The sequence below is a fragment of the Kluyvera chengduensis genome, assembly GCF_044197065.1.
Lineage (GTDB): Bacteria > Pseudomonadota > Gammaproteobacteria > Enterobacterales > Enterobacteriaceae > Kluyvera > Kluyvera ascorbata_C.
In genome coordinates this window covers 1-109,947 of the sequence record NZ_JBIQOI010000012.1, presented here as the reverse complement: position 1 = coordinate 109,947, position 109,947 = coordinate 1, and the positions used below count along the sequence as shown (strand labels likewise).

Annotated in this window: 99 protein-coding genes, 1 rRNA gene, 2 pseudogenes and 1 riboswitch; of the genes and pseudogenes, 47 read left to right on the top strand and 55 right to left on the bottom strand. The window is 54.6% G+C overall.

Features of this window, described 5'->3' with window-relative positions; all coding sequences use genetic code 11:
• Positions 1-82: ribosomal RNA gene (rrf, locus tag ACH1XZ_RS23395) — 5S ribosomal RNA — on the top strand; the annotation flags it as partial.
• A 183-nt stretch (positions 83-265) separates the two neighbouring features.
• On the opposite strand, the gene mobB is transcribed toward rrf, so the two are convergent.
• Positions 266-772 (bottom strand): molybdopterin-guanine dinucleotide biosynthesis protein MobB, encoded by a 507-nt coding sequence (gene mobB, locus ACH1XZ_RS21460; RefSeq protein ID WP_395597094.1) that lies wholly within the window; start codon positions 770-772, stop codon positions 266-268.
• Positions 769-1,296: a molybdenum cofactor guanylyltransferase MobA gene (gene mobA, locus ACH1XZ_RS21455; RefSeq protein ID WP_395597097.1), complete on the bottom strand. Its 528-nt coding sequence runs from the start codon at positions 1,294-1,296 to the stop codon at positions 769-771. The genes mobB and mobA overlap by 4 nt, the downstream gene beginning before the upstream one ends.
• A gap of 126 nt (positions 1,297-1,422) precedes the next feature.
• On the opposite strand from mobA, the gene ACH1XZ_RS21450 reads away from it, so the two are divergent.
• From ACH1XZ_RS21450 to dsbA, 3 genes are all read left to right on the top strand, one after another.
• Positions 1,423-1,692 (top strand): YihD family protein, encoded by a 270-nt coding sequence (locus ACH1XZ_RS21450; protein WP_035892297.1) that lies wholly within the window; start codon positions 1,423-1,425, stop codon positions 1,690-1,692.
• Between the two features lie 75 nt (positions 1,693-1,767).
• Complete coding sequence (locus tag ACH1XZ_RS21445; protein ID WP_395597093.1) at positions 1,768-2,754, top strand: serine/threonine protein kinase; 987 nt, start codon at positions 1,768-1,770, stop codon at positions 2,752-2,754.
• A 27-nt stretch (positions 2,755-2,781) separates the two neighbouring features.
• Positions 2,782-3,405, top strand: a complete 624-nt coding sequence (gene dsbA, locus ACH1XZ_RS21440; protein ID WP_035892299.1) for a thiol:disulfide interchange protein DsbA — start codon at positions 2,782-2,784, stop codon at positions 3,403-3,405.
• Positions 3,406-3,420: 15 nt separating this feature from the next.
• On the opposite strand, the gene ACH1XZ_RS21435 is transcribed toward dsbA, so the two are convergent.
• Positions 3,421-4,329: an acyltransferase gene (locus ACH1XZ_RS21435; protein ID WP_395597092.1), complete on the bottom strand. Its 909-nt coding sequence runs from the start codon at positions 4,327-4,329 to the stop codon at positions 3,421-3,423.
• A gap of 396 nt (positions 4,330-4,725) precedes the next feature.
• Here ACH1XZ_RS21435 and polA point away from each other — a divergent pair, with 396 nt between their 5' ends.
• Both polA and ACH1XZ_RS23390 read left to right on the top strand, forming a co-directional pair.
• On the top strand, positions 4,726-7,521 hold the full coding sequence (polA, locus tag ACH1XZ_RS21430) for a DNA polymerase I (RefSeq protein ID WP_395597091.1): 2,796 nt from the start codon (positions 4,726-4,728) through the stop codon (positions 7,519-7,521).
• Between the two features lie 165 nt (positions 7,522-7,686).
• Positions 7,687-7,734 carry a spot 42 RNA, inhibition of DNA synthesis gene (locus tag ACH1XZ_RS23390; protein ID WP_071892919.1) on the top strand — a complete coding sequence of 16 codons (48 nt, stop codon included), beginning with the start codon at positions 7,687-7,689 and terminating at the stop codon, positions 7,732-7,734.
• A 161-nt stretch (positions 7,735-7,895) separates the two neighbouring features.
• Here the strand turns inward: ACH1XZ_RS23390 and yihA are convergent, their stop codons facing one another.
• Complete coding sequence (gene yihA / locus ACH1XZ_RS21425) at positions 7,896-8,531, bottom strand: ribosome biogenesis GTP-binding protein YihA/YsxC (RefSeq protein WP_395597090.1); 636 nt, start codon at positions 8,529-8,531, stop codon at positions 7,896-7,898.
• A gap of 590 nt (positions 8,532-9,121) precedes the next feature.
• Between yihA and yihI the strand changes: the two genes are divergently transcribed.
• Both yihI and hemN read left to right on the top strand, forming a co-directional pair.
• Positions 9,122-9,637 (top strand): Der GTPase-activating protein YihI, encoded by a 516-nt coding sequence (gene yihI, locus ACH1XZ_RS21420; protein WP_035892302.1) that lies wholly within the window; start codon positions 9,122-9,124, stop codon positions 9,635-9,637.
• 188 nt (positions 9,638-9,825) lie between these two features.
• Positions 9,826-11,199, top strand: a complete 1,374-nt coding sequence (gene hemN / locus ACH1XZ_RS21415; protein ID WP_395597089.1) for an oxygen-independent coproporphyrinogen III oxidase — start codon at positions 9,826-9,828, stop codon at positions 11,197-11,199.
• Positions 11,200-11,268: 69 nt separating this feature from the next.
• On the opposite strand, the gene ACH1XZ_RS21410 is transcribed toward hemN, so the two are convergent.
• From ACH1XZ_RS21410 to glnA, 4 genes are all read right to left on the bottom strand, one after another.
• Positions 11,269-11,376 (bottom strand): YshB family small membrane protein, encoded by a 108-nt coding sequence (locus ACH1XZ_RS21410; RefSeq protein WP_147281518.1) that lies wholly within the window; start codon positions 11,374-11,376, stop codon positions 11,269-11,271.
• A 111-nt stretch (positions 11,377-11,487) separates the two neighbouring features.
• On the bottom strand, positions 11,488-12,900 hold the full coding sequence (glnG, locus tag ACH1XZ_RS21405; protein ID WP_035892305.1) for a nitrogen regulation protein NR(I): 1,413 nt from the start codon (positions 12,898-12,900) through the stop codon (positions 11,488-11,490).
• 9 nt (positions 12,901-12,909) lie between these two features.
• The gene (gene glnL, locus ACH1XZ_RS21400) at positions 12,910-13,959 is read right to left on the bottom strand and encodes a nitrogen regulation protein NR(II) (protein WP_333499969.1); all 1,050 of its coding nucleotides are present in this window, start codon (positions 13,957-13,959) and stop codon (positions 12,910-12,912) included.
• Between the two features lie 206 nt (positions 13,960-14,165).
• Complete coding sequence (gene glnA, locus ACH1XZ_RS21395; RefSeq protein ID WP_035892307.1) at positions 14,166-15,575, bottom strand: glutamate--ammonia ligase; 1,410 nt, start codon at positions 15,573-15,575, stop codon at positions 14,166-14,168.
• A 379-nt stretch (positions 15,576-15,954) separates the two neighbouring features.
• Between glnA and typA the strand changes: the two genes are divergently transcribed.
• The 5 genes from typA (at position 15,955) to fabY (ending at position 20,794) form a co-directional block, all read left to right on the top strand.
• Positions 15,955-17,778, top strand: a complete 1,824-nt coding sequence (gene typA / locus ACH1XZ_RS21390) for a ribosome-dependent GTPase TypA (protein ID WP_035892308.1) — start codon at positions 15,955-15,957, stop codon at positions 17,776-17,778.
• A gap of 136 nt (positions 17,779-17,914) precedes the next feature.
• Positions 17,915-18,514, top strand: a complete 600-nt coding sequence (yihX, locus tag ACH1XZ_RS21385; RefSeq protein WP_395597088.1) for a glucose-1-phosphatase — start codon at positions 17,915-17,917, stop codon at positions 18,512-18,514.
• Positions 18,508-19,374, top strand: a complete 867-nt coding sequence (locus tag ACH1XZ_RS21380; RefSeq protein ID WP_395597087.1) for a virulence factor BrkB family protein — start codon at positions 18,508-18,510, stop codon at positions 19,372-19,374. Before yihX ends, ACH1XZ_RS21380 begins: the two co-directional genes overlap by 7 nt.
• A complete protein-coding gene (gene dtd / locus ACH1XZ_RS21375) occupies positions 19,371-19,808 on the top strand; it encodes a D-aminoacyl-tRNA deacylase (protein WP_395597086.1) in 438 nt (145 codons plus the stop codon). The genes ACH1XZ_RS21380 and dtd overlap by 4 nt, the downstream gene beginning before the upstream one ends.
• Before the next feature lie 44 nt (positions 19,809-19,852).
• Complete coding sequence (gene fabY / locus ACH1XZ_RS21370; RefSeq protein ID WP_395597096.1) at positions 19,853-20,794, top strand: fatty acid biosynthesis protein FabY; 942 nt, start codon at positions 19,853-19,855, stop codon at positions 20,792-20,794.
• Positions 20,795-20,818: 24 nt separating this feature from the next.
• Here fabY and ACH1XZ_RS21365 read toward each other — a convergent pair whose 3' ends face one another.
• Positions 20,819-21,730 (bottom strand): alpha/beta hydrolase, encoded by a 912-nt coding sequence (locus ACH1XZ_RS21365; protein WP_395597085.1) that lies wholly within the window; start codon positions 21,728-21,730, stop codon positions 20,819-20,821.
• A 206-nt stretch (positions 21,731-21,936) separates the two neighbouring features.
• On the opposite strand from ACH1XZ_RS21365, the pseudogene ACH1XZ_RS21360 reads away from it, so the two are divergent.
• A pseudogene (locus ACH1XZ_RS21360) lies at positions 21,937-22,134 on the top strand (ribbon-helix-helix domain-containing protein); the annotation flags it as partial.
• Positions 22,127-22,273, top strand: a pseudogene (locus ACH1XZ_RS21355) (PIN domain-containing protein); the annotation flags it as partial. The pseudogenes ACH1XZ_RS21360 and ACH1XZ_RS21355, both read left to right, overlap by 8 nt.
• A gap of 37 nt (positions 22,274-22,310) precedes the next feature.
• On the opposite strand, the gene fdhE reads toward ACH1XZ_RS21355, so the two are convergent.
• The 4 genes from fdhE to fdnG are packed head-to-tail and all read right to left on the bottom strand — an operon-like array spanning position 22,311 to position 27,834.
• On the bottom strand, positions 22,311-23,240 hold the full coding sequence (gene fdhE, locus ACH1XZ_RS21350; RefSeq protein WP_395597084.1) for a formate dehydrogenase accessory protein FdhE: 930 nt from the start codon (positions 23,238-23,240) through the stop codon (positions 22,311-22,313).
• Positions 23,237-23,872: a formate dehydrogenase cytochrome b556 subunit gene (fdoI, locus tag ACH1XZ_RS21345; RefSeq protein ID WP_395597083.1), complete on the bottom strand. Its 636-nt coding sequence runs from the start codon at positions 23,870-23,872 to the stop codon at positions 23,237-23,239. Before fdoI ends, fdhE begins: the two co-directional genes overlap by 4 nt.
• Complete coding sequence (gene fdxH, locus ACH1XZ_RS21340; RefSeq protein ID WP_395597082.1) at positions 23,869-24,771, bottom strand: formate dehydrogenase subunit beta; 903 nt, start codon at positions 24,769-24,771, stop codon at positions 23,869-23,871. The genes fdoI and fdxH overlap by 4 nt, the downstream gene beginning before the upstream one ends.
• A 12-nt stretch (positions 24,772-24,783) precedes the next feature.
• Complete coding sequence (gene fdnG / locus ACH1XZ_RS21335; protein ID WP_395597081.1) at positions 24,784-27,834, bottom strand: formate dehydrogenase-N subunit alpha; 3,051 nt, start codon at positions 27,832-27,834, stop codon at positions 24,784-24,786.
• 502 nt (positions 27,835-28,336) lie between these two features.
• On the opposite strand from fdnG, the gene fdhD reads away from it, so the two are divergent.
• From fdhD to ACH1XZ_RS21310, 5 genes are all read left to right on the top strand, one after another.
• Positions 28,337-29,086, top strand: coding sequence for a formate dehydrogenase accessory sulfurtransferase FdhD (gene fdhD / locus ACH1XZ_RS21330; RefSeq protein WP_395597080.1), 750 nt, complete (start codon positions 28,337-28,339; stop codon positions 29,084-29,086).
• A 128-nt stretch (positions 29,087-29,214) separates the two neighbouring features.
• A complete protein-coding gene (locus tag ACH1XZ_RS21325; RefSeq protein WP_333497139.1) occupies positions 29,215-29,427 on the top strand; it encodes a YdgH/BhsA/McbA-like domain containing protein in 213 nt (70 codons plus the stop codon).
• A 284-nt stretch (positions 29,428-29,711) separates the two neighbouring features.
• Positions 29,712-30,404, top strand: coding sequence for a hypothetical protein (locus ACH1XZ_RS21320; RefSeq protein WP_395597079.1), 693 nt, complete (start codon positions 29,712-29,714; stop codon positions 30,402-30,404).
• Between the two features lie 400 nt (positions 30,405-30,804).
• Positions 30,805-31,284: an Hcp family type VI secretion system effector gene (locus ACH1XZ_RS21315; protein WP_395597078.1), complete on the top strand. Its 480-nt coding sequence runs from the start codon at positions 30,805-30,807 to the stop codon at positions 31,282-31,284.
• A 272-nt stretch (positions 31,285-31,556) separates the two neighbouring features.
• Entirely contained in the window at positions 31,557-31,769 is a 213-nt protein-coding gene (locus ACH1XZ_RS21310; protein ID WP_035892326.1) for a YdgH/BhsA/McbA family protein, read from the top strand.
• 190 nt (positions 31,770-31,959) lie between these two features.
• On the opposite strand, the gene ACH1XZ_RS21305 is transcribed toward ACH1XZ_RS21310, so the two are convergent.
• The 7 genes from ACH1XZ_RS21305 to ACH1XZ_RS21275 all read right to left on the bottom strand — a co-directional run bounded on the left by ACH1XZ_RS21305 (position 31,960) and on the right by ACH1XZ_RS21275 (position 39,566).
• Positions 31,960-32,925 carry an NAD(P)-dependent oxidoreductase gene (locus ACH1XZ_RS21305; RefSeq protein ID WP_395597077.1) on the bottom strand — a complete coding sequence of 322 codons (966 nt, stop codon included), beginning with the start codon at positions 32,923-32,925 and terminating at the stop codon, positions 31,960-31,962.
• A 48-nt stretch (positions 32,926-32,973) separates the two neighbouring features.
• Positions 32,974-33,816, bottom strand: coding sequence for a PTS system mannose/fructose/sorbose family transporter subunit IID (locus ACH1XZ_RS21300; protein WP_395597076.1), 843 nt, complete (start codon positions 33,814-33,816; stop codon positions 32,974-32,976).
• Positions 33,809-34,609: a PTS mannose/fructose/sorbose/N-acetylgalactosamine transporter subunit IIC gene (locus ACH1XZ_RS21295; RefSeq protein WP_395597075.1), complete on the bottom strand. Its 801-nt coding sequence runs from the start codon at positions 34,607-34,609 to the stop codon at positions 33,809-33,811. The genes ACH1XZ_RS21300 and ACH1XZ_RS21295 overlap by 8 nt, the downstream gene beginning before the upstream one ends.
• Before the next feature lie 11 nt (positions 34,610-34,620).
• Complete coding sequence (locus ACH1XZ_RS21290; RefSeq protein WP_333499954.1) at positions 34,621-35,118, bottom strand: PTS system mannose/fructose/N-acetylgalactosamine-transporter subunit IIB; 498 nt, start codon at positions 35,116-35,118, stop codon at positions 34,621-34,623.
• Positions 35,119-35,130: 12 nt separating this feature from the next.
• Positions 35,131-36,309 carry a glycoside hydrolase family 88 protein gene (locus ACH1XZ_RS21285; protein ID WP_395597074.1) on the bottom strand — a complete coding sequence of 393 codons (1,179 nt, stop codon included), beginning with the start codon at positions 36,307-36,309 and terminating at the stop codon, positions 35,131-35,133.
• On the bottom strand, positions 36,306-36,788 hold the full coding sequence (locus ACH1XZ_RS21280; RefSeq protein ID WP_395597073.1) for a PTS sugar transporter subunit IIA: 483 nt from the start codon (positions 36,786-36,788) through the stop codon (positions 36,306-36,308). Before ACH1XZ_RS21280 ends, ACH1XZ_RS21285 begins: the two co-directional genes overlap by 4 nt.
• Before the next feature lie 174 nt (positions 36,789-36,962).
• The gene (locus ACH1XZ_RS21275; protein WP_395597072.1) at positions 36,963-39,566 is read right to left on the bottom strand and encodes a sigma 54-interacting transcriptional regulator; all 2,604 of its coding nucleotides are present in this window, start codon (positions 39,564-39,566) and stop codon (positions 36,963-36,965) included.
• A gap of 326 nt (positions 39,567-39,892) precedes the next feature.
• Between ACH1XZ_RS21275 and ACH1XZ_RS21270 the strand changes: the two genes are divergently transcribed.
• The gene (locus ACH1XZ_RS21270; RefSeq protein WP_395597071.1) at positions 39,893-40,105 is read left to right on the top strand and encodes a YdgH/BhsA/McbA family protein; all 213 of its coding nucleotides are present in this window, start codon (positions 39,893-39,895) and stop codon (positions 40,103-40,105) included.
• A gap of 135 nt (positions 40,106-40,240) precedes the next feature.
• Here ACH1XZ_RS21270 and ACH1XZ_RS21265 read toward each other — a convergent pair whose 3' ends face one another.
• Both ACH1XZ_RS21265 and ACH1XZ_RS21260 read right to left on the bottom strand, forming a co-directional pair.
• Positions 40,241-40,564 (bottom strand): AzlD domain-containing protein, encoded by a 324-nt coding sequence (locus ACH1XZ_RS21265; RefSeq protein WP_395597070.1) that lies wholly within the window; start codon positions 40,562-40,564, stop codon positions 40,241-40,243.
• Positions 40,564-41,214: an AzlC family ABC transporter permease gene (locus tag ACH1XZ_RS21260; protein WP_395597095.1), complete on the bottom strand. Its 651-nt coding sequence runs from the start codon at positions 41,212-41,214 to the stop codon at positions 40,564-40,566. The genes ACH1XZ_RS21265 and ACH1XZ_RS21260 overlap by 1 nt, the downstream gene beginning before the upstream one ends.
• A 114-nt stretch (positions 41,215-41,328) precedes the next feature.
• Here ACH1XZ_RS21260 and ACH1XZ_RS21255 point away from each other — a divergent pair, with 114 nt between their 5' ends.
• Together ACH1XZ_RS21255 and ACH1XZ_RS21250 are read left to right on the top strand one after the other, a co-directional pair.
• Positions 41,329-41,877, top strand: coding sequence for a helix-turn-helix domain-containing protein (locus tag ACH1XZ_RS21255; RefSeq protein ID WP_395597069.1), 549 nt, complete (start codon positions 41,329-41,331; stop codon positions 41,875-41,877).
• 353 nt (positions 41,878-42,230) lie between these two features.
• Entirely contained in the window at positions 42,231-43,625 is a 1,395-nt protein-coding gene (locus ACH1XZ_RS21250) for a carbohydrate porin (RefSeq protein WP_395597068.1), read from the top strand.
• Positions 43,626-43,768: 143 nt separating this feature from the next.
• On the opposite strand, the gene rhaM is transcribed toward ACH1XZ_RS21250, so the two are convergent.
• The 9 genes from rhaM to rhaB form a co-directional block, all read right to left on the bottom strand.
• Entirely contained in the window at positions 43,769-44,083 is a 315-nt protein-coding gene (gene rhaM, locus ACH1XZ_RS21245) for an L-rhamnose mutarotase (protein ID WP_395597067.1), read from the bottom strand.
• Entirely contained in the window at positions 44,080-45,228 is a 1,149-nt protein-coding gene (fucO, locus tag ACH1XZ_RS21240; RefSeq protein ID WP_395597066.1) for a lactaldehyde reductase, read from the bottom strand. Before fucO ends, rhaM begins: the two co-directional genes overlap by 4 nt.
• A gap of 70 nt (positions 45,229-45,298) precedes the next feature.
• Complete coding sequence (locus ACH1XZ_RS21235; protein WP_395597065.1) at positions 45,299-46,303, bottom strand: ABC transporter permease; 1,005 nt, start codon at positions 46,301-46,303, stop codon at positions 45,299-45,301.
• A complete protein-coding gene (locus ACH1XZ_RS21230; RefSeq protein WP_395597064.1) occupies positions 46,300-47,304 on the bottom strand; it encodes an ABC transporter permease in 1,005 nt (334 codons plus the stop codon). The genes ACH1XZ_RS21235 and ACH1XZ_RS21230 overlap by 4 nt, the downstream gene beginning before the upstream one ends.
• On the bottom strand, positions 47,305-48,810 hold the full coding sequence (locus ACH1XZ_RS21225; RefSeq protein WP_395597063.1) for a sugar ABC transporter ATP-binding protein: 1,506 nt from the start codon (positions 48,808-48,810) through the stop codon (positions 47,305-47,307).
• Between the two features lie 98 nt (positions 48,811-48,908).
• Complete coding sequence (gene rhaS / locus ACH1XZ_RS21220) at positions 48,909-49,880, bottom strand: rhamnose ABC transporter substrate-binding protein (RefSeq protein ID WP_395597062.1); 972 nt, start codon at positions 49,878-49,880, stop codon at positions 48,909-48,911.
• 91 nt (positions 49,881-49,971) lie between these two features.
• Complete coding sequence (gene rhaD, locus ACH1XZ_RS21215; RefSeq protein ID WP_395597061.1) at positions 49,972-50,802, bottom strand: rhamnulose-1-phosphate aldolase; 831 nt, start codon at positions 50,800-50,802, stop codon at positions 49,972-49,974.
• A gap of 115 nt (positions 50,803-50,917) precedes the next feature.
• A complete protein-coding gene (gene rhaA / locus ACH1XZ_RS21210) occupies positions 50,918-52,177 on the bottom strand; it encodes an L-rhamnose isomerase (RefSeq protein ID WP_395597060.1) in 1,260 nt (419 codons plus the stop codon).
• Positions 52,174-53,643, bottom strand: coding sequence for a rhamnulokinase (rhaB, locus tag ACH1XZ_RS21205; RefSeq protein WP_395597059.1), 1,470 nt, complete (start codon positions 53,641-53,643; stop codon positions 52,174-52,176). Before rhaB ends, rhaA begins: the two co-directional genes overlap by 4 nt.
• A gap of 303 nt (positions 53,644-53,946) precedes the next feature.
• Here rhaB and rhaS (ACH1XZ_RS21200) point away from each other — a divergent pair, with 303 nt between their 5' ends.
• Together rhaS (ACH1XZ_RS21200) and rhaR are read left to right on the top strand one after the other, a co-directional pair.
• Positions 53,947-54,783: an HTH-type transcriptional activator RhaS gene (gene rhaS / locus ACH1XZ_RS21200; protein WP_395597058.1), complete on the top strand. Its 837-nt coding sequence runs from the start codon at positions 53,947-53,949 to the stop codon at positions 54,781-54,783.
• A gap of 71 nt (positions 54,784-54,854) precedes the next feature.
• Positions 54,855-55,703, top strand: a complete 849-nt coding sequence (gene rhaR, locus ACH1XZ_RS21195; RefSeq protein ID WP_395597057.1) for an HTH-type transcriptional activator RhaR — start codon at positions 54,855-54,857, stop codon at positions 55,701-55,703.
• A 10-nt stretch (positions 55,704-55,713) separates the two neighbouring features.
• Here the strand turns inward: rhaR and rhaT are convergent, their stop codons facing one another.
• Positions 55,714-56,748 (bottom strand): L-rhamnose/proton symporter RhaT, encoded by a 1,035-nt coding sequence (gene rhaT / locus ACH1XZ_RS21190; protein WP_395597056.1) that lies wholly within the window; start codon positions 56,746-56,748, stop codon positions 55,714-55,716.
• Positions 56,749-57,039: 291 nt separating this feature from the next.
• Between rhaT and sodA the strand changes: the two genes are divergently transcribed.
• Positions 57,040-57,660 (top strand): superoxide dismutase [Mn], encoded by a 621-nt coding sequence (gene sodA, locus ACH1XZ_RS21185; RefSeq protein WP_035892347.1) that lies wholly within the window; start codon positions 57,040-57,042, stop codon positions 57,658-57,660.
• Between the two features lie 6 nt (positions 57,661-57,666).
• Positions 57,667-58,404, top strand: coding sequence for a 6-hydroxyaminopurine reductase (gene yiiM, locus ACH1XZ_RS21180; protein ID WP_395597055.1), 738 nt, complete (start codon positions 57,667-57,669; stop codon positions 58,402-58,404).
• A gap of 133 nt (positions 58,405-58,537) precedes the next feature.
• On the opposite strand, the gene cpxA is transcribed toward yiiM, so the two are convergent.
• Positions 58,538-59,911: an envelope stress sensor histidine kinase CpxA gene (gene cpxA, locus ACH1XZ_RS21175; RefSeq protein ID WP_035892349.1), complete on the bottom strand. Its 1,374-nt coding sequence runs from the start codon at positions 59,909-59,911 to the stop codon at positions 58,538-58,540.
• Entirely contained in the window at positions 59,908-60,606 is a 699-nt protein-coding gene (gene cpxR / locus ACH1XZ_RS21170) for an envelope stress response regulator transcription factor CpxR (RefSeq protein ID WP_395597054.1), read from the bottom strand. The genes cpxA and cpxR overlap by 4 nt, the downstream gene beginning before the upstream one ends.
• 149 nt (positions 60,607-60,755) lie before the next feature.
• Between cpxR and cpxP the strand changes: the two genes are divergently transcribed.
• From cpxP to pfkA, 3 genes are all read left to right on the top strand, one after another.
• Positions 60,756-61,262: a cell-envelope stress modulator CpxP gene (cpxP, locus tag ACH1XZ_RS21165; RefSeq protein ID WP_395597053.1), complete on the top strand. Its 507-nt coding sequence runs from the start codon at positions 60,756-60,758 to the stop codon at positions 61,260-61,262.
• A gap of 138 nt (positions 61,263-61,400) precedes the next feature.
• Positions 61,401-62,294, top strand: a complete 894-nt coding sequence (fieF, locus tag ACH1XZ_RS21160) for a CDF family cation-efflux transporter FieF (protein WP_035892352.1) — start codon at positions 61,401-61,403, stop codon at positions 62,292-62,294.
• Positions 62,295-62,495: 201 nt separating this feature from the next.
• On the top strand, positions 62,496-63,458 hold the full coding sequence (pfkA, locus tag ACH1XZ_RS21155) for a 6-phosphofructokinase (protein ID WP_333499927.1): 963 nt from the start codon (positions 62,496-62,498) through the stop codon (positions 63,456-63,458).
• Positions 63,459-63,540: 82 nt separating this feature from the next.
• Here the strand turns inward: pfkA and rraA are convergent, their stop codons facing one another.
• The 7 genes from rraA to priA all read right to left on the bottom strand — a co-directional run bounded on the left by rraA (position 63,541) and on the right by priA (position 71,519).
• Positions 63,541-64,026 carry a ribonuclease E activity regulator RraA gene (gene rraA, locus ACH1XZ_RS21150; protein ID WP_035892355.1) on the bottom strand — a complete coding sequence of 162 codons (486 nt, stop codon included), beginning with the start codon at positions 64,024-64,026 and terminating at the stop codon, positions 63,541-63,543.
• A 92-nt stretch (positions 64,027-64,118) separates the two neighbouring features.
• Positions 64,119-65,045, bottom strand: coding sequence for a 1,4-dihydroxy-2-naphthoate polyprenyltransferase (gene menA / locus ACH1XZ_RS21145; RefSeq protein WP_395597052.1), 927 nt, complete (start codon positions 65,043-65,045; stop codon positions 64,119-64,121).
• Positions 65,046-65,113: 68 nt separating this feature from the next.
• Complete coding sequence (gene hslU / locus ACH1XZ_RS21140) at positions 65,114-66,445, bottom strand: HslU--HslV peptidase ATPase subunit (RefSeq protein ID WP_123651619.1); 1,332 nt, start codon at positions 66,443-66,445, stop codon at positions 65,114-65,116.
• Positions 66,446-66,454: 9 nt separating this feature from the next.
• Entirely contained in the window at positions 66,455-66,985 is a 531-nt protein-coding gene (gene hslV / locus ACH1XZ_RS21135; protein ID WP_035892358.1) for an ATP-dependent protease subunit HslV, read from the bottom strand.
• 101 nt (positions 66,986-67,086) lie between these two features.
• Positions 67,087-68,052 (bottom strand): cell division protein FtsN, encoded by a 966-nt coding sequence (gene ftsN / locus ACH1XZ_RS21130; RefSeq protein ID WP_395597051.1) that lies wholly within the window; start codon positions 68,050-68,052, stop codon positions 67,087-67,089.
• Positions 68,053-68,150: 98 nt separating this feature from the next.
• Positions 68,151-69,173 (bottom strand): DNA-binding transcriptional regulator CytR, encoded by a 1,023-nt coding sequence (cytR, locus tag ACH1XZ_RS21125; protein ID WP_035892361.1) that lies wholly within the window; start codon positions 69,171-69,173, stop codon positions 68,151-68,153.
• Positions 69,174-69,323: 150 nt separating this feature from the next.
• A complete protein-coding gene (priA, locus tag ACH1XZ_RS21120; RefSeq protein WP_395597050.1) occupies positions 69,324-71,519 on the bottom strand; it encodes a primosomal protein N' in 2,196 nt (731 codons plus the stop codon).
• 201 nt (positions 71,520-71,720) lie between these two features.
• Between priA and rpmE the strand changes: the two genes are divergently transcribed.
• On the top strand, positions 71,721-71,933 hold the full coding sequence (gene rpmE, locus ACH1XZ_RS21115; RefSeq protein ID WP_395597049.1) for a 50S ribosomal protein L31: 213 nt from the start codon (positions 71,721-71,723) through the stop codon (positions 71,931-71,933).
• Positions 71,934-72,241: 308 nt separating this feature from the next.
• Here the strand turns inward: rpmE and metJ are convergent, their stop codons facing one another.
• Positions 72,242-72,559, bottom strand: a complete 318-nt coding sequence (gene metJ, locus ACH1XZ_RS21110) for a met regulon transcriptional regulator MetJ (protein ID WP_004107547.1) — start codon at positions 72,557-72,559, stop codon at positions 72,242-72,244.
• 260 nt (positions 72,560-72,819) lie between these two features.
• Here metJ and metB point away from each other — a divergent pair, with 260 nt between their 5' ends.
• Together metB and ACH1XZ_RS21100 are read left to right on the top strand one after the other, a co-directional pair.
• Entirely contained in the window at positions 72,820-73,980 is a 1,161-nt protein-coding gene (metB, locus tag ACH1XZ_RS21105; protein ID WP_395597048.1) for a cystathionine gamma-synthase, read from the top strand.
• Positions 73,981-73,982: 2 nt separating this feature from the next.
• Positions 73,983-76,415 (top strand): bifunctional aspartate kinase/homoserine dehydrogenase II, encoded by a 2,433-nt coding sequence (locus ACH1XZ_RS21100; RefSeq protein WP_395597047.1) that lies wholly within the window; start codon positions 73,983-73,985, stop codon positions 76,413-76,415.
• 48 nt (positions 76,416-76,463) lie between these two features.
• Here the strand turns inward: ACH1XZ_RS21100 and ACH1XZ_RS21095 are convergent, their stop codons facing one another.
• The 3 genes from ACH1XZ_RS21095 to ACH1XZ_RS21085 all read right to left on the bottom strand — a co-directional run bounded on the left by ACH1XZ_RS21095 (position 76,464) and on the right by ACH1XZ_RS21085 (position 79,010).
• Entirely contained in the window at positions 76,464-76,739 is a 276-nt protein-coding gene (locus ACH1XZ_RS21095) for a bacteriocin immunity protein (RefSeq protein ID WP_395597046.1), read from the bottom strand.
• Entirely contained in the window at positions 76,721-78,466 is a 1,746-nt protein-coding gene (gene tssD / locus ACH1XZ_RS21090) for a type VI secretion system tube protein TssD (protein WP_395597045.1), read from the bottom strand. Before tssD ends, ACH1XZ_RS21095 begins: the two co-directional genes overlap by 19 nt.
• 172 nt (positions 78,467-78,638) lie before the next feature.
• Positions 78,639-79,010: a carboxymuconolactone decarboxylase family protein gene (locus ACH1XZ_RS21085; protein WP_395597044.1), complete on the bottom strand. Its 372-nt coding sequence runs from the start codon at positions 79,008-79,010 to the stop codon at positions 78,639-78,641.
• 88 nt (positions 79,011-79,098) lie between these two features.
• On the opposite strand from ACH1XZ_RS21085, the gene ACH1XZ_RS21080 reads away from it, so the two are divergent.
• On the top strand, positions 79,099-80,007 hold the full coding sequence (locus tag ACH1XZ_RS21080) for a LysR family transcriptional regulator (protein ID WP_395597043.1): 909 nt from the start codon (positions 79,099-79,101) through the stop codon (positions 80,005-80,007).
• Here ACH1XZ_RS21080 and malI read toward each other — a convergent pair.
• Together malI and ACH1XZ_RS21070 are read right to left on the bottom strand one after the other, a co-directional pair.
• Positions 79,980-80,996 carry a Mal regulon transcriptional regulator MalI gene (malI, locus tag ACH1XZ_RS21075; RefSeq protein WP_395597042.1) on the bottom strand — a complete coding sequence of 339 codons (1,017 nt, stop codon included), beginning with the start codon at positions 80,994-80,996 and terminating at the stop codon, positions 79,980-79,982. The genes ACH1XZ_RS21080 and malI overlap by 28 nt on opposite strands.
• Before the next feature lie 90 nt (positions 80,997-81,086).
• Entirely contained in the window at positions 81,087-82,586 is a 1,500-nt protein-coding gene (locus tag ACH1XZ_RS21070) for a PTS transporter subunit EIIC (RefSeq protein ID WP_395597041.1), read from the bottom strand.
• A gap of 453 nt (positions 82,587-83,039) precedes the next feature.
• Here ACH1XZ_RS21070 and metF point away from each other — a divergent pair, with 453 nt between their 5' ends.
• The gene (gene metF / locus ACH1XZ_RS21065; protein ID WP_185668801.1) at positions 83,040-83,927 is read left to right on the top strand and encodes a methylenetetrahydrofolate reductase; all 888 of its coding nucleotides are present in this window, start codon (positions 83,040-83,042) and stop codon (positions 83,925-83,927) included.
• Between the two features lie 379 nt (positions 83,928-84,306).
• Complete coding sequence (gene katG, locus ACH1XZ_RS21060; RefSeq protein ID WP_395597040.1) at positions 84,307-86,481, top strand: catalase/peroxidase HPI; 2,175 nt, start codon at positions 84,307-84,309, stop codon at positions 86,479-86,481.
• 155 nt (positions 86,482-86,636) lie between these two features.
• On the opposite strand, the gene gldA is transcribed toward katG, so the two are convergent.
• From gldA to ptsP, 3 genes are read right to left on the bottom strand one after another with little or no spacing between them, the layout of a single operon-like run.
• Positions 86,637-87,740, bottom strand: coding sequence for a bifunctional L-1,2-propanediol dehydrogenase/glycerol dehydrogenase (gldA, locus tag ACH1XZ_RS21055; protein ID WP_395597039.1), 1,104 nt, complete (start codon positions 87,738-87,740; stop codon positions 86,637-86,639).
• 9 nt (positions 87,741-87,749) lie between these two features.
• Complete coding sequence (fsa, locus tag ACH1XZ_RS21050; protein ID WP_115073655.1) at positions 87,750-88,412, bottom strand: fructose-6-phosphate aldolase; 663 nt, start codon at positions 88,410-88,412, stop codon at positions 87,750-87,752.
• Between the two features lie 11 nt (positions 88,413-88,423).
• Positions 88,424-90,925 carry a phosphoenolpyruvate--protein phosphotransferase gene (gene ptsP, locus ACH1XZ_RS21045; protein WP_395597038.1) on the bottom strand — a complete coding sequence of 834 codons (2,502 nt, stop codon included), beginning with the start codon at positions 90,923-90,925 and terminating at the stop codon, positions 88,424-88,426.
• A 311-nt stretch (positions 90,926-91,236) separates the two neighbouring features.
• Between ptsP and ACH1XZ_RS21040 the strand changes: the two genes are divergently transcribed.
• The 3 genes from ACH1XZ_RS21040 to ACH1XZ_RS21030 all read left to right on the top strand — a co-directional run bounded on the left by ACH1XZ_RS21040 (position 91,237) and on the right by ACH1XZ_RS21030 (position 93,103).
• The gene (locus ACH1XZ_RS21040; protein WP_395597037.1) at positions 91,237-92,316 is read left to right on the top strand and encodes a PTS fructose transporter subunit EIIC; all 1,080 of its coding nucleotides are present in this window, start codon (positions 91,237-91,239) and stop codon (positions 92,314-92,316) included.
• 18 nt (positions 92,317-92,334) lie between these two features.
• Positions 92,335-92,655: a PTS fructose-like transporter subunit IIB gene (locus ACH1XZ_RS21035; RefSeq protein WP_395597036.1), complete on the top strand. Its 321-nt coding sequence runs from the start codon at positions 92,335-92,337 to the stop codon at positions 92,653-92,655.
• A 91-nt stretch (positions 92,656-92,746) separates the two neighbouring features.
• Positions 92,747-93,103, top strand: coding sequence for a PTS fructose-like transporter subunit IIB (locus tag ACH1XZ_RS21030; RefSeq protein WP_395597035.1), 357 nt, complete (start codon positions 92,747-92,749; stop codon positions 93,101-93,103).
• Here the strand turns inward: ACH1XZ_RS21030 and ACH1XZ_RS21025 are convergent.
• The 3 genes from ACH1XZ_RS21025 to argE form a co-directional block, all read right to left on the bottom strand.
• On the bottom strand, positions 93,090-93,929 hold the full coding sequence (locus ACH1XZ_RS21025) for a helix-turn-helix transcriptional regulator (protein WP_395597034.1): 840 nt from the start codon (positions 93,927-93,929) through the stop codon (positions 93,090-93,092). The genes ACH1XZ_RS21030 and ACH1XZ_RS21025 overlap by 14 nt on opposite strands.
• A 127-nt stretch (positions 93,930-94,056) precedes the next feature.
• Positions 94,057-96,708, bottom strand: coding sequence for a phosphoenolpyruvate carboxylase (ppc, locus tag ACH1XZ_RS21020; RefSeq protein ID WP_395597033.1), 2,652 nt, complete (start codon positions 96,706-96,708; stop codon positions 94,057-94,059).
• A gap of 311 nt (positions 96,709-97,019) precedes the next feature.
• Positions 97,020-98,171 (bottom strand): acetylornithine deacetylase, encoded by a 1,152-nt coding sequence (gene argE, locus ACH1XZ_RS21015; protein WP_395597032.1) that lies wholly within the window; start codon positions 98,169-98,171, stop codon positions 97,020-97,022.
• 153 nt (positions 98,172-98,324) lie between these two features.
• Between argE and argC the strand changes: the two genes are divergently transcribed.
• The 4 genes from argC (at position 98,325) to oxyR (ending at position 102,798) form a co-directional block, all read left to right on the top strand.
• On the top strand, positions 98,325-99,329 hold the full coding sequence (gene argC / locus ACH1XZ_RS21010; RefSeq protein WP_185668790.1) for an N-acetyl-gamma-glutamyl-phosphate reductase: 1,005 nt from the start codon (positions 98,325-98,327) through the stop codon (positions 99,327-99,329).
• Between the two features lie 9 nt (positions 99,330-99,338).
• Positions 99,339-100,115, top strand: a complete 777-nt coding sequence (gene argB, locus ACH1XZ_RS21005; RefSeq protein ID WP_395597031.1) for an acetylglutamate kinase — start codon at positions 99,339-99,341, stop codon at positions 100,113-100,115.
• Between the two features lie 115 nt (positions 100,116-100,230).
• Positions 100,231-101,604, top strand: coding sequence for an argininosuccinate lyase (gene argH, locus ACH1XZ_RS21000; RefSeq protein ID WP_395597030.1), 1,374 nt, complete (start codon positions 100,231-100,233; stop codon positions 101,602-101,604).
• Between the two features lie 276 nt (positions 101,605-101,880).
• The gene (gene oxyR, locus ACH1XZ_RS20995) at positions 101,881-102,798 is read left to right on the top strand and encodes a DNA-binding transcriptional regulator OxyR (RefSeq protein WP_035896652.1); all 918 of its coding nucleotides are present in this window, start codon (positions 101,881-101,883) and stop codon (positions 102,796-102,798) included.
• On the opposite strand, the gene sthA is transcribed toward oxyR, so the two are convergent.
• On the bottom strand, positions 102,781-104,181 hold the full coding sequence (gene sthA / locus ACH1XZ_RS20990; RefSeq protein WP_185668786.1) for a Si-specific NAD(P)(+) transhydrogenase: 1,401 nt from the start codon (positions 104,179-104,181) through the stop codon (positions 102,781-102,783). The two genes, oxyR and sthA, sit on opposite strands and share 18 nt — an antisense overlap.
• 197 nt (positions 104,182-104,378) lie before the next feature.
• Here sthA and fabR point away from each other — a divergent pair, with 197 nt between their 5' ends.
• A complete protein-coding gene (fabR, locus tag ACH1XZ_RS20985; protein ID WP_395597029.1) occupies positions 104,379-105,014 on the top strand; it encodes an HTH-type transcriptional repressor FabR in 636 nt (211 codons plus the stop codon).
• A gap of 15 nt (positions 105,015-105,029) precedes the next feature.
• The gene (locus tag ACH1XZ_RS20980; RefSeq protein WP_395597028.1) at positions 105,030-105,386 is read left to right on the top strand and encodes a YijD family membrane protein; all 357 of its coding nucleotides are present in this window, start codon (positions 105,030-105,032) and stop codon (positions 105,384-105,386) included.
• 87 nt (positions 105,387-105,473) lie between these two features.
• On the opposite strand, the gene trmA is transcribed toward ACH1XZ_RS20980, so the two are convergent.
• Positions 105,474-106,574: a tRNA (uridine(54)-C5)-methyltransferase TrmA gene (trmA, locus tag ACH1XZ_RS20975; protein ID WP_395597027.1), complete on the bottom strand. Its 1,101-nt coding sequence runs from the start codon at positions 106,572-106,574 to the stop codon at positions 105,474-105,476.
• A 114-nt stretch (positions 106,575-106,688) separates the two neighbouring features.
• Positions 106,689-106,875: riboswitch (cobalamin riboswitch) on the top strand.
• A 65-nt stretch (positions 106,876-106,940) separates the two neighbouring features.
• Here trmA and btuB point away from each other — a divergent pair.
• Together btuB and murI are read left to right on the top strand one after the other, a co-directional pair.
• On the top strand, positions 106,941-108,824 hold the full coding sequence (gene btuB, locus ACH1XZ_RS20970; RefSeq protein WP_395597026.1) for a TonB-dependent vitamin B12 receptor BtuB: 1,884 nt from the start codon (positions 106,941-106,943) through the stop codon (positions 108,822-108,824).
• Positions 108,769-109,626, top strand: a complete 858-nt coding sequence (murI, locus tag ACH1XZ_RS20965; protein WP_395597025.1) for a glutamate racemase — start codon at positions 108,769-108,771, stop codon at positions 109,624-109,626. Before btuB ends, murI begins: the two co-directional genes overlap by 56 nt.
• The last annotated feature ends 321 nt before the right edge of the window (positions 109,627-109,947 follow it).

Here is a 109,947-nt window from a genome sequence, read left to right as displayed (position 1 = left end):
CCATGCCGAACTCAGAAGTGAAACGCCGTAGCGCCGATGGTAGTGTGGGGTCTCCCCATGCGAGAGTAGGGAACTGCCAGGCATCAATTAGTGAAGAAGCCCATCCTGACGGATGGGCTTTTTTGCGTCTGCGGGAAAGGAAAGTGCGGTGAATTTTCCCGGGGTCACTGCGTTCGCCCGGGCTACAGACTGCGCTGGTCGCCCGGACGAGGCGTTTACGCGGTGCACATTGCCGGATGGCGGCTTAAACGCCTTATCCTGCCTACTATTCTGTTCCTAACCACGCGACAATAAACGCCACTATTTCCTGCAAATTATTCAAATCCAGTACCGGGACATCAACGTTTAGCGGAATATCGCTGGCGACAGCAATCGTATGTTCATCGATCGTCAACTCGCTCACAGGGTGCCCTGCATCCTGACGAAACAGCAAGATCTTGGCGACGGATTCATGTTTGAACCCTTCAACCAGCACCAGGTCCAGCTTCGATTCATCCATCCTGCTCACCAGAAAAGCCAGATCGAGCTCCTCTTCGTCCGGCGTTTCCGTCATCAGCGCCCAACGCTGTTTACTCGCCACCAGAGTCTGTGCTGCCCCTGCCTTGCGAAGTTCATAGCTGTCCTTACCCGGCTTATCGACATCCATATTGTGATGAGTATGCTTGATGAGGCCAGGGCGAATCCCGAGCTGACAAAGCTCAGGTATGAGCTTTTTCAATAACGTCGTTTTTCCCGTCCCGCTCCAGGCGGCAATGGCCAATAATGGAATCATGATTTTTCCTGATAGAGCTGCAAATCTTCTGGCGTATTCATGTTGCGAAATGCTTCTTTCATGTCGCTAAAATCGACAGAATGGCCGCCAACCTGACGCATAAAGATCATAACGCGGCGTTCGCCGCTAGCAAGATAATCCACGATCTGTGGGGCTAGACTGCGGTGGGCAAGCGCCACTGCAGGGTGGTCGCGATCGCCATCATGCACCCAAACAACTGGCGCGTCGCTACGTTCTTCTGCCAGGCGTTCAACGAGATTATTGGGAATAAACGGCGTATCGCAGGGACAAAACAGAAACCATTCGCCGGATCTCTGCTGCATAACCGATAACAGCCCGGCGAGTGGCCCTGGAAAGTCTGACAGCGTATCAGCAATGACCGTTAAGCCGCTCTGTCGATAGATATCCAGATTACGATTAGCACTGATAACGACATCATTTACCTGCGAACACAGGCAATCTGCGACGTGCTGCCACAATGGCTTACCGTTCAGCAGCATTAATCCTTTATCCTGACCGCCCATTCTTGAGGCTTTGCCGCCCGCTAATACCACGCCGGTTATCTGGCTCTTTGCATTCACCGCTATCGCCTCTTTTATTGTGTGGTTTACCCTGCTAACGTGTCTCCATCAAGCGTAAGGAGCACGACCATGAAATGTAAACGTCTGAACGAAGTTATCGAACTCCTCCAGCCAGCCTGGCAGAAAGAGCCGGAGCTGAATTTACTGCAATTTTTGCAGAAACTGGCGAAGGAGTCAGGCTATGACGGCGAATTGGCCGATTTAACGGATGATATTCTGATCTATCATCTGAAAATGCGTGACTCGGCCAAAGATGCGGTCATTCCAGGTATTCAGAAAGATTATGAAGAAGACTTCAAAACCGCGCTGCTACGCGCTCGCGGCGTAATAAAAGAGTAAAAGGTTGTAAGCAGCGCCACTCAAATCACTGTGAAATGATATCCTGAATCATTCGTATCGTTATCGGATGTCAGGATGAACGACAAGGCTTTCACTTTCCAGACTCTCCACCCGGATACCATCATCGATGCCCTATTCGATCAGGGTATCCGGGTTGATTCTGGACTTACCCCCCTTAACAGCTATGAGAATCGGGTTTATCAGTTTCAGGATGAAGATCGCCGTCGTATGGTGGTGAAGTTCTATCGTCCGGAACGCTGGTCAGCGGCGCAGATTCTTGAAGAGCATCAATTCGCGCTTGAGTTGGTTCAGGATGAGGTTCCGGTTGCGGCACCTCTGGTTTTTAATGACCAGACGCTGCTAACGCACGAAGGCTTCTATTTTGCCGTCTTCCCTAGCATGGGCGGCCGCCAGTTCGAATCCGATAATCTGGATCAGATGGAGTGGGTTGGGCGCTATCTGGGGCGTATGCACCAGACCGGCCGTAAATCCCGCTTTACCGCGCGTCCTTCTATTGGCGTGAAAGAGTATCTTATCGAACCGCGTGCCCTCTTTGAGCATTCGGCGCTCATTCCTGCTGGTTTAAAAGACCGTTTCCTGAAAGCAACCGATGATTTGATCGATGCGGTAATGGGACTATGGCACGGCCGTTTCGATGCATTGCGCTTACACGGTGACTGCCACGCAGGAAATATTCTCTGGCGCGATGGCCCGCTGTTTGTCGATCTTGATGATGCGCGCAACGGCCCCGCAGTTCAGGATCTCTGGATGTTGCTTAACGGCTCTCAGGTAGAGAGACGTATGCAGCTTGAAACCATCGTTGAGGCTTACGAAGAATTCAGCAGCTTTAATTCAGACGAATTGGCGCTGATTGAGCCTTTACGTGCAATGCGGTTGGTTTATTATCTTGCCTGGATTATCAGGCGTTGGGATGACCCTGCATTTCCGAAAAATTTTCCCTGGTTAACCGGGGAAGATTTCTGGCATCGGCAGATCGCAACTTTTATAGAGCAGGTGAAGGTTCTACAAGAACCCCCTCTTCAATTAACGCCAATGTATTAATTCGACACAGTCAGGAGAGAGTGAGTTATGAAAAAGGTTTGGCTTGCGCTGGCAGGTATGATTCTGGCATTCAGCGCATCCGCTGCTCAGATTACCGACGGCAAACAATACGTAACGATTGATAAGCCGGTTGCTGGTGAGCCGCAGGTGCTGGAGTTCTTCTCCTTCTACTGCCCGCATTGCTATCAGTTTGAAGAAGTTCTGCACGTTTCTGACAACGTGAAGAAAAAGCTGCCGGAAGGCACCAAAATGACCAAGTACCACGTTGAGTTCCTGGGCCCATTGGGCAAAGACCTGACTCAGGCGTGGGCAGTGGCGATGGCGCTGGGCGTAGAAGATCAGATTACTGCACCGATGTTTGAAGCGGTACAGAAAACCCAGACCGTGCAGACCGTTGCGGATATCCGTAAAGTCTTCACCGACGCTGGCGTGAAGGGCGAAGATTATGACGCCGCCTGGAACAGCTTCGTGGTGAAATCTCTGGTTGCGCAGCAGGAAAAAGCGGCTGCCGATCTGCAGCTGCAGGGCGTTCCAGCAATGTTTGTTAACGGCAAATACCAGCTGAATCCGCAGGGCATGGACACTAGCAATATGGACGTCTTTGTCGCTCAGTACGCTGATACCGTAAAACAGCTTGTTGAGAAGAAATAAAAAAGAAAACGCCGGTCAATGACCGGCGTTTTTGTATTCTGCTTTGATGTCTGTAATCTGATGGTCTTTCTCTTCCCACAGCGCATTCAGCCATAGCTGGAAGCGTCGCTTAAAGTTCTTATCCCCTACGTAGTCACCGTGCATCTCCGGGGCAATCGGACGCAGATTCACGCGAACCACAATGCGCGTCAGTTTACCGCTGAGCATATCGTAGAACGGCGTCTTATCGTTTTCCGGGTAGCAGAGCGTCACGTCGAGCAGCTTATCGAACTGAGTGCCTAACACGTTTAGCGCCATCGCAATACCGGCAGCTTTTGGCGGCAGCAGATTTTGATAGGGCGAACGGGTTTGCAGGCGTTTTTCAGGTGTAAAGCGTGAGCCTTCGACAAAGTTAACGATGGTTGTTGGATGCGCGCGGAATTTCTCGCACGAGCGACGTGTTGTTTCAACATCTTTACCGCGGCGTTCCGGGTGGCGAATCAGATAGCTGCGGGAATATCGGCGCATAAAGGGCATATCCAGCGCCCAGCATGCCAGCCCCATGAAGGGTACCCAGGCCAGTTGCTGCTTGAGGAAGTATTTGTTCATTGGGATGTGCTTGCGGAAGATCACGCATAACACCACAATATCTGCCCAGCTGTGGTGGTTGCTGATAAGCAGGTACCAGTTCTTTTTATTGAGCGTCTCGAGCCCTTCAATATCCCACTTGAGCCAGGGGTTGAGATGCAGCAGCGCTGCCAGCCCTTCGCACCAGCAGTACATCATAAAGTTGCAGAATACTGAGACGGAACGCCAGATAGCCGGTACCGGTAAAATCAATTTAATAATGCCGGCGAGAATAATCGGTATTGAGCACAATATAGTCAATAAAATGGTGAGTGCGATACTGATGGGCAACGTTATCGCAGCGAGCAATCTCGACATAGTTCGTTTATTCAGATAGTTAGTTATTTAACGTGCGTATATAAAAGAGCACAAGGGGCTGATTTTAACAGAAAACGCGCTAAATGGCGGGTCTTACCGGAATAGAAAAATGGTCATAGTGTCTATCCACACTGTGTGAATTACCACCAGATCGCTTTTACTAACCTCGTTATTGAGTTAATTAATTGAAATGATTAAATTAATTTTTACTTTATCATCGGTTACATATCATTTGTTATCAGTAAAATAAAACTATTCACAAACTTATCCACAATTTGTTTTGCGCGCGATCGCGAGGATCTGCAAATCTTTTCGCGTTATTTTGGCGAAAAACTCATGTTTTCATGCCGTATGTGGCATCCTTTACCCATAATCTGATAAACAGGCACGGAAATTATGGTTCAGATCCCTGAAAACCCTCTCATCCTCGTTGATGGATCTTCTTATCTCTATCGGGCATATCACGCATTCCCACCGCTGACGAACCGTGCGGGAGAGCCGACAGGCGCGATGTACGGTGTGTTAAACATGCTGCGCAGCCTGATCCTTCAGTATCAGCCAACCCACGCTGCCGTGGTATTTGATGCGAAGGGAAAAACCTTCCGTGACGAATTGTTTGAAGACTACAAATCGCATCGCCCGCCAATGCCGGACGATCTGCGTGCGCAGATTGAACCACTACACACCATGGTAAAAGCTATGGGCCTGCCGCTGCTGGCCGTCTCTGGCGTTGAAGCGGATGACGTGATCGGCACGCTGGCGCGTGAAGCCGAAAAAGCGGGTCGTCCGGTGCTAATCAGCACCGGGGATAAAGATATGGCGCAGCTCGTCACGCCGGGCATTACGCTTATCAATACCATGACCAATACCATTCTCGGCCCGGACGAAGTGGTGACCAAATACGGCGTGCCGCCGGAGCTGATTATCGACTTCCTCGCGCTGATGGGTGACTCCTCGGATAACATTCCAGGTGTGCCGGGCGTGGGCGAAAAAACCGCGCAGGCGCTGCTGCAAGGGTTGGGTGGCCTGGATACGCTCTACGGCGAATCGGAAAAAATCGCCGGGCTGACCTTCCGTGGTGCGAAGACCATGGCGGCGAAGCTTGAGCAGAATAAAGATCTGGCCTACCTCTCCTATAAGCTGGCGACTATCAAAACGGACGTTGAGCTGGAGCTGGGCTGCGAGCAGCTGATTGTCGCGGAACCTGCGGCCGATGAGCTGTTAACGCTGTTCAAAAAATACGAATTTAAGCGCTGGATCACCGACGTTGAGTCCGGTACCTGGATGCAGGCCAAAGGAGCAAAACCTGTCGCTAAACCGGCCAGCAAAGCCGTCGATGTTGAAATTGAGGTTGAAGTCGAAGAGACCGCAGCCACGCTGTCATCTGAAAACTATGTCACCATCCTTGATGAAGCTACGCTGGTCAGCTGGATTGAGAAGCTGAAAAAAGCGCCGCTGTTTGCTTTCGATACTGAAACTGACAGCCTGGATAACATCTCTGCCAATATGGTGGGTCTGTCGTTTGCCACCGAACCTGGCGTTGCTGCCTATGTTCCTGTGGCCCATGACTATCTCGATGCCCCGGACCAGGTCTCCCGCGACCGCGCCTTAGAACTTCTCAAGCCGCTGCTGGAAGATGAAAAGCTGCTGAAGGTGGGTCAGAACCTGAAATACGACCGCGGTATCCTTGCTAACTATGGCATCGAATTGCGCGGTATCGCCTACGACACCATGCTGGAGTCCTACACGCTGGATAGCGTAGCGGGTCGCCATGATATGGACAGCCTCTCTGACCGCTGGTTAAAACACAAAACCATCACCTTTGAAGAGATTGCCGGCAAAGGTAAAAATCAGCTGACTTTCAACCAGATTGCGCTGGAAGAAGCGGGTCGCTATGCGGCTGAGGACGCTGATGTAACCCTCCAGCTGCATCTGAAAATGTGGCCGAAGCTGCAAAAGCATGAAGGGCCGCTGCGCATCTTCAACGAGATTGAAATGCCGCTGGTGCCGGTGCTGTCACGCGTCGAACGTAACGGCGTGAAGATTGATCCCGCTGTATTACATGCGCACTCGCAGGAGCTTGCTAAGCGCCTGGTAGAGCTGGAGCAAAAGGCTTACGAGATTGCTGGTGAAGAGTTTAACCTCTCCTCGCCGAAGCAGTTGCAGACCATTTTGTTTGAAAAACAGGGCATCAAGCCGCTGAAGAAAACGCCGGGCGGCGCGCCGTCTACATCGGAAGAGGTGCTGGAAGAGCTGGCGCTCGACTACCCGCTGCCGAAAGTGATTCTGGAGTATCGTGGCCTGGCGAAGCTGAAATCGACTTATACCGATAAGCTACCGCTGATGATTAACCCGAAAACCGGCCGTGTTCATACCTCCTATCACCAGGCGGTCACCGCGACCGGACGCTTGTCCTCAACCGATCCAAACCTGCAGAACATTCCAGTGCGTAATGAAGAGGGGCGCCGTATTCGCCAGGCGTTTATTGCCCCTGAAGATTACCTCATCGTCTCTGCCGACTACTCGCAAATCGAACTGCGCATTATGGCGCACCTGTCTCGCGATGAAGGCCTGCTGAAAGCGTTTGCCGAAGGTAAGGATATTCACCGCGCGACCGCGGCTGAGGTATTTGGCCTACCGCTGGAAAGCGTAAGCAATGAACAGCGTCGCAGCGCCAAGGCGATTAACTTCGGCCTGATTTACGGCATGAGCGCCTTCGGTCTGGCTCGCCAGCTTAATATCCCGCGCAAAGAAGCCCAGAAATATATGGACCTCTACTTCGAGCGTTATCCTGGCGTGCTTGACTATATGGAACGTACCCGCCAGCAGGCTAAAGAGCAGGGCTATGTTGCCACGCTCGATGGCCGTCGCCTCTATCTGCCGGACATCAAATCCAGCAACGGCGCTCGCCGTGCAGGTGCAGAACGTGCGGCGATTAACGCCCCGATGCAGGGAACCGCTGCCGACATCATCAAACGCGCGATGATTGCGGTGGATGAATGGTTAGAAAGTGAGAAACCGCGTGTCCGTATGATCATGCAGGTACACGATGAATTGGTCTTTGAAGTACATAAAGACGATCTGGACGCGGTATCGAAGAAGGTGCATGAATTAATGGAAAACAGCACGACGCTGGACGTGCCATTGCTGGTGGAAGTCGGCAGTGGTGAAAACTGGGATCAAGCTCATTAAGTATCCGATGAATAACGCTCTTTTTTGTAAGTAAGCAACATAACTTATCTAGTTTTGTGATGAACATTAGAATTCGTTATGTAACAAATGAAAAAAAACTACAAAAAATGCTTTCTGAACGGGGTAAAAAAGAGTAGAGTTAATCTCGTAGGGTACAGAGGTAAGATGTTCTATCTTTCAGACCTTTTACTTCACGTAATCGGATTTGGCTGAATATTTTAGCCGCCCCAGTCAGTAATGACTGGGGCGTTTTTTATTGGGCGAAAGAAAAGTTTTCGTCACGATAAAATTGAATGATATTGAAATAAATCAGTGGGATGTGGCGAGCCCGGAACAGGGCGCAGCGCGCCGCTATCCGGGATAAATGCGGGGGATTACTCTTCTGCGGCCTCGACTTCTTCCTGCGGAGGAATGCCGTTAAACCAGCTATCCAGCTTCTGGCGCAGCTTATCGACACCCTGCTTTTTCAGTGAAGAAAAAGCTTCAACCTGTACGTCGCCGTTAAAGGCCAGCGCCGCTTCACGAACCTGGTTCAGCTGCGCTTTGCGCGCGCCGCTTGCCAGCTTGTCCGCCTTCGTCAGCAGTACCAGTACCGGAATTTCACTCGCGACGGCCCATTCGATCATCTGCTGGTCGAGATCCTTCAGCGGATGGCGGATATCCATCAGCACCACTAATCCTTTCAAACACAGACGCTTCTCCAGGTATTCACCCAGCGCGCGTTGCCATTTGATTTTCATCTCTTCCGGAACCTGCGCGTAACCATAGCCCGGCAGGTCGACCAGGCGTTTGCCATCGGCAACTTCAAACAGGTTAATCAGCTGAGTACGGCCAGGTGTTTTTGACGTACGTGCCAGGCTTTTCTGGTTGGTGAGCGTATTCAGGGCGCTGGATTTCCCCGCGTTAGAACGGCCAGCAAAGGCCACTTCGATTCCGGTATCGGAAGGTAAGTGGCGGATATCAGGCGCACTGGTTACAAAGTGCGTCTGTTGATAATTCCAGTTAGTCAAAACGGTGATCTCCGTTAAATAAGGCAATGTGGGCGATTATACCCGATCGGCAAAAAAAGACTGATTTTCCTCGTCGTGCGTCGACTGTAAGACGATGCCCTTCCGTTTGTAAGATATTTGCCATTGCTGCTATGCGAAATTTAGGAAAAAACGGGGGCGAGATAATATTCAAATCATTTGAAATCATATAGTTATTGTTGGGCAATATTCTGAATTGTCCATTTTTCGCCGTTTCGTTGCTTGTTAGTTTAATCCAACAGGGTAAAGTAGCACGCATCGGCAAGGGCGCCGGAAGGAATTCAGACTCAGGATGAGCGGTCAGGAACGCCAGGAGGCGAAGACCGAAGGAATTAGCCAGGAAGGCGAACGTCTGGAGACGTTGAACACGGATAGGGACCATAACAGGGACTGTTATAGAGCTAACGGATAGACAGGGCGCGTTGAAAGCCAACATGGAATGTAGAACCCGTAAAGGGTTGTGAGTCAGGAAAAAAGGCGGCAGATTACTCTGTCGCCTTTTTTCTTTGTTTGCTTTCTGCTAGATTCCGGCTCAATTCTATACTGAATAAAACGGCTTAAAGACAGACATCATGAAAAAACCAACCTCTGCACCGCGCAGTAAAGCTCCGGGCAAACAGCGCCGCAAAACGCGCGAAGAACTGGACCTCGAAGCTCGCGAACGTAAAAACGATAAAAAACACCGTGGTAACGCAGCCGGTAGCCGTGCGACTGGCTCTAACGGTGCATCTGGCTCCAATAAACAAAAGCAGCAAAAAGATCCTCGTATTGGCAGTAAAAAACCAATCGCGCTGGGCGTTACTGACGCACCGGTCGTGAAACAGCCCAAACCGAAGAGCGAGAAACCTATGCTTTCACCGCAGGCCGAGCTGGATATGCTGGAGAGTGATGAGCGCCTGGATGCGCTGCTGGAACGTCTGGAAAATGACGAAACCCTGACTGCTGAAGAGCAGAAATGGGTTGACGCAAAATTGGATCGCATCGATGAACTGATGCAGCAACTCGGCCTCTCTTACGATGATGACGAAGAAGAAGAGGAAGAAGAGGGCAAGGAAGACATGATGCGCCTGCTGAGAGGCGGAAACTAACGTTTGCACCCGATTGGCTTGCCAGTCCTGCTTATAACCCTTTTGGTTGTATGTTATCTGGTGTGGTTATTCGTTAAACTACGACGGTTGTCGCGGCGTCAAAAGTGGCTGCGCAACCGGCTGTTGCTCCGAAATGGAGCCAGGCCGGCACGCCGTCGTCGTTCTCGACACCATCGGAAGGAGTGAGCATGTCTGAGCAGTTAATCGACTGGGATCTGGCCCTGATCCAGAAATATAACTATTCCGGGCCGCGCTATACCTCGTATCCCACCGCACTGGAATTCTCTGACGCCTTTGGCGAGCCTGAGTTTCACCACGCCGTCGCGCGTTACCCTGAGCGTCCGCTGTCGCTGTACGTGCATATTCCGTTCTGCCACAAGCTCTGCTATTTCTGCGGCTGCAATAAAATCGTGACGCGTCAGCAGCATAAGGCTGACCAATACCTTGACGTGCTGGAGCAGGAAATTCGCCAGCGCGCGCCGCTGTTTACCGGCCGCCACGTCAGCCAGCTCCACTGGGGCGGCGGTACGCCAACCTATCTGAACAAGGCGCAAATCAGCCGCCTGATGACGCTGCTGCGCGAGCATTTTCACTTTGATGCCGATGCGGAAATCTCCATTGAAGTCGACCCGCGTGAAATTGAGCTGGACGTTATCGACCACCTGCGCGCCGAGGGCTTTAATCGCCTGAGTATGGGCGTACAGGACTTCAACAAAGAAGTGCAGCGGCTGGTGAACCGTGAGCAGGATGAATATTTTATCTTCGCGTTGCTCAACCACGCTCGCGAAATTGGTTTCACCTCGACCAATATCGACCTTATCTACGGCCTACCAAAGCAAACGCCGGAGAGCTTTGCCTTTACGCTGCAGCGCGTGGCTGAGCTGAACCCAGATCGCCTGAGCGTATTTAACTACGCGCACCTGCCGACACTGTTTGCCGCGCAGCGCAAAATCAAAGATGCCGACCTTCCGTCGGCGCAGCAGAAGCTGGATATTTTGCAGGAAACTATCGGTTCGCTGACGCAAGCAGGTTACCAATTTATCGGTATGGATCACTTTGCCCGCCCGGATAACGAACTCGCCGTAGCCCAGCGCGAAGGCGTGCTGCATCGCAACTTCCAGGGCTACACCACGCAGGGCGATACCGACCTGCTGGGTATGGGCGTATCCGCGATCAGCATGATTGGCGACTGCTACGCGCAGAACCAAAAAGAGCTGAAGCTCTATTACCAGCAGGTTGCCGAGCAGGGTAACGCGCTGTGGCGCGGTATCGCGTTAACCCGCGATGACTGTATTCGTCGCGATGTGATCAAAGCGCTTATCTGTAACTTCAGCCTCGATTTCGCGGCGATCGAAAAGCAGTGGGCGCTGAAATTCAGCGACTATTTTGCTGAAGACCTGAAACTTCTGGCACCGTTAGCGCAGGATGGGCTGGTGGATGTCGATGAGAAAGGGATTAAGGTGACGGCGAAAGGTCGCCTGTTAATTCGTAATATCTGCATGTGCTTTGATGCCTATCTGCGGCAGAAGGCGCGGATGCAGCAGTTCTCGCGGGTGATTTAGCGTTAATATTGCCCGGTGGCGCTACGCTTACCGGGCCTACAGGCCGAATAAGCGCAAGCGCCATCCGGCTTAGCTAAACAGCCCAACCAGCGCAGCACACAGCACGGCAGCAACGGCCGTCTGTGGTGAATGACCGGCGGCGCCGCTTGAAGCCAAATTGATCAATGATTCAAACATTATCGTCCCCTCGAATTTGCGGGCTGAATAATACTTAACTCATCGAAACAGTAAAGTATAAAATTGCAGCAACTTGCGCGAATCGAGCAATATTTACACTTCACGCTGGCCTTACTCCATTCCCAGTTCTTTCAGCTTACGCGTCAGGGTATTGCGACCCCAGCCCAGCAGGCGAGCCGCTTCCTGTTTGTGCCCCTGCGTATAGCGCAGCGCGGTGGTCAGCAGCGTACGCTCCATCTCCGGCTGTGCTTCAGAAAGCAGGTTCTGATGACCGGAACGCAGCGCGCGGTCGGCCCACTGCGCTAGCAGCGTTGCCCAGCTATCCGGCAGCGACGTTGCCGTGGTGCTGTCTGGCATGCTGGCTTCAAACAGCTCACTCGGCAGATCCTGTATCAGCACTTCTTGTCCTGCGGCCATCACCGTCAGCCAGCGGCAGGTGTTTTCCAATTGGCGCACGTTGCCCGGCCAGGCCAGACGCGTTAACGCTGCTTCGGTTTCCGGGTGCAGCAGCTTAGCTTCCACGCCCAGTTCGCGCGCGGCAACCTGTAAAAAATGGTGCGCCAGGCGCGGGATATCTTCCCGACGCTCGCGCAGCGGCGGCAGATGGACACGAATGACGTTCAGGCGGTGGAATAAGTCTTCGCGGAATTTGCCTTCCTGAACGCGCTGTTCGAGGTTCTGGTGGGTCGCCGCGATGATGCGCACGTCGACCTTCACCGGAGCATAGCCGCCCACGCGGTAGAACTGGCCGTCGGCCAGTACGCGCAGCAGACGGGTCTGGACATCCATCGGCATATCGCCAATTTCGTCGAGGAACAGCGTGCCGCCATCGGCCTGCTCAAATCGGCCCTGACGAACGGTATTCGCGCCGGTAAAGGCCCCTTTCTCATGGCCAAACAGCTCGGACTCAATCAGGTCTTTCGGGATTGCCGCCATGTTGAGCGCGATAAATGGCGCTTTAACGCGCGGGCTATGGCGATGCAGCGCATGGGCGACCAGCTCTTTACCGGTGCCGGACTCACCGTTAATCAGCACGCTGATAGACGAGCGGGAGAGGCGGCCGATAATGCGGAAGACATCCTGCATGGCGGGCGCTTCACCGATGATATCGGTGGTCGGGTCATTGACCTGCACGTTGCGTGGCTGCTGCTGTTCCTGGTAATGGCTAATTGCCCGCTCTACCAGTGCCACCGCTTCATCGATATCGAACGGTTTTGGCAGGTAATCGAATGCACCTTGCTGATAGGCGCTAACGGCGGCATCGAGATCGGAGTGCGCCGTCATTATGATGACCGGAAGCATCGGATGGCGCTGCTTGATTTGCGTTAACAGCGCCAGACCGTCCATACCGGGCATACGGATGTCGGACATCAGTACGTCAGGCGTTTTGGTGGCCAGCGCATCCAGCACCTCTTTCCCGCCTTCAAACGTGGTGCAGGTTAACCCCGCGCCGGTGAGTGCGCGTTCAAGCACCCAACGGATGGAGCTATCGTCATCAACGACCCAGACTATCCCTCGTTGCATAAACACACCTTATTTTTTGATTGGCAGGAAAACCGAGAACTCGGTATGGCCTGGCCAACTGGTAAATTCAATTTTGCCGGAGTGCTGATCGATAAGGCTGCGCGCTATCGACAGACCCAGCCCGGTGCCGCCTTCGCGGCCGCTGACCATCGGGTAAAACAGCGTATCCTGCAAATGCGGTGGAATACCGGGGCCGTTATCTTCGACATCAATTCTGGCGGCCAGCCGGTAGCGTACGCCGTGCAGCGTTAACTGGAATGCGGTACGGGTGCGCAGGACAATTTCGCCCCCTTCCGGGCCAAGCGCCTGCAATGCGTTACGCACGATATTCAGAAGAACTTGTTCAATCTGGTCAGGATCGTGCGGGAGTTCCGGCAAACTTGGGTCGTAATCACGCACCAGCGTGACGTTCTCTGGCAGCTCCATTGAGACCAGTTTGACGACACGTTCCGCCACTTTATGAATGCTCTCGGTAATATGCGTACCGGGATGCTGTGGGCCAAGCAGGCGGTCGACCAGATTACGCAGGCGGTCGGCCTGTTCAATGATGACGTTGGTGTACTCGGTCAACGCCGGGTCAGGCAACGCTTTGCTCAGTAGCTGTGCAGCGCCGCGTAAGCCACCCAGCGGGTTTTTAATCTCGTGGGCGAGCCCTCGTACCAGATCGCGCGCCGCGATTTGCTGAGCGTGCTGGAGCTGCTCCTGGCTGAGGCGGCGTTGGTTATCCATCGGCGCCATTTCCAGCAGGATAAAACCGTCTGGCAAACGCTGTGCGGTCAGCGAAAGAATATGCGAGCGCCCGTCAATCACTAGCGTCACTTCGTTATCGGTAAATCCCTGGCCCGTTTGCAGGCTCTCCTGCATCAAGCCAATGTTCAGCGAGAAATAGCTCAGAAGCTCGGGTAAGGGCGTACCAAAGAGTTTGCGCGCGCTCTGTGCCAGCAGTTGCTGTGCGGCAGGGTTCGCATAGTGAACGGCCAGGTCATCATCGACCAGTAAAATGCTGTTGATTAACGAATTAAGGATCTGCCCAGCATCGGGCAGTGCGCCTGTTGCCATTTAGCAGTCTCCTGAAAAGGCTTGCACTGTTTTAGTGCAGTATAGCTTTTTACGGGTAAAAAGCGCGAGATATCAGGTTGTTGGTGGAGAAAAAAGCCCATCCTGAGATGGGCTGAAAGTTTCCACGGCAACTTAATTCCAGGGAGAGCGCCAGAACCTGAAGGCAATGGCGCGGCTACAGCTGGAAAGTACAACTCAAAATACGATTAGACGCTGTAGTACAGTTCGAACTCAACCGGGTGCGGAGTCATACGTACGCGGTCGTTTTCTTCGGTACGCAGCGTGATGTAAGCGTCGATAGCTTCATCAGTGAACACGCCACCTGCGGTCAGGAACTCGCGGTCTGCATCGAGAGCCTGCAGCGCTTCTTCCAGAGAGCCAGCAACCTGTGGGATCTCTTTCGCTTCTTCTGGCGGCAGGTCGTACAGGTTTTTGTCCATGGCTTCGCCAGGGTGGATTTTGTTCTTGATGCCGTCCAGGCCAGCCATCAGCAGTGCTGCGAAGCACAGGTATGGGTTAGCCGCTGGGTCCGGGAAGCGCACTTCGATACGACGCGCTTTCGGAGAAGCAACAACCGGGATACGGATGGATGCAGAACGGTTACGGGCAGAGTAAGCCAGCATTACCGGTGCTTCATAACCTGGGACCAGACGCTTGTAGGAGTTGGTGGTCGGGTTAGCCAGGGCGTTGATAGCTTTAGCGTGTTTGATAACACCGCCGATGTAGTGCAGCGCTTGCTCGGACAGGCCAGCATATTTGTCGCCGGAGAACAGGTTTACGCCGTTCTTGGACAGGGACATGTGGCAGTGCATGCCGGAACCGTTATCGCCAAACATTGGTTTTGGCATAAAGGTCGCGGTTTTACCGAAGCGGTGAGCGACGTTGTGCACAACATATTTGTAAATCTGAATTTCGTCCGCTTTCTTGGTCATGGTGTTGAAGCGGGTGGCGATTTCGTTCTGGCCAGCAGTCGCAACTTCGTGGTGATGCGCTTCAACAACCAGGCCCATCTCTTCCATGATCAGACACATGGTAGAACGGATGTCCTGTGAAGAATCAACCGGAGGAACCGGGAAGTAACCGCCTTTAACGCCTGGACGGTGACCTTTGTTACCACCTTCATATTTGGTGGAGGAGTTCCATGCGCCTTCGATGTCATCGATAGCTACGTGAGAACCGGAGATGGATGCGCCGAAGCGAATGTCATCAAACAGGAAGAATTCTGGCTCTGGCCCGAACAGAACGGTGTCTGCGATGCCGGTAGCGCGCAGGTACTCTTCAGCGCGTTTAGCGATGGAGCGCGGGTCACGGTCGTAGCCCTGCAGGGTGCCTGGTTCCAGGATGTCACAACGGATAATCAGGGTAGACTCTTCAAAGAACGGGTCGATGAGAGCGGTAGATGCGTCTGGCATCAGAACCATGTCGGATTCGTTAATGCCTTTCCAGCCACCGATAGAGGAGCCGTCAAACATTTTGCCTTCTTCGAAGAATTCGGCATTTACCTGGTGCGCAGGAATAGTGACGTGCTGTTCTTTACCTTTGGTATCGGTGAAGCGCAGATCGACAAACTTCACTTCGTGCTCATTCAGCATCGTCAAAACGTGTTCAGCGGACATACTTAACATCTCCCGGATTTATCATTGTCGTCGTGGTAACGAGGTCTTCAATCACTGCTTAAAGTGGCGTTGTTGCCTTGAAATATACAAAGCGAAATCTGTGCCAACTTTTAAATCACCCCCAAAAGGCGTTATCATGCGCACCATAGTGCAAAAGGGCTGCACCACGATAGCGTCTTTGCACCATTATAGTGCTTATCCTGAAACGATGAGCACCATATTGGTGCAAGTTGTGACCAGGTGCCCTTTTTATGCTCCGTGAAAGCGATCACAAAGAAACTCTGCAATACTTGTTTGCGGAGGATCTCTGTGATCCTGTTTTGTAGTGCGATTAATCCGTGTACAATAACGCGCTATTTCTAATGCCCGAGGCAAAGTTGTGATCGAAAATTTGCGTAACATCGCCATCATCGCGCACGTTGACCATGGTAAAACTACCCTGGTTGATAAGCTGCTGCAGCAATCCGGTACGTTTGATGCACGTGCTGAAACTCAAGAACGTGTGATGGACTCCAACGATTTGGAGAAAGAGCGTGGGATTACCATCCTCGCGAAAAACACCGCAATCAAATGGAATGATTACCGTATCAACATCGTTGATACCCCAGGGCACGCCGACTTCGGTGGTGAAGTTGAGCGCGTCATGTCCATGGTTGACTCTGTGCTGCTGGTAGTTGATGCAATGGATGGCCCGATGCCGCAGACGCGCTTCGTGACCAAAAAAGCATTTGCTCATGGTCTGAAGCCAATTGTTGTTATCAACAAAGTTGACCGTCCAGGCGCACGTCCTGATTGGGTTGTTGACCAGGTATTTGACCTGTTCGTTAACCTCGACGCGACCGACGAACAGCTGGACTTCCCTATCGTTTACGCTTCCGCGCTGAACGGTATCGCAGGTCTGGATCACGAAAATATGGCGGAAGACATGACCCCGCTGTATCAGACCATCGTTGATCGTGTACCGGCTCCAGACGTAGACCTGGATGGCCCGCTGCAGATGCAAATCTCCCAGCTGGACTACAACAACTACGTTGGTGTTATCGGTATCGGCCGTATCAAACGCGGTAAAGTGAAGCCAAACCAGCAGATCACTATCATCGATAGCGAAGGCAAAACCCGTAACGGTAAAGTCGGTAAAGTGCTGACTCACCTGGGTCTGGAGCGTATCGATAGCGACCTGGCTGAAGCTGGCGACATCATCGCGATCACCGGTCTGGGCGAGCTGAACATCTCCGACACCATCTGCGACCCGCAGAACGTCGAAGCGCTGCCAGCGCTGTCCGTTGATGAACCGACGGTAACCATGTTCTTCAACGTCAACACCTCTCCATTCTGTGGTAAAGAAGGTAAGTACGTTACTTCTCGCCAGATTCTGGACCGTCTGAAGAAAGAACTGGTACACAACGTGGCATTGCGCGTTGAAGAAACTCCGGATGCAGACGCATTCCGCGTTTCTGGCCGTGGTGAACTGCACCTGTCCGTTCTGATTGAAAACATGCGTCGTGAAGGTTTCGAAATGGCGGTTTCCCGTCCGAAAGTCATCTTCCGCGAAATCGATGGCCGTAAACAAGAGCCATTCGAAAACGTAACGCTGGACGTCGAAGAGCAGCACCAGGGTTCTGTCATGCAGGCACTGGGTGAGCGTAAAGGCGACCTGAAAAACATGAATCCAGACGGAAAAGGCCGCGTACGTCTCGACTACGTGATCCCAAGCCGTGGTCTGATCGGCTTCCGTTCAGAATTCATGACCATGACCTCTGGTACCGGTCTGCTGTACTCCACCTTCAGCCACTACGACGACGTTCGTCCAGGTGAAGTGGGTCAGCGTCAGAACGGCGTACTGATCTCCAACGGTCAGGGTAAAGCAGTTGCGTTCGCACTGTTCAGCCTGCAGGACCGCGGTAAGCTGTTCCTGGGCCACGGCGCAGAAGTTTACGAAGGCCAGATCATCGGTATTCACAGCCGTTCTAACGACCTGACTGTAAACTGCCTGACCGGTAAGAAACTGACCAACATGCGTGCTTCCGGTACTGATGAAGCCACCACGCTGGTCCCAGCTCAGAAAATGACTCTGGAACAAGCTCTGGAGTTCATCGATGACGACGAACTGGTAGAAGTTACCCCAACCTCTATCCGTATCCGTAAACGTCACCTGACTGAAAACGACCGTAAACGCGCTATGCGCGGTCCAAAAGAAGATTAATTTCTCTCTTTTGTAGTGACCTGAAACCCCGCCTATATGGCGGGGTTTTTCTTTTTGAAATAGAGAGCGTTTGTTCATGGTCAAAGTTCGCCTTTCCCGCTAGAGTGAAATTTCCACGGCGTGAACGGAGGCAAAAATGCTCTATATCTTTGATTTAGGTAATGTGATTGTCGACATTGATTTCAACCGTGTTCTGGGAACGTGGAGCGATCTCGCTCGCGTGCCGCTGGCTCGGCTAAAGCAGAGTTTCACCATGGGTGAGGTATTTCATCAGCACGAACGCGGTGAAATATCGGATGAAGAATTTGCGAAAGCCATGTGCCATGACATGGAGCTACCGCTCAGCTACGAGCAGTTTGCCCACGGCTGGCAGGCGGTTTTTGTAGCCCTTCGCCCTGAAGTCATCGATATCATGAAAACACTGCGCGAGCAGGGACACCGCGTGGTGGTGCTGTCTAATACCAACGCGCTTCACACCACCTTCTGGCCTGATGCATACCCGGAAATCTATGCTGCTGCCGATCACGTTTATCTTTCTCAGGAGATGGGAATGCGTAAACCGGAGGCCCGGATTTACCAACGTGTACTGGAATCTGAAGGTTTTTCTGCCGCCGATGCGGTCTTTTTTGACGATAACGCCGATAATATAGAGGGCGCTAACCAGTTGGGGATCACCAGCATACTGGTGACCGGGAGAGAAACCCTACCCGACTACTTTATGAAGTCGTTATGCTAAAAACCGTTTATCAAAAACTGATTCATCATACCCGACCGCTGGCGGCGTGGAGCAAATTCCTCTGGCGGCGCATCGAAGAAGACAACATGACGACACTGGCAGGTAACCTGGCCTACGTGTCGTTGCTTTCTCTTGTGCCGCTGGTGGCGGTAATTTTCGCCCTGTTCGCGGCATTTCCCATGTTTTCGGAAGTGAGTCTGCAGATTCGCCATTTTGTGTTCGCTAACTTCCTGCCCGCAACCGGCGACGTTATTCAGCGCTATATCGAGCAGTTTGTCGCCAACTCCAACAGGATGACCGCGTTTGGTGCCTGCGGCCTGATTATTACCGCGCTGCTGTTGATGTACTCCATCGACAGCGCCCTGAACACCATCTGGCGGAGCAAGCGCACGCGCCCAAAGGTTTATTCGTTTGCTGTCTACTGGATGATCCTCACCCTTGGGCCGTTGCTGGCCGGGGTGAGCCTGGCAATTAGCTCCTATTTGCTCTCGCTACGTTGGGCCAGCGAACTGCATGGAGTGATTGATAATCTGTTGCGTATTTTCCCGCTGCTGCTCTCCTGGCTTTCGTTCTGGCTGCTCTACAGCATTGTTCCTACCACCCAGGTTCCGAACCGTGATGCGGTGATTGGCGCGCTGGTTGCTGCGCTGCTGCATGAATTGGGTAAGAAGGCGTTCTCCCTCTACATCACCGCATTCCCGTCCTATCAGTTGATTTACGGTGTACTGGCAGTGATCCCTATTTTGTTTGTCTGGGTCTACTGGACCTGGTGTATCGTCTTGCTAGGTGCCGAAATAACTGTCACTCTCGGTGAATACCGAAAATTGAAAACAGAACAACAAGAAGCCGAAGAATCATGATTGCATTAATTCAGCGAGTCACCCGCGCGAGCGTTAGCGTCGCGGACGAAGTGACGGGAGAAATTGGCCTGGGGCTGCTGGTGTTGCTGGGCGTAGAGAAAGACGACGATGAGCAGAAGGCGAACCGCCTGTGTGAGCGCGTGCTGGGCTACCGCATCTTCAGCGATGCTGACGGCAAGATGAACCTTAACGTGCAGCAAGCTGGCGGCAGCGTGCTGGTGGTGTCGCAGTTTACGCTGGCGGCGGATACCGAACGCGGCATGCGTCCGAGCTTCTCAAAAGGCGCCGCACCGGATCGCGCCGAAGCGCTCTATGACTATTTTGTACAACGCTGTCGCCAACAGGATATGAACACGCAAACAGGACGATTCGCAGCGGATATGCAGGTGTCGCTGGTCAATGACGGCCCCGTGACGTTCTGGTTACAAGTATGACCACGCTTCCCGTTAGGACGTGGGCGACAAAAGAGAGTGCCATTATGTACCATCTCCGAGTACCGCAGACTGAAGAAGAGTTAGAGCAGTATTACCAGTTCCGCTGGGAAATGCTGCGTAAACCCCTGCATCAGCCAAAAGGTTCCGAGCGTGATGCCTGGGATGCCATGGCGCACCATCAGATGGTGGTTGATGAGCTGGGAAAGCTGGTCGCCGTCGGGCGGCTGTACATCAACGCGGATAACGAAGCGTCTATCCGTTTTATGGCGGTACACCCCGATGTTCAGGATAAAGGCCTGGGGACGCTTATCGCGATGACGCTGGAGTCCGTTGCGCGTCAGGAAGGGGTTAAGCGCGTCACCTGTAGCGCACGTGAAGATGCCGTGCCGTTTTTTTCCAAGCTCGGGTTCAAGAACGAAGGGGAAATTACCACCCCGCAGACCACACCCGTTCGCCATTTCCTGATGATTAAACCCGTTGCTACGCTGGATGATATTCTTCACCGCGGCGACTGGTGCGCACAGCTGCAACAGGCCTGGTACGATCATATTCCGCTCAGCGAAAAAATGGGCGTGCGCATCCAGCAGTACACTGGGCAGAAATTCATTACCACCATGCCGGAAACCGGCAACCAGAACCCGCACCATACGCTGTTTGCCGGTAGCCTCTTTTCGCTGGCCACGCTCACCGGCTGGGGGCTTATCTGGCTGATGCTACGTGAGCGCCACCTGGGCGGAACCATTATTCTGGCCGACGCCCATATCCGATACCGGAAACCTATTACCGGTAAACCGACCGCCATCGCCGACCTCGGCTCGCTTAGCGGTGACCTGGACCGACTGGCCCGAGGGCGTAAAGCACGCGTGCAGATGCAGGTTGAGCTGTTTGGCGATGACACCCCTGGCGTGGTGTTTGAGGGAACCTATATCGTGCTGCCTGCAAAACCCTTCGGTTCGTATGTCGAGGGCGGGAACGAAGAGGAGTAGGGCATCTCGCTTCGCCCAATATATTCAGTGGCCTGCCACCCGTCGGGCCACATCCTCCATTGCCTCCCGTGCTGCCTGGCTCACGCCGCCAAGCTGGAAAAATCCGTGAATAACCCCATGATAGCGCTGGCAGGTGCAGGTCACGCCCTGTCGGGTTAATCGTTCATACAGCGCTTCCCCTTCATCGCGCAGCGGATCGTATTCGGCGGTAATGATATGCACCGGAGGAAGGCCGTTAAAATCGTCGCGCCAGAGTGGGCTGGCCTCCTGGTTCCGTGGATCTTGTCCCTGCAAATACATCTCAAAACCTGAAAGCAGCGCATCGCGAGTAATAATGTAGTCCTGCCCGTTGCTGATGTAGCTGGCAAAGCTGGCGGTGGCGTCGAGCATAGGGTAAATCAGCATAAGTTTTGACGGCGTCCATGCCGCGTTGGCTTTAAGTCGTAGCGCGGTGACCAGCGCCAGGTGGCCGCCAGCGCTATCACCAGCGAGCGTGATACGCTTGCGGTCAATACCAAGCTGCTGAGCATATTTATGGACCAGGTTCGCGCCACGCTCGGCGTCATCGTGAGCGGCGGGGAAAGTGTGTTCCGGTGCCAGACGATACTGCACAGCAATCACCCGGCATCCGCTGTGCCAGGCTAATTGCCGCAGCTGATTATCGTGAGTGATAAACCCACCGCTGACAAAACAGCCGCCATGAAAGTAGATAATACAGGGGAGTGAAGATGCCGCATTTAGCGGTGAAATGACGCGAAATATCATCTCTTCCAGCACAATGTCTTCCGATTTGACGCGAATCTCCTTCTCACCCGCCAGTGCCGTGCTGGCAATATAGCCCTTTCTCCGGTCATCAATATTCTGCTTGCGTAAAGAGGGGCGACCCGCCGCAATAAACTCAGCAACTAACTGCGCAATGCCGTTTTCCAATGCCATGACGATCTCCTTTTTGCTGTATAAACATACAGTTTTATAGCCTGGTTTATCGTGAATGAAAACGAGAAATTGGGGGGGATGGGTGATTGTGGATAGCGGCTCGCAAAAATGAACGATTTGTTCATTGCAGCCTATAACCCTATTTAAACCACGTGTATGTTGTTCGCTTATTGAGCATGAATGATATACTTGAGGCATATATGAGCATGATGGTTGAAAGGGATATGGGCAGAATACTTCTCGATTTGTCCGACGAGGTGATTAAGCGCCTCGACATACTTAAACAGCAGCGAAATCTGCCTCGTGCGGAACTGTTGCGTGAAGCGGTTGAGCAATATCTTGAAAAGCAGAGTCAGGCTGAGTTCACTATTTCTGGTGCGCTTGGGATCTGGCAAGAGTGTGAATCTACGGCAGGAGTACGGCATGAAGCTGCCCGATGCCATTATTCTGGCTACCGCGCATGTTCATCGCCGAGAACTGGTGACGCGCAATACCAAGGATTTTGCGGGACTTCCGGGCGTTATTTTACCCTATGCGCTGTAAACCGGGCCGAATACACCGCCCGGTTTAACGCGGGAAATTACTCCCCTTCCCCCGGGAACAGGAACGGGTTAATCGAGCTGCGGGCGAACCCTTCTTGCTCCATTCGTGCGTCCAGTACCAATGAGGCGAGATCGTCGGCAACCGCTTCGACTTTCGGGTCTTTTTCCTGATACAGAATCTTCAGGTAAGTACCGCAGTCGCCGCAGCTTTCGGCTTTGATTGCTGCCTGCTCGTTATCCAGCGACCAGTAGTGCAGGTCGCGGCTCTGCTCGCAGTTGCTGCACTTCACGCGCACCACGTGCCACTCGGTTTCACACAGGTTGCAGTGCAGGTAGCGCAGCCCCTGAGTGGTACCAATTTGCACCATGCTGGAAACCGGCATTGAGCCACATACCGGGCAGAACTGGCGCTGTTCGCCATATTCGGCGCGGGCTTTGCCCGGAATCAGGCTGGCCATTTGTGCCCAGTAGAGCGACAGAGCAGCCCAGATAAACGGCGCTTTATCGCTGCTCACGGAAGCAAAGTCAGAGGCAAACAGCGCGTTCGCCATCTGCTCCAGCTCCTGCTCGGAAGCTTTCTCCAGGTTCTCGATAACCGCCAGCGCTGGGCCGCTCATCTCTGGCTTCAGCTCGGCAATCATCGATTGCAGCAGCGTGTGCCAGTGCTTGTCGCGCGGCAGAACGTGAATATCCAGCGGCGGTTTGCCCTGGTCATTCGCTTCTTTGATGCGCGCGGTGAGATCCATCTTCAGCGGGTGGTCGTACAGCACCACTTCCTGAGCGTGGGCAATCAGCGCAGCAAAGCGCAGGTAATCGCCTAGCGGATTATTCTCTGCCAGCTCGCGCAGGCGTTCGGCGCGGCGGTTATAGAGGTTCTTGAGTCTGGGGAACAACAACGGCGGAATGACTTCCGCCGTACGTTTCTCGCTCGAACCCAGCTCATCTTGCGGGATTATGCGAATACTCATTCAGATGACTTTTCCTGTTTCTGGCGGACTTCACGGTACCAGCGCGGGTGGTGTTTCTTCGCCCACGTTTTGGTAACCCATCCCTCCACCATCGCGGTAATGGTGCCTTTCACCCAAAGGGCGGCGTAGATATGCACCATGATAACCACAATTAACGCCACTGCGGCAAATGAATGCAGCATTAGCGCAAATCGGATCACCGGGATTGAGAAAGCAGGCGCAAAGTACGGACGCCAGATAACCACACCGCTCACCAGCAGCAGCACCAGGAAGATAATCGCCGCCCAGAATACGCATTTCTGGCCGAAGTTATAACGCCCGGTGTCACCTACTTCCTCGTTGACGACGATCTTACGAATATTCTTCGCCCAAAAGATATCATCCCGATTGATTAGATTGTGGTGCCAGTAGCGGAAAAACATGATGATAAACGAAGCAAACATGATGACGCCCACAAACGGGTGCAGAATTCGCGCCAGCTGTGGAGTCCCCATGATTTGCATCAACCAGTTGAAGGATGGGAAGAAAAATCCCAGCCCGCTTATCGCCGCCAACATGAAACAGAAGGCGGTGACCCAGTGGTTGATGCGTTCCGGCGCCGTGTAGCGCACGATGGTGTCACGTCGTTTCATTTGCGCACCTCGTCGTCTTTTTCATGCAGGTTGTCTTCTTCCTCTTCCGCACGGTTCGGACCGACCCCGACGTAGTGGAAAATACTCGCTGCAAAAGTGGCGGCAAAGCCGATGGCGGCCAGCGGTTTCCAGACGCCTTTCCAGAACTTCACGGTGGCGCTGATTTCCGGGTTCTCCGGCAGACCGTGGTACAGATTCGGTTTGTCGGCGTGGTGCAGCACATACATCACGTGCGTACCGCCAACGCCCGCCGGATCGTACAGGCCTGCGTTATCGTAACCACGGGTTTTCAGTTCGGCTACGCGCTCGCCCGCCAGCACTTTCATATCCTCTTTGGAACCAAAGTGGATAGCGCCGGTTGGGCAGGTTTTCACGCATGCCGGTTCTTGCCCGACGTTCACGCGGTCGACGCACAGCGTACATTTGTAGACGCGGTTGTCTTCCGGGTTGAGTCGCGGCACGTTGAACGGGCAGCCTGCGATACAGTAGCCACAGCCAATGCACTGCTCAGACTGGAAGTCGACGATGCCGTTGGCATACTGAATGATAGCCCCTTCTGACGGACATGCCTTCAGGCAGCCCGGGTCGGCGCAGTGCATACAGCCATCCTTGCGGATGAGCCACTCCAGTTTGTCGTTCTGTTCCACTTCCGAGAAACGCATCACCGTCCAGGATTTGGCGGTTAAATCCGCCGGGTTGTCATACACCCCAACGTTGCTGCCGATCTCGTCACGGATATCGTTCCACTCTGAACAGGCCACCTGACAGGCTTTACAGCCGATACAGGTGGTCACGTCGATAAGCTTCGCCACTTCTTCCTGGTGATCCCGCGCGCGAGGCGCGGGAGTAAAACCGTTAGTGGCGGAACGACGGATAATGTCCTGCGATTGATAAGCCATAGGTCGTCTCCGTTACACCTTTTCCACGTTCACCAGGAAGGACTTGAATTCCGGCGTCTGCGAGTTCGCATCACCGACGGACGGCGTCAGGGTGTTGGCAATAAACCCTTTCTTCGCCACGCCTTCATAGCCCCAGTGGATTGGAATACCGATGGTATCGATATCCTTACCGTCAACTTTCAGCGTGCGGATACGCTTGGTCACTACCGCCTTGGCTTTGATGTAGCCGCGGTTGGAGGAGACCTTCACGGTATCGCCGTGACCAATGCCGAGCTTATTGGCCAGCTTCTCACCAATCTCCACAAACTGTTCCGGCTGTGCGATGGCGTTAAGCAGCGCATGCTTGGTCCAGTAGTGGAAGTGCTCGGTCAGACGGTAGGTGGTACCGACGTACGGGAACTTATCCGCTTTACCCAACGCTTCCCTATCGCCTTTAAAGATACGGGCGGCAGGGTTAGAGATGACGTTCGGGTGCAGCGGGTTAGTGCCCAGCGGCGTTTCAAACGGTTCGTAGTGTTCCGGGAACGGACCTTCTGCCATCTTATCAAGGGCGAACAGGCGACCCATCCCTTCCGGCTGCATGATAAACGGCCCGACGTTGCTGCCCGGTGCCGCGGCGCTGTAGTCCGGAATATCCACGCCGCCCCATTTCGCGCCGTCCCACTTGAGGAGCTGGCGCTTCGGATCCCACGGGTTACCCTGCGGGTCTGCGGAGGCACGGTTATACAGGATGCGACGGTTCAGCGGCCATGCCCAGGCCCAGCCCAGCGTGTTGCCAAGGCCGGATGGATCGGCGTTATCACGACGCGCCATCTGGTTGCCGTCCGGCGTCCAGCTACCGGCGAAGATCCAGCAGCCGCTGGCGGTGGTACCGTCATCGCGCAGTTGGGCGAACGAGCTCAGCTGTTGGCCTTTCTTCACGATAACCGCGCCGGTGGCCGGGTCGATAATATCGGCCAGCGCCTTACCGTTGTTCTCCATCGCCACTTCCTCAGACGCGGGCTCATCCGGCGTTGAGTAGTTCCAGCTCATGTTCAGCACCTGCTCTGGTACCGGGCCGCCCTCTTCGGCATACATCTTACGCAGGCGTAAGAAGATACCAGCCAGGATCTCACCGTCGGTGACGGCATCACCCGGGGCGTCCGCGCCTTTCCAGTGCCACTGCAGCCAGCGACCGGAGTTCACGATAGAACCGTTCTCTTCGGCGAAGCAGGTGGACGGCAGACGGAACACTTCGGTCTGGATTTTCGATGGATCAACATCGTTCGACTCGCCGTGGTTTTGCCAGAAGGTCGCCGTTTCGGTGTTGAGCGGGTCAATGGTGACGAGGAACTTCAGCTTAGAAAGCGCCGCGACGGTTTTGTTTTTGTTCGGGAATGAGGCAACTGGGTTAAAGCCCTGGCAAAGATAGCCATTGACCTTGCCCTCGTTCATCATCTCGAAGTACTGCAGGACGTCGTACCCTTTGTCCCACTTCGGCAGCCAGTCAAAGCCCCAGCTATTTTCCGCCGTCGCTTTATCGCCGTAGAAGGTCTTCATCATCGAGACAAAGAATTTCGGGTAGTTGCCCCAGTAGTTCACCTGGCCATCCAGCAGCGGTTTAGGCGTGTTGGCGGTGAGGTAAGTTTGCAGGTCAGCCTGCTTCTCATTTGGCAGCGTCATGTAGCCCGGCAGGCTTGTCGACAGCAGGCCGAGGTCGGTCAGACCCTGGATGTTGGAGTGACCACGCAGGGCGTTTACGCCGCCGCCTGCCATGCCCATGTTACCGAGCAGCAGCTGGATCATCGCCATGGTACGGATGTTCTGCGAACCGATGGAGTGCTGCGTCCAGCCCAGCGCATACAGGAACGAGGCGGTTTTATCGTGCGCGCTGGTTTCTGCGATGTACTCGCAGACTTTCAGGAAGTCAGCTTTTGGCGTACCGCAAATCTTTTCGACCATCTCCGGCGTATAGCGAGAAATATGCTGTTTCAGCAGATTCCAGACGCAGCGCGGATGGGTGAGGGTGGTATCGCGTTTCGCGTGGCCGTTCTCATCCAGTTCGTAGTTCCAGGAGGTCTTATCATACTTACGCGCTTCGGCGTCGTAGCCACTGAACAGGCCGTCGTTGAAGCTAAAGTCTTCCCGCACGATAAGGCTGGCGTTGGTATAGGCTTCGGTGTACTCGCGGTTGAATTTTTCGTTATTCAACAGGTACAGCATCACGCCCGACAGGAAGGTAATGTCGGTACCGGAGCGAATTGGGGCGTAGAAATCCGCCACTGACGCGGTTCGCGTAAAGCGGGGATCGATAACAATCAGCTTCGCGCCATTATGGATCTTGGCTTCCATCGCCCAGCGGAATCCTACTGGATGCGCTTCTGCCGCGTTCCCACCCATCACGACGATGAGGTTGGCATTCTTCATATCAACCCAGTGGTTGGTCATCGCACCGCGACCAAATGTTGGAGCAAGACTTGCTACCGTTGGTCCGTGTCAGACACGCGCTTGGTTGTCGACCGCGAGCATACCGAGCGCGCGGGTGAATTTCTGGGTTAAGAAGCCGGTTTCGTTACTGGAAGCGGAGGCGCACAGCATACCGGTGGTCAACCAACGGTTAACGGTGGTGCCTGCTTCGTTTTTCTCGATAAAGTTGGCGTCGCGGTCAGCCTTCATCAGCTTAGCGATGCGATCAAACGCTTCATCCCAACTGATTTGCTGCCATTTATTGGAGCCTGGTGCGCGGTATTCAGGGTATTTCAGACGGCTTTCAGAGTGGATAAAGTCCACCAGACCTGCGCCTTTCGGGCACAGCGCGCCGCGGTTGACCGGGTGATCCGGGTCCCCTTCGATGTGGAAAATTGAGGCTTTTGCGTTTTTTGCGCCGTCGCCGAGGCTATACATTAAAAGCCCACAACCGACAGAGCAGTAAGTGCAGGTGTTACGGGTCTCACGGGTGCGCAGTAATTTATACTGCCGTGTTTCCGCGAGTGCGATGCCTGGGGCAAAGCCCAGTGCGGCTGCCGTGGTTCCTGCCATACCGCCAGCGCAGATCTTAAAGAACTGCCTTCTGCTGACCTGCATGGTTAGCTCCTTGTTTCGACATTGTCATTGCTTGTAATTGTTCTTCGTCGTAGTCAGACGAAGATTCTGAATACTGCGATGCCCTCAGTTCCAGGAGGGCTTTGGTTCAGAATACCACAATATCGGTAGGCTTGTTCTAACGCGGTTAACGACAGGTGAATGGATTTTGCTTGGGTTAACATTGAATCGTGATATTTATCACATTTAGCCCTGTATATCGCACTGATTTTGCGCGTGATTAACGAAGATAACCACAAGGTAGTACCTCTGGTTTACTCAGTCGTTTTGTAGCAGAATGCCGCGAAAAATGCGCATTGTGCGTTATTGCACCACAACTTGATCCATAATAAGCCTCAATTCCCTCCGGTTGTGATGGAATAGACGCCCCTTATTTTTGATGTCGTTCAGAGTATTTGCCGTGTTTAATGTTAAAGATGAAGTCGAACCCTCGTTGCAGCTGGTTGGTGCAGCCGAGCGAACTGTCTTCAGAAGGCCAAAGATTATGCAACCCACACAGGATATTCTCGCTGAAGAAGTTCCCGTTGCGCTGGTCTACAACGGCATTTCTCACGTCGTGATGATGGCGACGCCGAAAGACCTCGAAGCCTTTGCCGTTGGCTTTTCGCTGTCTGAAGGCATTATTGAACATCCACGTGAAATATTCGGCATGGACGTGGTGCCGGCCTGCAACGGCATGGAAGTCAGAATTGAGCTCTCCAGCCGCCGCTTTATGGGGTTAAAAGAGCGCCGTCGTGCGCTTGCCGGGCGAACCGGGTGTGGCGTTTGCGGCGTTGAGCAACTCAATGATATTGGCAAACCAGTCCAGCCGCTGCCTTTCAGCCAGACCTTTGATCTGGCCCATCTTGACCATGCGCTAAGGCATTTAAACGATGTTCAACCGGTTGGCCGTGAAACGGGATGCACCCACGCGGCAGCCTGGGTTATGCCATCGGGTGAGCTGGTGGGCGGGCATGAAGATGTGGGTCGTCACGTGGCGCTGGATAAACTGCTAGGCCATCGTGCGCAGGAAGGGTCGCGCTGGCAGCTGGGGGCGGCGCTGGTTTCTAGCCGTGCCAGCTATGAGATGGTGCAGAAATCGGCCATGTGCGGCGTCGAGATTTTATTTGCGGTCTCCGCTGCCACCACATTGGCGGTAGAAGTTGCCGAGCGCTGCAATCTGACGCTGGTGGGCTTTTGCAAACCAGGCAGAGCGACAATCTATACCCATCCACAGCGTCTTATCGGTGAGTAATTGATGTTCAATTAATTTGAATGATGCAAACAAATCCTTCCGCTTTTCGTTGAACGATGTGAGGGCTATTATTTATCACATCAAGGCGACACGCCTTATCCAAACAACTAATTGAAAGGGTTTACATCATGAAAAGCATCAAAACTTTTGTCGCAGTTATCGCACTCGCCGCTTCTTTCGGTACTTTCGCTGCTCAGACCGTGACCGCAACCGCCTCTACAATGGACGGTGCAGAAGCGAAAATCGCTGCTCAGGCACAGGCTGCTGGCGCATCGTCTTATAAAATTACCGAAGCATTTACCGGTAACCGCGTGCACATGACCGCTGAACTGAACAAATAAGCGATAAGCACCTGTCGAAAGAGCGCCCTTGGGGCGCTTTTTTCGTTTCTGGGGTTCTGCCGCCGGAGCCGGAGAAACTTGCGTCACCTCTCAGCTTTTTCACGAGTGATAAGATCCAGATCAATCTGTCCGACGGACTGAATCAGATATTTTTATAGGCCGATACGACACTGCGGACCCGATGGGTCAGATGTGCTTTACGTACTGGCGATATTCCGTTCTACGCCCGACAGTTTTCCGAGCTCTTTCCCGTGGTAAATAATGGAAATTAACATGGAGTGTTTATGTACAATAACAATAAAGTTATCAGTTACCTACAAGCCAACAAAATTCTTGCACTGAAGCTCGATCATGCTGTTTCAGCCGTAGGCGAACAGGTCAGAAACCAGGTTGATATATTAGGGAAAGGGACGACCCGCTTGCTGTATTACACGTCCTGTTTTACCGATGAGTATAACGATGTTTGCCAGCAGCAAAAGACAGAAGATCTGCGTTTTAGAAATGCAGTTATTCGCATTATTCAGCATGGTGATGTTGTCTATGAGATGCTTCGAATTTACTTTGAGGAAATATTCAAATACAAAACTAATGCTCAGTTAGAGTGTATTAAAAAATCGCTTATGGCAGTGAATATCCATATAGCTGCTAGCACTCTTACAGGTGCAGGGTACGCTTTAGCTGTTGCTACCAGCGTTCGTGTTGGATTAAATTTAAGTATACAACTCAGTGCCCTAACGGGACGTGCCGCGGGTACCGTCGCTGGGGTTGTTGCTACATATGGCCTGGTTCAGAAAGCGGCGGATAGCGCTCATCGTTTACACTTCCAATATCCAGCTTATTATTCAGTGCTTTACATGCAACAACTAGAAATGATGTATTTCCTGATTGAACCGACATTCGAGCATGCAGGTGCACTAGAAGCACAATGGTCGTCTGATTCCAATATAGTAAACATCATCACCCGGATGATCCGATAATCATGATTCACTCACTAAAGAAATTTCTACTGTGGCAGCTCAGGTTTTTATCATCACTTTACGGCCCTGTGATTCTCACGGTTATTTTTGCGTTGCTTCAGGGGTATTTTTTTCCTGATAGTCCTATCTGGCCTATAGGATTATTCGCCATTGTTATGATTTTTATTTTTACACGTTACTGTAAATGGTGATGGCGTGAATATCTCAGCTATTTAAATCATCATCGATAAGGTCCAGGTTGTATTATATGATAGAACCATTGTTTGAGCGAATTGAGGCGTTTAAATTACAATTGTATCGGATGATGAATTTATAATCATTATTACCAGGATGATTAGGTCGTTATTATGAATATTATTAAAAGATAGCATTATCTTCATTTTATATATAAGGAAATTATATGTCTACCCCCGCACACTTATGGCTTGAAGATGAAAATGGTTCGCCTATTGTGGGCAGTTGTCTAATACCACTTCGTCTTGGATCTATAGAGTTAAAATCATTTTCTCACGGTGTCACTATCCCGGTAGATCCAAACAGGGGAAAGCTGACAGGAACGCGCGTTCATCGCCCTATCACAGTAGTGAAGGAATTTGACCAAACGACACCTATTCTGTATCGCGCCGTATGCGAAGGCCGAACGCTGAAGAAAGCAACAATCAAGATGTATCGAATACTGGAGTCGGGCATCGAGTCTGAATATTTCAATATCATCCTGGACAATGTCAAACTCACGACGGTTTCCCCATATCTTGCTCCTAATGGCATGAGCAGCACCCATCTTGAAACGCTTGAATTGCGTTATGAGGCAATTACCTGGAAGTATACGGAGGGTAATATTATTTATCGTGATGTATGGAACGATAGTTGTTGCGCCTGATGACAAAGGCACCATGACACTAATGAGGTAAGAAAATAGCAAAGCCGATGCATCTGGGGGCCGTGTACTGTGTCGATCAGCAGGCTCAGCCCGACATCGGAGAGGTCTGCGACTGGGTTGATGCGTAGGTGCGATAGTGGTGTAAAATTAATCAATTTATTTGATTGATAACAACAAATCCTTCCGCTTTTCGTTGAACGATGTGAGGGCTATTATTTATCACATCAAGGCGACACGCCTTATCCAAACAACTAATTGAAAGGGTTTACATCATGAAAAGCATCAAAACTTTTGTCGCAGTTATCGCACTCGCCGCTTCTTTCGGTACTTTCGCTGCTCAGACCGTGACCGCAACCGCCTCTACCATTGACGGTGCAGAAGCGAAAATTGCCGCCCAGGCTGAACAAGCGGGTGCAAGCTCTTACAAAATTACTCAGGCTTATTCCGGTAACCGCGTGCACATGACCGCTGAACTGAATAAATAAGCTGCGAATCACCGTCGAAAGAGCGCCCTTGGGGCGCTTTTTTTGTTTTTAAGCGGTAGGTCGGATAAGCGAAGCGTCATCCGGCAGAACCCGCGCAAGTTACCTGATGGCGGCGTAAATACCTTATCTGACCTATCGTTTCTCTCCGCAGGCCAGCGCCTGACTATATAAATCCTCTGAAGGGCATCATTTATAAACGTGTTGAAATCTCATGTTGAAGTGGTTCACCTTTCAACCAGCGCTGGAATTCATCCAGTACGCAGTGAACCAAACGTCGGGTCTCATTATTCAGTGCCCCGGCAATATGGCTGGTTAACTGCACGTTAGGAAGTGTATATAACGATGATGTTGCATCGGGTGGTTCAGGTTTGGTGACATCCAGAATAGCGGTCAGATCGGGGCGTTCTTCCAGTATGTTGATGAGGTCTTTTTCGTTTACCTGCATGCCTCTCCCGGTATTAATAAATACGGCCCCAGTACGCATTCTTTGAAAAAGATTTCTATCAATAATACCTATGTTATCAGCGCGGTTAGGTAAATGGTTACTGATAACCCACGCACTTGAGAAGGCATCTTCCAAAGAAAGCGTTCGTTTATCCGGCCTTGATGGAATCACCACCACATCAAGGGCGAACGGGTGTAATAAAGTTTGCAAAGCCTGAGAGATCGCGCCTGCACCAAGTAGCGCGACCCGTTCTTGATAATTTCCGGGCGCGGAATGCTGATTCGCCAGCACTGAAAATTGTTCCGGGCAAGTGTATTCCCGCAGATTACGGTAATAGCCCTTACAACCTAATAAGATCTGTGCGAGACAAAATTCAGCGACAGGAACAGCATTTGCTCGCCATGCACTGACAATTTTTATCTTACGAGCAAGATAGGGAGCCGAGAAGTAATCCGTTGCACCCGCAGCATAAAAAACAACCTTCAGGCGAGATAAGTTATCCAGCTGTGCTTCACTTAAGGTGAACATGCCCCAGGTTGAAAATATGAACTCAATATCTTTTAGCGCCGATAGGTGCTGGTTGATATTTTCCGGGGTAATGAGTACAGGATAGAGATTGCAGCGAGAAGCAATGTCGGTGAGATGAATTGATTGAAAAACCTGATGAAATTTCTCAGGCTGACAAGAAAACAACGCGGCATGCCAGACCATAAATACTCCATGACAGGCCCCCTTGTTTAGAAGGGAGCCTGGTAAGGGTTAAATAATCCCAACGCCCGCAGCAGCGAAACCGAAAACAATCAGCATGATGAGCACTTTATTGGGGCTCACTTTTTTGTTCAGCAGCTTCAGGCAGCCCAACACCAGCAGCAGCGGAATCAGCCCGACGCAGATTTTGTCGAGGATCTCCTGCAATACGAATGGCTGCCCGGCGATAGTGGTTTTAAAGGTGGTGGTAAACTTCACCATGCTGGCGCTCATTGCGCCCACCATCATCAGGCCCATCATGGCCGAGGCTTTGGTGATACAGGAAAGCAAGCCAGACTGCGTCGCTTCGGCGATGTACTTCGAACCCAGCCGATAGCCCATGACCCCACCGTAGTAGCGCAGCAGTAAGCTTGGGATGTTGTAAATCAGCAGGAACAGCAGCGGCCCCAACGGGTTCCCCTGTGATGCGAGGCCGATAGCAATCCCCGTTGCAATGATGCGCAGCACGCCATAGAAGAAGGAATCGCCGACGCCCGCAAACGGCCCCATCAAGGCCACTTTGATACCGTTAATACTGGAGGTATCAAAATCCGGATTGGCGGCGTTCTCTTTTTCCATTGAAAGCGTCAGGCCCATAATGAACGGTGCCAGATGCTGGTTGGTATTGAAGAACTGGCTGTTGCGTTTGAGCGACTCAACGTAGCCGTGCGGGTTGCCGGTATAGATCTTCTTGAGCAGCGGCGCCAGGATCCAGCCGTAGCTCAGCCCTTCCATACGGGTGAAGTTCATGGAGCCCAGCAGTTGGAACTGGCGGAAAAACAGCTGGCGGAACATCTTTTTCTCGCTCTTGCTGTCGTCGACTGCGCTTACCGCGCTGTTGTGGATATCAGTCATTGAAGAACCCATCCTTATCGTCAACCGACGCGCTTGCGGCAGTAGTGGCTTGTTTATTGGCTTTCAACTGGTTGAATTCGTTGAAGCAGAGATAAACGGCAACGGAAGCGGCGATAATCGCGATGCCCATAATCGGCAGTTGCAGATAAGCCGCCATGGCGAAGCCAATAAAGAAGAAGGCCGCGATATTTCGGTTCCACAGCGCCTTGAGCAAAATGGCAAAGCCCAGAGCGGGAAGAATGCCGCCTACCGCCGTCATACCGCGCATAACGGTATCCGGAATACTTTCCACCAGGCTGCGGATCACATCGGTACCAAACAGAATGCCGAAGAAGGCCAGTACCGCAAACGGCACGCCGTAGAACATCGTCATTCCGAGCGTGATACCGAGCGCGGTGCGGTCGCGCCCCTCTTCAAGCAAAGCGTCATATTTCTCAACCAGCGCGGTATAAACCAGCTTCAGCACCTGGTAAACAAAGACCGCCAGCAGGCTGATCGGCAGCGCTAATGCCACCGCAACCGCAGGTTCAGCGTGGGTGAGAATGGTGAACGCGGTAGCCAGAACTGAACCCACCGCCAGGTCGGCAGGCACCGAGCCGCCGATGGTGATGGTGCCGAGAAAAATCAGCTCAAGCGTAGCGCCGATGATAATTCCCTGCTGAAAATCGCCCAGCACGAAACCGACCATCGCGCCGCAGATTAGCGGGCGTTCAATCAGCGGCTGGCCGAGCGTATGGTCAGCGAACTTGGCGATATACATCACCAGCGCGACAAGCAGTGCAGACGTTAACATAGCGACCTCGCTTAGCTAGCAGCGTTATCCAGCATCTCAATCAGGTTTTTCACCGGATGAGAGGGCAGTACCTGGTATTCCACCTTCACGCCGCGCGCGGCGATGGCATGAAAATCAGCCACGTCTTCCGGTGTCACGTACACGGTGTCGCTAATGCGTTTTTTCGCTGCTAGATTGTCGGTGATACGCCCAAAGTTGGCGACGTTCAGGGTTTTGATGCCGTCAGCCTGTTCAACGAGGCGACGCGCATCGGCGGCATTGTTGACGATCACCATAATTTTCATCGCCTCGGAGCGCGGGTCGTTGAGAATATCGCCCGCGTCTTTGACTGCCATGATCGCGCACTTCGCGGTATCAGGAGCCGCCATGCGCAGCGACATCTTCTGCACTTCGTTATTCACGATCTGATCGTTGGCGACCAGAATACGGTTAACACCGAGATGTTTGGTCCAGACCACGGCAACCTGGCCGTGAATCAGGCGATCGTCAATTCGTACTAAAGAAATCATGTGTAGCTCCAGTTAGCAAAAGTAGGGGGTCCAGACGCGGGAAAGGCGAACCAGGGCTTCGAAATAGAAATAATCGCCCCAGAGGTTAGGTTCGTTAATGCCCATGTTGCGGCCAAAGTTATAAACACCTTCACGCAGCAGGCCGTCCTGCGTGTGGGCAAAATAGCGCTCGCGCAAATTGCGCATCATCAGTTCGATGGCGTTACCGTAAGCGGGGCGTAGCGGGTCGGTTAACGGCAGCAGAGTAAGCAGCTCCGCCAGGCCGCAGGCGGCAACGGCGGCAGCGGAGGTATCTCGCGGCGCGTTATCCTGCGGCGTGAAAATCAGATCCCAATAGCAGACGAAATCTTCCGGCAGACGGTTGAGGTAATAGTGCGCCAGTTTACGCGCTAGCTCCGGCTGTGCAGTATCGCCGGTATGGCGGAAGCCCAGCGCAAAGCCGTAAATCCCCCACGCCTGACCGCGCGCCCAGCACGAGCTGTCGCTAAAGCCCTGATGAGTATCGCCGCGCAGCGGTTGGCCGCTGTGCACATCCATATAGAAAGTGTGGAAGCTGGAAGCATCTTCTCGCACCAGATAACGCGCGGCCTGCGCCAGGTGACGCGTCGCGGCTTCCCACCACGCGACGTTGCCCGTCTCATTGGCGGCCCAGAACAGCAGCGGCACGTTGAGGTTGCAGTCGATGATCATGCGTCCCTGGCGCGCCGGGTCGTTGAGATCGCCCCAGGCCTGGATCACGCCCGCCGTTTCGTTAAAGCGGCGATACAGCAGCTCTGCGGCGCGTAGCGCCAGACCGCGGGCGCGAAGGTTGCCGGTGAGCTTCCAGGCGTTGACGCAGGAGAGCAGATAGAGAAAGCCCAGGTCGTGAGTGTCGACTTTAATCTGCTTATCAAGACGCTCTTCAAAACTGTCGAGCAGCCCTTCCGCCGCCGTGCGGTATTTGTCATCGCCGGTCACTTCCCAGGCCAGCCACAGCATCCCGGTCCAGAATCCTTCGGTCCAATCGACCTTTTCTACCGCCGGGTAGCGGCCATCCGTTGCGCTGGCCGCCGGAAAGGTAGCGGTAAAGCGCGGCAGCATGGCATCAACTTTGGCGAGCACCTCGTGAAGCGCTCCGTTCAGCCAGCGCGAATCTAAGCCCGGCTGCGGCGTAAGGTAGCGGCGATCGAGGGTTTCCAGCGCAACGTTCATGGCTGTGTCTCCGTGGCAAAAAAGTCGTCGATATCATCATCAGCAGCGGGCTGGGTGGCCTGGCGAGCGGCGAGAATTTCCGGCTGCACGTTCATGTACTGCATCGCGCCGTTGGCGGCGGCAATGGCGTCTTCAAGACGTGATGGGGTATCCGCATGCTCGGAGAGGCAAAACTCCATCAGCATAATCAGATTGGCGCCGCTAATAACCTGAACATGCGGATATTTCACCAGCAGCTGTACGGCGGTGTTGTTGACGCTGCCGCCGGGCATATCGGTAAACAGCACCAGCTCTTTTTGCTGGCCGAGGGTCTGTTGGGCGAGGGCCTCAAAGCGCACCGCCAGTTCGGCCGTGGAGCCAATCTCGCCGCAGTAGGCGCAGATGGGCGTGACGCCGTGATCGTCACCAACCAGCAGGTTCAGCGCTGAAATAATCCCTTCCGCATAGCGACCGTGGGTTGCGATGTACATCTCTCGCATGTCGAATTCCTTCATTTTTTTTCGGTATCTGTTGAAGATGTTGCAACCGCCGTGCCATATTTTTATCTATATGATTTAATAGATAAAAAAATTAGTGTCCAGCGGTGTTGGTGGTGTTGATAGCGGCAATAATGGGAGTGTCGAAGCGTCTGCCAGCCTGCGCTGGCAGAACGTTTAGTTGAGCGAGTCGGGCGCAATCCACGGTTCCATGATTTCATAAATCATCAGGACTTCGGTGAGCGGCAGGGTGATGTTGTACTTACGGTTGAGCGCCTGGAAGAAGGTGTCGTGCACGGCGACAAAGGCCTGCTGCTCAAGCGTCAGTTCCGCCTCTTCACGATGGCGCACACCGTTGTTGACCATCACCCGTTCAATCATCAGCGCGATGTGCATAAACAGGTTAATGCGCAGGTAGCTTTCAAAATGAATTTTGTAGAACGCCTCATACTGTTTAATCACGGCTTCTACTTCATCGATAATCACTACCGGGTTGAGGAAGTTCAGGCGGCTGGCGACGCCCTCGACGGTAAACAGCTTCACCACCTCTTCGACCATGGGTTCTAACCCGCCTTCCATCAGCAAGCCGTTGAAGTAGTCTCGTTTAAGCACCTGGGCTTTTTCTTTGATCAGCTGTTCGACGCTGATGAGAGGGATATAACCCGCTTCCAGATCGGTGGTCGTGATGATAAGCCGCGTGCCGTTGAGCGCCGGGTCTGCGCGGGCGATTTTCCACTTCAGGTCGTCATATTCCATGGTGAGGATGTCGATCTCTTCCTGCGGCAGGTAGCGCTGGACGATGTCTTTCAGCTTGCGGGAAATGCCTTCACCGGAGATGCAGGAAATGATGATCTTATTACCAGGCAACATCCCCGCGTAGTAGCGCGTTTCCACCTCATAAGCGCCCTTAGCGCTTTCGATAATTGCCTCCATCGGCAGCTTATCCTGGATTTTTCCCGCAATATCCAGCGCCATGGCGGTACTGACGTTGTTAATGACCAGCAGCTCGCCGTGCAGATGCAGCTTAATCTCTTCGTAGATCTCCTTGAGCGAGCCCATGTCGACCAGGATGATTAGCCCGGCCCCCTGCTTAAGGCGCGATAGATGCGCAATCAGCAAATCGATAATTTCGCGGGTGGAAGTGGCGTTCGGCATATCGAAGGCTTTGAAGTAGTAACCGCCGGTAAGCTGGTTCGCGATACCGGCGATACTGGAGGCGGTCGAACGTCCGTGGGAGACGATAATCCCCTGAATTGGTGAATCTTCACCTGCCAACGAATGGAAAGCGCAGCTCAGCAGAGGCAGCAGCAGCGGCAAAGGCGCGTGGTTCACATGCCTCGCCAGCAAAGCCATACACTCTTCGGCCAGCAGGCGCGCCTTCCCGGAAACATAGTCAGCGATGGCCTGGAGCTCATCAATTTGCTCAGCGTGCTGAGGGGCATGCAAGGCGTAGGTCAGGCACAGCCAGACTGCTTTGCGGATCTCCTGCCCGCAGGCCACGCCGGTCAGGTTCTCCAGCTCATTCACGGCGTGCATGGTGTTTTGCCAGATGTAGCCGCTGTAGAGCGCCTCCTGCGAGACGATGCCGTTCACCGTCGTGAGCAGATGTTCGATTTTGCGATTGAGCAGCATCACGTTGCCGCTGTGGCAAAACTCGCGAAAAATGACTTCGTCATGCATGGCTTTAGGCAGCAGGGCGTGGGCATTCAGGTTGTCTCCCGGCTTGCTGGCCGAAATCACCAGCGTCTCCCCGCCAGGGTGCGCGCCGTGGAGCGTGATGGCGTCGGCGTCGCGGTTATCGCTCCAGGCGCTGGCGCACATGACTTTGATCTGGTTTTTCAGCTCGCCGATATTCCCCCGCACGGGTGAAGTAACGAGCTGGTGCATGAGCTGAGTATCCAGGTGGATATCTCGCCGTAGGCTCATCGCTTCCTGATGCAGGAACAGATTCACCTGCGCCACCCGCTCGGTCAGTGGGCGGGAGATAAAATTGGGCAGCGTCACGCGCACCGGAATACGGCGGCGGAAGGTATTGAGCAGCACCGTTTCGATATTTTCGGTGGTGGCGAAGATAAATCGTAGTGAAGCAGGGTGGCGCGTGCGGTTATCGCCCAGGCGGTAGAAATAGCCTTTATCCATAAACAGGAACAATTTTTCCTGGTTCTCTGCGGACAGTCGGTGCACTTCATCCAGGAATAGAAAACCGCCGTCAGCATCATCAAATGCACCACGCTTGTCGCGGTCGGCCCCGGTGAAGGCACCGCGCGTATAACCAAACAGGGTGGCGGACAGCAGTTCGGGATTGTTGGCGTAGTCGGCGCAGTTCAGCTCTACAAAAGGTTTATTCGCGGCGATAACCCCGCGATCCAGGGCGTATTGGTAAATGAGCGAAGCGAGATGGCTCTTCCCCACGCCACTTTCGCCAGAAAGCAGGATTGGCAACCCTTCACCAGGGTAGTCTACCGCCGAGCGGCATAGCGCGACGGCTTCTGCCAGGCTACCTTCGGCACCGGTCAAATTCATAAAGGCATCGGCCAGTTTCGACACTAACCTGGACGGCAGTACCCTTTGGCCCTCGTTGTGCTGCACATGAAAGCGAACCGGGCGCGTGTTTTCCTTACTCAAACGACCGTCGTCGCATAGCCTGTTCAGATAATGGCTAATGACGCTACGGTTAACCTGCATAAAGTCGGCGCAGTCCTGGGCCGTGAATCCTGAAGGGCTTTCCGCATAGTGCGTGAGTATTTTGTGGAATAATTTTTCTTTTGCTGACAGCGCCATTTTTCAATGTCCTGCATAGAGTAGAAAATAGCGTCGAAAATAATTGGACACTAGACACTAATGTTTTTATTAGACACTCGATACTCTCCTCGCTTATATAGCAAAGTGAAACCCTGTTTTACCTGGAATGTGATCGCGATCGACCGATGATTTTCTTACAGAAATCTATAGGTGGACGGGGAAATAATGAGTTGAAAATGAAATGTCAAAAAAATTGAATTAGTTGAGCAAATTACTCTGCTTTTAGTTGATGGGTATGTGGCCTATTATTTATCACATCAAGGCAACATGCCTTATACAAACAACTAAGTTAAAGGGTATATATCATGAAAAGCATCAAAACTTTTGTCGCAGTTATCGCTCTCGCCGCTTCTTTCGGTACTTTCGCCGCTCAGACCGTGACCGCAACCGCCTCTACTATTGACGGCGCAGAAGCGAAAATTGCCGCCCAGGCTGAACAAGCGGGTGCAAGCTCTTACAAAATTACCCAGGCTTATTCCGGTAACCGCGTGCATATGACCGCTGAACTGACCAAATAAGCTATCAGCTACTGTCGAAAGAGCGCCCTCGGGGCGCTTTTTTCGTTTTAGCGGTAGGCTGGATAAGGCGACTACGCTGGCATCTGGCAATCTGCGCGAATTCTGCCGGATGGCGCTTTGCCTATCCGGACGACTTTAGTTGATACCTGCCAGACGCAGCAGCGCGGTCGCGACCGCGGCGGCAATAATCACCACGATAAGCGGCGCTTTGCGCCAGGCCAGAAATACCGCAAAACCTACCCCCAGCAGACGCGCCGCGCCGGCGAAATGCTCACCCTCATAAAAGGTCGTCGCCAGCGCAACGGAAAAGAGCAGCACCGTGGCGGCATCGGAAAGCAGCGCCTGCGAGCGCTCGGAAAAGGCCAGACGATTCCCCAGCTTCGCGCCGCCAAGACGCATTAGATAGGTCCCTACGGAAAGAATGGCGATTCCGGTGATAAACAGCGTCATGTTACCCATTATTTTTTCCTCGCCAGCAGGCCAAACAGTGAAAGCAGAACCGGCAGCCCGACCGGAGCGAAGGGTACAGCGGCGAGCGACAGCGCTGCGCCGCTGCAGGCGCGAATTAGCGTGGTGCGATTTTTAAAGGCCGGGATCACCAGCGCCAGCAGGATGGCCGGGAATACGGCATCCAGCCCGATGGTTTCTGGTGCGGGCAATAATCGTCCTACCGCTGCGCCAAACAGTGCCCCGAGCGGCCAGAAGAGTGCGACGCCAATACCGCAGAGCCAGAATGCGGCCTTGCGCTGTTCGGGCGTGGGTTGCGATAAGCCAAAGACCACGCTTTCGTCGTTCATGATATGGCAGCCAATAAAGCTGGCGGCGCGTTTGCCCACCAGGTCGCGCACCGTTACGCCGAAAGGAATATGACGAGCGTTGACTAACAAGCCCGCCGCCGCAGCCGCTAGCGGGTTGCCACCGCTGGCAACAATCCCGATAAACATAAATTCTGACGCCCCCGCGAGGACGGAAACCGAGAGTAGCAGCGGCACCCACAGTGGGAAGCCGTACGCCATTGCCAGCGAACCATAAGAGACGCCGACCACGCCGACAGCGAGACACACAAGAAAAACGGCCTTAATCGTGCTGCCTTTCAGGCAGGAGAACATTTTTAATGACATCGAAATTTACCATATCGAACGATATATCCATTATAATGAACGAATCAGTGTGGTAGTTCAAGATGAACGTTTCGTTCGATAAATAAAACGATGGAGTTGTGTATGACACAGCCAATCAGCGTGATCGCGCAAAGCCTGGTGCGTGAGCGCGCAAGGACCGGATTATCTCTGGCCGAAATTGCCCGTCGCGCCGGTATTGCCAAATCAACGCTTTCGCAGCTGGAGGCCGGGAACGGTAACCCTAGCCTGGAAACCCTATGGGCACTTTGTGTCGCGCTGGATATTCCTTTTGCGCGTTTGCTTGAGCCGCAGCCCAATAAAACCCAGGTGATCCGCCGGGGCGAGGGGACGAAGGTGATTGCCGAGCAGGCCAACTATCAGGCCACGCTGCTCGCAACCTGTCCACCGGGCGCGCGTCGTGATATCTATTTGCTGACTACACAGCCCGGTGCAGACCGTATTTCACATCCGCACCCGCCGGGCTCTATCGAGCACATTATTATTACGCAGGGGCGAGCACTGGTTGGCCTGACTGCTGCGCCGGAAGAACTGAATGCGGGTGATTACATCTGCTATCCCGCCGATGAGCCGCATCTTTTTAAAGCGCTGGAACCTGATACGCTGGCGATTCTGGTCGCCGAGCAGAATTGATCGTCGATACGCACAGTTATACAAATAACCGTGCGTATTTTTATATCCATAGTTATTTTTAATATTATATTTTCATGCCTGATTTAGGAATATATAAATATTCTATTGAAAGCGAGTGAGACAATGTTTTTCTCATTCGACATGTTATCTCGCTCACGATATTAAGATCGTGCCTGTTTACCGGCTAAAATATATTAGCTAGTGTCTCTGTGCTTGTTATGGATTGTGTCTGTGCGTAACTGGCGATTTCTACCGGCAAATGAATATTAAAAAATACATTCATGGCTGTTATAAAAATACCAAAATTCAAATAGTGAATTTGGCGTTATTCTTTATTTCAAGGAAAGCAAATAATGAAGAAATCGACACTCTCTCTGGCGATTGGATTATTGCTGGTGGCCAATACCGGCATTGCGAAAACAACGAATATGACGTTAGAGCAAAGGCTGGCGCAGTTAGAATCACGTCTGGAAGCAGCAGAAGGCCGTGCAGCGAAAGCGGAGCAGCAGGTAGAAACGCTGAGAGTTCAGCAGGCAGCTGAAATTAAAGAGATTAAGGCCGCACAGGGGAATACGCCGGTGAACAGTGAGGCTTCCGCCGAAGAGACTCACATCAACGCCAATAAAGCTAATCTCATTCTGTCCGGTTATGGTGACCTGAAAATTTACGGTGACGTCGAATTTAATATGGATGGGGAAAGTAAGCATGGCTTACTCGCCATGACCAATCCCAACTACGACGGCGACCCAAGCAATGAAAAATGGGACGTTAACGGACGTATATTGCTCGGTTTTGATGGTATGCGTAAGCTGAATAACGGCTATTTTGCCGGGTTCTCCGCGCAGCCGCTGGGCGATCTCTCTGGGACGGTAAATATTGATGATGCGGCGTTCTTCTTTGGTAAAGAGGATGACTGGAAAATTAAAGTAGGCCGTTTTGAAGCCTACGATATGTTCCCATTAAATCAGGATACGTTTGTTGAGCATTCCGGTAATACTGCCAACGATCTCTATGATGACGGCAGCGGCTATATCTATATGATGAAAGAAGGTCGCGGTCGTTCTGACTCTGGCGGCAACTTCCTGATGAGTAAGCAAATAGACGACTGGTATTTCGAATTAAACACCCTGCTGGAAGATGGTACGTCGCTTTACAACGATGGCGATTATCATGGCCGTAGCATGGAGCAGCAGAAGAACGTGGCCTATCTGCGTCCGGTCATTGCCTGGTCACCAACGGATGAATTTACCGTGTCGGCGGCGATGGAAAGCAACGTCGTCAACAATGCGTACGGCTATACCAACAAGAAAGGCGAGTTTGTCGACCAGTCCGATCGCACCGGTTATGGCATGACCATGACGTGGAACGGGCTGAAGAACGATCCGGATAATGGCGTAGTGGTTAACCTGAATACCGCCTATCTGGATGCGAACAACGAACAAGACTTTACCGCGGCGGCAAACGTGCTGTGGAAACGCTTCGAGTTGGGCTACATCTACGCGCACAACAAGATTGATGATTACTCCGGTGTGGTCTGCGACAACGACTGCTGGATCAACGATGAAGGCACCTACGATATCCACACCATTCATGCGTCCTACCAGTTTGCTAACGTGATGGATATGCAGAACTTTAATATCTATCTCGGGACTTATTACTCGATCCTGAACAGCGATGGCGACGGTTATCACGGCGATGGTTCTGACGATCGCTACGGCGCGCGCGTTCGCTTTAAATACTACTTCTAAAAAATAAAGGCCTCTGGAAACAGAGGCCTTTTTCTTGTTATTGTGTGGGCTCGGTGCTTAATCCCGGCGTCGCTTCGCTCGGCCGGGCTACGAGATGACTCTTGTAGGCCTGATAAGCGCAGCGCCATCAGGCAATTCGGCGCTTATGCCAGGTAAAACACCTCTTTAAGCTCAGCGCTAACCGGGCTGTTATCCGGGTTGGACGGCATCACGTCGGTCATATACTTCCACCAACGCTGGCACACCTCGGTGTTCGCCACCGCGTTCCAGCGCTCTTCGGACTCAATCTCCACGGTTGCAAACAGCAGATGACGTTCTTTATCGAGATAAATGGCGTAATGGTGCGCGCCGTGTGCTTTCAGCACGGCTTCCAGCTCCGGCCAGATTGGGTTGTGGCGGCGCTGGTACTCTTCGTGTGCGTTGGCGTTCACCTGCATCACAAAGGCTTTACGGATCATAATGCCTCCAGGTACAGCTCACGAACCTCTTCGCGGCTGGCGGTGCGTGGGTTGCAAGGCGCGCATGGGTCGGCCAGCGCTTTATCCAGCCAGCCTTCAATATCGGCTTTGGTCACACCAAGCTTGCTGAACCCTTCAGGAATGCCCACGCGAGCGCTGAGTTTACGGATGGCGTTGATTGCCTCCATGCTCGCCGCTTCATCGCTCATGTTGCGGGTATCCACACCCATCGCCTGCGCCACGCGGGCAAAGCGCGCTACGGCGTTCGGACGGTTAAAGTTCTCGATGATAGGCAGCAGGATGGCGTTGCACACGCCGTGCGGCAGGTTGTGCGTGGCGCCCGGCTGATGCGCCAGCGCGTGGACTAACCCGAGACCGGCGCTGTTAAACGCCATGCCTGCCAGATACTGGCCAAACGCCATCTGCTCGCGCGCTTCCAGGTTGTGACCCTCGTCGACGGCTTTCGGCAGCCACAGGGTGATCAAACGGATAGCTTCCAGCGCGTTGGCGTCGGTCAGCGGGTGCGCGCCGACGGAAACGTACGCTTCCACCGCGTGGGTCAGCGCGTCCATACCGGTGGCGGCGGTGACGGATGCCGGAATATCGAGCATCACGCTGGCATCGTCCACGGCGATATCCGGGATGATGTTCGAGTCGATAATCACCTCTTTGACCTGACGCGCGGAGTCGATAATGACCGCGTTGCTGGTCATCTCCGCCGCGGTACCGGCGGTGGTGTTAATCGCCACCAGGTGCACACCGGCGTTCAGCACTTTGCCGACGCCGGAGTACGCGGTTGAAGGACCCGGGTTGGCGGTCAGAATTTTAATCGCTTTCGCGGTATCAATCGGGCTGCCGCCGCCGAAGGCAATAATGTAATCACATTCATTGTCCTGATAAGCGGCGTAGCCTTGTTGTACCAGTTCTTCCGTTGGGTTTGGGAAAACCTCGTCGAACAGGTGATAAGACATTTTATGTTCGTCCAGCGCGGTGAACAGGCTCTCCAGCAGACCCATTTTCACCAGTTGACCGTCGGTGACGATCAGCGCTTTTCCCCATTGCTTACCGGCAACCAGGTTGACCATATCGCCAATGGCGCCCGCGCCGTGCAGGCTGATTTTTGGCAGTGCTAACATAAAACTCATGGTGTTTCTCCTTAAATACCTAACTTATGAAATCCTGTTTTCCCCTCATCCTGTGGGGTGAGGGGCATCTTTAAATTCGTCTTCGTTGCATCACCCGGCGAACAATAATCGGCAGTGAAATCACCACGATCAGCATCGCGCCGATGATGATGGACATGACGATGCCGGGGACGTTAAGCAGGCTTAGCCCGAAGGTGACCAGCCCCATCAGAAAGGCGGCGATAATCACGCCGACCATGCTGCCGGAGCCGCCAAGAATGTTGATGCCGCCGAGTACCGCCATGGTCACCACCGCCAGCTCCCAGCCCATCGCAATGGTTGGTCGGGTACTGCCGAGGCGCGAGGTCAGCAGCACCGCCGCCAGGCCAGACATCAGCCCGACCAGCGCGAACAGCAGCAGGTTGTGGCGCTTGACGTTAATCCCTGAATACCATGCGCCGGTGGGGTTATTGCCGATGGCGTAAGTGCGGCGACCAAAGTTGGTTTTGTGCAGCAGAAAGGCAAATGCGGCGGCGAGCACGATAAACAGCGCAAACTCAAACGACAGTGCGCCCCACACGTAGCCCTGGCCGAACCAGGCGAAGCTCTCCGGGTATTTGTTCAGCGCCTGATCGCCGAGCAGAATGTAGGTAATGCCGCGATACAGGCTCATCGTGCCGATGGTGATAACGATGGAAGAGAGGTTAAAGCGCGTCACCAGCAGCCCGTTAAACAGCCCGCACAGCAGACCGACCCCCAGCCCCACGCAGACCAGCAGCGGTGTGTCCATTCCCGCGGCGGCGCAAAAGCCCATCAGCGTAGAACTCAGCGCGATGGTCGACGCCACCGACAGGTCAATTTCCCGGGCGATAATCAGCATCGCCATCGGCAGTACGATGATCGCTTTCTCGGTGAAGTTGAAAGTGGCGTCCGACAGGTTCCAGATATTGAGGAAGTAGGGCGAAGCCAGCGCGTTGCCGACAAACACCAGCAGCGTGACCGCCAGTAAAAAGCCTTCCCAGCACACCAGCCGCTGGAAGAACGACGGCGCAGCGATTTCCGTTTTAATCTCGTCCGGCATCATTATTTTGCTCATGAGCGCACCGCCTGTTTCTGTCGGGCCAGCGCGGCATCGCGCAGGATAAGCCGTCCTTTGCGTTTATTGCCGCGTTCGTTCAGCAGGACGGCAATCACAATGACCGCGCCGGAAATCGCCATCTGCCAGAACGGCGAAATGCCGATCACCGGCAGGGCGTTGTTGATGATGCCGAGGAACAGCGCGCCGCACAGGCATCCCACCACGCGTCCGGTGCCGCCCATGGTGCTGATGCCGCCGATGACGCAGGCCGCTACCACCTGAAGTTCGAAGCCGTTCGCCACATCGACGTAGGCCACGGCAAAGCGCGAAATCCACAAATAGCCGCAGAATCCGGCCAGCGCGCCGGAGAGGCAGAAGCTGACGAACTGCATTTTTCCGGCGTTAATCCCGGTGTAGTAAGCGGCGGTCGCGTTGCCCCCGGCGGTGTACAGCGCCCGTCCGGTACGGCTAAAGCGCAGGAAATAACCAACCAGCAGCAGCGCGGCCACGGCACACCAGCTCAATACCGGCAGACCCAGCAGCGAGGTGCGCGGCAGGCCGAGGAAATCGGCGCTCATCTGGTGCGAGTTAATCCAGCCGCCGTCGGAGAGCAGGAAGATAATCCCGCGGTAGATGCTCATGGTACCAAGCGTCACCACAATCGCCGGAATACCGAGCTTCCACACCAGCAGGCCGTTAATCATCCCCATCACCAGCCCCAGCACCGTCGCCAGCAGCAGCAGCGCCCAAACCGGCACGTCAGGATAGTGGAAGTTAAGCAGCGCGACGATCATCCCGGTGAGCGCCAGGTTGGCGGCCATCGACAGGTCGATGCCTTTGGTCAGCAGCACCATCATCTGCCCCAGCGCGAGGATGATTAAGATGGCGGTATCGTTGAACATCTCCACCAGGTTGCCCGGCGAAACGAACGACGGCACGCGGCTGCCGATGGCACCGATCATCAAAATAATGACCGCAGCGAGCAGCGCTTCGCGGTGTTTAAATAAGGATTGCCACATTTATGCTGCCTCCTTCCCCGCACCGCTGGCGGCGCTGACGATGGTCTCCGCGGTAGCTTCACCGGCCTGATATTCCGCGACCATCAGCCCTTCATGCATCACGATAATGCGGTCGGCCATGCCCATTACTTCCGGCAGTTCCGACGACACCATAATCACCGCCAGCCCCTGGGCAACCAGCTCGGACATAAACTGATGCACGGCGGCTTTTGAGCCGATATCGATGCCTTTAGTGGGTTCATCCAGAATGATCACGTCCGGATGTGTCGCCAGCCATTTGCCGATCACCACTTTCTGCTGGTTACCGCCGGAGAGCGTCTCCACCGGCTGCCGCCAGCTAAAGGCTTTCACCTGCAGGCGGCGGGCATATTCGTCGGCAAGCTGCCATTCGCGGGCGTCGTTGAGCACGCCGCGCGGGTTGAGTTTGCTCAGCTGCGGCAGGCTGATGTTCTGGGCAATCGGCAGTTCGATAATCGCCCCCTGCTTTTGCCGCTCTTCCGGCACGCAGACGATCCCGGCATTGATGGCATCGGCAGGCTGGCGAAAATGTACCGCTTTGCCGTTCAGGCGTATCTCTCCGGAAGAGGGGTGTGACACGCCGGAAAGCGCCTGCATCAGCTCGGTACGCCCGGCACCGACCAGGCCGTAGAAGCCGAGAATTTCCCCTTTACGCAGGGTGAAATCGATATGGGCAAATTCGGTCGGGTGGCAAAGATCTTTGACCTCCAGCACCACGCTGCCTTTTTCGCACGCCACTTTCGGGTAGGTTTGCGTGATCGCGCGGCCCACCATCATGGCGACCATCCGCTCTTCGGTTATCTCATTGATTGCGCCGGAGCCTACGTATACGCCGTCACGCAAGATGGTGTAGTGATCCGCGAGCTCAAAAATTTCATCAAATTTGTGCGAGATAAACAGGATGGCTTTGCCTTCCAGCTTTAAACGCTCAACGATTTGATAAAACTCCAGAATTTCGTGCTGAGAAAGGGCGGCGGTGGGTTCATCGAGGATCACCACCTGCGCCTCAAACGACAGCGCGCGCGCAATCGCCACCATGTGGCGCTGGGCTATGCTGAGGGTTTTTAAGATGGCGCGCGGGTCAATCTGCACGTCGAGGCGGGTGAGAATTTCCCGCGCTTTCTGGTGCATCGCAGGCCAGTCGAGCTTTTTCAGCCAGCCCTTGTAGAGGTACTGGCCGACAAAAATATTTTCGGTGACCGATAGCTCATCGAACAGCACGGTTTCCTGATGAATGGCGGTGATCCCCACCCGGTGCGCGGAGTCCGGCGTGGGCAGGGTAATGGGAATCGCTTTATAGAGAATCTCGCCCTCTTCGGGCTGATAAATACCGGTCATCACTTTGACCAGCGTGGACTTGCCCGCGCCGTTTTCACCGATTAATGCGGTGACCTTACCGGGCCAGAGATCGAGCTGCACGTTTTCAAGCGCGCGCACGCCGGGGAAGACTTTGGTGATCCCCTTAAGCTGCAGCAAAGGTGTAGCCATGATAAGTCTCCATCATTGGGGTTGTAGGCCGGATAAGCGATAGCGCCATCCGGCAAAACGGCGGGTGGCGCTATCGCTTACCCGCCCTACAAAACGCATCAGAAGATTTTCGAGAACTTATCAATGTTGCTGGCATCGTAGACGAACGGCTCGGACATCGCGCCGTTGCCGTCAGCATCGAGCTTCACTTTGCCCAGTTTGCCCATGCTGGCTTCGGTTTTGGTTGCCGTGCCTTTTACCAGGTCATCGGCAAGGTAGGTCGCGGCATAGCCCAAATCGATTGGGTTCCAGATGGCGAAGCTTTTGCTCGCGCCGGCCATTTCAGACGGCAGCCCCAGCCCGGTGACGTAAACCTTGCCAATTTTGCCCTGATCCTTCACCGCCTGCGCCGCGGCGACAATGCCGACGGAAGACGGAGAGACAATCACTTTCAGGTCCGGGTAAGACTTCAGCAGCCCGACCGCTTCGCGGTAGCTCTTATCCGACAGGTCGTCGCCGTAGGCCACGGTCACCAGGTTGATGGACGGATAGTTCGGCAGCACCTTTTTCATCTCGCCAATCCAGATGTTCTGGTTGGTGGAGGTTGGGGTCGCGCTCAGAATGGCGACGTCGCCTTTCTCTACGTTCAGCGCTTTCAGCGCATCGGCGGCAAGCTTGACGTTGGTTTCGCCAATCAGCTGATTATTCGAGGGGTTCAGGTGAATTTGACGGCCGCCGGCGGCAACGCCGGAATCCCATGACACGACCTTAATGCCGCGCTGCATGGCTTTTTTCAGCACCGGCACCACCGCATCGGGATCGTTAGCGGAAATGGCGATCGCATCGACGCCCAGGGCGATCAACCCGTTAAGCACTTCGATCTGCGCTTCAGCCGTGGTGGTAGTGGGGCCGGTATAAATGACTTTTACATCGCCTAACTCTTTGGCCGCCTCCTGTGCGCCAACGTTCGCGGCTTCGAAGAAGCCATTGCCTAATGACTTCGCCACAAGGGCAATTTTCACTTCAGCTAAAGCGGAACCGGACAACGCCAGGGCGGCAACGGTGAGGATGAAGCTTGCTTTTATTTTCATTGCTTGTACTCCACGGTTTTGAGTTAGTTGGTTTGCAGGTAACAGAATTTTTCCCCTGCGGATCGTTGCCCGCAGGGGTTATGCGATGTTCTTACTTGTACAGATTTAATGCGCTGGCCATCGGGGTCACGCCAAAGCGCTGGCCGAGGGCAATCAGTTCTTGCTGCGTGATGGTCTGCTTCATGCCGCCCATCGAGTACACCTTAACCAGCACTTCTGCCGATTTTTCGGCGGTATCAATCAGACCAAAGGTTTCGTCGAGCGTAGGGCCGCTGCCGAAGACGCCGTGGAACGGCCACAGCACCAGGGAGTGCTGCTGCATTTCGACGGCGGTTGCCTGGCCGATTTCATCGGTACCCGGCACCATCCACGGCAGAATGCCGACGCCGTCCGGGAAGACCACCAGACACTCGGTGCTGCCTTCCCACAGTTTGCGGGTAATCAGCGCGGAGTCGTTTTCCAGTACGTAGGTCAGCGCGATCAGGTTGGTCGCGTGGCAGTGCATGATGACGCGGTCTTTACCGCCGGTCAGTTTGATACGTTCGCAGTGTGACAGGAAATGTGCCGGCAGTTCGGAGGTTGGTACGGCTTCGTGAGTCAGCCCCCACAAAATATGGTAGCCCGCGCCGTCGCTATCGACTTTCACTACGCCGAGGTTGGCGGCCGGGTCGAGCTGCACGTTACGGAAGAATTTGCCGGAGCCGGTGACGATAAACGGCGTATTTGCCAGCATTGGCATCGGCTGGCTCAGGGCGATATAGCGCGGTTTGGCGTGGAAATCGGCGGTGAACGGCGCGATATCCGCGTCGTCCAGGCGCAGCGTCAGGTTGCCGCCGTTGCGTTCGTCCCAGCCTTTTAACCAGGCGTCAGAGGTGGCTTTAATCATGCCCTGGACGAACCAGGAATCGGTAATGGTCTGCATAGTCTTGTTGTCCTGTATACTTTGATGCCCGATGACGCTGCGCTTATCGGGCCTACAATGGCTGTTGTTTCGTAGGCCGGATAAGGCAAAGCCGCCATCCGGCAATCGCACTCGATTATTTACGCTTGTTCAGAATCTCTTTCTCGTAGCTGCGTACGCTCTCCAGCCACTGGCTGCCCGCTGGCGTATCGTTACGCTGGCAGTACATTTCCCATACTGCCTGCCATGGCAGGCATTTCTGCTCTTCCAGCAGCGCCAGACGGGCGGTGTAGTCACCGTCAACTTCCAGCTGACGCAGCTGCTCGGTTGGCTCCAGCAGCGCGCGCAGCAGGGCTTTTTTCATGTTGCGGGTACCGATAACCCACGCCGCGATGCGGTTGATGGAGGCGTCAAAGAAATCGAGGCCGATGTGCACACGGTCAAACAGGTCGTGGCGGATGATTTCGCTCGCGATAGCCTGGGTTTCGTCATCCAGTAGCACCACGTGGTCGCTGTCCCAACGTACCGGGCGGCTTACGTGCAGCAGCAGGCGCGGCACGTACAGCATGGCGGCGGAGATTTTGTCGGAGATAACTTCGGTTGGGTGGAAGTGACCGGCATCCAGGCACAGCGCGGTCTGGCGGCTGGTGGCGTAGCCCATATAGAACTCGTTGGAGCCGACGGTATAGCTCTCTGCGCCAATGCCGAACAGCTTGCTCTCGACGGCATCGATGTGATGCGCCGGGTCCAGTTTTTCGCTGATGACTTCATCCAGCGCGGCGGCCAGACGCTGGCGCGGCGCTAAACGGTCCACGGTGACGTCTTTCATGCCGTCAGGGATCCAGATGTTCATCACCGAAGGCGTCCCCAACTGCTCGCCAAAGTAGGCGGAAACGCGACGGCTGGCCTTGCAGTGGTCAATCCAGAACTGGCGAATTTTCGGGTCGGCGTGGGACAGCGTAAAACCGTCGGCGCTCAGCGGATGTGAGAAGCAGGATGGGTTAAAATCGAGGCCCAGCTTGTGTTTCTTCGCCCACTCAACCCAGTTTTTGAAGTGCTCAGGTTTGATCTCGTCGCGCGCCACCGGGGTGTCAGACTCCAGATAGATAGCGTGCAGGTTCAGACGTTTTGGCCCAGGGATCAGGCTCAGCGCCTGCTCCAGGTCGGCGCGCAGCTCGGTCGCGTTACGCGCTTTACCCGGGTAGTTACCGGTCGCCTGAATGCCACCCGTTAAACTGCCTTCTGGATTTTCAAAACCCGCGACGTCATCGCCCTGCCAGCAGTGCATCGAAACCGGTAAGCGGTCCAACTGGCGTAACGCCTCTTCGACATCGATACCTACAGCGGAATAGCGCTGTTTCGCGAGTTCCCAGGCTTGTTCAAGTTGAGTGGTCATGCGCAAAGCTCCTTTGTCTGTCGTTGTTGCTGAAACTGCGCAACGTAGCGGGCAATTTCATGGTCTGGATTCGGGGTGAATGTGGTGAGGCTGTAGTTACCGGTCACCACCTTGCGGAAATCGTCAACGTTAGTGAGTTCGTCCAGCGTCATCAGCTGGATGCCGATGTTGCCGAGGGTTGAGGCTTCAATCGGGCCCGCGACCACGGTGATGCCGCAGGCATCGGCGCACAGCTGGTTCAGCATCTGGTTCTGGCAGCCGCCGCCCACGATGTGCAGTTGGCTGAACGGTTTGCCGCGAAGCTGCGCCAACTCGTTGAGCACGTCGGCGTACAGCAATGCCAGGCTGTCGAAGATGCAGCGTGCCAGTTCTGCAGGCGTGGTCGGAACGGGCTGCGCCGTTTCGCGGCAGGCGGCCTGAATCTCGGCGCTCATGTTTTCCGGGTTGATGAAGCGGTCTTCGTTCGGATTAATCAGATAGCGGCAGGCTGGCAGTGCTTGCGTTTCGGCAATGAGATCGGGCAGGTTGCCAACCTTTTGTTCTTTCAGGACGCGCTGTAGCAGCCACAGGCCCATAATGTTTTTCAGCACCCGGTAGCGCCCTTCCGCGCCACCTTCATTGGTGATGTTGGCGCGCTGCGCCATTTCGCTGGTGTACGGGGTTTTGCTTTCAAAGCCCATCAGCGACCAGGTGCCGGAAGAGAGATAGGCGGCATCGTGGCCTGCCAGCGGTGAGGCAATCACGGCGCTGGCTGTATCGTGGCTGGCGACGGCAACCACCGGGATTTTATTACCCAGCGGGCAGATCCAGTGACCGATCACATTGCCGGGGTGGGTCGGTGTACCGAACCACTCGCGCGGCGCGCCGGTCCAGTTCAGCAGGTCTTCATCCCAGTTATCGCTATCGATGTTGACCAATTGCGTGGTGGTGGCGTTGGTGTATTCCCAGTTCATGTTTCCGGTCAGACGGAAGCTAAGGTAGTCCGGGATCAACAATGCATGAGCCGCTTTGCTGACCAGCTCTGGCTGTTGTTCAACCAGCGCCCGTAGCTGGTAGAGCGTGTTGAACGGCAGGAACTGAATGCCGCTACGACGATAGATCTCACTTTTACCCAGCTGTTCCATTGCCATGGCCATGACGCCGTCGGTTCGGCTATCGCGATAGGCCACCGGCAGGCCAACGCGCTGCCCGTGTTTGTCCAACAGGACGTAGTCCACGCCCCAGGTGTCGATACCGATGCTGTCTATCAAAATGCCTTCATCGCACACCTTGTTGAGGCCGATGCGGATTTCAGCTTCCAGCGCGTCGATATCCCAGGTATCGAAACCTTCCCGCTTATGCAGGCTGTTCACGAAACGGTGAATTTCGCGCAGTGAAAGCGAACGCTGTTCGGCATCAAAGCGCGCCAGCATTACGCGTCCGCTAGAGGCGCCTAAATCGACGGCCACACAATGGCGAAAAGTCATGGCAAGAGTCCTTCTATGAGTCATTGCGAGACAGTCTAGAAAAAGCGCAATGCCACAACCTTCTCGTTACTGACAGGCGAAATTAGGCGCTGGCAAGAAAGCAAAGATGAACGTGAGAGAGTTCACAAATTCCGCCGATGGCGGGGTTTTCAGGGGGTGTGATGATGACCGCATTTCCCGATCTTTCCGGCTGTTTCTTGAAAAAACGACCGGCTTTGCGCGGTTTGCTGTCAAAACGTCAAGGTCAGATCCGTTATCGGATATTACTATCCTGATAATCTTTCTCATTTGTTGAGGCTCGCGATGACCGTACTACACAGCGTGGATTTCTTCTCTTCCGGCAAGCTTCCCGTGGCTATCGAACCTCGACTTCCTCAGGCTGCATTTCCTGAGCATCATCATGATTTTAATGAGATTGTTATTGTTGAGCACGGTACGGGTATTCATGTGTTCAATGGTCAGCCGCATACTATTTGCGGGGGCACCGTTTGCTTCGTTCGCGACTTTGATCGCCACTTATATGAGCACACGGAAAACCTCTGTCTGACGAATGTGTTATATCGCGCGCCGGATGCTTTCCAGTTCTTGTCAGGTCTGAATAAACTGCTGCCGCAGGAGCAGGATGGTCACTATCCTTCCCATTGGCGCGTAAACCAAAGCACGCTACAGCAGGTCAGGGCGATCGTCGGTCAGATGGAAGAGGCGAACGACAGCACCGATATGATGTCGCTGGCCAATCGTGAAATTCTGTTTATGCAGCTGCTGGTGCTGCTGCGTAAAGGCAGTCAGGAACAGGGGGCGGTGGATAATGATGCGCGCCTGAATCAGCTGATGGCGTGGCTGGAAGAGCACTTTGCGGAAGAGATCTGCTGGGAAGGATTGGCGGATAGGTTCTCGTTATCTCTGCGCACGCTGCATCGCCAGTTGAAGCATTGCACCGGCCTGACCCCGCAGCGCTACCTTAACCGTCTGCGCCTGATTAAAGCGCGCCACATGCTGCGCCACAGCGATGAGAGCGTGACCGAGATTGCTTATCACTGCGGTTTTGGCGACAGCAACCACTTTTCTACTCTGTTCCGTCGCGAATTTGATTGGTCGCCGCGCGATATTCGCCAGGGGCGAGACACCCTGCTTCAGTAACGCGAAGGCAATCACCGTTTTTTGCCTCAAAACGGCTAATAATAAAAAGTTGTTAGTCGTGAGGTGCCAGCGTGCCAGGCCAGTTAATTCTTCGAAAAGCCGACTTTTTTGCCAGTCCATCGCAGGCGGTGGCGGTGGCTGACCGCTATCCGCAAAATGTCTTTGCGGAGCATACCCACGAATTTAACGAGCTGGTGATGGTCTGGCGCGGCAACGGCTTACACATCCTCAACGACCGTCCTTACCGCATCACCCGCGGCGATCTATTTTATATCCGCGCGGAAGATAAACATTCCTATGCCTCGGTTAACGATCTGGTTTTACAGAATATTATCTACTGCCCGGATCGCTTAAAGCTCAACCTTGACTGGGTGGCCCATATTCCCGGGCTGCACGGCTCGCACTGGGCGCCGCACTGGCGGATAGGCAGCACCGGCATGACCCAGGCGCGGCAGATAATGACGCAACTGGAGCAGGAGAGCCGTAAAGACGACGTGTTAGCCAACGAGATGTCCGAACTGCTGTTTGCCCAGTTGGTGGTCTGCCTGAAACGTTACCGTTATGCCACCGACAACCAGGCGGCGACGCAGAGCGAAGCCTTACTCGACAAACTGCTCACCGTGCTGGCGAGCAGCCTGAACCGTCCCTTCGTCCTTGATACTTTTTGCGAGCAGCAGGGCTGCAGCGAGCGCACGCTGCGCCAGCAGTTCCGCAGCCAGACCGGCATGACCGTTAACCACTACCTGCGCCAGCTACGGATTTGCCATGCGCAATATCTGCTTCAGCATACTGAACTGCTGATTGGCGAAGTGGCGATGCGCTGCGGGTTTGAGGACAGTAACTACTTTTCGGTGGTGTTTAACCGTGAGATAGGAATGACGCCCGGGCAGTGGCGGCAACGGAGTCGCGTTGCCGCCTGAGGTTCTCGGTTTAGCTTGCCATGCCTAGCCCAACGACGTTGGCGGCAATAATGATGACGACGCAGCCCAGACTCAGCACGCTAACGGGCTGGCGTCCGGCATTTTTCCACTCTTTCAGAATCAGCCCCACCAGACCGCCGCACAGCACATAGAAGCTCATGTGCAGCATCCAGCTCATATAGTCATACTGCGACGGAATGCTGGCGTGGCCCCACGCGTAGAAGAAGAACTGGAAATACCACATCAGCCCGCCCAGTGCAGAAAGCAGAATGTTGCTGATGATTAGCGGTTTTGCCAGCGAGAAGTCAGCTTTTATCGACAAGTTTTTAACTTTTACCAGACGAATAAAGCAGAAGCCAAGGTTCACCAGCGCGCCGCCGCCCATAATGACCACGTAGCTTGGCAGCGCGGTATAAAGCGGGTCGACCCCTAACGCGGCGGCCGCTTCGTGCATCGGTTTAGCGGCGTTCATGGCAAAGGACATCCCGGCGGAGAAGACGCCGCACATGATGGCCAGCATCAGCCCTTTCTTCAGGTTGAAATCTTCCGCTTTGATGCCCATTTTTCGTTCTTTCAACTGCCCGGCGCGGGTCACAATCCCGACGCCAATCACGGCGATCAACACGCCAAGCAGCGTCATCTGGCCGCCCTGGGTGTGGATGAGCACATCAAACTGACCGTTAATAATGGGCGTCATTAACGTACCGACAATCAGCGTAATGCCAATGGCAATGCCAATCCCCATCGACATGCCGAGATAGCGCATGGTCAGGCCGTAGTTGATGTTACCGACGCCCCACATGGCGCCAAACAGAAACACCGGCAGGAGCGTTGAAGCACTGAAGGAACGATAGTAGGCCCAAAAATCGGGCAAGAGCAGGGCGCTGACCGCCCAGGGCAGGACAATCCACGAAACAATCCCGCCAATAGACCACATGGTTTCCCATGACCACTGCTGAACTTTTTTGAACGGGGCATAGAAACAGGCTGCACTGGCCGCACCTATCAAATGCCAAAAAATACCCATTGTAATTGCATGGTTCATTGATTTTATCCTCATCCATTTTTTTGTCGTAGTTATCGTCTTCCGACAGGATGAGTCTAAAAATCAGGCGCTTTTTTAACCTTCAGGCTGTTGCCATCCAGGGGGATACATTGGCAGTACGTGGTGTAATTGGCTGTTCAGGCTCACAAAAAAACATCTATGCCCTAAAGTTATAACCTTATAAAAACTACGGCATTGATAATCATTTTCAATATCATTTAATTAACTATAATGAACCAACTGATTACGCGGCGTTTACAGGTTTGCCGCCCGACAATAATGGAGATGATTATGAGCTATACCCTGCCATCACTGCCTTATGCGTACGATGCCCTGGAACCGCACTTCGACAAACAGACGATGGAAATCCATCACAGCAAACACCACCAGGCTTACGTGAACAACGCTAACGCAGCGCTGGAAAGCCTGCCAGAGTTCGCTGCGCTGTCTGCTGAAGAGCTGATCGCGAAACTGGACCAGCTGCCGGCTGACAAAAAAACCGTTCTGCGTAACAACGCAGGCGGCCACGCTAACCACAGCTTCTTCTGGAAAGGCCTGAAAAAAGGCACCACCCTGCAGGGTGACCTGAAAGCGGCTATCGAGCGTGATTTCGGTTCCGTAGACAACTTCAAAGCTGAATTTGAAAAAGCAGCAGCAACACGTTTCGGCTCCGGCTGGGCGTGGCTGGTGCTGAAAGGCGACAAACTGGCTGTGGTTTCTACCGCAAACCAGGACTCCCCGCTGATGGGTGAAGCCGTTTCCGGCGCTTCCGGTTTCCCAATTGTGGGCCTGGACGTTTGGGAACACGCTTACTACCTGAAATTCCAGAACCGCCGCCCGGACTACATCAAAGAGTTCTGGAACGTGGTGAACTGGGACGAAGCAGCAGCGCGTTTCGCCGCTAAAAAATAATTTGCATTGCCGGTCTGTAGAAGCGAGTCTGATGACTCGCTTTTTTTGTATCCGCCTAAGGAGCAGCAGATGCATTTTCCGGTTGATGTGTTTATTGGCAAAATCCGCGACTATGACGGCAGTCGCCCAAGCGCCATCGCGAAGGTCCAGATGGATGGCGAACTGGAACTCACCGAGCTGGGATTGTTGGGTGATGAACAGGCCGAGAAAAAAATCCACGGCGGCCCTGACCGCGCGCTGTGTCAGTTCCCCCGCGAACATTATGAAGATCTGATTCGTGAATTCCCCGAACAGGCTGCCCTGTTTTGCGCACCGGCGTTTGGTGAAAACCTGTCAACGGAAGGGATGACGGAGCACAACGTGTTTATCGGTGATATTTACCGCTGGGGTGAGACGTTGGTTCAGGTGACCCAGCCTCGCTCTCCGTGCTTTAAACTCAATTTCCATTTTGCTATCAGTGACATGGCATCGTTGATGCAGAACAGCGGCAAGGTGGGCTGGCTGTACCGGGTGATTGCGCCGGGTAAGGTTTCCACGGACGCCCCGCTGGAGCTGGTGTCGCGCCTGAGCGATGTTTCGGTGTATGACGCCGCTGCCATTGCCTGGCATATGCCGTTCGATGACGACCAGTATCACCGCCTGCTGAGCGCGGCCGGGTTGTCAGTGAGCTGGAGCAGAACCATGCAGAAGCGCCGCCTGAGCGGCAAAATTGAAGATAACAGTCGAAGGCTGTGGGGCAAGTAGGCCGGGTGAGGCGCTAATGCCGATCCCGGGTTGCAGGCTTCGTCACCGTTCCCGGCGGCGCTTCGCTTGGCCGGGCTACACGCGGTTCTTACATTGCCAAAAAAAATCGGCCTGCATAGGCAGGCCGATGGTTTTAGGTGCGCTTGTATAGCGGTAGCCACAGCGTGAGCCGCAACCCGCCGAGCGGGCTATCGTCAGCCTTCACCCAGCCGCGGTGCTGCTGCATGGCGCTTTCGACAATCGCCAGCCCCAGCCCCGTTCCGCCTGATTCACGGTCTCGCGCCTCATCGGTACGATAGAACGGACGGAAAATCTGCTCGCGGTCTTCCGGGCTTACGCCTGGGCCGTCGTCATCAACGTGGACGGTAACGCCGTCTTTATCCACCGAGAAGCTCACGGCAATTTTGGTATGCGAGTAGCGCAGGGCGTTACGTACGATGTTCTCCAGCGCGCTTTCCAGCGCATTCGGGTTACCGTATAGCGGCCACGGGCCCGGCGGATAGTCGACGCTAAACGACTTGCCCATCTGCTCAGCTTCAAACGCGGCGTTATCCAGCACTTCACCCCACAGCTGATTAGCCTTCAGGGTTTCACTGACCAATGCGCTTTTCTGCTGATTTCGCGACATCACCAGCATGTCGTTAATCATGCTGTCCAGACGCTGCGCCTCGGTTTCAATGCGCTCCAGCTCCTTGCTCTCGCCGCTGCGACGACGCAGAAGCGCCGTGCCAAGCTGCAGACGCGTTAATGGCGTACGCAGTTCGTGAGAAATGTCGGAGAGCAACCGCTGCTGCGACGTCATCATTCGCTCGAGCGCCATCACCATCTGGTTAAAACTGGCGCCCGCTGCGAGGAACTCCTGCGGCCCGGCCTCCAGTTCTGGATGCTGACGCAGGTTGCCCTGGGCCACTTCATCCGCGGCATTTTTCAGCTTACGCGCCGGTTTTGCCAGACTCCACGCCAGCCATAACAGCAGCGGGGCGCTGACCAACATGGTGACGATAAGCAACAGCAAAGGCCTGTCGAACAGCAGGTTGATAAAATCGGACTGCGAACTGCTCGCCGGACGGATCAGGTATAGCTGGTAGTTATCTTCGCCGTCACGAATGGAGAATGGCCCGACTAACTCTACGCGGCCATACTTCTTCTTCTGCGGATGATCGGAGTTATCAGACTGGCCGATAAAGTTACGAATAATCTGCATTTCGTTGCGTTCTGCGCCGATCACACGGCCTTCGCTCGTCACCAGCAACAAACGCTGACCCGGCGGAGCCCACTTATCAATTGCGCGGAACAGCCGACGCCACCACATCAAATCGTTAGGGGGATCGTTGGCAAGCTCTTCTTCAACATGCTGCTCAATCATCAGGCCCTGGCGCTGCTCGCTATCGAGCAGCTCGGTCATTTGACGGGAATCGAGCTTTGGCAGCATCAAAACCAGCATCAGCACCAGCGCTAGCGTTAACCAGAAAATGGCGAAGATGCGGGCGGTTAAACTTCCTATCATGAAGCGGAGACCATCAGGTATCCACGACCACGCAGGGTTTTAAACCATGGGTGACCGTCTTTACGCTCTGGCAGCTTCCGGCGAAGGTTGGAAATGTGCATATCAATCGCGCGGTCGAACGGCGTTAAGCGTTTGCCCAGTACTTCCTGACTCAGATGTTCACGGGAAACCACCTGACCAAGATGCTGCGCCAGCAGATAGAGCAGGGTAAATTCAGTACCGGTAAGCTCGAGCGTTTGACCATCGAAGCTGGCTTCCTGACGACCTGGGTTCAGGCTCAGCGCGTCAACTTCTACGGTTGGTGAACTGGTATCGCTACTTTGCTGCTGTTCGCTCCAGTGTGAACGGCGCAAAATAGCGCGAATGCGCGCGACCAGTTCGCGATCGTTAAACGGTTTAGGCAGATAGTCATCCGCGCCCAGCTCAAGGCCCAGCACGCGATCCAACTCGCTTCCGCGAGCGGTTAACATAATGACGGGAGTCTGGTGTGTCTGTCGCAATTCTTTCAGCGTATCGATACCGTTTTTCTTCGGCATCATTACGTCGAGTAAAAGTAGGTCGATGCTGTCGTCAATCAGCGTTAACGCCTGTTCGCCGTCGTGGGCAACAAGGACGTTAAAGCCTTCCATATCAAGAAGTTCCTTGAGCAAGGAAGTCAGCTCGCGGTCATCATCAACTAATAAAATTTTATTCATATTTTCATCCCTCCGAGGCAGAAATTACGTCATCAGAGCCAGCGAATCCATGACTTTACGTTGTTTTACACCCCCTGACGCATGTTTGCAGCCTGAATCGTAAACTGTCTCTCGTTGAATCGCGACACAAAAGTTTTTGGGAGCATGTGATGCGCAATGTTATCGCTGCCGTCATGGCCTCAACGCTGGCATTCAGTGCATATAGCCAGGCCGATGAAGTCGTCACCAGCGTTAACTGGCACCCAGCGGAAAGTAATACGCTGCGAAACGGCCAGGGCCATATGTTCGACGGTATTAGTTTAACCGAACATCAGCGCCAACAGATGCGCGATCTGATGCAACGGGCACGACACGATCGTCCACCTGTTAATGTTAGCGAAGTGGAGACAATGCATCGCCTTGTCACCGCAGAAAAATTTGATGAAGCCGCCGTGCGAGCCCAGGCCGAGAAAATGGCCGAGGAGCAGGTTAACCGCCAGGTAGAAATGGCGCGGGTACGCAACCAGATGTACCGCCTGTTAACACCGGAGCAGCAAGCGGCTTTAAATGAGAATCACCAGCAGCGTATGGAGCAGCTGCGTGACGTTGCACGGATGCAGCAAGGTTCAGTACCGAGTCAGAACCTGTTTAGTAGCAATACCCGTAGCAACCAGTAACAAACCCTGTTTTTCCTTGCCATAGACACCATCCCTGTCTTCCCCCACATGATGTGGGGGTTTTTTTTGTCTGAAATTCGTCACCGCGCACCCCTCATACATTCCGCTATACTACGCAGATCGAAAGCAGGAGTGTTTATGAATCAATCTTATGGACGACTGGTAAGTCGTGCTGCAATCGCCGCGACGGTAATGGCTTCCGTGCTGCTGGTGATTAAAATCTTTGCGTGGTGGTATACCGGGTCGGTCAGTATTCTGGCGGCGCTGGTGGATTCATTAGTGGATATTGCCGCCTCGCTGACCAACCTGCTGGTGGTGCGTTATTCGCTGCAACCGGCGGATGAAGAACATACTTTTGGTCACGGTAAGGCCGAGTCGCTAGCGGCGCTGGCGCAAAGTATGTTTATCTCTGGCTCGGCGCTGTTTCTGTTCTTGACCGGTATTCAGCATCTGGCGCGGCCTACGCCGATGAGCCAGCCTGGCATTGGCGTGGTGGTGACGGTCATTGCGCTTATCAGTACATTAGTGCTCGTGACGTTTCAGCGTTGGGTAGTCAGAAAAACCCAGAGCCAGGCCGTACGCGCAGATATGCTTCATTATCAGTCTGATGTTATGATGAACGGCGCGATTTTAGTCGCGCTTGGCCTCTCCTGGTACGGCTGGCATCGTGCCGATGCGCTGTTTGCATTAGGAATTGGCATCTATATTCTATATAGCGCGTTACGCATGGGGTACGAAGCGGTGCAATCGTTATTGGATCGTGCGCTGCCCGATGAAGAACGTCAGGAAATTTTCGACATCGTGACCACCTGGCCTGGTGTAAGCGGTGCTCACGATCTCCGAACGCGGCAGTCAGGGCCGACCCGCTTTATTCAGATTCATATTGAAATGGAAGACAACCTGCCGCTGGTTCAGGCGCATCACGTTGCCGATCAGGTGGAGCAGGCGATTTTGCATCGTTTTCCTGGGTCCGACGTGATTATTCATCAGGACCCATGCTCTGTAATGCTGCAGGCAAACAGAGACGTTTGAACTTTCGTAGTGGTTGTATGAAATGTGAGCTAAGTCGGCATTATTTGTATAAATAACCGCCGGTTAGCCTGACCTGAATCAATTCAGCAAGAAGCGCTTGATATACTATCTCTACATAGAGTCGTTCTCTCCCCCCTACAATTGTGGGAGCGCTTCGGGCAGAAGAATTAATTTTTAGCATTCCTAAGTTCAGAGGTAGTCATGATTAAGAAAATCGGTGTGTTGACAAGTGGCGGTGATGCGCCGGGTATGAACGCCGCCATTCGCGGTGTTGTGCGCGCAGCATTGACGGAAGGCATTGAAGTCATGGGCGTCTATGACGGTTATCTGGGCCTGTATGAAGACCGTATGGTACAGCTCGACCGTTACAGCGTGTCTGACATGATTAACCGTGGCGGCACCTTCCTGGGCTCCGCGCGTTTCCCAGAATTCCGTGATGAAAACATCCGTGCCGTGGCTATCGAAAACCTGAAAAAACGCGGTATCGATGCGCTGGTGGTTATCGGCGGTGACGGTTCCTATATGGGCGCCGTGCGTCTGACCGAAATGGGCTTCCCATGCATCGGCCTGCCTGGCACCATTGATAACGACATCAAAGGCACCGACTACACCATCGGTTTCTTCACCGCGCTGAGCACCGTGGTTGAAGCGATTGACCGCCTGCGTGACACCTCTTCTTCTCACCAGCGTATCTCCGTGGTTGAAGTGATGGGCCGTTACTGCGGCGACCTGACTCTGGCTGCGGCTATCGCGGGCGGCTGCGAATTTATCGTAGTACCAGAAGTTGAATTCAAACGTGACGACCTGGTGTCTGAAATCAAAGCGGGTATTGCTAAAGGTAAGAAACACGCGATCGTCGCGATTACCGAGCACATGTGCGACGTTGACGAACTGGCTCACTTCATCGAAGCTGAAACGGGCCGTGAAACCCGCGCAACCGTTCTGGGTCACATCCAGCGCGGCGGCTCCCCGGTTCCTTACGACCGTATCCTGGCCTCCCGCATGGGCGCGTACGCGATTGAACTGCTGCAGCAGGGCTTCGGCGGCCGTTGCGTTGGTATTCAGAACGAAAAACTGGTTCACCATGACATCATCGACGCTATCGAAAACATGAAGCGTCCGTTCAAAGGTGACTGGCTGGAATGCGCTAAACAGCTGTACTAAGCCGCGTTTGCCCGGAAACGGGCAAGTTCGAGTGAAAAAAAAGCCTTCTCATTGAGAAGGCTTTTTTGTACGCATAAGGCGCTTATTCGATATCCAGCGCGTCTTCCGACAGGATGATGCCAGTATTGTCGGCATAGAGATGGTCGCCGGAGAAGAAGGTTACGCCGCCGAAGTTGACGCGAACGTCGCTTTCGCCGATGCCTTCGCCCGCCGCGCCAACTGGAATGGCGGCAATCGCCTGAATGCCAATATCCAGCTCTTCTAAATCATCGACCTGACGCACCGCGCCGTATACTACGATGCCTTCCCACTCGTTTTGAGTGGCCAGGCGGGCAAGGTCGGCATCGATCAGCGCGCGACGGACAGAACCGCCGCCGTCGACCAGCAGAATACGACCACGGCCGTTCTGTTCGAGCAGATCGTACAGCAACCCGTTATCCTCGAAACATTTTACGGTGATGATTTGTCCACCAAACGACAGCCGTCCGCCAAAGTTAGAGAACAGGGGTTCTACTACGTTGACATCTTCCTGGTAGATGTCGCAAAGCTCGGAAGTATCGTATTTCATAGGATTAACGCTCAGTTGCTGCGAGTGATTTTAGTATATCGCGCTCTATGCATTGTTGGCAAAATCATCAATTGTTAATTGATATTTGTCAGTTAAGCCAGCGCCTTGCTCAGCACAATTCCGATGACGAACAGTAGGTTAGTTAATAATGCCCCTTTTACCGTTCTTTCCAGCATTGGCGGCATCGCCTGCGGGGAGCGCTCGCGCATCACAAAACGCGCTTGTTTCACCAGCAACGGCGCGCTGAGAATAAACAGCCAGCCCCACGGACTATGCAGCGAGAGTAGGTTGAACAGCGCCAGGCAGACCAGCGTCCCCATCAGCAGACACACGTGGTAGCGGCGGGCATTAACCGGCCCTAAACGCACGGCCAGCGTGTTCTTACCGTTTTCGCGGTCGCTGTCGATGTCGCGCAGGTTATTGATATTCAGCACCGCCGTTGCCAGCAGGCCGCAGGCGGTCGCAGGCAGAATAATGGCGCTGCTCAGGGTGTGCGTCTGTAAATACCAGCTACCAATTACGCTCAGCCAGCCGAAGAAGATCAACACCGAGACGTCGCCAAGGCCAATGTAGCCATACGGGCGCGTGCCGACGGTGTAGGTGATGGCGGCAATAATCGCCAGCAGCCCCAGCACCAGGAAGCCGATAAAATCACCGGTCGTCTGCGAAGCGGTAAACAGCAGAGCAAGGCCAGAGACGCAGATAAGCCCGACGGTGATAATCAACGCGCGCTTCATCTGTTCCTTGGTGATAACCCCTTTTTGCATACCGCGCAGCGGCCCGATGCGGTCCGGTTTATCGCTGCCTTTCACCGCATCGCCGTAGTCGTTGGCGAGGTTGGAGAGAATTTGCAGCAGGCTTGCGGTTATCAACGCCAGCACGGTCACGCCCGCGTTGAAGTGCCCTTGCCACCATGCCAGCGTGGTGCCGACGACGATTGCCGCACAGGCCAGAGGTAACGTTTTCGGGCGCAGACTTTCCAGCCATGCCTGAGAGCGGCTTACAGGTGTATTTGTCATAATAATTAGCCAATAAAAATGGGGCTTTTCAGCCCCATCAATTAAAGATGAAAATGCAGTGACCGCGATTATAGGATAAAACGGCTCAGATCTTCATCTGCGACTAATGCATCCAGATGTTTGCTCACATATTCCGCATCAATTGTGATGCTTTGACCGTTGAGGTCGCTGGCGTCATAGGAGATATCTTCCATCAGACGTTCCAGAACGGTGTGCAGACGACGAGCACCGATATTTTCGGTGGTTTCGTTCACCTGCCACGCCGCTTCGGCGATACGCTTGATACCGGATTCAGTGAACTCGATGTTCACGCCTTCGGTGGCCATCAACGCCTTGTACTGTACGGTAACAGAGGCATTTGGCTCGGTCAGGATGCGCTCGAAGTCGCTGGTGGTCAGCGCCTGCAGCTCAACGCGAATCGGCAGACGACCCTGTAATTCAGGGATCAGATCTGACGGCTTCGCCACCTGGAATGCGCCGGAGGCGATAAACAGGATGTGGTCGGTTTTGACCATACCGTGTTTGGTGGAGACGGTGCAGCCTTCAACCAGCGGCAGCAGGTCGCGCTGTACACCTTCACGGGAAACGTCCGGGCCGGAGGATTCGCCGCGCTTACAGATTTTGTCGATTTCGTCGATAAACACGATGCCGTGCTGCTCAACCGCGTCGATAGCGTCTTGCTTCAGCTCTTCCGGGTTCACCAGCTTCGCCGCTTCTTCTTCAATCAGCAGCTTCATCGCATCTTTGATTTTCAGCTTACGCGGTTTCTGCTTCTGGCCGCCCAGGTTCTGGAACATGGACTGCAGCTGGCTGGTCATCTCTTCCATGCCCGGAGGGGACATGATTTCGACGCCCATCGGCGCTGCGGCGAGATCGATCTCAATCTCTTTGTCGTCCAGCTGGCCTTCACGCAGTTTCTTGCGGAATGCCTGGCGCGCTGCGGAAGGCTCGGCCTGTTGCTCTGCCTGGCCCCAGTTGTTTTTAGCCGGTGGGATCAGCACGTCGAGAATGCGCTCTTCCGCCATCTCTTCTGCGCGGTAGCGGTTCTTCTCGATAGACTGAACGCGTACCATTTTGATAGCAGAATCGGTCAGATCGCGGATGATAGAATCCACTTCTTTACCCACATAGCCCACTTCGGTGAACTTAGTGGCTTCGACTTTGATGAACGGTGCGTTGGCGAGCTTCGCCAGACGACGGGCGATTTCGGTTTTACCGACGCCGGTTGGGCCGATCATCAGAATATTTTTCGGCGTCACTTCGTGGCGCAGCTCTTCGTCGAGCTGCATACGGCGCCAGCGGTTACGTAAGGCGATAGCGACAGAACGCTTAGCCGCGTCCTGACCGATAATGTGTTTGTTCAGCTCGCTGACAATTTCGCGTGGGGTCATTTCAGACATGGGAGATCCTTACGCCTTAGACGGTAATTCTTCAATGGTGTGGAAATGGTTGGTATAGATGCAGATGTCGCCTGCGATATCCAACGCTTTTTCAGCAATTTCGCGCGCGCTAAGCTCGGTATTTTCCAGCATGGCGCGGGCAGCGGCCTGGGCGTACGGGCCGCCAGAGCCGATAGCAATCAGGTCGTTTTCTGGCTGCACGACGTCACCGTTCCCGGTGATGATAAGCGATGCGGTTTCGTCCGCGACCGCCAGCAGGGCTTCCAGCTTGCGCAGCATACGGTCAGTACGCCAGTCTTTCGCCAGCTCAACGGCGGCTTTGACCAGATGGCCCTGGTGCATTTCCAGCTTACGTTCAAACAGTTCGAACAGCGTGAAGGCGTCCGCGGTGCCGCCAGCAAAACCAGCGATCACTTTGTCGTTATACAGACGGCGGACTTTTTTCACGTTGCCTTTCATGACGGTATTGCCCAACGTGGCCTGACCATCACCGGCGATTACGACGTGGCCGTTACGGCGAACACTTACTATTGTTGTCACGAGCAGACCCCTTTGTTGCAAATACGAGATATAGGGGCCCCGTATCGCTTTAACGCGTACGGGGCAGAATGTAAGTATAGATGGGGGGGTTTTTGGGGGTTTCAACCCCCGGAGGCGAGCCTAATGCAGTTTCCGTGACCCGCCAGCTTCAGGCGGGCGATGGTGTTATCGACGTTCTCTTTGCCTTTGACCGGGCCGATGACCACGCGATTCCAGCCGTTGTTGGTGGTGATTCTGGAATCAAAGCCTTCAAATGCCAGCTGCGCGCGGACGGTTTCCGCCTGCTCAGCACCTTTGAACGAACCACACTGTACCATCCAGCGGCGATCGTCTTTTTTCTCTGGCTTCGGCGGTGGCGTCACTTCACGCACTTCCGGGATACCGTTATTGCTCTGCGCTTTTGGCTGCGAGGCAGCGGTATGCGCTGGCGTTTGCAACAGATCCTGATACGGCGCCTTGTTGGAGACCGTTGCCTTTGGCGCCTGCTGGGTTTGATGCTGCTGCTGAACCGGCTGCGGCGCGCGCGTTTGTGGCTGCTGTACGACCTGCTGCTGCGACCACTGCTGTTGCTGAGCCTGCTGCGCCAGGCGCTGGCGCTGCAAGGTCTGTTGGCGCTGGGCTGGCGTTTGCTCGTTCCACGGCACTTCCGTCAGCTGCGTTGGCTGCTGGCGCATATCCGCCTGCATCTGGGCCAACAGCTGGCGCTGCTCGTCGGTAAGCTGATTCGGGTTGATCACTTCCCCGCCCGCAGACGGTTCGGTTGGCGCACGTACGCCTGGCTGGCGGCTTTCCAGCTCTTTGATATAGCGCCAGCGCTCTTCCGGCTTCGGCGGCAGGCCGTTCCCGGTCACCTGGCGGCTCTGAAGTGATTCAGACTCTTCTTTCTTATGATGCGTGATGAAGTACAAACCGCCGATAAAGGCGACGACAACCGCGGCAGCAATCGCCACCATGGCAGGAGAGACTGCCGGAAAGTTACTTTGCTTTTTCCGTGTATTCCGTGAAGCGCTGTTCTTGCGCCGCGAAGGTGCCTGTTGGCTGCGGCGTACATAGTCTCGTTGTGCCACTATCGTTTCGCTGTCTTTTTCCGTTAGTTAGCCCGACATGTTACTTAAGCGACGGGGCTTTGACCAGACAAGCAAGTCCTAAAGCACCCTGCTTTACATCAAATTTTGCTTGTACTGCCACGAATGATCAGTTCGCAATCCAGCAGACGCGAACCACTATCAACAAACTGCCCGCTCAGTTGATTCAGCAACAGCAGCATGGCTTCCCGACCAATATCGAAACGTGGTTGAGAAACGGTGGTTAACGGCGGGTCGCAAAACTCAGCCAGCGAGATGTTATCGAAGCCAATAATGGACAGGTCATCCGGGACTTTCAGCCCCTGACGTTTAGCGTAAGAGAGTGCGCCCAGCGCCATAATATCGCTGTGACAGAAAATGGCGGTTGGCGGCTGAGGCAGTGCCAGCAGCTGTTCCAGTGCGTTAGCGCCGGCTTCATAGGTGAAGTTGCCGCGGGCGATATAGTGAGGGTCAACGGTGATACCGCAGCGACGCAGCGCCTGCACGTAACCTTGCAGACGATAATGGCACAGCGGCATCTCTTCCGGCCCGGCGATACAGGCGATACGCTGGTGGCCGAGTTCGTGAAGATAGTTAACGGCATCGAACGAGGCGGTGAGGTTGTCGATGTGTACCGTCGGCAGCCCCAGTTCGGGAGCAAATTCGTTGGCCATCACCATTGGCGGCAGATTGCGCTGCTCTTCAATGCTGGCGTCGAACGGCAGACGCGAACCCAGCAGCAGCATGCCGTCAATTTGCTTGGTGATGATTAAATCGATGAAGGTTTTTTCCTGCTGATTCTGGTGCGCACAGTCGCCAATTAGCACCAGATAACCCTGAGCCGCTGCCGTCACCTCGATCCCGCGGATCACTTCGCTAAAGAAGGGATCGCAAATATCCGGAACGATAACCAGAATCGTGCGCGACTCATTGCGCTTCATGTTACGTCCCTGCATCTGCGGCAGGTAGCCCACTTCCAGCGCCGCTTGCTCCACGCGGTTACGCGTCGCCTGCGAGACTTTCTCTGGGTTCATCAATGCACGAGATACGGTTGCCGTAGAGACATTCGCTTGCAGGGCAACATCCTTCATGGTTGCGGCAACAACCGGTTTTTTAGCCTTCACCTGATTTTCTCCTCGCTAACTGGCGCAGGCACGTCCTATGTGACCTGACATCTGACACACTTTTATCAGATAGTTAGGGGGATCCGTTACAGAATTTTCATCAAAAATGTGATGTTTGTTTGATTTCTAGATCCCGCTCGCAACTCTGCATTAACCTTCGATTGGGTCAACGTCGAGAACCCACTTCACCTTGCGGGATTCCGGCAGCGTATTGATGAGCGCGAGGCTCGCCGTGACAATATGCTGCAGGCGAATGCGCGAAGGGTGCTGAAGCAGTATCTGCCAGCGGTAGCGGCCGCCACGTTTCGGCGCCAACGCCGGAACCGGGCCAATCACCCATAGCTTGTCGTCCGCCAGCGGGCTGGCCTGTATCAGGTTACGCAACTGCTGCAGGAATACCGGTGCCTGCTGGTTGTTGTGATCTTCGGCGCGAATCAGCACGTGGCTGGTGTACGGCGGCAGCTGCATGGTCTGGCGTTCCGCCAGCGCCTGCTCGGCGAAGGCGTTGTAGCCTTTATAAAGCAGCGTTTGCAGCAGCGGGTGGTCAGGGTGGTGCGTTTGCAAAACCACTTCACCCTGCTTACCCGCGCGCCCGGCGCGGCCGGAAACCTGGGTATAAAGCTGGGCAAAGCGTTCCGCTGAGCGGAAATCAGCGGAGAACAGCGCACCATCGACGTCCAGCAGGGCCACCAGCGTGACGTCGGGGAAGTGGTGACCTTTCGCCAGCATCTGGGTGCCAATCAGGATACGCGCGCCGCCGCGATGCACTTCTGCCAGATGCTGTTCCAGTGCGCCTTTACGGCTGGTGGTATCGCGGTCTATACGCGAGAGCGGCACGCCGGGGAACATCGGCGCTAATACTTGCTCCAACTGCTCGGTGCCCAAGCCCACCGGCACCATGTGCGTTGAGCCGCAGGATGGGCACTGGCGCGGAATAGGGCGCTGGCTGTCACAGTGATGGCAGCGCAGATGATGCTGCGCCTGGTGCAGCGTGTAGTAGCTGTCGCAACGCGGACATTCGGCAATCCAGCCGCAGTCGTGGCACAGCAGCGTAGGGGCGAATCCACGGCGGTTGAGGAATAAAATGACCTGGTTATCGGCCTGCAAATGCTGGCGCATGCGGTTGATCAGCGCCGGAGAAAGCCCGGCCTGAAGCTGCTGGCCTTTCAAATCCAGCACGTGCTGGGTTGCCGGACGGGCGTTACCCGCGCGACGCGTTAAACGCAGCAGGCGATACTTGTGCTGACGTACGTTGAGCAGGGTTTCCAGCGCCGGTGTCGCCGAGCCGAGGATTATGGGGATCTGCTCGCTGTGCGCGCGCCATACCGCAAGGTCGCGGGCGTGATAACGCCAGCCTTCCTGCTGCTTATAGGAGCTATCATGCTCTTCGTCGATGACAATGACGCCGAGATTTTTAAACGGCGTAAACAGCGATGAACGGGTGCCGATGACGATCGCCGCTTCACCGCTTTTGGCCTTGAGCCAGGCAGCCATGCGCTCGCTGTCGTTCAGTGCCGAGTGCAGCACTTCTACCGGCGCATTAAAGCGCTCGCGGAAACGGGCGATAGTTTGCGGCGTGAGGCCGATTTCCGGCACCATGACCAGCGCTTGTTTACCCTGCGCCAGCACGTTTTCCAGCACGCTAAGGTAGACTTCCGTTTTGCCTGAACCGGTGATGCCTTCCAGCAGCCAGGCGGAAAATTCATCGGACCCGCTGTGAATCGCTCCCACGGCGGTTGCCTGTTCGGTGTTCAGGCGCAGGCGTTCACCGGGCACGGAATAGGTGGTGCGCCAGTCGATGGTTTCCGGCGCAATACTGCCCAGCTCGCAAAGCCCTTTGCTACGCAGCGACTGCATTGCGCTTTCATTAAACTCCATCTCCGCGACCTGATGGCGCCAGATTTTCCCCTGACGCAGTGCGGCCAGCGCCTGCTGCTGTTTTGGCGAGCGCTTGAGGCTGTTAATGTCCACCGCCTGTCCCTGCTCAGTGGCAAACCAGAACCACTGCGGCGTGGCGCTGGCGGGTTTCCCCTGGCGCAGTAAAATGGGCAGCGCGTGGAACAACACGTCGCCAATCGGGTGATGGTAATAGTCCGCCGCCCACAACAGCAGCCGCCAGACGGAAGTGGAGAAGACCGGCTCGCCGTCCAGCACTTCGATGACCGCTTTTAGCTCATCGCGCGGCAGCTCGCTGCTCTCATTGACCGAGACGACAATCCCCACGCGTTCCTGTTTACCAAACGGCACGCGCACGCGGCAGCCCGCTTTCGCGCTGAGGTCATCAGGCAGCAGGTAGTCAAAGGTGCGGGGCAGCGGAACAGGCAGGGCAACGTGAGCAACGGGCATGTTTTCTTCCTGACTTGAAATCTGGCGAGACAGTATACACATTGTGGTAAGGGAGCGCGGATCAGTTTGCATCTGCTGGTCAAATTCTGTATGATTCGCCGCCTTTGATGCATCTTTGTATCATCGACCTATACTATTAACATCGCGTGGTGTCTGGCGTTAGGGCTGGAAGAGCGACGCGGCCTTAACCGAGGTTTTCCCATGAAAAAAGATATTCACCCGAAATACGAAGAAATTACTGCAACTTGTTCTTGCGGTAACGTCATGCAGATCCGCTCTACCGTTGGTCACAACCTGAACCTGGACGTGTGCGGTAAATGCCACCCGTTCTATACTGGCAAGCAGCGTGATGTTGCTACCGGTGGCCGTGTTGACCGCTTCAACAAGCGTTTCAGCATCCCAGGCAGCAAGTAAGTTGCCAAGCGAAAAAAGCGCCTCAGGGCGCTTTTTTTGTCTCTGAATGTCGGCAGTCGTAAAATTTTTTGTGACGAGCGTCACGAAAATATTGCGCCGTGCTGCGGATAAGCTTATTATTTGCCCATCAAACGACCACAAAATAACTATGGGTAAAGGTGTGACTATGCTGACCGCAATCAAAAACGTTTTTGTTTCTTACCTGATCTCTATGTCTGAACTGCATCCTGAAGTAACACGCTTCTAAGACGCTGAAAAAATTCGAAAAAAAAGCAGAAAGTAATTTCTGCTTTTTTTATGCCTGCCAATCAGTATTCCCACGTATCCGGGTCAATTCCCAGTTCACGCATAATTTCTTTCGCCGCTTCCGGAATTTCATCGCTGCGCTCTTTACGCAGGTCTTCATCGTTAGGTAACGGTTGACCGGTAAATGCATGCAGGAACGCTTCACACAGCAGTTCGCTGTTGGTGGCGTGACGCAGGTTGTTCACCTGGCGACGCGTGCGTTCATCGGTGAGGATCTTCAACACCTTCAGAGGAATGGAAACCGTAATTTTTTTTACTTGCTCACTCTTCTTACCGTGCTCAGCGTATGGGCTGATATATTCGCCGCTCCATTCAGCCATGAGATACCTTTAATCCTCTAGTCATAAGTTAACAGGCCGGGTCACGGCCGTGATCGCGCGTAGTTTACCGTACAGAGCCTTGCTGTGACACGAGCTTCAGCTTCGCAGATGTGCGCTAATGCATATAATTTTAACGGCTATTTGCCAATAGCTCAATCTATACGCAAAGAAGTTTAGAAGTCTAGATGTATTGACGGCTATGACAACAATGTTTACTCTGGAGTCCGACTTTTCACCGACCTTGCCAGGAACGAATCCTCATGACCCGTAAACAGGCCACCATCGCAGTGCGTAGCGGATTAAATGACGACGAGCAGTATGGTTGTGTTGTCCCGCCGATTCATCTTTCCAGTACCTATAACTTTACCGGCTTTAACGAGCCGCGTGCGCATGACTATTCACGTCGCGGTAACCCGACGCGTGATGTGGTTCAGCGGGCGCTGGCCGAACTGGAAGGAGGCGCTGGCGCGGTTCTGACCAATACGGGCATGTCGGCGATTCACCTGGTGACTACCGTATTCCTCAAGCCTGGCGACCTGCTGGTAGCCCCACACGACTGCTACGGCGGCAGCTACCGCCTGTTCGATAGCTTGGCAAAACGCGGCTGCTATCGCGTGCTGTTTGTCGATCAGGGCAATGATGAAGCGTTAAAAGCGGCGCTGGCGGAAAAGCCAAAGCTGGTGCTGGTCGAAAGCCCAAGCAACCCGCTGCTGCGTGTGGTGGATATCGCCAAAATTTGCCAGCTGGCGCGTGAAGCCGGTGCGGTCAGCGTGGTGGATAACACCTTCCTGAGCCCGGCGCTGCAAAACCCGCTGTCGCTGGGTGCGGATCTGGTCCTGCACTCCTGCACCAAATATCTGAACGGCCACTCCGATGTGGTCGCCGGCGTGGTAATTGCAAAAGATCCTGAAACGGTCACAGAACTGGCATGGTGGGCGAATAATATCGGCGTCACCGGCGGCGCGTTCGACAGCTACCTGCTGCTGCGCGGCCTGCGTACGCTCGTACCGCGCATGGACGTGGCACAGCGCAACGCCCAGGCGATTGTCGATTTCCTGAAAACCCAGCCGCTGGTGAAAAAGCTGTATCATCCTTCTCTGCCGGATAACCAGGGGCATGAAATTGCCGCTCGCCAGCAGAAAGGGTTTGGTGCGATGCTGAGCTTTGAACTGAACGGTGATGAACAGACGCTGCGTCGCTTCCTGAGCGGGCTGTCGCTCTTCACCCTGGCGGAATCGCTGGGTGGGGTAGAGAGCCTGATTTCTCACGCGGCCACCATGACCCACGCGGGTATGGCCCCGGAAGCGCGCGCGGCCGCAGGTATTTCTGAGACGTTACTGCGTATCTCAACCGGTATTGAAGATAGCCAGGACTTAATTGCCGATCTGGAAAATGGATTCCGGGTCGCAGCAGAGGGGTAAACATGAGTGTGATTGCGCAGGCAGGGGCGAAAGAGCGTCAGCTGCATAAATTTGGTGGGAGTAGTCTGGCGGATGTGAAGTGTTACCTGCGCGTTGCCGGAATTATGACGGAGTACTCTCAGCCCGGCGATATGATGGTCGTTTCCGCCGCAGGGAGCACCACCAACCAGCTGATTAGCTGGCTGAAGCTCAGCCAGACCGATCGCCTCTCTGCGCATCAGGTTCAGCAGACGCTGCGCCGCTATCAGTCCGAACTGATTAGCGGCCTGCTGCCTGCCGAGATTGCCGACGGCATGATTGCTGATTTCATTCACGACCTGGAGCGTCTGGCCGGGCTGCTGGATAACGGCGTTAACGACGCGGTATATGCGGAAGTGGTTGGTCATGGCGAACTGTGGTCGGCTCGTCTGATGGCGGAAGTCCTGAAGCTGCAAGGTCTGGACGCCGCCTGGTTGGATGCCCGCGCGTTTTTACGTGCCGAGCGCTCTGCGCAGCCACAGGTAGACGAAGGCCTCTCTTATCCGCTGCTGCAACAGCTTCTGGCGCAGCATCCAGGAAAACGTCTGGTGGTTACTGGCTTTATCAGCCGCAACAACGCGGGTGAAACCGTGCTGCTGGGGCGTAACGGCTCCGACTACTCCGCGACGCAAATCGGTGCGCTGGCGGGAGTTTCCCGCGTTACCATCTGGAGCGACGTGGCGGGGGTGTACAGTGCCGACCCGCGTAAAGTGAAGGATGCCTGCCTGCTGCCGCTGCTGCGTCTGGATGAAGCCAGCGAGCTGGCGCGTCTTGCCGCGCCGGTACTTCACGCGCGTACCTTGCAGCCGGTTTCCGGCAGCGATATCGACCTGCAATTACGCTGTAGCTATACACCGGATCAGGGCTCTACGCGCATTGAGCGCGTGCTCGCCTCCGGCACCGGCGCGCGTATCGTCACCAGCCATGATGACGTCTGCCTGATTGAGTTCCGCGTGCCGGCAAGCCAGGACTTCAAGCTGGCGTATAAAGAGATAGACCAATTACTCAAGCGCGCGCAAATCCGCCCGCTGGCGGTAGGCGTGCATGCCGATCACAAGCTGCTGCAGTTTTGCTACACCTCGGAAGTTGCCGATAGCGCGCTGAAAATTCTCGATGAAGCGGGCCTGCCGGGCGAGCTTCGCCTGCGTCAGGGTTTGGCGCTGGTGGCAATGGTAGGCGCAGGCGTCACCCGTAACCCGCTGCACTGCCACCGTTTCTGGCAGCAGCTGAAGGGCCAGCCGGTTGAGTTTACCTGGCAGTCGGAAGAGGGTATCAGTCTGGTCGCCGTGCTGCGCGCGGGGCCAACCGAAAGCCTGATTCAAGGCCTGCACCAGTCGCTGTTCCGCGCGGAAAAACGTATCGGCCTGATGCTGTTCGGCAAAGGCAACATCGGTTCCCGCTGGCTGGAGCTGTTTGCCCGCGAGCAAAGCACGCTCTCTGCCCGTACTGGCTTTGAGTTTGTGCTGGCCGGGGTGGTGGATAGCCGCCGTAGCCTGCTGAACTATGAAGGGCTCGATGCCAGCCGCGCGCTGGCCTTCTTCGACGATGAAGCGATTGAACAAGATGAAGAGTCGCTGTTCCTGTGGATGCGTGCGCACCCGTACGACGATCTCGTGGTGCTGGACGTGACCGCCAGCCCGCAGTTGGCCGATCAGTATCTGGATTTCGCCAGCCATGGTTTCCATGTGATCAGCGCTAACAAGCTGGCCGGGGCCAGCAGCAGCGATAAATATCGCCAGATCCATGACGCGTTCGACAAAACCGGCCGCCACTGGCTGTATAACGCGACCGTCGGCGCGGGTCTGCCGGTGAACCACACCGTGCGTGACCTTATCGACAGCGGTGACAGCATTCTGGCGATTAGCGGTATCTTCTCCGGTACGCTCTCCTGGCTGTTCTTACAGTTCGACGGCAGCGTGCCGTTCACCGAGCTGGTGGATCAGGCCTGGCAGCAGGGGCTGACCGAACCCGATCCGCGCGTCGACCTTTCCGGTAAAGACGTGATGCGCAAGCTGGTGATTCTGGCGCGTGAAGCGGGCTACGATATCGAGCCGGACCAGGTACGCGTTGAATCTCTGGTGCCTGCGCACTGTGAAGAGGGCTCTATCGACCACTTCTTTGAAAATGGTGACGAGCTGAACGAGCAGATGCTCCAGCGCCTGGAAGCGGCGCAGGAGATGGGGCTGGTGCTGCGCTACGTGGCGCGTTTCGATGCTAACGGCAAAGCCCGCGTTGGCGTGGAAGCCGTACGTCAGGAGCACCCGCTGGCATCGCTGCTGCCGTGCGATAACGTCTTTGCGATTGAGAGCCGCTGGTACCGCGATAACCCGCTGGTGATTCGTGGGCCGGGCGCCGGTCGCGATGTGACCGCCGGGGCGATTCAGTCGGATATTAACCGTCTGGCACAGCTGCTGTAGTTTGGGTTGCCGGATGGCGCTGCGCTTATCCGGCCAACGGTAAAAACGTTATTCGGTGTCTTTAAAGAGCGGGAGTCCTTGGGATTTCCGCCATTTTTTGATTTCTCGCATAATCCCTTCAGGTGAATCTTCTCTATCACCTGGAGGGTTAAAAACAAGATCTCTACCCTCAGGATGGTTAGTAATCTTAATTAAATGTCTTACTAGCTGACTGAAATGTTCAGTCAGATCCTGTCCCTTTAAATCTTCAGGATTATCAAAAAATTCATGAAGATAATCTAACATCTCAGCTTCAGTATAATTTTCTAAGTGTTCTTTAAACATTTATTTTTCTCTTTATGAATACGAATGTGGTTACGTGGGGTGTTAATTCGTAAGTTATCGATGTCGTAAACGGGCCCATCGTATTGAATTTGTTCTATGTGGTGTAACTCGAAAAGCTCACGTCCTCCAATTGCCTGTTCTTCAATGACAAATGGTGCACCTTTACTCTTAATGATCGTCTGGTTAGATTTGGTAAACTGTCTTAAAAGTTCAGGGCATTCTGACACCGCAAGCCAGAACTCCTCCCTGAAATGGTCGAAGTTGCGAAAAGTTCTTCCCCGCAATTTATCTGCAACTTGTATGGGTATTGGTGCCCCAAGCCCGGAATTTGCTGTTTCCAGCCAATGGCCATTGTCAGACAAAATTTCACCTTTTCCTGTAGCCATACCCGGTTCATCCCTGGCTGTTTTAAGATAAACATAAATTGGCTGAACCCCGGAATTTGCCGGAAATACCAGAATATAATCGTTAAAATCGGCGATATCTGGCACCGGGAGCGGCGGCGTGGTGTATTCGCCCTGGCCTTCCGGGATGGGATTAACCAGAATCGTCGGCTGGTCGATTGGCGGAGCATGGTTGCCCGTATGGGCGGGGATATCACCGTTCTGCGGACTTTCCGGCGTCCAGGTAATCAGCGGCCCGTCTGCGCCGTGGGCGGGTGTGAATTCGTAACGCTGAGTATTGCTGTTCCACAGCATATTGGCGACGCGCACATTTTCATACGGCGTGCCTTCGCCGGTATGCACACCGTAAACCTGCGGCTTTCCGTGGATATCGGTTCCCCAGAAGAAACGGACTCGGGTAGTGGCTGTATCTCTGGTAAGCGCCTTTTTCCGTAATTCTTCCTCGTACCAGAATTCATCGCGTCCGGGGACACGAGCACTGCCTTTACCGGTCGATGGGATATACAGAGCGGAGGCCAGTGCGCCTATCCATGGTATTGCTCTTGCCGCACCGAGTGTGCCACTCAGCGACCATTCGCCCCAGATCTGCGTTAGTCTGCCGAGAGCCAGTGGTGCGCCAGAGGCTTCTACAGGATGATCATATCCGCAACAATCATCGACCACCGGTTGGGCAAATATCGCCATCTGGCCAAAATTTGCTGCCGGTTCTGCTGCGTTTCCGGCATCCGTACATCCTTTTGCTTTCAGGCAAGATTTGGCGTAAACAGGGGTGATTTCAGGGGCGGGTGGTGGTTGTTTTAGCGTCGCAGGTTTAGGGGTAGCGAGCGGCTGGGAACGGTGTGGTATAAACAGATGATTATATTCATCGGGAAATGCCAGATAATCGGATTCAGTGCCAGCGATAAGGTGCTTGCAGAGAATATATTCATACGCCAGCGAAATATCTTCGGTATCAAGCGCGTTAAGCGTAACCCGCGTGCGAATGTTGGTTACCGAAGCATTTCTCAGCTCAATGTAATAATAGCGATCCCATCTGCCGGTTCGGTTTATTCGCCAGAAATCAATTTCAATAAACAGCCTTTCGTTATTAGTGATTGCATTACAAAATAGCGGGGTGCTTTTATCGATTAATTTGGTAAAACGCAGGTTCTGAAGATTAATGCCATTTCCTGTACGGCTCAGCGCATTAATGAGAGAAAAAGCAAATATCTCGTCTTCATGTCCGCGTTGCCTGCGATTACCTACCGATGCATCGGTCCCGCACCCCGCCGAAATACCCCCTTGCCTTTCACCTGTTATTCGCAGGTAAATAATATCGCCCATTCCCTTTGCCTTTATCCGCGTCTGATTTTCCTTGCGTGGATATTTGATAATGGAAAAAGTGGGCTAATGCATTAGCTATTGATGCTTATCGAAATTAAATAAAAATCGTATTCCGTACGGAATATATATAGAAATTTGCTGGTGGTGAAAATAATATATCGAGTATAAATAGTCACCGTCGCCCAAACACCTCTTTTGCGGCGAACAGGCCGTTTAGCGCCGCTGGAAATCCCGCATAAACCGCCATCTGCATTATCACCTCAATAATCTCTTCCTGCGTTAAGCCAACGTGCAGCGCAGCGGCGATGTGTACCTTAAGCTGCGGTGCGGCGTTACCCATGGCGGTGAGCGCGGCAACGGTGGCAATTTCCCGGCTGCGAAGGTCCAACCCCGGACGTGCATAAATATCGCCAAACGGGAATTCAAGCAGATAGCGGGCGAAGTCGGGCGCGATGTCCTTCAGGCTATCGACAACGGCATTCCCACCTTTCCCATCAACCTGTTGCAGCATTTTCTGACCGGTAATATAGCGTTCTGAATCCATGATAAATCCCTCGTTCGTTAGCGTATGACGAGAAGATAGAGCGCGTGGATTCATTTGGATAATACCGATTTCGTGATACCTTTTCGGTATGACTACTTCTCCCCTACATGCTCTCGATATCCGCCTGCTGCGTTACTTTGCCGTGGTGGCGGAAGAGAACAACATGCGCCGCGCGGCTGACCGACTGTATATGTCACAACCACCGCTGAGCCGCCACATTCGCCAGCTTGAAGAGCGGCTGGGGGTGACGCTTTTTGTCCGCCATACCAAGGGGCTGACCTTAACGGCTGAGGGGCGGCGGGTGCTGGAGATTATTCACCCGCTGCTGGCGCAGCAGGATGAAACCTATACCGCTTTGAGCCAGCTCGCTCAGTCTGGCACACCGTCGCTGCGTATGGGGCTAACCACCGCGTTTGAGCAGGGCGTTTTTGCCGCGCTGGAAACGGCGCTGGCAGTACAGGTGGAGACGCTGCACGTGGTGCGACACGGCTCGCCGGAGCTGGTGCGTCAGGTGCGACGGGGAAAACTGGATGCCGCGCTGGTGGCGCTACCGCTGGAAACCTCGGGGCTCAGCGTGACGCGGCTTAGTCGGGAGGAACCGCTGATTGCGGCGCTGCCGGTTCAATGGGCTGAATCGGAACAAAAGCAACTGACGTTGAGCATGCTGAACGGCAGGCCGCTATTCTGGTTTAAACGCGAACGTAATCCGGCGTTCTTCGACTTTACCCGCGATATTTTCCGTCGTGCGGGTTATGTCCCAACCTACATTGAAGAACCTCTGGAGCACGATGTGCTGCTGGCGCGCATCGCCCGCGGTGAAGGGCTGAGCCTGTTTCCTGCCTCATTTTCTGCCATTCAGCGTCAGGGCGTGGCGTTCAGGCCGATTAATGAAGTGGCGCTTTGCGTGCAGTGTGGTCTGGTGACGTTACCGGAAAATGCGGCGCGCCTTGCCTGGCTTGTGGATGTGGTTCAGGCCGACTCGCGCGTCACTAACTGACCGGAAAGCGTAATCGACTGATTCTGTAGCGCAGGCTCTTTGAGCTTGCGGATCATCAGCGTGGCCGCCTGCCGTCCGGTCTCTTCGCTGGCGGAAGAGACATAGGTAAAGGCCGGCGAGGTGAGGTTGATATGCAGCATATCTTCAAAGCCAATGAGGGCAACCTGCTGCGTTAGGAAAACGTCTTTCCCTACCGTGCGCCCCACTTTATGAATCCCATCGATACAGCCGATCATTGCATCCGGTGAATGACACAGCAGCGCGGTAATGGCGTTGTTGTTTTCCAGCAGTTGGCGCGTGGCGACGCTGGCGGCATAGGTATCGTCGCCGCAGGCGGGGCTGAACTCTTCGCGATGGGTGATCCCAAGGCGGGTGAGGGTACTGCGAAAGCCCACCAGGCGCTGCTGGCGGATAAGGCAGTTTTCCAGACCGCCGAGATAGGCGATATAGCGATGACCGCGTTCCAGCAGATAGCGCGTTGCCAGGCTGGCCGCCTGTTGGTTATCGCGCAGCACGCGGTTGCACTCATCTTTAATCGGCGACTGTGAGACGACGACCAGCGGGAGCGGGCACTGACGAATTTGCGCGGGTAACGTATCGCGGCGGGAATCGGAAGCCAGATAGATAACCCCGGCAACCCCTTGTTGCTTGAAAGACAGTAGGCAGCGTTCCAGGTGTTCATGCTCGTTCAGCGGCTGACCGAGAAAAACCATATAGCCCTGTGCTTCCAGCTCCTGGACGATGCTCGCCATCACTTTGATGGAAAAGCTGTCGCTGAAGTCGCGTAGGATCAGGCCAATCAGGTTGGAGGTGTTCGAACGGAGGTTGGCGGCGGCGACGTTGTGGACGTAGCCCAGATCATGGATGGCAGCCTGCACTTTTTCGATGGTGGCATCGGAGATTTTGCCTTTCTGGCGAAGCACTAGCGATACGGTAGAAACCGACACGCCCGCTCGCTTCGCGACATCAATTATGCTGACCTTCTTCAAAAATCACTCCCTGAGCCGTCACGCCAATCCACGCAAAACAAGGAGGCTCCCATCCGTAACGGGAACCTCCAACCGATCATAATCTTATGATTATTTGCCAATCATCGTCGACATGGTTTCTGCGATAAATTGCGCTCGTGCGCCAAATATTACCTGAATTCCGTGATCGCCGACGAAAACGACGCCACGAGCACCGATATTGTTCAGCCCATCTTTGTCCACTGTCCCTTTATCCGTCACTTCAAGACGCAGACGGGTAATGCAGGAACCTACGGACGCGATGTTCTGTTCGCCGCCCAGCAGGTCGATAATCTCCGTTGCCAGGTCTTCGTCAGTTTTGTCGTTGGCGCTGACCGTGGTTTCCGTACGGCCCGGCGTTTTGACGTCGAAACGGCGAATCACAAAGCGGAAGGTGAAGTAGTAAATCAGCCCCATCGGAATACCGACGATAATCGCATTCAGGAAGTTGGTCTGGTAGCCGTTAAACGACGGCAGGATCCCGAAGGAGATGTAGTCGATAAGCCCGGCCGAGAACGACTTGGCGATGTGCGCATGCAGCAGGTACATCACCATGTAGGAGAGACCAGCCATAATGGCGTTGAAGACGTAGAGAATCGGCGCCACAAAGATAAAGGTGAACTCAACCGGCTCGGTGATCCCGGTCAGGAAGCAGGTCAGCGCAGCGGAGAACAGGATACCGGCAGCGATTTTTTTATTCTTGGTGTGCGCTTCGTGGTACATCGCCAGACAGGCCGCTGGCAGCGCGAACAGCATCAGCGGGAACTCGCCCTGCATGAATTTACCGGCGTTCTGGTAGGTATCGCTGCTGAAGGATTTCACCCCTTCTTCCAGCATTTTGAACCAGATGGTCTGGTCACCGTGGATCACCTGACTGGTATGGGTGGTGTAATCACCGAAGGAGTACCAGAAAGACGGATACCAGATGTGGTGCAGGCCGAGTGGAATCAGCGCACGTTCAACCAGCCCGAAGATAAAGGTCGAGGCCGCCTGGTTATCACCGTTGATCACCACAGACAGCGCGTCGATACCCGCCTGAATGTGCTGCCAGATGTATGGCAGGATCAAGCCGAGCGCGAACGACAGCAGCGCGGTAGCAATTGCCACGAAGCGCTTGCCGGAGAAGAAGCCGAGGAATTCTGGCAGCTGCATTTTGTGGAAACGGTTATAGCACCATGCCGCCAGGATGCCGCAAATCAGTCCGCCAAACACGCCCATCTGCAGGGTGGGAATACCCACCACCATCGCATATTTCCCACCTTGTCCCGCCATTTCCGGCGTAATGCCGAGCACGGTACTGATGGTGATGTTGGTGACAAAGACAGAAACGGCGGCGGACAGCGCCGCAATACCTGACTCAGAGGCCAGGCCGACTGCAGAACCGATAGCAAAAAGCATCGGCAGGTTGTCGAAGATAATCCCACCGGCGTTCATCATCAGCGGCAGATGGAATTTATCCCCGAACGCCAGCAGCAAACCCGCCGCGGGCAGAAGCGAGATCGGCAGCATCAGCGCGCGGCCAATCATCGACAATTTGGAAAGCGATTTAACAACACTTTGAATCAGACTCATACTGATTTCCCCCGAGCAGACGCCTCTTCGTGCGTGCTTTTAGTAACCCTGTTTATAGTGAGTATAACGTTTTAGTAGAACGTTCTACTTATCGTGAAACAAGTCATTAACGTCTGCAATGGAATTTTTGTTTAGTCGGTGGATGCGTGAAAAATATGAGATCTAGTTCTCAAATTTTATGCCATAGTAAAGGTGTGGTTAATATGACTGGGTGGCGCGAGTCTCAAAGGCTAACCCGGCTATTTATGCGTGGAAAATGGTCTTCTGGCAGCACAGCCTGCTCCGTTAGCGGGTGAGGTGAATATTTTTCATCTTGATTGCAGATAACTCACTTTTTACGCGGATTTTTCTATTGACGCCTGCCCGCTTTTGCGGCATTTTTACATCCAGACGTCTAAACGGATAGATGTTCACAACACAACAATAATGACACGCGATTGATAGAGGTAAGGTATGAGCTTTTTTCACGCCAACCAGCGGGAAGCGCTGAATCAGAGTCTGGCTGAAGTTCAGGGGCAGATTAACGTTTCTTTCGAATTTTTCCCGCCGCGCACCAGTGAAATGGAGCAAACCCTGTGGAACTCAATCGATCGCCTAAGCAGCCTGAAGCCGAAATTTGTATCGGTCACCTACGGTGCTAACTCCGGTGAGCGCGACCGTACGCACAGCATCATCAAAGGTATTAAAGACCGCACCGGTCTGGAAGCGGTACCGCACCTGACCTGCATCGATGCCACCCGTGATGAACTACGCGCTATCGCTCAGGACTACTGGAACAACGGCATCCGCCATATCGTCGCCTTGCGTGGCGACCTGCCGCCGGGCAGCGGTAAGCCGGAAATGTATGCTTCCGATCTCGTCACTTTACTGAAAGACGTGGCGGACTTTGATATCTCCGTGGCGGCCTACCCGGAAGTGCATCCGGAAGCCAAAAGCGCCCAGGCGGATCTGCTCAACCTGAGACGTAAAGTGGAAGCCGGTGCAAACCGCGCCATTACCCAGTTCTTCTTCGATGTTGAAAGCTATCTGCGCTTCCGTGACCGCTGCGTATCGGCGGGCATCGATGTGGAAATTATCCCAGGCATTCTGCCGGTGTCGAACTTCAAGCAGGCGAAGAAATTTGCCGACATGACCAACGTGCGCATTCCTGCCTGGATGTCGACGATGTTCGACGGTCTGGACGATGACGCTGAAACCCGCAAGCTGGTGGGCGCGAATATCGCCATGGACATGGTGAAAATCCTGAGCCGTGAAGGGGTGAAAGATTTCCACTTCTACACTCTGAACCGCGCGGAAATGAGCTACGCCATTTGCCACACGCTGGGCGTGCGTCCCGCGTAATATTTTGCCGGATGGCGCTACGCTTGTCCGGCCTACGATGTGGTGCGATTTTGCCGGATGGCGCGATGCTTATCCGGCCTACGACATTGGTATTTTGTAGGCCCGGTAAGCGAAGCGCCACCGGGCAACGACTCGCGTTCAAACTCCCGCTTAGACATAAGAAACTCCTTATATTTTGAGTGGTTTCTTGTCATTTCTCCCGATCGATCACAGTCAACTTACCCCAAATTGTGCAAGGATAGACTCGACCTGCGCAGAAATTCCTCTCTGACAAGGGAAAAATAAGAGGAATTAACTATCAAATCCGTGGGTCATTTCAGCTATAACTTATCAGCAGGGGTGTATATCTTAACGATAAATACTGTAAGGGAGCATAGTGATGAGCACGCCAGACGATATCCAGAACGCAGGTAAATGTCCTTTCCACCACGGTGGTGATCACGATTTAAGCGCCGGCGCTGGCACCAGTAGCAAGGACTGGTGGCCGAAGCAGCTTCGCGTTGATCTACTTAATCAGCATTCCAATCGATCTAACCCGCTGGGTGAAGACTTCGATTACCGCAAAGAATTCAGCAAATTAGATTACTCCGCACTGAAAGGTGATATTCGTGCGTTGTTAACTGATTCGCAATCCTGGTGGCCTGCCGACTGGGGCAGCTATGTGGGGCTGTTTATCCGCATGGCGTGGCACGGTGCGGGTACCTACCGTTCTACCGATGGTCGCGGCGGCGCAGGGCGTGGTCAACAGCGTTTTTCACCGCTGAACTCCTGGCCGGATAACGTGAGCCTGGATAAGGCGCGTCGTCTGCTGTGGCCAATCAAACAGAAATATGGGCAGAAAATTTCCTGGGCCGACCTGTATATCCTTGCGGGTAACGTGGCGCTGGAAAACTCTGGCTTCCGTACCTTTGGTTTTGGTGCCGGACGTGAAGACGTGTGGGAACCAGATCAGGACGTAAACTGGGGTGATGAAAAAGCCTGGCTGGCGCACCGTGACCCGGAAGAGCTGGCAAAACGTCCGCTTGCGGCCACCGAAATGGGCCTTATCTACGTGAACCCGGAAGGGCCAAACGCCAGCGGTGAACCGCTGTCTGCGGCATCGGCGATTCGCGCCACCTTCGGTAACATGGGGATGGACGACGAAGAGACCGTGGCGCTGATTGCCGGTGGTCACACGCTGGGTAAAACCCACGGCGCGGCCTCGGCAACGCACGTTGGTCCGGATCCGGAAGCAGCACCGATTGAATCTCAGGGCCTGGGCTGGGCAAACAGCTTCGGCAGCGGGGCGGGTAAAGATGCCATCACTTCCGGTCTGGAAGTGGTCTGGACACAGACCCCTACCCAGTGGAGCAACTACTTCTTCGAGAACCTGTTCAAATACGAATGGGTGCAGACCCGCAGCCCGGCTGGCGCTATCCAGTTTGAAGCGGTAGACGCTCCGGATATTATTCCAGACCCGTTCGACCCGTCTAAAAAACGTAAACCAACCATGCTGGTGACCGACCTGACGCTGCGCTTCGATCCGGACTTCGAGAAAATTTCTCGCCGCTTCCTGAACGACCCGCAGGCCTTTAACGAAGCCTTTGCCCGCGCGTGGTTCAAACTGACCCATCGTGATATGGGGCCAAAAGCGCGTTACATCGGCCCAGAAGTGCCGCGTGAAGATCTGATTTGGCAGGATCCGCTGCCGCATGCGTTCTTCAACCCAACCGCCGAAGATATCGAAAGCCTGAAGGCTGAAATTGCGGCGTCCGGCCTCTCCGTGGGTGAGCTGGTGTCGGTCGCATGGGCGTCGGCTTCTACCTTCCGCGGCGGTGACAAGCGCGGTGGGGCAAACGGTGCGCGTCTGGCGCTGGCACCACAGCGTGACTGGGAAGTGAACGCCACGGCGGCTCGCGTTCTGCCGGTGCTGGAAGGTATCTACAAGTCAGCGCACAAGGCTTCTCTGGCCGATATTATTGTGCTGGCAGGTGTGGTTGGCGTTGAGCAGGCAGCGAAAGCGGCCGGCGTTGATATCAAGGTTCCGTTTACCCCAGGCCGCGTGGATGCGCGTCAGGATCAGACGGACATCGAGATGTTTGAGCTGCTCAAGCCGATTGCCGATGGCTTCCGTAACTACCGCGCGGCACCGGGCGAAGCGACCACTGAATCTCTGCTGATCGACAAAGCACAGCTGCTGACCCTGACTGCGCCTGAACTGACGGTACTGGTTGGCGGTATGCGTGTACTGGGTGCGAACTTCGACGGCAGCAACCACGGCGTCTTTACCGACAACGTGGGCGCGCTCAGCACTGACTTCTTCGTCAACCTGCTGGATATGCGCACCGAGTGGAAAGCGACCGACGAAACGTCCGAGCTGTTCGAAGGCCGTGACCGTGCGAGCGGAGAGGTGAAATACACCGCGACGCGCGCTGACCTGGTCTTTGGCTCTAATGCCGTACTGCGCGCGCTGGCGGAGGTTTATGCTTCCAGCGATGCAAAAGAGAAGTTTGTGAAAGACTTCGTGGCGGCATGGGTGAAAGTGATGAACCTGGACCGTTTCGACCTGCTGTAAGGTTGGCGTGATGGAATAAAAAATCCCCGCGAAAGCGGGGATTTTTGTTTGTAGGTTTGGTGCGGGGAGACCCCTCACCCTAACCCTCTCCCAGAGGGAGAGGGGACCGTTTAGTGCGGTTTGTGGGTATAGATTTTAAAGACGGGTAAGGGGAATTACTCCCACTCGTGCAGAAAACGCTGCCCATACTGGTCAGCCACCAACAGCGCCGCGTAAACGCGGTCAGGGTCCGCGCCGCCAGGCATGTTGTGGATGGTTTCCCCTTCGGCGCAGGCTGCTTCCGCGACCAGACGCATCTTCGTCGGAATATCTTCTTTGATATCCAACTGCGCCAGGGTGATCGGCAGGCCGACGCTGTGGCACAGGGCGGCAACGGTTTCAATTTCTTCCACCGAGGCGTTTTCCAGAACCAGCTGAGTCAGCGTACCAAACGCGACTTTCTCACCATGATAGTAATGATGCGCGTCTGGAATCGCCGTCATGCCGTTATGGATGGCGTGTGCTGCGGCCAGGCCACCGCTCTCAAAGCCGACGCCGCTCAGATAGGTGTTGGCCTCAATCACGCGCTCTAACGCTGGGGTCACCACGTGTTGTTCGGCGGCTAGCATCGCTTTTTCGCCTTCTTCAATTAGCGTGTTATAGCACAGCTCGGCCAGCGCCAGCGCGGCTTGGGTGCATTTGCCACCGGCCATGGTGGTGGCGCCGCTACGTGAGCAGGCGCGGGCTTCAAACCAGGTGGCCAATGCATCACCAATACCGGCTGCCAGCAGACGTGCTGGGGCTCCGGCAACAATTTTGGTGTCGACGATAACCATGTTTGGGTTGTGCGGCAGCATCAAATAGCGGTCAAATTCACCGTCGTCGGTATACAGAACGGAGAGCGCGCTACATGGCGCATCGGTGGAGGCGATGGTAGGAACAATCGCCACCGGCAGATTCATAAAGTGGGCCAGCGCTTTAGCGGTATCCAGCGTTTTCCCACCGCCGATACCTAAAATGGCGCTGCATTTTGCGCTGTTCGCCACGTCCTGCAGACGGTTAACTTCGTTCTGCGAACACTCGCCGCCAAACGGCACGATCTCAACGGACAGGCCTGCGTCGGTCAGGCTTTTACGCAGCGTCTCTTCGGCAAATCCCAGCACGAATTTATCACCGACGACCAGCCAGCTATTGGCCATTGGCTTCAGATAGTCACCAAGACGCGTGATCACGTCTGCACCCTGAATATACTTACCTGGTGATTGAATAATGCGATCCATACATTTCTCCTACAGGTTCAGATTACCAAATGCGTTTTTCCAGTCTTGCTCAAACTTCTCTATAGCTGACTCTACTGCGGGAGTGCCGAGCATTTGTTGCGCTACATCTAAAGGAAGTGTGATGGCTTCACATCCAGCCAATAAACAGTCCAACGCCTGGCGCGGGGTTTTAAAACTGGCGGCCAGCACTTTGCTCTCCGGGGCATGCAGCTCCAGCAGCGATTGCAGTTCCTGAACCATACGAATGCCGTCCCCGCCCTGGGCATCAACGCGGTTGACGTATGGCGCGACGTATTTTGCACCGGCCAGTGCTGCCAGTAGACCCTGAGAAGCACTGTAGACGGCGGTACCAAGCGTCGGGATACCTTCTTTTTTCAGAAGCTTAATTGCTGCCAGACCTTCGGCGGTAACCGGAACCTTCACCACAATTCCCGGCACCGCGTCATTGAGCTTACGTGCGTCGGCGACCATGCCTTCGGCGGTACGGCTCATGGTTTGGGCAAACAGCGTGCCGTTTTCGCCCACGGCTTTTTTCAGCCGTGGCAGCACGTCCCAGATGGATTCACGGCTGGCGGCCACAATGCTCGGGTTGGTGGTCACGCCGACAATCGGGAAAATGCGCGCCAGACGTTCAACTTCCTGCACGTTGGCGGTATCCAGATACAGTTCCATGCTATTTCCTCTTAAAGTTCCAGTTCGTGTTGCAGCAGGCTGGCGATAGCGTCGGCAGAGGCGGCGTTAACCAGTGCGCTGCGGAATTCTTCATGCATGATGCGGCGGGCCAGGCGCGAGAAGATGCGCATATGCTGGTCTCCGGCGGCATGTTTGTTCAGCGTCAGCATAATGATGAACTGCGCCTCGTCATCGCCCCAGGCTACCGGTGCGGGGAGGCGGGCGACGCTGATGGTCGACTGTTCAATATGTTCTGACTTGCTGTGCGGAATGGCGAAGCTGAAGCCCAGTCCGGTGGAGAAGACCGCTTCTCGCGCCCACAGGTCGGCTTCCAGCTTGCGCGGATAACGGCAGCGCCCGGCGAGCAGCAGGTTATCGGTCATCCCTTTGATGACCTCTTCTTTGCTGCGCCAGTCGTTGTCGAGCGAAATGCAGCGTGGGGTAATCAGCGGTGCGTCCTGCTGGCTCATACGGAACTGGGCGAGCAGATGCTCCACTTCCAGCGACGTACGGCAGGCCATTGCCTGGTTAAGCAACTGGCGGCAGGCGCGGCTGTCAAGCTGCGCCAGACGCGCTTTGGTCGCCGGAATCGACGGCGCGCTCATGCTGATTTCATCCATTCCCAGCCCAACCAGCAGCGGCAGTACCGAACCTTTAGCGCCCAGCTCGCCGCACAGACCAATCCATTTCCCCTGACGGTGCACCGCCTGCACGGCGAAATCGAGGGCGCGCAGGAAGGCCGGATTCAGGCTGTTGTAGTGGCGAGTCACTTTGGCGTTGTCACGGTCAACCGCCAGCAGATACTGGGTCAGGTCGTTGCTGCCGATGCTGAAGAAATCAATCTCTTCGCAACACTGGTCGATGATGAACATCACCGACGGCACTTCCAGCATGATGCCCAGCGGAATGCGCTCATCAAACGGCACGTGTTCGCTGCGCAACTGCTGTTTAGCTTCGGCCACCTTCTCTTTGACCCATAAAATCTCCTCCATGGAGGAGATCATCGGAATCATGATTTTCAGGCTGCCGTGCGCGGAGGCGCGGAGAATCGCGCGCAGTTGGGTGGTGAATAGCGTAGAGTACTCTTCATAAATACGCACCGCGCGATAGCCAAGGAACGGGTTGTTCTCCGCCGGAATATTGAGGTAATCCACCGGCTTATCGCCGCCGATATCCATGGTGCGGATAATAATGCTACGCCCTTCGGCGGATTCCAGCGCCTGGCAGAAAATGTTGTACAGCTCGCTCTCGCTCGGCTCGCTGGCTCTGTCCATATAGAGCATTTCGGTGCGGAACAGGCCGACAGCCTCCGCGCCGTTGCCAAAGGCGGCCTGCGCTTCAACGGAGTGGGCAATGTTGGCGGCAACTTCCAGCCGAATGCCATCAGCGGTGCGCGCTGCTTTATGCAACCACACGCTTTGCTGTTCGCGAATGGCGGCCTGTACGCGCGCTTCCTGCTGGTAATAACGGGTGATGGCCTCCGTCGGGGCGACAATCACCGCGCCCGCGTTGCCGTCGAGGTAAATCGACTGATTCTGCCACGGCGTCAGGGAGTCAATCTCCACGCCCACAAGGGTTGGAATATTAAAGGAGCGGGCGAGAATGACCGTGTGCGAGGTGGTGCCGCCGCTTTGCAGCAGCAGGCCCTTGAGCAGGGTTTTGTCCAGTTCGAGGAACTGGCTTGGGGTCAATTCTTCCGCCACGCAGATGGACGGCTGGGTCAGCTGGCCCGGTGCCGGGAAGCGGTCTTCACCATAAATATGCTGCAGCAACTGGAAGCCGACGTCGCGCACGTCCAGCGCGCGCTCTTGTAAATAGCTGCTGCTGGAGCGGGCGAATTCGGCGCAGAAGTGGTTGGCGCTCTCAACGATGGCCTGCGCACAGCTTAGACCGTTATTCACGCCCGTCAGTAAATGCTGGCGCAGCGAGGTATCGGTGGCGAGCGAACGGTGCGCTTCGAGGATGGCGCTGGCGGTGCTGTCGTTGTCTAACAACCGCAGTTCCAGCGTTCTGACCAGCCGCGTCAGGCCGCTATCCAGCGCGGCTTGTTCTTGCTCCGCGCTCTTAGCTGGCGGCAGTTCACCGAGGTTGTTGAGATCCAGCGCTGCAAGGCGAGTGAGCACGCCGCCTGCGCTGCCGTTACAGACCGGCAGCGCGCGGAATAGCGTTGGGTTGAGGCGGGTTAAGGACTCCGGCAGTGCTTCCTGCTCTACGCTGGCGACCTGCGCCAGCGGTGCGTCGCACAGCGGGAACTCCTCTTTCAGCCAGGCGGAGAGGCGTTGATGCGCGCTCTGTTCATCCGCACCGTTCAGCAGCAGGCGGCAGCTATCGCCCGAGAGCGTATCGGTACCGATAATCGCCAGCGCGCTTTTCGCATTGCCTTTACGGTCCGTGCGTAGGTTATGCCACTCGATATCGCAGCTAAATGTGTTGCACAGCGTCTCTACGTGACTGGCCGGGCGGGCGTGTACACCGTTCGGTAATTCACAGACAAATTCAACAACCAATGCCATAACCTTCTCTCCCAAATCATTCGATATGGGTAACAGAATAGGGGGCTTGTGAAGGGCCATGCTATCTGACATTTATGTCAAAAACTGGATAAATGTATGGTCTGCTGGAAAATGCGAGCAACCTCACAGGTTGCTAACCTGGTGCATTTGCCACGTTGTTGCGCTAACTTTGAGGTCGCTCGCATTTTTCTTCTGACATTACAAAAATCCAGTAAATGCACTTTTTATCCACTGTCTGTCCTGCTGCCAATTGCCTATTGTTTGCCACAACACCCTAATAGACATGGGCCGAAGAAGCCCAGGAGCGACTGATGAAAGAATTGGTGCAAATACTCAAAAACACCCGTCAGCATTTAATGACTGGCGTGTCGCACATGATCCCGTTTGTAGTTGCAGGCGGCATTTTACTGGCCGTCTCCGTCATGCTGTACGGCAAAGGGGCCGTACCTGATGTAGCAACCGACCCTAACCTGAAAAAACTCTTTGATATTGGCGTCGCGGGCCTGACGCTGATGGTGCCGTTCCTGGCCGCTTACATTGGTTACTCCATTGCTGAACGCTCTGCGCTGGCGCCTTGCGCTATCGGCGCGTGGGTGGGGAATAGCTTTGGTGCAGGCTTCTTCGGTGCGCTGATTGCCGGGATTATCGGCGGCATCGTGGTCTATTACCTGAAGAAAATTCCGGTGCACAAAGTGCTGCGCTCGGTGATGCCAATCTTCGTGATTCCTATCGTCGGCACCTTTATTACCGCGGGCGTCATGATGTGGGGACTGGGTGAGCCAGTGGGTCTGCTGACCTCCAGCCTGACGCAGTGGCTGCAAGGTATGCAGGCTGGCAGCATTGTGGTGCTGGCGGTGATTATGGGCCTGATGCTGGCGTTCGATATGGGCGGTCCGGTGAATAAAGTGGCCTACGCCTTCATGCTGATCTGCGTTTCTCAGGGCGTCTATACCGTGGTGGCGATTGCCGCTGTCGGCATCTGCGTTCCGCCGCTGGGTCTGGGGCTGGCAACGCTGATTAACCGTAAAAACTTTAACAATGAAGAGCGTGAAGCGGGGAAAGCCGCGCTGGTCATGGGCTGCGTAGGGGTAACTGAAGGAGCGATTCCGTTCGCGGCGGCCGACCCGCTGCGCGTGATCCCTTCCATTATGCTGGGCTCCGTCTGCGGCACCGTGACCGCCGCGCTGATGGGGGCACAGTGCTACGCCGGGTGGGGCGGCTTGATTGTCCTGCCGGTGGTTGAAGGCAAGATGGGCTACCTGCTGGCGATAGTGGTTGGTGCGGTGGTGACGGCGGTTAGCGTCAACGTCCTGAAAAGCCTGGCGCGTAAGAACAAAAAAGCGGTTGTCGAAAAAGAAGACGACTTAGATTTAGATTTTGAAATTAACTAATTGAGAAGGTAGAAGATTATGACCAATATTATTGCGGTAACAGCTTGTCCTTCCGGCGTCGCACACACGTATATGGCAGCAGAAGCGCTGGAAAGTGCGGCAAAATCGAAAGGCTGGAACGTGAAGGTCGAAACGCAGGGGTCAATTGGTCAGGAAAATGAGCTGACGGCGAGCGATGTCGCTGCCGCCGATATGGTGATTCTGACCAAAGATATCGGTATTAAGGCCGAAGAGCGTTTTGCAGGGAAAACCATTGTGCGGGTGAATATTAGCGATGCGGTTAAACGCGCCGACGCTATTATGAATAAGATTGAGGCACACTTAGCGCAGAGTGCGTAAGTTTTACCCCGATACCATAGGAACTTAGCCACTGGCGGACGCGAAAGGATTTTTGCGCCCGCCAGCGTTTGTTTTCTGCAAGGAGGAGACGATGACGGTAACGAGCGGAAGAATGCTGGTGGCAGTAACGGCCTGCGTGAGTGGGGTTGCCCACACGTATATGGCGGCGGAACGTCTGGAAAAACTCTGTCAGCAGGAAAAGTGGACCATAAAGATAGAAACGCAAGGTGCGCTCGGCATTGAAAATGCGCTGACGGAAGAGGATATCCGCCGTGCAGACGCGGTGCTCCTGATTACCGATATTGAACTGAATGGCGCAGACCGTTTTACCCAGAGCCGCTATGTGCAGTCTGGGATTAGCGCCTTTTTACGCGAGCCGCAGAAGGTCATGACCGCAGTGCGCAAGCTGCTTTCCGCGCCGCAGCACACGCATATTACTCTGTCGTAGTCAGCTGGCTGTGGTACTGGCGACGGTACTCTGACGGTGAGCGGTCGGTATTTTTACGAAACAGACGGCAGAAGTAGTTGCTGTCGACAAACCCACAAGCGTGGGCGATCTCTTTGACCTTCAGGTCGTAGCCCTTCAACAACCGTCTGGCGTGTTCCAGCCGCGTGTGGTTGAGGTATTCGTTAAACCCCATCACTCCACTTTTCTGGAACAGGTGCGACAGGTAGTTGGGGGAGATGTAGAACGCCTGCGCGACGGATTCGCGGGTCAGCGGTTCGGCAAAGTGGCTATCGATATATTCGCGAATCGCGTCGAACAGCGCCTGGCTGCGTGAGGCGGTCTGGATCTGGCTGCTGAGCAGGTCGGCGCAGTGGCTAATCAGGCTGGTGGCTATCAGCCGGGCGGTTTGCTGCTCCTGCGGCTGCATCTGAATCTCACTCATGGTTTGCAGCAAGAAAGAGCCGACACGCGGGCCGCGGCGGGCGACGTGCTGCTTGGCCATGTTTTTCAACTGTTGCCCATCCCACTGTTGCACGCTAAATCCCAGCTGCTGTTTGCCAAACAGAATGCTCAGCGTCGTGACCGGACTCTGCCACTGCGGGAAATTCCAGCCGCCAGCCGGAACATAAAGCACATCGAGCGTCTGCATGGATTCACCCAGCGCGGCATCGGTGAGCTGCCCTTCAAGCAGGATCTCCAGCCGGGGGAAATCGACCTGGAAAGCCATCTCCGGCACAGGAGAGTGATTCCCGGCAAACCAGATTTTCTGCAGCGGCGTGATGCCTGAAGTGATGTGGGAAAGCAGTGGGTTGATATCGGAATGCATGGGGTTCCCTGTCGTCGTGAACAACGAAGAAACCTTAACCGAGGGGATAAAAAAAGGCCACAAAGAATGTGGCCTTTTGGGTACGTCCCGGCGTCGCTTTGCTCGGCCGGGCTACATGGGGGAGAGATTAACCGGTGTTACGCATACCGGCAGCAACGCCCGCGATGGTGACCATAAGCGCCTGCTCAACGTTATGGTTTGGTTCCTGACCTTCTTCCTCTGCTTTACGTGAGCGGTACAGCAGTTCGGCCTGCAGAACGTTCAGCGGGTCGGTGTAGACGTTACGCAGCTGGATAGACTCGGCAATCCACGGCAGGTCGGCCATCAGGTGCGCATCGTTGGCGATATCCAGCACCACTTTGATGTCGGCTTCCAGCTGTTCGCGCAGTTCGGTACCCAGACCCCACAGCTCTTTTTTCACCAGACGCTGATCGTAGTATTCCGCCAGCCACAGGTCAGCCTTCGAGTAGACCATCTCCAGCATGCCCAGACGGGTAGAGAAGAACGGCCAGTCGCGACACATGGCTTCCAGTTTGCTCTGCTTGCCGTCTTCGACCACTTTTTGCAGCGCGGCGCCAGCGCCCAACCAGGCTGGCAGCATCAGGCGGTTCTGCGTCCAGGCGAAGATCCATGGAATCGCACGCAGTGACTCGACGCCGCCGGTTGCACGGCGTTTTGCCGGGCGTGAACCTAATGGCAGTTTGCCCAGTTCCTGCTCCGGCGTGGCGGAACGGAAGTACGGCACGAAATCTTTGTTTTCACGCACGTAGCCGCGGTACATCTCGCAGGAGATATCCGACAGTTCGTCCATGATGCCGCGCCACTCTTCTTTTGGCTCTGGCGGTGGCAGCAGGTTCGCTTCCAGAATGGCGCTGGTGTACAGCGACAGGCTGCTGACGGTGATTTCTGGCAGACCGTATTTGAAGCGGATCATCTCGCCCTGTTCGGTCACGCGCAGCCCGCCTTTCAGGCTGCCTGGAGGCTGGGAGAGCAGCGCAGCGTGCGCCGGTGCGCCGCCGCGGCCGATGGAGCCACCGCGACCGTGGAACAGCGTCAACTCGATGCCCGCTTTCTCGCAGGTTTTGATTAACGCATCCTGCGCCTGGTACTGCGCCCAGGATGCCGCCATCACGCCCGCGTCTTTGGCGGAGTCAGAATAGCCAATCATGACCATCTGCTTGCCCTGAATAAAGCCGCGATACCAGTCGATGCTCAGCAGCTGAGTCATGACGTCGTCGGCGTTGTTCAGATCGTCGAGGGTTTCGAACAGCGGAGCCACCGGCAGCGCAAAGGTAATGCCCGCCTCTTTCAACAGCAGGTGCACCGCCAGTACGTCGGACGGCGTTTTCGCCATTGAGATAACGTAAGCAGCGACCGAGCCGATAGGGGCATCGACAATCGCTTTACAGGTATTGAGGACTTCGCGAGTTTCATTGCTTGGCTCCCAGCTGCGCGGGAGAAGCGGACGTTTGGAATTCAGTTCGCGGATCAGGAAGGCCTGTTTGTCGGCTTCTGACCAGCTTTCGTAGTCGCCGATGCCGAGATAACGGGTCAGTTCGCCCAGCGCTTCGGTGTGACGGGTGCTTTCCTGACGCACATCGATACGCACCAGCGGCACGCCAAAGCACTTCACGCGGCGCAGGGTGTCGAGCAGTTCACCGTTGGCGATAATACCCATACCGCAGGCCTGCAGTGATTTATAGCAGGCATACAGCGGTTCCCACAGATGTTCGTTCTGGCTGATAAGGCCCGCCGGTTTTGGCAGACGCTCACCTTTCAGGCGTGCTTCCAGCCATGCCTGGGTGGACAGCAGGCGAGTGCGCAGGTTTTTCATCAGGAAGCGATACGGTTCGGTGGCACCCGCTTCGCCAACCAGTTCGCGCAGCTCGTCGGTACATTCGACCATCGACAGTTCAGAAATCAGGATCTGAATGTCTTTCAGGAACAGGTCGGTCGCTTTCCAGCGGCTGAGCAGCAGCACGTGGCGGGTGATTTCCGCGGTCACGTTCGGGTTACCGTCGCGGTCGCCGCCCATCCAGGAGGTGAAGCGTACCGGCACGAAATCGACCGGCAGCCGGTAACCGAGGTTCTCTTCCAACTGTTCGTTCAGTTCACGCAGGTAGTTTGGTACGCCTTCCCACAGGCTGTTTTCCACTACCGCAAAGCCCCATTTGGCTTCATCAACCGGGCTTGGGCGATGCTTACGAATTTCATCGGTGTGCCAGGACTGGGCAATCAGCTGGCGCAGACGGCGCATCACCTGGTTGCGTTCGTAGTCGGCGATATCATTGTTATCAAGCTGCTTCAGGCAGTTGTTGATTTCACCCATCTTGTGAATCAGCGTACGACGCGTGATTTCCGTAGGGTGCGCGGTGAGCACCAGCTCCAGCGACAGGGATTCAACGGCTTTTTTAATCGTGGTTTCGTCGAGATTGGGTTGGTCTTTGAGTTTACGCAGGGTACGAGCAATCACTTCCGGGTTGCTTGCCGCTTCGCCTTTTGGCGAAATGCTGTGGTACTGCTCGGCGGTGTTAGCCAGGTTCAGGAACTGACTGAACGCGCGGGCGACCGGCAGCAGTTCATCGTTGGACAGGTTCTGCAGCGTGGTGAGCAGCTCCTGGCGATTGGCTTCGTTGCCCGCACGAGAAGATTTGGACAACTTACGGATCGTTTCTACACGGTCAAGAATGTTCTCACCAAGCGCATCCTTGATGGTATCGCCTAGCACTTTACCGAGCATACTGACATTACTACGCAATGCGGAATATTGTTCGTTCATTAACCCAGACACCCCATCTCATTTTATTTTGTTATATCCCAACCCCTGGAACGTAAGGGCGAGATAAAGACACCTCTTTTATAAAGCCACGTAAAAACCCGTACGTCAATTGCTGCGAAATCGCTTCAGCAAACGAATAAATCGCGACAATTTATGAAAGTTAATTCGTATCGTGCCAGATAAGAAATGCTTATGAAAATGTGAAGGTGATCGCGGGAAAGCGGGGGCGGAGATATGCCGGATGGCGCTGCGCTTATCCGGCCTACGGGCGGGGGAGGCCCGGTAAGCATATCGCCACCGGGCAGAACACATTAGTGCCAGCAGAAGTGATGCACGACCTGGGTAATTAATTCGCGCGTCGGCTTAATAAAGCGCGTTTCCAGGTATTCGTCCGGCTGGTGCGCTTGGTTAATCGAGCCTGGGCCCAGGACGATGGTCGGGCACAGGGTCTGGATAAACGGTGCTTCGGTGCAGTAATTCACCACTTCGGTCTTGGTACCGAGCAGTTTTTCCAGCACCTGAACCAGCTGGTGATCCGGTGGGCATTCATAGCCTGGAATCGGTGGGTGCAGCTCGCTAATCGTCAGGCGGCCCGGCCACTGGGCGCTGACCGGCTCAAGGGCTTCGTCGAGCAGGCCGTTCAGATCGTTCAAGGTCATGCCCGGCAACGGACGGATGTCCATGTGTAGTTCGCAACAGGCGCAGATACGGTTGGAGGCATCGCCGCCGTGAAGGCTGCCGAGGTTGAGCGTTGGATACGGCACGGTGAACGCGTCGTAGTGATAGCGCTCTTTCAGTGAGTCGCGCAGCTGCATCACGCGGCCAATGGCGTCGTGCATAATTTCAATGGCGTTGACGCCGCGCGCCGGGTCGCTGGAGTGGCCGGACTGGCCCATCACGCGGATGGCGTTCGACATATGACCTTTATGCGCGCGCACCGGCTGTAGCGAAGTCGGTTCGCCGATGATGGCGCAGTCCGGGCGAAGCGCGGTGGATTCAGAGAAGTAACGCGCGCCCGCCATGCTGGTCTCTTCATCGGCGGTTGCCAGAATATAGAGCGGCTTTTTCAGCGTCGTCACGTCAACATCACGCAGCGCGTCCAGAATAAAGGCGAAGAAGCCTTTCATGTCGGCAGTGCCCAGACCGTAGAGCTTGTTGTCATGCTCGGTGAGGGTAAACGGGTCGCGGGTCCAGCGGCCGTCGTCGAACGGCACGGTATCGGTATGACCGGCGAGCAGCAGCCCGCCCGCGCCGTGTCCGGTGCTGGCCAGCAGATTGAATTTATTGCGCGTGCCGGGAACCGGCTGTACCTCAACGTTGAAGCCTAATGAGGCGAACCAGTCAGCAAGCAGAGTGATTAAAGACGCATTGCTCTGATCGAGCGCTTCTTCGGTTGCACTGATGGAAGGAGTGCCGATCAACGCACGGTAAATCTCGATAAATGGGGGTAAATTGTTTTTCATTGTTGACACACCTCGGGTCATGATAGTATCAATATTCATGCAGTATTTGTGAATAAAAATACATTATCATTAGGCGTAAGAAAACCCACCAACGGTAGGGTGAATAGAAAACGCTTAATCAGGCAAACGGACATAAGAAGGTGAACAGCCCCGATGTTGAATACGCTGATTGTGGGCGCGAGCGGTTACGCTGGCGCAGAGCTTGTGACCTATGTAAATCGCCATCCTCATATGAACATAACCGCTTTGACGGTCTCAGCGCAAAGCAATGATGCAGGAAAGTTAATCTCCGATTTGCATCCACAGCTGAAAGGGATTGTCGATCTGCCGCTGCAGCCGATGTCCGACATCAGCGAGTTCAGCGCCGGTGTTGATGTGGTGTTCCTGGCGACTGCCCACGAAGTGAGTCACGATCTGGCCCCGCAGTTCCTCGCGGCAGGCTGCGTGGTGTTCGACCTTTCCGGTGCGTTCCGCGTGAACGACGGCGCCTTCTATGAAAAATACTACGGGTTTACCCATCAGCACCCTGAGCTGCTGGCGCAGGCGGTGTATGGTCTGGCCGAGTGGAGCGCCGAGGCGCTGAAAGAGGCGAACCTGATTGCGGTGCCGGGCTGTTACCCGACGGCGGCGCAGCTTTCCCTGAAACCTCTGATTGATGCCGATCTGCTGGATCTCAACCAGTGGCCGGTGATCAACGCGACCAGCGGCGTGAGCGGCGCGGGGCGTAAAGCGGCTATCTCCAATAGCTTCTGCGAAGTGAGCCTGCAGCCGTACGGCGTGTTCACTCATCGCCATCAGCCGGAAATCGCCAGCCACTTGGGCGCGGAGGTGATTTTCACCCCGCACTTGGGCAACTTCCCGCGCGGTATTCTGGAAACCATTACCTGCCGTTTGAAGCCGGGCGTGACCCACGCGCAGGTGGCGGAAACCTTACAACAGGCCTACGGCGACAAGCCGATGGTACGTTTATACGAGAAGGGCGTTCCGGCACTGAAAAACGTGGTCGGCCTGCCGTTCTGCGATATCGGTTTTGCGGTGCAGGGCGAGCACCTGATCGTCGTGGCCACTGAAGACAACCTATTGAAAGGCGCTGCCGCACAGGCCGTGCAGTGCGCCAATATCCGTTTCGGCTTCGCTGAGACGCAGTCTCTTATTTAAGGTGTGACGATGATGAATCCATTAATTATCAAACTGGGCGGCGTGTTACTGGATAGCGAAGAGGCGCTGGAGCGTCTGTTTACCGCGCTGGTCAACTACCGCGAGTCGCATCAGCGCCCGCTGGTGATTGTCCACGGCGGCGGCTGCGTGGTAGATGAGCTAATGAAACAGCTTAACCTGCCGGTGAAAAAGAAAAATGGTCTGCGCGTCACGCCTGCCGATCAAATCGACATTATTACCGGCGCGCTGGCGGGTACCGCCAACAAAACGCTGCTGGCGTGGGCGAAGAAGCATGATATCGCCTCCGTTGGTCTGTTCCTCGGCGATGGCGACAGTGTGCAGGTTACTAAGCTGGATGAAGAACTGGGCCACGTGGGTCTGGCACAGCCGGGTTCGCCTAAACTGATTAATCTGCTGCTGGAAGGTGGTTTCCTGCCGGTGGTGAGCTCTATCGGTGTGACCGCCGAAGGGCAACTGATGAACGTCAACGCTGACCAGGCGGCAACTGCGCTGGCGGCAACGCTTGGCGCAGACCTGATTCTGCTCTCCGACGTAAGCGGTATTCTCGACGGTAAAGGCCAGCGTATTGCTGAAATGACCGCAGAGAAGGCCGAACAGCTTATCGAACAGGGCATTATTACCGACGGGATGATTGTGAAGGTGAACGCGGCGCTTGATGCGGCGCGTACGCTGGGTCGCCCGGTGGATATCGCCTCATGGCGTCACGCGGAGCAACTGCCGGCGCTGTTTAACGGCACGCCGATTGGTACGCGTATTCTGGCTTAATATTTATGTGCCCGATGGCGGCTACGCCTTATCGGGCCTACGTGAAAAGAACCTGTAGGCCGGATAAGCGTAGCGCCATCCGGCAGTGAAATCGAAGAAATTAAGGAAGCATGTTATGGCACTTTGGGGTGGGCGTTTTACTCAGGCAGCGGATCAGCGGTTCAAACAGTTCAATGACTCTTTACGCTTTGACTATCGCCTGGCGGAGCAGGATATCGTTGGCTCTGTTGCCTGGTCCAAAGCGCTGGTAACGGTCGGCGTTCTGACGGCGGAAGAGCAATCTCAGCTGGAAGCTGCGCTGGGCGTACTGCTGGAAGAAGTGCAGGCCAACCCGCAGCAGATCCTGGAAAGCGATGCCGAAGATATCCATAGCTGGGTTGAAGGCAAGCTTATCGACAAAGTGGGCCAGTTGGGTAAAAAGCTGCACACCGGGCGTAGCCGTAACGACCAGGTCGCGACTGACCTCAAACTGTGGTGCAAAGATACCGTTGCTGAGCTGCTGACGGCAATTCGCCAGCTGCAAAGCGCGCTGGTCGACACCGCACAGGCCAACCAGGATGCGGTGATGCCGGGCTATACGCACCTGCAGCGTGCGCAGCCGGTAACCTTCGCGCACTGGTGTCTGGCCTACGTTGAGATGCTGGCGCGTGACGAAAGCCGCCTGCAGGATACCCTTAAGCGCTTGGACGTGAGCCCACTGGGCTGCGGCGCGCTGGCGGGTACTGCTTATGAAATCGACCGTGAACAGCTGGCAGGTTGGCTGGGCTTTGCGTCCGCGACTCGCAACAGCCTGGACAGCGTTTCTGACCGTGACCACGTGCTGGAGCTGCTGTCTGATGCTTCTATCGGCATGGTGCACCTGTCGCGCTTTGCAGAAGACCTTATCTTCTTTAATACCGGTGAAGCAGGCTTTGTTGAACTGTCTGACCGCGTGACATCAGGTTCTTCCCTGATGCCGCAGAAGAAAAACCCGGATGCGCTCGAGCTTATCCGCGGCAAGTGCGGCCGCGTGCAGGGTGCGCTGACCGGCATGATGATGACCTTGAAAGGTCTGCCGCTGGCCTACAACAAAGATATGCAGGAAGACAAAGAAGGCGTATTCGACGCGCTTGATACCTGGATGGACTGCCTGCATATGGCGGCGCTGGTTCTGGACGGCATTCAGGTGAAACGTCCGCGTTGCCAGGAAGCGGCGCAGCAGGGTTATGCGAACGCCACCGAGCTGGCGGATTATCTGGTGGCGAAAGGCGTCCCATTCCGTGAAGCGCACCATATCGTGGGCGAAGCGGTGGTTGAAGCCATTGCTCAGGGCAAACCGCTGGAAGATCTGGCGCTGGCCGACCTGCAAAAATTCAGCGCGGTGATTGGCGATGACGTCTACCCGATTCTGTCGCTGCAATCCTGTCTTGATAAGCGTGCGGCAAAAGGTGGTGTATCACCGAAGCAGGTCGCGCAGGCGATTAGCGACGCGAAGACGCGCCTCGCGTAATTGAGCGAAGTTTTTACACCTGATGTAGCCCGGCCGAGCGCAGCGACGCCGGGTTTTTTACGGCCAAAAAAAAGCGGGCCACGGGGCCCGCAAACGTTCATGTTGGCTTTGTTTGTCGAGTTTGAGAGAAACTCCGAATCAGTGTGACGACTTCAAGGGTTAAACAAGGGTCACCTGTTTCTGTGGTGTATTATTGAACAGAACGCTTGATAGGGATAATCATTCATTGCTATTCTATCTATCGCCATGAACTATCGTGGCGATGGAGGATGAATAATGAATATTCGTGATCTTGAATACCTGGTAGCGTTAGCTGAACACCGGCACTTCCGCCGGGCGGCAGATTCCTGCCATGTCAGCCAGCCAACCCTAAGTGGGCAGATTCGTAAGCTGGAAGATGAACTGGGCGTCATGCTGCTGGAGCGTACCAGCCGCAAAGTGCTGTTCACCCAGGCGGGGCTGCTGCTGGTGGACCAGGCGCGTACCGTGTTACGCGAGGTCAAAGTGCTGAAGGAGATGGCAAGCCAGCAGGGGGAGACAATGTCCGGCCCGTTGCATATCGGCCTGATCCCAACCGTTGGCCCGTATCTGCTGCCTCATATTATTCCCATGCTGCACCAGACCTTCCCGAAGCTCGAAATGTACCTGCATGAAGCGCAGACCCATCAACTGCTGGCGCAGCTCGACAGCGGTAAGCTGGACTGTGCGATTCTGGCGCTGGTGAAAGAGAGTGAAGCCTTTATTGAGGTGCCGCTGTTCGACGAGCCGATGATGCTGGCTATCTATGCCGATCACCCGTGGGCAGAGCGCGATCGCGTGCCGATGTCGGATCTGGCCGGTGAGAAGCTGCTGATGCTGGAAGATGGGCACTGCCTGCGTGACCAGGCGATGGGCTTCTGCTTTGAAGCGGGTGCGGATGAAGATACTCACTTCCGCGCAACCAGTCTGGAAACGCTGCGCAATATGGTGGCGGCGGGGAGCGGTATTACGCTGCTGCCAGCGTTAGCCGTGCCGCAGGAACGCCAGCGCGATGGCGTTGTGTACCTGCCGTGCATTAAGCCGGAACCACGCCGCACCGTTGGCCTGGTCTATCGTCCGGGATCGCCTCTACGCGGCCGCTATGAGCAGCTGGCAGAGGCCGTCCGTGAAACGATGGACGGCCATTTCGATAAAGCGTTAAAACAGGCGGTTTAAGCCGTTTAGCGCCGCTACCCGATAGGCTTCCGCCATGGTCGGGTAGTTAAAGGTGGTGTTAACGAAGTACTCAATGGTGTTACCGCCACCTTTTTGCTCCATAATCGCCTGACCGATATGAATAATCTCGGCCGCGCGCTCGCCAAAGCAGTGAATGCCGAGGATCTCCTTGGTCTCCCGATGGAACAGGATCTTCAGGCTCCCCACGCTCATACCGACGATTTGCGCTCGCGCCAGGTGTTTGAACTGGGCACGACCGACTTCGTACGGCACTTTCATTGCGGTGAGCTGCTGCTCGGTTTTGCCGACAGAGCTGATTTCAGGAATGGTATAGATACCGGTTGGGATATCTTCAATCAGGTGCGCGCTTGCTTCACCTTTCATTAACGCCTGCGCGGCAATGCGGCCTTGATCGTAAGCAGCTGAAGCCAGGCTCGGATAACCGATAACATCACCGACGGCATAGACGTGCGGCAGCGCGGTCTGGTACATGCTGTTCACTTTCAGCTGACCGCGGCCATCGGCCTGTAGCCCGATGTTTTCCAGCGACAGCGAATCGGTGTTACCGGTACGTCCGTTGGCGAACAGCAGGCAGTCGGCTTTGAGCTTTTTGCCAGACTTCAGGTGCATAATCACGCCATCGTCCACGCCTTCAATCTTCTCGTACTCTTCGTTGTGGCGAATAACCACGCCGCTGTTCCAGAAGTGGTAAGAGAGTGAATCTGACATTTCTTGATCGAGGAAGGCCAGTAGGCGGTCGCGGGTGTTGATGAGATCAACCTTAACCTCCATTCCACGGAAGATAGAGGCATATTCGCAGCCGATAACCCCTGCGCCGTAGATAATCACGTGGCGCGGTTCGTGGTGCAGGCTGAGAATCGAGTCGCTGTCGTAAATGCGCGGGTGGGTAAAGTCGACGTCGGCCGGGCGATACGGGCGTGAGCCGCAGGCAATCACGAACTTATCGGCGGTGAACGTTTCGACGGAACCGTCCGGACACTCCAGGGCGATGGTGTGCTCATCGACGAAGCGGGCGTCACCCTGCAACATTTCACAGTGATTACGCTCATAAAAGCCCTGACGCATGTGAGTTTGCTGATTGATAACGCTATCGGCATGATTCAGGATGTCGGCAAATGAGGAGCGGAGAAGTCTGCTGTGGTCGCTGTAGAGAGGGTTCTGATTGAATTCGATAATACGGCTAACGGCGTGGCGAAGGGCTTTAGACGGGATGGTACCCCAGTGGGTACAGCCGCCGCCGACATTATGATAACGCTCGATAACGGCGACACGGGCTCCTTGCTTCACCAGACCCATAGCAGCACCTTCGCCGCCGGGGCCGGAACCAATTACTATTGCATCATAATCGTAGGAATGTGGCATGGTAAGGCTTACCTGTTCTTATACATAAAAGCAACAGAATCATAACATCATCGAAGTAATAACCCAATTATCGTTGGGCTTTTTTCATACGAAATAGCATAAATAGCATGTAAACAATCATTAACAAAGCTGCGTAAGTCGATTCGTTTTATTCTCTGGTATAGTGCCAACACGGCTTGTGGAAGGATTCAGTCATCGTGATGGGTGTTAGAGCGCAACAAAAAGAAAAAACCCGGCGTTCGCTGGTGGAAGCGGCATTTAGTCAACTCAGTGCCGAGCGTAGTTTTGCCAGCCTCAGCCTGCGCGAAGTGGCGCGCGAGGCAGGGATTGCGCCAACCTCCTTTTATCGTCATTTCCGCGATGTGGATGAGCTTGGGCTGACCATGGTCGATGAGAGCGGTCTGATGCTGCGTCAGTTGATGCGTCAGGCGCGCCAGCGTATCGCCAAAGGCGGCAGCGTTATCCGCACTTCTGTTTCAACCTTTATGGAATTTATCGGTAATAACCCGAACGCCTTCCGCCTGTTGCTGCGCGAGCGTTCAGGCACTTCTGCGGCATTCCGTGCCGCGGTCGCCCGCGAAATTCAGCATTTTATTGCGGAACTTGCCGACTATCTGGAAATCGAAAACCATATGCCCCGAGCCTTCACGGAAGCGCAGGCTGAGGCGATGGTGACGATTGTATTTAGCGCGGGAGCGGAGGCTCTGGATGTAAGCCTTGAGCAGCGTCGCCAGCTGGAAGAGCGGCTGGTGCTGCAGTTACGGATGATCTCCAAGGGCGCATACTACTGGTATCGCCGTGAACAAGAGAAGATGACACATCAGTCCGAATAAGGTGGTAGACGAGCAATGAAACAGTCAGGTCAAGATAAAGGTACGCTGCTGCTGGCGCTGTTGGCTGGCTTATCGATTAACGGGACGTTTGCGGCACTGTTTAGCTCCATCGTACCTTTCTCTATATTCCCTATTATTGCGCTGGTGCTGACGGTGTACTGCCTGCATCAACGTTATCAGAACCGTACAATGCCGGTCGGGTTACCGGGCCTGGCGGCCGCCTGCTTTATCCTTGGCGTGCTGCTGTATAGCACCGTGGTGCGCGCAGAGTATCCGGATATCGGCTCTAACTTCTTCCCGGCGGTACTGTCGGTGGCGATGGTCTTCTGGATTGGCGTGAAGCTGCGTAACCGCAGGCAGGAACAGCAGTAAACTGTTGGCCGGATAAGGCAACGCCGCCATCCGGCAACCTGCTCAGGAACAGCCGGATGGCGCTATGCTTATCCGGCCTACCATTCCTTACTTCTTCGTTAACAGCACACCGCATTCCATATGATGGGTATACGGGAACTGATCGAACAGCGCCAGGCGCGTCACGTTGTGCGTCTGGCTCAACGTTTCCAGGTTCTGGCACAGCGTCTCTGGGTTACAGGAGATGTACAGAATGTTCGGATACGCCTGCACCATCTTCTCAGTTTCGCTATCCAGGCCACTACGTGGTGGATCGACGAAAATCGTCTCACATTGATAGCTTTTCAGGTCAATTCCCTGCAAACGGTTAAATTCCCGTACGCCGTTCATCGCCTGCGTAAACTCTTCTGCCGCCATGCGGATAATCTGCACGTTGTCTATCTGGTTGGCCGCAATGTTGTACTGCGCTGCTGCCACGGACGGTTTGGCAATTTCGGTTGCCAGTACGCGGTTAAAGTTGCGCGCCAGCGCCAGCGAGAAGTTACCGTTACCGCAGTAGAGTTCCAGCAGATCGCCGTTTGAATTCTGCGTAGCATCCAGCGCCCACTCCAGCATCTGAATGTTCATCGCGGCGTTCGGCTGGGTGAAGCTGTTCTCTACCTGACGATAGATCATCTCTTTGCCCGCAACCGGCAGGCGCTCGTCAATATAGTCTTGATCCAGCGCGATTTTGGTTTTGGTCGCGCGACCAATCAGGTGCACGTCCAGCCCCTGTGCGCGCAGTGCGTCACGCAGCGCTTCGGCCTGTTCGCGCCACTCGTCGTCGAGCTTTTTATGATACAGCAGCGAAACCACCGCCTGATTGCTCAGGGTGGTGAGGTAGTCAATCTGGAATAGCTTGTGGCGCAGCGTATGATTATCGCGAACGCCGTCGAGCACGGCGGTCATCAGGGTGTTAATTAGCTGGCTTGCCGCAGGGAAAGAATCTACGCGGATGCGGTTCTTGGTCTGCTGATCGAACATGATGTGGTACAGGTCATCACCGTCGTGCCAGATGCGGAATTCCGCGCGCATACGGTAGTGGCTGACCGGCGAGCGAAACACCTCCGGCGCGGGAGCGCTAAACGGCGTCATCATTGTTTGCAGGCGAGTGACTTTCTCGGCGAGCTGAGCGTCGTACTGTTCGGTTGGGAGATGTTCGGGGGTCATGATGCATCCTGAATAATAAAAGTACGCGGGGATTGTAGGGCTTGTTCAGGGGATGTCCAGCGCCGATGACGGTGAAAATCATAAATAGCAGTCTGGACATCTATATGTAACTAAATGTAGCATCCCCGTACCGGTCCTGTGAGTTAAAAGGGAACCCAGTGTAAATCTGGGGCTGACGCGCAGCGGTAAGGAAGGTAAGAGGTGAGCGCATTTAATGCAGACACTGCGGCGTGCCGTGGGAAGTCATCACCTCTTTATATAGCCTCCAAGCCCGAAGACCTGCCGGATAACGTCGCATGGGGTTTTATCGTCGCGAGCAACTGATGAAACCTGCGGCATCCCTTTTCTATTTGGATGCTTTTAAAAATGATTAAAAAAGCTTCGCTGATGACGGCGTTATCCGTCACGGCATTTTCCGGCTGGGCGCAAGACAGCAATTCTGACTCGATGGTGGTAACGGGCACCCGTTTTCAACAGCCGGTTAATACGGTATTGGCCCCAACCGATGTGGTTACGCGTGAGGATATTCAGCGCTGGCAGTCCAAAGATCTTAATGATGTGATGCGCCGGCTGCCGGGAGTCGATATTTCGCAGACCGGTGGCATGGGAAATAGCTCTTACCTCTATGTGCGTGGTACCGAAGCGCGTCATGTGCTGGTGCTGATTGATGGGATCCCAATGGCGCGGCCGGGTATTTCCAACGGTATCGATATTAGCCAGATTCCGGTCTCGCTGGTGCAGCGTATTGAGTATATCCGTGGCCCGCGTTCTGCTGTTTATGGATCGGGTGCTATTGGCGGTGTGGTTAACATCATTACCATGAGTGATGATGAACGCGCACAGATCAATGCCGGGATGGGTTCGAATGGCTACCAGACTTATGACGGTGCGGTGAATAAACGCTTTGGTGACACGATGATAACGGCGGCGGGCGCTTATCAGACGACCAAGGGGTTTAATATTGTCCCTGATTCGGCTTACAGCGGTGACAGTGACCGAGATGGCTATCGCAATAAACTGTTCTGGGGCGCCGTGCAGCATAAGTTTGACGAGAACTTCTCGGGCTTCTTCCGTGGTTATGGATACACGGCCAACAGTGATTACGATCAGAATACGATGTATGGCTCTCCTGAAGGTAATGACGAAGCTCAGAACTACAACCAATCCTGGGATACCGGGCTGCGATACAACTCCGGTATCTATTCTTCTCAACTGATCGCTAACTATCAGCATCTTAAAGACTATAACTACACGAATAACCTCGGCCGCTATGCTGGTCAAGCCACGCTGGATGATATGGAACAGCGTTATATCCAGTGGGGGAACAATTTTGAGGTTGGGCACGGGGCGATTAGCGGTGGTGTGGACTGGAAGCAGGAAAAGCTGGTGTCCGGCAGTACGACAAAAACCGATGCCTATAAACGTGATACGACAGGGCTTTACCTGACCGGTCAGCAGCAGATCGATACCGTGACGCTGGAAGCATCGGGCCGTGAGGACCACGATGAACAGTTTGGCTGGCACGGTACGTGGCAAACTGCTGCGGGTTGGGAATTTGTTGATGGTTACCGCGCAACGCTTTCTTATGGCACCGGCTTCCTGGCACCCTCTTTGGGACAGCAGTATGGTGCAGCGCGTTATGGATATGGAAGCAACCGAGGCATCATTGCCAATCCGAATCTGCAACCCGAAGAATCTAAGCAGTGGGAAGCAGGAATTGACGGGATTACTGGACCGCTGGATTGGAAGCTCTCTGCGTACCACTATGAAATTCAAAACCTGATTGATTATAAAAGCTCGAGTAATTACAGCCAGTACGTCAACGTGAAGTCGGCCACCATTAAAGGCGTTGAGTGGACGGGGAACATCACGACCGGCCCGGTAGAACATCACCTGACGCTGCAGTATGTTGATCCGCGTGATGACGAAACCAACCAGGTTCTTGCTCGTCGTGCGAAACAGCAGGTGAAGTATGAGTTAACTGGGCAGGTTTACGATCTCGGTTGGAATATCGCTTACCAATATTTGGGGCAGCGCTATGACAATAACTACGACGAGACAACAAACACCTCTAGTCGAGTTAAAATGGGGGGCGTGAGTCTGTGGGATATCGGATTGTCATATCCTGTCACCTCACACCTGACCGTTCGTGGTAAAATAGCCAACCTGTTCGATAAAGACTACGAGACAGCATATGGCTACCAAACTGCAGGACGGGAATACACCTTGTCTGGCAGCTACACCTTCTGAACCACGTCCTACCGTACTGGTGTTTGACTCCGGTGTCGGTGGGTTGTCGGTCTACGATGAGATCCGGCATCTCTTGCCGGATCTCCATTACATCTACGCTTTCGATAACGTCGCTTTCCCTTATGGGGAGAAGAGTGAAGAGTTTATCGTTGAGCGCGTCGTGGAAATCGTTACTGCGGTACAGGCACGCTACCCGCTTGCTTTAGCGGTGATCGCCTGTAACACGGCCAGCACGGTCTCACTGCCCGCGCTGCGCGACAAGTTTGTCTTCCCGGTTGTGGGCGTCGTGCCTGCCATTAAACCGGCTGCACGCCTGTCGGCTAACCGTATCGTAGGATTGTTGGCGACGCGGGGCACGGTAAAACGTCCTTATACCCACGAGCTGATTTCGCGCTTTGCCAATGAATGCCGTATCGAGATGCTGGGGTCTGCTGAGCTGGTGGAGCTGGCGGAAGCGAAACTGCACGGTGAGGCGGTTCCTCTGGAAGAGCTGCGCCGTATTCTGCGTCCGTGGTTGCGCATGCAAGAACCACCGGATACCGTCGTGCTCGGCTGCACGCATTTCCCTCTATTACAGGATGAGTTGCTGCAGGTGCTTCCCGAAGGCACCCGCCTGGTGGATTCCGGTGCAGCTATTGCGCGTCGAACAGCCTGGTTGTTAGAACATGAAGCGCCGGATGCGAAATCCAGCGATGCGAATCTGGCATACTGCATGGCGTTGACGACAGAAACTGAGCAACTTTTACCCGTTTTACAGCGCTACGGCTTTGAAACGCTCGAAAAACTGCCTGTTTCGGCCTGATTTGAGCAAAAAAGAGACGGTTGAAAAGTTTTTTTAAAACAGGGCTTGTCAACGTCTCAGAACTCCCTATAATGCGCCTCCACTGACACGGAACAACGGCAAACAAGCCGCCGGGTCAGCGAGGTTCTCCTGAGAATCTCAACAGAGAAAAGCGAAATTAAATGCTTGACTCTGAAGCGGGAAAGCGTATTATGCACATCCCGCGCCGCTGACAAAAAGCGAAGCGGCACTGCTCTTTAACAATTTATCAGACAATCTGTGTGGGCACTCGAAGATACGGATTCTTAACGTCGCAAGACGAAAAATGAATACCAAGTCTCT

Bases quoted from the DNA above. Each gene is read 5' to 3' on its own strand.
- mobB (WP_395597094.1), bottom strand. From the start codon at position 772: ATGATTCCATTATTGGCCATTGCCGCCTGGAGCGGGACGGGAAAAACG.
- mobA (WP_395597097.1), bottom strand. From the start codon at position 1,296: ATGGGCGGTCAGGATAAAGGATTAATGCTGCTGAACGGTAAGCCATTG.
- ACH1XZ_RS21450 (WP_035892297.1), top strand. From the start codon at position 1,423: ATGAAATGTAAACGTCTGAACGAAGTTATCGAACTCCTCCAGCCAGCC.
- ACH1XZ_RS21445 (WP_395597093.1), top strand. From the start codon at position 1,768: ATGAACGACAAGGCTTTCACTTTCCAGACTCTCCACCCGGATACCATC.
- dsbA (WP_035892299.1), top strand. From the start codon at position 2,782: ATGAAAAAGGTTTGGCTTGCGCTGGCAGGTATGATTCTGGCATTCAGC.
- ACH1XZ_RS21435 (WP_395597092.1), bottom strand. From the start codon at position 4,329: ATGTCGAGATTGCTCGCTGCGATAACGTTGCCCATCAGTATCGCACTC.
- polA (WP_395597091.1), top strand. From the start codon at position 4,726: ATGGTTCAGATCCCTGAAAACCCTCTCATCCTCGTTGATGGATCTTCT.
- yihI (WP_035892302.1), top strand. From the start codon at position 9,122: ATGAAAAAACCAACCTCTGCACCGCGCAGTAAAGCTCCGGGCAAACAG.
- hemN (WP_395597089.1), top strand. From the start codon at position 9,826: ATGTCTGAGCAGTTAATCGACTGGGATCTGGCCCTGATCCAGAAATAT.
- ACH1XZ_RS21410 (WP_147281518.1), bottom strand. From the start codon at position 11,376: ATGTTTGAATCATTGATCAATTTGGCTTCAAGCGGCGCCGCCGGTCAT.
- glnG (WP_035892305.1), bottom strand. From the start codon at position 12,900: ATGCAACGAGGGATAGTCTGGGTCGTTGATGACGATAGCTCCATCCGT.
- glnL (WP_333499969.1), bottom strand. From the start codon at position 13,959: ATGGCAACAGGCGCACTGCCCGATGCTGGGCAGATCCTTAATTCGTTA.
- glnA (WP_035892307.1), bottom strand. From the start codon at position 15,575: ATGTCCGCTGAACACGTTTTGACGATGCTGAATGAGCACGAAGTGAAG.
- yihX (WP_395597088.1), top strand. From the start codon at position 17,915: ATGCTCTATATCTTTGATTTAGGTAATGTGATTGTCGACATTGATTTC.
- ACH1XZ_RS21380 (WP_395597087.1), top strand. From the start codon at position 18,508: ATGCTAAAAACCGTTTATCAAAAACTGATTCATCATACCCGACCGCTG.
- dtd (WP_395597086.1), top strand. From the start codon at position 19,371: ATGATTGCATTAATTCAGCGAGTCACCCGCGCGAGCGTTAGCGTCGCG.
- fabY (WP_395597096.1), top strand. From the start codon at position 19,853: ATGTACCATCTCCGAGTACCGCAGACTGAAGAAGAGTTAGAGCAGTAT.
- ACH1XZ_RS21365 (WP_395597085.1), bottom strand. From the start codon at position 21,730: ATGGCATTGGAAAACGGCATTGCGCAGTTAGTTGCTGAGTTTATTGCG.
- fdhE (WP_395597084.1), bottom strand. From the start codon at position 23,240: ATGAGTATTCGCATAATCCCGCAAGATGAGCTGGGTTCGAGCGAGAAA.
- fdoI (WP_395597083.1), bottom strand. From the start codon at position 23,872: ATGAAACGACGTGACACCATCGTGCGCTACACGGCGCCGGAACGCATC.
- fdxH (WP_395597082.1), bottom strand. From the start codon at position 24,771: ATGGCTTATCAATCGCAGGACATTATCCGTCGTTCCGCCACTAACGGT.
- fdhD (WP_395597080.1), top strand. From the start codon at position 28,337: ATGCAACCCACACAGGATATTCTCGCTGAAGAAGTTCCCGTTGCGCTG.
- ACH1XZ_RS21325 (WP_333497139.1), top strand. From the start codon at position 29,215: ATGAAAAGCATCAAAACTTTTGTCGCAGTTATCGCACTCGCCGCTTCT.
- ACH1XZ_RS21320 (WP_395597079.1), top strand. From the start codon at position 29,712: ATGTACAATAACAATAAAGTTATCAGTTACCTACAAGCCAACAAAATT.
- ACH1XZ_RS21315 (WP_395597078.1), top strand. From the start codon at position 30,805: ATGTCTACCCCCGCACACTTATGGCTTGAAGATGAAAATGGTTCGCCT.
- ACH1XZ_RS21310 (WP_035892326.1), top strand. From the start codon at position 31,557: ATGAAAAGCATCAAAACTTTTGTCGCAGTTATCGCACTCGCCGCTTCT.
- ACH1XZ_RS21305 (WP_395597077.1), bottom strand. From the start codon at position 32,925: ATGGTCTGGCATGCCGCGTTGTTTTCTTGTCAGCCTGAGAAATTTCAT.
- ACH1XZ_RS21300 (WP_395597076.1), bottom strand. From the start codon at position 33,816: ATGACTGATATCCACAACAGCGCGGTAAGCGCAGTCGACGACAGCAAG.
- ACH1XZ_RS21295 (WP_395597075.1), bottom strand. From the start codon at position 34,609: ATGTTAACGTCTGCACTGCTTGTCGCGCTGGTGATGTATATCGCCAAG.
- ACH1XZ_RS21290 (WP_333499954.1), bottom strand. From the start codon at position 35,118: ATGATTTCTTTAGTACGAATTGACGATCGCCTGATTCACGGCCAGGTT.
- ACH1XZ_RS21285 (WP_395597074.1), bottom strand. From the start codon at position 36,309: ATGAACGTTGCGCTGGAAACCCTCGATCGCCGCTACCTTACGCCGCAG.
- ACH1XZ_RS21280 (WP_395597073.1), bottom strand. From the start codon at position 36,788: ATGCGAGAGATGTACATCGCAACCCACGGTCGCTATGCGGAAGGGATT.
- ACH1XZ_RS21275 (WP_395597072.1), bottom strand. From the start codon at position 39,566: ATGGCGCTGTCAGCAAAAGAAAAATTATTCCACAAAATACTCACGCAC.
- ACH1XZ_RS21270 (WP_395597071.1), top strand. From the start codon at position 39,893: ATGAAAAGCATCAAAACTTTTGTCGCAGTTATCGCTCTCGCCGCTTCT.
- ACH1XZ_RS21265 (WP_395597070.1), bottom strand. From the start codon at position 40,564: ATGGGTAACATGACGCTGTTTATCACCGGAATCGCCATTCTTTCCGTA.
- ACH1XZ_RS21260 (WP_395597095.1), bottom strand. From the start codon at position 41,214: ATGTTCTCCTGCCTGAAAGGCAGCACGATTAAGGCCGTTTTTCTTGTG.
- ACH1XZ_RS21255 (WP_395597069.1), top strand. From the start codon at position 41,329: ATGACACAGCCAATCAGCGTGATCGCGCAAAGCCTGGTGCGTGAGCGC.
- ACH1XZ_RS21250 (WP_395597068.1), top strand. From the start codon at position 42,231: ATGAAGAAATCGACACTCTCTCTGGCGATTGGATTATTGCTGGTGGCC.
- rhaM (WP_395597067.1), bottom strand. From the start codon at position 44,083: ATGATCCGTAAAGCCTTTGTGATGCAGGTGAACGCCAACGCACACGAA.
- fucO (WP_395597066.1), bottom strand. From the start codon at position 45,228: ATGAGTTTTATGTTAGCACTGCCAAAAATCAGCCTGCACGGCGCGGGC.
- ACH1XZ_RS21235 (WP_395597065.1), bottom strand. From the start codon at position 46,303: ATGAGCAAAATAATGATGCCGGACGAGATTAAAACGGAAATCGCTGCG.
- ACH1XZ_RS21230 (WP_395597064.1), bottom strand. From the start codon at position 47,304: ATGTGGCAATCCTTATTTAAACACCGCGAAGCGCTGCTCGCTGCGGTC.
- ACH1XZ_RS21225 (WP_395597063.1), bottom strand. From the start codon at position 48,810: ATGGCTACACCTTTGCTGCAGCTTAAGGGGATCACCAAAGTCTTCCCC.
- rhaS (WP_395597062.1), bottom strand. From the start codon at position 49,880: ATGAAAATAAAAGCAAGCTTCATCCTCACCGTTGCCGCCCTGGCGTTG.
- rhaD (WP_395597061.1), bottom strand. From the start codon at position 50,802: ATGCAGACCATTACCGATTCCTGGTTCGTCCAGGGCATGATTAAAGCC.
- rhaA (WP_395597060.1), bottom strand. From the start codon at position 52,177: ATGACCACTCAACTTGAACAAGCCTGGGAACTCGCGAAACAGCGCTAT.
- rhaB (WP_395597059.1), bottom strand. From the start codon at position 53,643: ATGACTTTTCGCCATTGTGTGGCCGTCGATTTAGGCGCCTCTAGCGGA.
- rhaS (WP_395597058.1), top strand. From the start codon at position 53,947: ATGACCGTACTACACAGCGTGGATTTCTTCTCTTCCGGCAAGCTTCCC.
- rhaT (WP_395597056.1), bottom strand. From the start codon at position 56,748: ATGAACCATGCAATTACAATGGGTATTTTTTGGCATTTGATAGGTGCG.
- sodA (WP_035892347.1), top strand. From the start codon at position 57,040: ATGAGCTATACCCTGCCATCACTGCCTTATGCGTACGATGCCCTGGAA.
- cpxA (WP_035892349.1), bottom strand. From the start codon at position 59,911: ATGATAGGAAGTTTAACCGCCCGCATCTTCGCCATTTTCTGGTTAACG.
- cpxR (WP_395597054.1), bottom strand. From the start codon at position 60,606: ATGAATAAAATTTTATTAGTTGATGATGACCGCGAGCTGACTTCCTTG.
- cpxP (WP_395597053.1), top strand. From the start codon at position 60,756: ATGCGCAATGTTATCGCTGCCGTCATGGCCTCAACGCTGGCATTCAGT.
- fieF (WP_035892352.1), top strand. From the start codon at position 61,401: ATGAATCAATCTTATGGACGACTGGTAAGTCGTGCTGCAATCGCCGCG.
- pfkA (WP_333499927.1), top strand. From the start codon at position 62,496: ATGATTAAGAAAATCGGTGTGTTGACAAGTGGCGGTGATGCGCCGGGT.
- rraA (WP_035892355.1), bottom strand. From the start codon at position 64,026: ATGAAATACGATACTTCCGAGCTTTGCGACATCTACCAGGAAGATGTC.
- menA (WP_395597052.1), bottom strand. From the start codon at position 65,045: ATGACAAATACACCTGTAAGCCGCTCTCAGGCATGGCTGGAAAGTCTG.
- hslU (WP_123651619.1), bottom strand. From the start codon at position 66,445: ATGTCTGAAATGACCCCACGCGAAATTGTCAGCGAGCTGAACAAACAC.
- priA (WP_395597050.1), bottom strand. From the start codon at position 71,519: ATGCCCGTTGCTCACGTTGCCCTGCCTGTTCCGCTGCCCCGCACCTTT.
- rpmE (WP_395597049.1), top strand. From the start codon at position 71,721: ATGAAAAAAGATATTCACCCGAAATACGAAGAAATTACTGCAACTTGT.
- metJ (WP_004107547.1), bottom strand. From the start codon at position 72,559: ATGGCTGAATGGAGCGGCGAATATATCAGCCCATACGCTGAGCACGGT.
- metB (WP_395597048.1), top strand. From the start codon at position 72,820: ATGACCCGTAAACAGGCCACCATCGCAGTGCGTAGCGGATTAAATGAC.
- ACH1XZ_RS21100 (WP_395597047.1), top strand. From the start codon at position 73,983: ATGAGTGTGATTGCGCAGGCAGGGGCGAAAGAGCGTCAGCTGCATAAA.
- ACH1XZ_RS21095 (WP_395597046.1), bottom strand. From the start codon at position 76,739: ATGTTTAAAGAACACTTAGAAAATTATACTGAAGCTGAGATGTTAGAT.
- tssD (WP_395597045.1), bottom strand. From the start codon at position 78,466: ATGGGCGATATTATTTACCTGCGAATAACAGGTGAAAGGCAAGGGGGT.
- ACH1XZ_RS21085 (WP_395597044.1), bottom strand. From the start codon at position 79,010: ATGGATTCAGAACGCTATATTACCGGTCAGAAAATGCTGCAACAGGTT.
- ACH1XZ_RS21080 (WP_395597043.1), top strand. From the start codon at position 79,099: ATGACTACTTCTCCCCTACATGCTCTCGATATCCGCCTGCTGCGTTAC.
- ACH1XZ_RS21070 (WP_395597041.1), bottom strand. From the start codon at position 82,586: ATGAGTCTGATTCAAAGTGTTGTTAAATCGCTTTCCAAATTGTCGATG.
- metF (WP_185668801.1), top strand. From the start codon at position 83,040: ATGAGCTTTTTTCACGCCAACCAGCGGGAAGCGCTGAATCAGAGTCTG.
- katG (WP_395597040.1), top strand. From the start codon at position 84,307: ATGAGCACGCCAGACGATATCCAGAACGCAGGTAAATGTCCTTTCCAC.
- gldA (WP_395597039.1), bottom strand. From the start codon at position 87,740: ATGGATCGCATTATTCAATCACCAGGTAAGTATATTCAGGGTGCAGAC.
- fsa (WP_115073655.1), bottom strand. From the start codon at position 88,412: ATGGAACTGTATCTGGATACCGCCAACGTGCAGGAAGTTGAACGTCTG.
- ptsP (WP_395597038.1), bottom strand. From the start codon at position 90,925: ATGGCATTGGTTGTTGAATTTGTCTGTGAATTACCGAACGGTGTACAC.
- ACH1XZ_RS21040 (WP_395597037.1), top strand. From the start codon at position 91,237: ATGAAAGAATTGGTGCAAATACTCAAAAACACCCGTCAGCATTTAATG.
- ACH1XZ_RS21035 (WP_395597036.1), top strand. From the start codon at position 92,335: ATGACCAATATTATTGCGGTAACAGCTTGTCCTTCCGGCGTCGCACAC.
- ACH1XZ_RS21030 (WP_395597035.1), top strand. From the start codon at position 92,747: ATGACGGTAACGAGCGGAAGAATGCTGGTGGCAGTAACGGCCTGCGTG.
- ACH1XZ_RS21025 (WP_395597034.1), bottom strand. From the start codon at position 93,929: ATGCATTCCGATATCAACCCACTGCTTTCCCACATCACTTCAGGCATC.
- ppc (WP_395597033.1), bottom strand. From the start codon at position 96,708: ATGAACGAACAATATTCCGCATTGCGTAGTAATGTCAGTATGCTCGGT.
- argE (WP_395597032.1), bottom strand. From the start codon at position 98,171: ATGAAAAACAATTTACCCCCATTTATCGAGATTTACCGTGCGTTGATC.
- argC (WP_185668790.1), top strand. From the start codon at position 98,325: ATGTTGAATACGCTGATTGTGGGCGCGAGCGGTTACGCTGGCGCAGAG.
- argB (WP_395597031.1), top strand. From the start codon at position 99,339: ATGATGAATCCATTAATTATCAAACTGGGCGGCGTGTTACTGGATAGC.
- argH (WP_395597030.1), top strand. From the start codon at position 100,231: ATGGCACTTTGGGGTGGGCGTTTTACTCAGGCAGCGGATCAGCGGTTC.
- oxyR (WP_035896652.1), top strand. From the start codon at position 101,881: ATGAATATTCGTGATCTTGAATACCTGGTAGCGTTAGCTGAACACCGG.
- sthA (WP_185668786.1), bottom strand. From the start codon at position 104,181: ATGCCACATTCCTACGATTATGATGCAATAGTAATTGGTTCCGGCCCC.
- ACH1XZ_RS20980 (WP_395597028.1), top strand. From the start codon at position 105,030: ATGAAACAGTCAGGTCAAGATAAAGGTACGCTGCTGCTGGCGCTGTTG.
- trmA (WP_395597027.1), bottom strand. From the start codon at position 106,574: ATGACCCCCGAACATCTCCCAACCGAACAGTACGACGCTCAGCTCGCC.
- btuB (WP_395597026.1), top strand. From the start codon at position 106,941: ATGATTAAAAAAGCTTCGCTGATGACGGCGTTATCCGTCACGGCATTT.
- murI (WP_395597025.1), top strand. From the start codon at position 108,769: ATGGCTACCAAACTGCAGGACGGGAATACACCTTGTCTGGCAGCTACA.